Source organism: Aeromicrobium sp. Leaf245 (assembly GCF_942548115.1).
Classification (GTDB): Bacteria; Actinomycetota; Actinomycetes; order Propionibacteriales; family Nocardioidaceae; genus Aeromicrobium.
Genome location: NZ_OW824151.1, coordinates 1,574,121 through 1,685,883, shown reverse-complemented (window position 1 = coordinate 1,685,883; position 111,763 = coordinate 1,574,121). Strand labels below are relative to the sequence as shown.

The 111,763-nt window shown below is 71.8% G+C and carries 113 protein-coding genes, 6 tRNA genes and 1 pseudogene (1 of these 120 running past the window's edge); 37 read left to right on the top strand and 83 right to left on the bottom strand.

Annotation, left to right across the window (positions count from 1 at the left end; all coding sequences use genetic code 11):
- Positions 1–51: 51 nt before the first annotated feature.
- The 3 genes from NBW76_RS08350 to NBW76_RS08340 all read left to right on the top strand — a co-directional run bounded on the left by NBW76_RS08350 (position 52) and on the right by NBW76_RS08340 (position 2,020).
- Positions 52–456, top strand: a complete 405-nt coding sequence (locus NBW76_RS08350) for an ACT domain-containing protein (protein ID WP_235493012.1) — start codon at positions 52–54, stop codon at positions 454–456.
- Between the two features lie 195 nt (positions 457–651).
- A complete protein-coding gene (locus tag NBW76_RS08345) occupies positions 652–1,227 on the top strand; it encodes a TMEM165/GDT1 family protein (RefSeq protein WP_055965548.1) in 576 nt (191 codons plus the stop codon).
- A gap of 31 nt (positions 1,228–1,258) precedes the next feature.
- Positions 1,259–2,020 carry a YaaA family protein gene (locus NBW76_RS08340; RefSeq protein WP_056555458.1) on the top strand — a complete coding sequence of 254 codons (762 nt, stop codon included), beginning with the start codon at positions 1,259–1,261 and terminating at the stop codon, positions 2,018–2,020.
- 40 nt (positions 2,021–2,060) lie between these two features.
- Here NBW76_RS08340 and NBW76_RS08335 read toward each other — a convergent pair whose 3' ends face one another.
- From NBW76_RS08335 to NBW76_RS08295, 9 genes are all read right to left on the bottom strand, one after another.
- A complete protein-coding gene (locus tag NBW76_RS08335) occupies positions 2,061–3,242 on the bottom strand; it encodes a bifunctional RNase H/acid phosphatase (protein WP_056555454.1) in 1,182 nt (393 codons plus the stop codon).
- Positions 3,239–3,949 carry a zinc ribbon domain-containing protein gene (locus NBW76_RS08330; RefSeq protein WP_235493011.1) on the bottom strand — a complete coding sequence of 237 codons (711 nt, stop codon included), beginning with the start codon at positions 3,947–3,949 and terminating at the stop codon, positions 3,239–3,241. Before NBW76_RS08330 ends, NBW76_RS08335 begins: the two co-directional genes overlap by 4 nt.
- 29 nt (positions 3,950–3,978) lie before the next feature.
- On the bottom strand, positions 3,979–5,124 hold the full coding sequence (locus NBW76_RS08325) for a Nif3-like dinuclear metal center hexameric protein (protein WP_056555451.1): 1,146 nt from the start codon (positions 5,122–5,124) through the stop codon (positions 3,979–3,981).
- Positions 5,125–5,154: 30 nt separating this feature from the next.
- Positions 5,155–7,296 carry an ATP-dependent DNA helicase RecQ gene (locus NBW76_RS08320; protein ID WP_056555448.1) on the bottom strand — a complete coding sequence of 714 codons (2,142 nt, stop codon included), beginning with the start codon at positions 7,294–7,296 and terminating at the stop codon, positions 5,155–5,157.
- A 53-nt stretch (positions 7,297–7,349) separates the two neighbouring features.
- Complete coding sequence (locus NBW76_RS08315) at positions 7,350–8,345, bottom strand: hypothetical protein (protein ID WP_156364830.1); 996 nt, start codon at positions 8,343–8,345, stop codon at positions 7,350–7,352.
- A 222-nt stretch (positions 8,346–8,567) separates the two neighbouring features.
- Positions 8,568–8,641 (bottom strand) — tRNA-Val (locus NBW76_RS08310).
- 202 nt (positions 8,642–8,843) lie between these two features.
- Positions 8,844–9,143, bottom strand: coding sequence for a thiamine-binding protein (locus NBW76_RS08305; RefSeq protein ID WP_055965534.1), 300 nt, complete (start codon positions 9,141–9,143; stop codon positions 8,844–8,846).
- Position 9,144: 1 nt separating this feature from the next.
- A complete protein-coding gene (locus NBW76_RS08300; RefSeq protein ID WP_056555442.1) occupies positions 9,145–9,600 on the bottom strand; it encodes a peroxiredoxin in 456 nt (151 codons plus the stop codon).
- Between the two features lie 95 nt (positions 9,601–9,695).
- Positions 9,696–10,082, bottom strand: coding sequence for a DUF3052 domain-containing protein (locus NBW76_RS08295; protein ID WP_082480706.1), 387 nt, complete (start codon positions 10,080–10,082; stop codon positions 9,696–9,698).
- Positions 10,083–10,309: 227 nt separating this feature from the next.
- Between NBW76_RS08295 and aceE the strand changes: the two genes are divergently transcribed.
- Together aceE and NBW76_RS08285 are read left to right on the top strand one after the other, a co-directional pair.
- Positions 10,310–13,072 carry a pyruvate dehydrogenase (acetyl-transferring), homodimeric type gene (gene aceE, locus NBW76_RS08290; protein ID WP_055965528.1) on the top strand — a complete coding sequence of 921 codons (2,763 nt, stop codon included), beginning with the start codon at positions 10,310–10,312 and terminating at the stop codon, positions 13,070–13,072.
- A 77-nt stretch (positions 13,073–13,149) separates the two neighbouring features.
- Positions 13,150–14,223 carry a phosphatase PAP2 family protein gene (locus NBW76_RS08285; RefSeq protein ID WP_055966427.1) on the top strand — a complete coding sequence of 358 codons (1,074 nt, stop codon included), beginning with the start codon at positions 13,150–13,152 and terminating at the stop codon, positions 14,221–14,223.
- On the opposite strand, the gene NBW76_RS08280 is transcribed toward NBW76_RS08285, so the two are convergent.
- Complete coding sequence (locus NBW76_RS08280) at positions 14,163–15,116, bottom strand: alpha/beta fold hydrolase (protein ID WP_055965526.1); 954 nt, start codon at positions 15,114–15,116, stop codon at positions 14,163–14,165. The genes NBW76_RS08285 and NBW76_RS08280 overlap by 61 nt on opposite strands.
- Positions 15,117–15,191: 75 nt before the next feature.
- Between NBW76_RS08280 and NBW76_RS08275 the strand changes: the two genes are divergently transcribed.
- Entirely contained in the window at positions 15,192–16,031 is an 840-nt protein-coding gene (locus NBW76_RS08275; RefSeq protein WP_056555439.1) for an acyl carrier protein, read from the top strand.
- 18 nt (positions 16,032–16,049) lie between these two features.
- Here NBW76_RS08275 and NBW76_RS08270 read toward each other — a convergent pair whose 3' ends face one another.
- Complete coding sequence (locus NBW76_RS08270) at positions 16,050–16,544, bottom strand: DUF3145 domain-containing protein (RefSeq protein ID WP_082481999.1); 495 nt, start codon at positions 16,542–16,544, stop codon at positions 16,050–16,052.
- 178 nt (positions 16,545–16,722) lie between these two features.
- Here NBW76_RS08270 and NBW76_RS08265 point away from each other — a divergent pair, with 178 nt between their 5' ends.
- On the top strand, positions 16,723–17,028 hold the full coding sequence (locus tag NBW76_RS08265; RefSeq protein WP_056555437.1) for a GNAT family N-acetyltransferase: 306 nt from the start codon (positions 16,723–16,725) through the stop codon (positions 17,026–17,028).
- Positions 17,029–17,034: 6 nt separating this feature from the next.
- On the opposite strand, the gene NBW76_RS08260 is transcribed toward NBW76_RS08265, so the two are convergent.
- A complete protein-coding gene (locus NBW76_RS08260) occupies positions 17,035–17,463 on the bottom strand; it encodes a hypothetical protein (protein WP_055965518.1) in 429 nt (142 codons plus the stop codon).
- A gap of 36 nt (positions 17,464–17,499) precedes the next feature.
- Between NBW76_RS08260 and NBW76_RS08255 the strand changes: the two genes are divergently transcribed.
- Positions 17,500–17,576: transfer RNA gene (locus NBW76_RS08255), tRNA-Ile, on the top strand.
- 31 nt (positions 17,577–17,607) lie between these two features.
- Here the strand turns inward: NBW76_RS08255 and NBW76_RS08250 are convergent.
- Complete coding sequence (locus NBW76_RS08250; protein ID WP_056555433.1) at positions 17,608–18,309, bottom strand: cation transporter; 702 nt, start codon at positions 18,307–18,309, stop codon at positions 17,608–17,610.
- On the bottom strand, positions 18,306–18,638 hold the full coding sequence (locus NBW76_RS08245; protein ID WP_056555431.1) for a helix-turn-helix transcriptional regulator: 333 nt from the start codon (positions 18,636–18,638) through the stop codon (positions 18,306–18,308). Before NBW76_RS08245 ends, NBW76_RS08250 begins: the two co-directional genes overlap by 4 nt.
- 133 nt (positions 18,639–18,771) lie before the next feature.
- Here NBW76_RS08245 and NBW76_RS08240 point away from each other — a divergent pair, with 133 nt between their 5' ends.
- Positions 18,772–20,001 (top strand): heparan-alpha-glucosaminide N-acetyltransferase domain-containing protein, encoded by a 1,230-nt coding sequence (locus NBW76_RS08240; protein WP_056555429.1) that lies wholly within the window; start codon positions 18,772–18,774, stop codon positions 19,999–20,001.
- 101 nt (positions 20,002–20,102) lie between these two features.
- On the opposite strand, the gene NBW76_RS08235 is transcribed toward NBW76_RS08240, so the two are convergent.
- A complete protein-coding gene (locus NBW76_RS08235; protein ID WP_056555426.1) occupies positions 20,103–20,321 on the bottom strand; it encodes a DUF4287 domain-containing protein in 219 nt (72 codons plus the stop codon).
- A gap of 35 nt (positions 20,322–20,356) precedes the next feature.
- Here NBW76_RS08235 and NBW76_RS08230 point away from each other — a divergent pair, with 35 nt between their 5' ends.
- The 3 genes from NBW76_RS08230 to NBW76_RS08220 are packed head-to-tail and all read left to right on the top strand — an operon-like array spanning position 20,357 to position 22,048.
- A complete protein-coding gene (locus tag NBW76_RS08230; RefSeq protein ID WP_056555423.1) occupies positions 20,357–21,106 on the top strand; it encodes a PIG-L deacetylase family protein in 750 nt (249 codons plus the stop codon).
- 8 nt (positions 21,107–21,114) lie between these two features.
- Positions 21,115–21,453 (top strand): hypothetical protein, encoded by a 339-nt coding sequence (locus NBW76_RS08225; RefSeq protein ID WP_056555420.1) that lies wholly within the window; start codon positions 21,115–21,117, stop codon positions 21,451–21,453.
- Between the two features lie 37 nt (positions 21,454–21,490).
- Positions 21,491–22,048, top strand: coding sequence for a hypothetical protein (locus tag NBW76_RS08220; RefSeq protein ID WP_056576171.1), 558 nt, complete (start codon positions 21,491–21,493; stop codon positions 22,046–22,048).
- Positions 22,049–22,113: 65 nt separating this feature from the next.
- Here the strand turns inward: NBW76_RS08220 and NBW76_RS08215 are convergent.
- The 4 genes from NBW76_RS08215 to NBW76_RS08200 all read right to left on the bottom strand — a co-directional run bounded on the left by NBW76_RS08215 (position 22,114) and on the right by NBW76_RS08200 (position 26,028).
- Positions 22,114–22,186: transfer RNA gene (locus NBW76_RS08215), tRNA-Asn, on the bottom strand.
- Positions 22,177–22,782, bottom strand: coding sequence for a sigma-70 family RNA polymerase sigma factor (locus tag NBW76_RS08210; protein ID WP_082481975.1), 606 nt, complete (start codon positions 22,780–22,782; stop codon positions 22,177–22,179). The genes NBW76_RS08215 and NBW76_RS08210 overlap by 10 nt, the downstream gene beginning before the upstream one ends.
- Positions 22,783–22,894: 112 nt before the next feature.
- A complete protein-coding gene (dnaG, locus tag NBW76_RS08205; RefSeq protein ID WP_055965478.1) occupies positions 22,895–24,775 on the bottom strand; it encodes a DNA primase in 1,881 nt (626 codons plus the stop codon).
- Positions 24,776–24,798: 23 nt separating this feature from the next.
- A complete protein-coding gene (locus NBW76_RS08200) occupies positions 24,799–26,028 on the bottom strand; it encodes a deoxyguanosinetriphosphate triphosphohydrolase (protein ID WP_055965474.1) in 1,230 nt (409 codons plus the stop codon).
- A 62-nt stretch (positions 26,029–26,090) separates the two neighbouring features.
- Here NBW76_RS08200 and NBW76_RS08195 point away from each other — a divergent pair, with 62 nt between their 5' ends.
- Positions 26,091–26,846, top strand: a complete 756-nt coding sequence (locus NBW76_RS08195) for a metallophosphoesterase (protein WP_055965471.1) — start codon at positions 26,091–26,093, stop codon at positions 26,844–26,846.
- A gap of 135 nt (positions 26,847–26,981) precedes the next feature.
- Here NBW76_RS08195 and mutM read toward each other — a convergent pair whose 3' ends face one another.
- From mutM to NBW76_RS08175, 4 genes are read right to left on the bottom strand one after another with little or no spacing between them, the layout of a single operon-like run.
- The gene (gene mutM, locus NBW76_RS08190; RefSeq protein WP_055965468.1) at positions 26,982–27,836 is read right to left on the bottom strand and encodes a bifunctional DNA-formamidopyrimidine glycosylase/DNA-(apurinic or apyrimidinic site) lyase; all 855 of its coding nucleotides are present in this window, start codon (positions 27,834–27,836) and stop codon (positions 26,982–26,984) included.
- A 7-nt stretch (positions 27,837–27,843) separates the two neighbouring features.
- On the bottom strand, positions 27,844–28,578 hold the full coding sequence (gene rnc / locus NBW76_RS08185; RefSeq protein ID WP_156364829.1) for a ribonuclease III: 735 nt from the start codon (positions 28,576–28,578) through the stop codon (positions 27,844–27,846).
- Positions 28,556–28,741, bottom strand: coding sequence for a 50S ribosomal protein L32 (rpmF, locus tag NBW76_RS08180; protein ID WP_055965465.1), 186 nt, complete (start codon positions 28,739–28,741; stop codon positions 28,556–28,558). The genes rnc and rpmF overlap by 23 nt, the downstream gene beginning before the upstream one ends.
- A gap of 3 nt (positions 28,742–28,744) precedes the next feature.
- Positions 28,745–29,305, bottom strand: coding sequence for a DUF177 domain-containing protein (locus NBW76_RS08175; RefSeq protein WP_235493009.1), 561 nt, complete (start codon positions 29,303–29,305; stop codon positions 28,745–28,747).
- Positions 29,306–29,505: 200 nt separating this feature from the next.
- Here NBW76_RS08175 and dinB point away from each other — a divergent pair, with 200 nt between their 5' ends.
- Complete coding sequence (dinB, locus tag NBW76_RS08170) at positions 29,506–30,708, top strand: DNA polymerase IV (protein ID WP_056555417.1); 1,203 nt, start codon at positions 29,506–29,508, stop codon at positions 30,706–30,708.
- A gap of 14 nt (positions 30,709–30,722) precedes the next feature.
- On the opposite strand, the gene coaD is transcribed toward dinB, so the two are convergent.
- The 4 genes from coaD to NBW76_RS08150 are packed head-to-tail and all read right to left on the bottom strand — an operon-like array spanning position 30,723 to position 35,565.
- On the bottom strand, positions 30,723–31,202 hold the full coding sequence (gene coaD / locus NBW76_RS08165) for a pantetheine-phosphate adenylyltransferase (RefSeq protein ID WP_055965456.1): 480 nt from the start codon (positions 31,200–31,202) through the stop codon (positions 30,723–30,725).
- A 13-nt stretch (positions 31,203–31,215) separates the two neighbouring features.
- Entirely contained in the window at positions 31,216–31,770 is a 555-nt protein-coding gene (gene rsmD / locus NBW76_RS08160; RefSeq protein ID WP_056555414.1) for a 16S rRNA (guanine(966)-N(2))-methyltransferase RsmD, read from the bottom strand.
- Positions 31,767–33,959 (bottom strand): ATP-dependent DNA helicase RecG, encoded by a 2,193-nt coding sequence (gene recG, locus NBW76_RS08155; protein ID WP_200932676.1) that lies wholly within the window; start codon positions 33,957–33,959, stop codon positions 31,767–31,769. Before recG ends, rsmD begins: the two co-directional genes overlap by 4 nt.
- A 10-nt stretch (positions 33,960–33,969) precedes the next feature.
- Positions 33,970–35,565 carry a DAK2 domain-containing protein gene (locus NBW76_RS08150; protein WP_055965445.1) on the bottom strand — a complete coding sequence of 532 codons (1,596 nt, stop codon included), beginning with the start codon at positions 35,563–35,565 and terminating at the stop codon, positions 33,970–33,972.
- Between the two features lie 166 nt (positions 35,566–35,731).
- Here NBW76_RS08150 and rpmB point away from each other — a divergent pair, with 166 nt between their 5' ends.
- Positions 35,732–35,917: a 50S ribosomal protein L28 gene (gene rpmB, locus NBW76_RS08145; protein WP_055965440.1), complete on the top strand. Its 186-nt coding sequence runs from the start codon at positions 35,732–35,734 to the stop codon at positions 35,915–35,917.
- Positions 35,887–37,323, top strand: a complete 1,437-nt coding sequence (locus NBW76_RS08140) for an amidase (protein ID WP_235493008.1) — start codon at positions 35,887–35,889, stop codon at positions 37,321–37,323. The genes rpmB and NBW76_RS08140 overlap by 31 nt, the downstream gene beginning before the upstream one ends.
- 103 nt (positions 37,324–37,426) lie before the next feature.
- Here NBW76_RS08140 and NBW76_RS08135 read toward each other — a convergent pair whose 3' ends face one another.
- Positions 37,427–38,416 carry a thiamine-phosphate kinase gene (locus tag NBW76_RS08135; RefSeq protein WP_055965437.1) on the bottom strand — a complete coding sequence of 330 codons (990 nt, stop codon included), beginning with the start codon at positions 38,414–38,416 and terminating at the stop codon, positions 37,427–37,429.
- 81 nt (positions 38,417–38,497) lie between these two features.
- Here NBW76_RS08135 and NBW76_RS08130 point away from each other — a divergent pair, with 81 nt between their 5' ends.
- Both NBW76_RS08130 and NBW76_RS08125 read left to right on the top strand, forming a co-directional pair.
- Entirely contained in the window at positions 38,498–38,734 is a 237-nt protein-coding gene (locus tag NBW76_RS08130) for an Lrp/AsnC family transcriptional regulator (protein WP_055966413.1), read from the top strand.
- Positions 38,735–38,736: 2 nt separating this feature from the next.
- Complete coding sequence (locus tag NBW76_RS08125) at positions 38,737–39,204, top strand: DUF3515 domain-containing protein (protein ID WP_056555411.1); 468 nt, start codon at positions 38,737–38,739, stop codon at positions 39,202–39,204.
- A gap of 204 nt (positions 39,205–39,408) precedes the next feature.
- Here NBW76_RS08125 and NBW76_RS08120 read toward each other — a convergent pair whose 3' ends face one another.
- Positions 39,409–40,500: a D-alanine--D-alanine ligase family protein gene (locus tag NBW76_RS08120; protein WP_055965431.1), complete on the bottom strand. Its 1,092-nt coding sequence runs from the start codon at positions 40,498–40,500 to the stop codon at positions 39,409–39,411.
- A 111-nt stretch (positions 40,501–40,611) separates the two neighbouring features.
- Between NBW76_RS08120 and NBW76_RS08115 the strand changes: the two genes are divergently transcribed.
- Positions 40,612–41,676 carry a PLP-dependent aspartate aminotransferase family protein gene (locus tag NBW76_RS08115; protein WP_056555759.1) on the top strand — a complete coding sequence of 355 codons (1,065 nt, stop codon included), beginning with the start codon at positions 40,612–40,614 and terminating at the stop codon, positions 41,674–41,676.
- A 21-nt stretch (positions 41,677–41,697) separates the two neighbouring features.
- Here NBW76_RS08115 and NBW76_RS08110 read toward each other — a convergent pair whose 3' ends face one another.
- Positions 41,698–42,699 carry an NAD(P)H-dependent glycerol-3-phosphate dehydrogenase gene (locus NBW76_RS08110; RefSeq protein WP_055965428.1) on the bottom strand — a complete coding sequence of 334 codons (1,002 nt, stop codon included), beginning with the start codon at positions 42,697–42,699 and terminating at the stop codon, positions 41,698–41,700.
- Positions 42,699–43,538, bottom strand: coding sequence for a 1-acyl-sn-glycerol-3-phosphate acyltransferase (locus tag NBW76_RS08105; protein ID WP_082480700.1), 840 nt, complete (start codon positions 43,536–43,538; stop codon positions 42,699–42,701). The genes NBW76_RS08110 and NBW76_RS08105 overlap by 1 nt, the downstream gene beginning before the upstream one ends.
- A gap of 107 nt (positions 43,539–43,645) precedes the next feature.
- Here NBW76_RS08105 and NBW76_RS08100 point away from each other — a divergent pair, with 107 nt between their 5' ends.
- Positions 43,646–43,924: a hypothetical protein gene (locus NBW76_RS08100; RefSeq protein WP_056555408.1), complete on the top strand. Its 279-nt coding sequence runs from the start codon at positions 43,646–43,648 to the stop codon at positions 43,922–43,924.
- On the opposite strand, the gene NBW76_RS08095 is transcribed toward NBW76_RS08100, so the two are convergent.
- Genes NBW76_RS08095 through leuC form a run of 4 tightly spaced genes read right to left on the bottom strand, consistent with a single transcriptional unit; the run spans position 43,921 to position 48,004 of the window.
- Positions 43,921–44,400 carry a hypothetical protein gene (locus NBW76_RS08095; protein ID WP_056555405.1) on the bottom strand — a complete coding sequence of 160 codons (480 nt, stop codon included), beginning with the start codon at positions 44,398–44,400 and terminating at the stop codon, positions 43,921–43,923. The genes NBW76_RS08100 and NBW76_RS08095 overlap by 4 nt on opposite strands.
- Positions 44,401–44,410: 10 nt before the next feature.
- Positions 44,411–45,934, bottom strand: coding sequence for a hypothetical protein (locus tag NBW76_RS08090; RefSeq protein WP_156364827.1), 1,524 nt, complete (start codon positions 45,932–45,934; stop codon positions 44,411–44,413).
- Between the two features lie 40 nt (positions 45,935–45,974).
- On the bottom strand, positions 45,975–46,574 hold the full coding sequence (gene leuD / locus NBW76_RS08085; protein WP_055965413.1) for a 3-isopropylmalate dehydratase small subunit: 600 nt from the start codon (positions 46,572–46,574) through the stop codon (positions 45,975–45,977).
- A gap of 5 nt (positions 46,575–46,579) precedes the next feature.
- Entirely contained in the window at positions 46,580–48,004 is a 1,425-nt protein-coding gene (gene leuC / locus NBW76_RS08080) for a 3-isopropylmalate dehydratase large subunit (RefSeq protein WP_055966407.1), read from the bottom strand.
- An 85-nt stretch (positions 48,005–48,089) separates the two neighbouring features.
- Here leuC and NBW76_RS08075 point away from each other — a divergent pair, with 85 nt between their 5' ends.
- A complete protein-coding gene (locus tag NBW76_RS08075; protein ID WP_055965411.1) occupies positions 48,090–48,806 on the top strand; it encodes an IclR family transcriptional regulator in 717 nt (238 codons plus the stop codon).
- Between the two features lie 7 nt (positions 48,807–48,813).
- Here NBW76_RS08075 and NBW76_RS08070 read toward each other — a convergent pair whose 3' ends face one another.
- The 3 genes from NBW76_RS08070 to NBW76_RS08060 form a co-directional block, all read right to left on the bottom strand.
- Positions 48,814–49,239: a hypothetical protein gene (locus NBW76_RS08070; RefSeq protein ID WP_056555399.1), complete on the bottom strand. Its 426-nt coding sequence runs from the start codon at positions 49,237–49,239 to the stop codon at positions 48,814–48,816.
- An 85-nt stretch (positions 49,240–49,324) separates the two neighbouring features.
- Positions 49,325–50,044: a hypothetical protein gene (locus tag NBW76_RS08065; RefSeq protein ID WP_056555396.1), complete on the bottom strand. Its 720-nt coding sequence runs from the start codon at positions 50,042–50,044 to the stop codon at positions 49,325–49,327.
- On the bottom strand, positions 50,041–50,547 hold the full coding sequence (locus NBW76_RS08060; RefSeq protein ID WP_200931231.1) for a sigma-70 family RNA polymerase sigma factor: 507 nt from the start codon (positions 50,545–50,547) through the stop codon (positions 50,041–50,043). The genes NBW76_RS08065 and NBW76_RS08060 overlap by 4 nt, the downstream gene beginning before the upstream one ends.
- 217 nt (positions 50,548–50,764) lie before the next feature.
- Between NBW76_RS08060 and NBW76_RS08055 the strand changes: the two genes are divergently transcribed.
- Positions 50,765–51,574, top strand: a complete 810-nt coding sequence (locus NBW76_RS08055; RefSeq protein WP_056555390.1) for a CHRD domain-containing protein — start codon at positions 50,765–50,767, stop codon at positions 51,572–51,574.
- A 151-nt stretch (positions 51,575–51,725) separates the two neighbouring features.
- Positions 51,726–52,154: a class F sortase gene (locus tag NBW76_RS08050; protein WP_235493007.1), complete on the top strand. Its 429-nt coding sequence runs from the start codon at positions 51,726–51,728 to the stop codon at positions 52,152–52,154.
- 4 nt (positions 52,155–52,158) lie between these two features.
- Here the strand turns inward: NBW76_RS08050 and NBW76_RS08045 are convergent, their stop codons facing one another.
- The 13 genes and pseudogenes from NBW76_RS08045 to NBW76_RS07985 all read right to left on the bottom strand — a co-directional run bounded on the left by NBW76_RS08045 (position 52,159) and on the right by NBW76_RS07985 (position 61,937).
- Complete coding sequence (locus NBW76_RS08045; protein WP_055965391.1) at positions 52,159–52,620, bottom strand: methylated-DNA--[protein]-cysteine S-methyltransferase; 462 nt, start codon at positions 52,618–52,620, stop codon at positions 52,159–52,161.
- Entirely contained in the window at positions 52,617–54,140 is a 1,524-nt protein-coding gene (locus NBW76_RS08040) for an Ada metal-binding domain-containing protein (RefSeq protein WP_156364826.1), read from the bottom strand. The genes NBW76_RS08045 and NBW76_RS08040 overlap by 4 nt, the downstream gene beginning before the upstream one ends.
- 79 nt (positions 54,141–54,219) lie before the next feature.
- Positions 54,220–55,020, bottom strand: a complete 801-nt coding sequence (locus tag NBW76_RS08035; RefSeq protein WP_055965385.1) for an NYN domain-containing protein — start codon at positions 55,018–55,020, stop codon at positions 54,220–54,222.
- A gap of 938 nt (positions 55,021–55,958) precedes the next feature.
- Positions 55,959–56,034, bottom strand: a tRNA-Glu gene (locus NBW76_RS08030).
- Positions 56,035–56,097: 63 nt separating this feature from the next.
- Positions 56,098–56,170, bottom strand: a tRNA-Glu gene (locus NBW76_RS08025).
- A 28-nt stretch (positions 56,171–56,198) separates the two neighbouring features.
- Positions 56,199–56,270, bottom strand: a tRNA-Gln gene (locus NBW76_RS08020).
- 115 nt (positions 56,271–56,385) lie between these two features.
- Entirely contained in the window at positions 56,386–57,933 is a 1,548-nt protein-coding gene (gene gltX / locus NBW76_RS08015) for a glutamate--tRNA ligase (RefSeq protein ID WP_056555384.1), read from the bottom strand.
- Positions 57,926–58,705: a fumarylacetoacetate hydrolase family protein gene (locus NBW76_RS08010; protein ID WP_055965380.1), complete on the bottom strand. Its 780-nt coding sequence runs from the start codon at positions 58,703–58,705 to the stop codon at positions 57,926–57,928. Before NBW76_RS08010 ends, gltX begins: the two co-directional genes overlap by 8 nt.
- 29 nt (positions 58,706–58,734) lie before the next feature.
- The gene (locus NBW76_RS08005) at positions 58,735–59,385 is read right to left on the bottom strand and encodes a peptidylprolyl isomerase (RefSeq protein WP_055965377.1); all 651 of its coding nucleotides are present in this window, start codon (positions 59,383–59,385) and stop codon (positions 58,735–58,737) included.
- Between the two features lie 20 nt (positions 59,386–59,405).
- Entirely contained in the window at positions 59,406–59,906 is a 501-nt protein-coding gene (locus tag NBW76_RS08000) for a hypothetical protein (protein ID WP_056555381.1), read from the bottom strand.
- Positions 59,903–60,697: an isoprenyl transferase gene (locus NBW76_RS07995; RefSeq protein ID WP_055965372.1), complete on the bottom strand. Its 795-nt coding sequence runs from the start codon at positions 60,695–60,697 to the stop codon at positions 59,903–59,905. Before NBW76_RS07995 ends, NBW76_RS08000 begins: the two co-directional genes overlap by 4 nt.
- 25 nt (positions 60,698–60,722) lie before the next feature.
- On the bottom strand, positions 60,723–61,451 hold the full coding sequence (gene recO / locus NBW76_RS07990) for a DNA repair protein RecO (RefSeq protein ID WP_055965369.1): 729 nt from the start codon (positions 61,449–61,451) through the stop codon (positions 60,723–60,725).
- A gap of 48 nt (positions 61,452–61,499) precedes the next feature.
- Positions 61,500–61,937, bottom strand: a pseudogene (locus tag NBW76_RS07985) (VOC family protein).
- A 57-nt stretch (positions 61,938–61,994) separates the two neighbouring features.
- Between NBW76_RS07985 and NBW76_RS07980 the strand changes: the two are divergent.
- Positions 61,995–62,651 (top strand): DUF429 domain-containing protein, encoded by a 657-nt coding sequence (locus tag NBW76_RS07980; RefSeq protein ID WP_162237351.1) that lies wholly within the window; start codon positions 61,995–61,997, stop codon positions 62,649–62,651.
- 174 nt (positions 62,652–62,825) lie between these two features.
- On the top strand, positions 62,826–63,476 hold the full coding sequence (locus NBW76_RS07975) for a hypothetical protein (RefSeq protein ID WP_055965360.1): 651 nt from the start codon (positions 62,826–62,828) through the stop codon (positions 63,474–63,476).
- Here NBW76_RS07975 and NBW76_RS07970 read toward each other — a convergent pair.
- The 4 genes from NBW76_RS07970 to leuA all read right to left on the bottom strand — a co-directional run bounded on the left by NBW76_RS07970 (position 63,457) and on the right by leuA (position 69,268).
- A complete protein-coding gene (locus NBW76_RS07970; RefSeq protein WP_056555375.1) occupies positions 63,457–64,695 on the bottom strand; it encodes a VOC family protein in 1,239 nt (412 codons plus the stop codon). The two genes, NBW76_RS07975 and NBW76_RS07970, sit on opposite strands and share 20 nt — an antisense overlap.
- A gap of 5 nt (positions 64,696–64,700) precedes the next feature.
- On the bottom strand, positions 64,701–66,218 hold the full coding sequence (locus tag NBW76_RS07965) for an aldehyde dehydrogenase family protein (protein WP_056555371.1): 1,518 nt from the start codon (positions 66,216–66,218) through the stop codon (positions 64,701–64,703).
- Positions 66,215–67,306 (bottom strand): saccharopine dehydrogenase C-terminal domain-containing protein, encoded by a 1,092-nt coding sequence (locus NBW76_RS07960; RefSeq protein ID WP_082481972.1) that lies wholly within the window; start codon positions 67,304–67,306, stop codon positions 66,215–66,217. Before NBW76_RS07960 ends, NBW76_RS07965 begins: the two co-directional genes overlap by 4 nt.
- Before the next feature lie 255 nt (positions 67,307–67,561).
- Positions 67,562–69,268, bottom strand: a complete 1,707-nt coding sequence (gene leuA, locus NBW76_RS07955) for a 2-isopropylmalate synthase (protein WP_056555754.1) — start codon at positions 69,266–69,268, stop codon at positions 67,562–67,564.
- A 294-nt stretch (positions 69,269–69,562) separates the two neighbouring features.
- On the opposite strand from leuA, the gene NBW76_RS07950 reads away from it, so the two are divergent.
- Positions 69,563–70,600 carry a glutathione S-transferase C-terminal domain-containing protein gene (locus tag NBW76_RS07950; RefSeq protein WP_056555368.1) on the top strand — a complete coding sequence of 346 codons (1,038 nt, stop codon included), beginning with the start codon at positions 69,563–69,565 and terminating at the stop codon, positions 70,598–70,600.
- A 4-nt stretch (positions 70,601–70,604) separates the two neighbouring features.
- Here NBW76_RS07950 and NBW76_RS07945 read toward each other — a convergent pair whose 3' ends face one another.
- Positions 70,605–71,342 (bottom strand): IclR family transcriptional regulator, encoded by a 738-nt coding sequence (locus NBW76_RS07945; protein ID WP_056555365.1) that lies wholly within the window; start codon positions 71,340–71,342, stop codon positions 70,605–70,607.
- 127 nt (positions 71,343–71,469) lie between these two features.
- Between NBW76_RS07945 and NBW76_RS07940 the strand changes: the two genes are divergently transcribed.
- Together NBW76_RS07940 and NBW76_RS07935 are read left to right on the top strand one after the other, a co-directional pair.
- The gene (locus NBW76_RS07940) at positions 71,470–72,816 is read left to right on the top strand and encodes an SLC13 family permease (RefSeq protein ID WP_055965348.1); all 1,347 of its coding nucleotides are present in this window, start codon (positions 71,470–71,472) and stop codon (positions 72,814–72,816) included.
- A complete protein-coding gene (locus NBW76_RS07935) occupies positions 72,813–74,273 on the top strand; it encodes an AMP-binding protein (protein WP_056555362.1) in 1,461 nt (486 codons plus the stop codon). Before NBW76_RS07940 ends, NBW76_RS07935 begins: the two co-directional genes overlap by 4 nt.
- Positions 74,274–74,489: 216 nt before the next feature.
- On the opposite strand, the gene NBW76_RS07930 is transcribed toward NBW76_RS07935, so the two are convergent.
- The 5 genes from NBW76_RS07930 to NBW76_RS07910 all read right to left on the bottom strand — a co-directional run bounded on the left by NBW76_RS07930 (position 74,490) and on the right by NBW76_RS07910 (position 79,887).
- Complete coding sequence (locus tag NBW76_RS07930; protein ID WP_056555359.1) at positions 74,490–76,634, bottom strand: DUF3488 and transglutaminase-like domain-containing protein; 2,145 nt, start codon at positions 76,632–76,634, stop codon at positions 74,490–74,492.
- Positions 76,635–76,653: 19 nt separating this feature from the next.
- Positions 76,654–77,916, bottom strand: a complete 1,263-nt coding sequence (locus tag NBW76_RS07925; protein WP_055965340.1) for a DUF58 domain-containing protein — start codon at positions 77,914–77,916, stop codon at positions 76,654–76,656.
- A 4-nt stretch (positions 77,917–77,920) separates the two neighbouring features.
- A complete protein-coding gene (locus NBW76_RS07920; RefSeq protein ID WP_055965337.1) occupies positions 77,921–78,862 on the bottom strand; it encodes a MoxR family ATPase in 942 nt (313 codons plus the stop codon).
- A 121-nt stretch (positions 78,863–78,983) separates the two neighbouring features.
- Positions 78,984–79,694, bottom strand: coding sequence for an aquaporin Z (gene aqpZ / locus NBW76_RS07915; protein WP_056555356.1), 711 nt, complete (start codon positions 79,692–79,694; stop codon positions 78,984–78,986).
- A gap of 37 nt (positions 79,695–79,731) precedes the next feature.
- Positions 79,732–79,887, bottom strand: a complete 156-nt coding sequence (locus NBW76_RS07910) for a hypothetical protein (RefSeq protein ID WP_156364825.1) — start codon at positions 79,885–79,887, stop codon at positions 79,732–79,734.
- Positions 79,888–80,080: 193 nt separating this feature from the next.
- Between NBW76_RS07910 and NBW76_RS07905 the strand changes: the two genes are divergently transcribed.
- From NBW76_RS07905 to NBW76_RS07895, 3 genes are all read left to right on the top strand, one after another.
- Positions 80,081–80,563: a flavodoxin family protein gene (locus NBW76_RS07905; protein ID WP_056555354.1), complete on the top strand. Its 483-nt coding sequence runs from the start codon at positions 80,081–80,083 to the stop codon at positions 80,561–80,563.
- Positions 80,564–81,323: 760 nt separating this feature from the next.
- Positions 81,324–82,058, top strand: coding sequence for a hypothetical protein (locus NBW76_RS07900; protein WP_056555351.1), 735 nt, complete (start codon positions 81,324–81,326; stop codon positions 82,056–82,058).
- A 19-nt stretch (positions 82,059–82,077) separates the two neighbouring features.
- Positions 82,078–82,449: a hypothetical protein gene (locus NBW76_RS07895; RefSeq protein WP_056555348.1), complete on the top strand. Its 372-nt coding sequence runs from the start codon at positions 82,078–82,080 to the stop codon at positions 82,447–82,449.
- A gap of 29 nt (positions 82,450–82,478) precedes the next feature.
- On the opposite strand, the gene NBW76_RS07890 is transcribed toward NBW76_RS07895, so the two are convergent.
- Positions 82,479–83,492 (bottom strand): PHP domain-containing protein, encoded by a 1,014-nt coding sequence (locus NBW76_RS07890; protein ID WP_055965318.1) that lies wholly within the window; start codon positions 83,490–83,492, stop codon positions 82,479–82,481.
- 56 nt (positions 83,493–83,548) lie between these two features.
- Between NBW76_RS07890 and NBW76_RS07885 the strand changes: the two genes are divergently transcribed.
- Entirely contained in the window at positions 83,549–83,815 is a 267-nt protein-coding gene (locus NBW76_RS07885) for an acylphosphatase (protein WP_055965315.1), read from the top strand.
- Positions 83,816–83,827: 12 nt separating this feature from the next.
- On the opposite strand, the gene era is transcribed toward NBW76_RS07885, so the two are convergent.
- From era to hrcA, 8 genes are all read right to left on the bottom strand, one after another.
- Entirely contained in the window at positions 83,828–84,742 is a 915-nt protein-coding gene (gene era, locus NBW76_RS07880) for a GTPase Era (protein WP_056555345.1), read from the bottom strand.
- Positions 84,739–85,092: a cytidine deaminase gene (locus NBW76_RS07875; protein ID WP_056555341.1), complete on the bottom strand. Its 354-nt coding sequence runs from the start codon at positions 85,090–85,092 to the stop codon at positions 84,739–84,741. Before NBW76_RS07875 ends, era begins: the two co-directional genes overlap by 4 nt.
- Entirely contained in the window at positions 85,085–86,380 is a 1,296-nt protein-coding gene (locus NBW76_RS07870) for a hemolysin family protein (RefSeq protein WP_055965307.1), read from the bottom strand. Before NBW76_RS07870 ends, NBW76_RS07875 begins: the two co-directional genes overlap by 8 nt.
- A complete protein-coding gene (gene ybeY / locus NBW76_RS07865; protein ID WP_055965304.1) occupies positions 86,377–86,910 on the bottom strand; it encodes an rRNA maturation RNase YbeY in 534 nt (177 codons plus the stop codon). The genes NBW76_RS07870 and ybeY overlap by 4 nt, the downstream gene beginning before the upstream one ends.
- Positions 86,888–87,904, bottom strand: a complete 1,017-nt coding sequence (locus NBW76_RS07860) for a PhoH family protein (protein ID WP_055965301.1) — start codon at positions 87,902–87,904, stop codon at positions 86,888–86,890. The genes ybeY and NBW76_RS07860 overlap by 23 nt, the downstream gene beginning before the upstream one ends.
- 101 nt (positions 87,905–88,005) lie before the next feature.
- Positions 88,006–88,347: a histidine triad nucleotide-binding protein gene (locus NBW76_RS07855; protein ID WP_055965297.1), complete on the bottom strand. Its 342-nt coding sequence runs from the start codon at positions 88,345–88,347 to the stop codon at positions 88,006–88,008.
- 19 nt (positions 88,348–88,366) lie between these two features.
- Positions 88,367–89,521 (bottom strand): molecular chaperone DnaJ, encoded by a 1,155-nt coding sequence (gene dnaJ / locus NBW76_RS07850; RefSeq protein ID WP_055965294.1) that lies wholly within the window; start codon positions 89,519–89,521, stop codon positions 88,367–88,369.
- 15 nt (positions 89,522–89,536) lie between these two features.
- Positions 89,537–90,574, bottom strand: a complete 1,038-nt coding sequence (hrcA, locus tag NBW76_RS07845; protein ID WP_055965289.1) for a heat-inducible transcriptional repressor HrcA — start codon at positions 90,572–90,574, stop codon at positions 89,537–89,539.
- A 122-nt stretch (positions 90,575–90,696) separates the two neighbouring features.
- Between hrcA and NBW76_RS07840 the strand changes: the two genes are divergently transcribed.
- Together NBW76_RS07840 and NBW76_RS07835 are read left to right on the top strand one after the other, a co-directional pair.
- Positions 90,697–91,128 carry a hypothetical protein gene (locus NBW76_RS07840; RefSeq protein WP_056555338.1) on the top strand — a complete coding sequence of 144 codons (432 nt, stop codon included), beginning with the start codon at positions 90,697–90,699 and terminating at the stop codon, positions 91,126–91,128.
- Positions 91,121–91,969, top strand: a complete 849-nt coding sequence (locus NBW76_RS07835) for a DUF3097 domain-containing protein (RefSeq protein WP_056555336.1) — start codon at positions 91,121–91,123, stop codon at positions 91,967–91,969. Before NBW76_RS07840 ends, NBW76_RS07835 begins: the two co-directional genes overlap by 8 nt.
- A 38-nt stretch (positions 91,970–92,007) precedes the next feature.
- Here NBW76_RS07835 and NBW76_RS07830 read toward each other — a convergent pair whose 3' ends face one another.
- The 5 genes from NBW76_RS07830 to NBW76_RS07810 form a co-directional block, all read right to left on the bottom strand.
- Positions 92,008–92,880 carry a CHAP domain-containing protein gene (locus NBW76_RS07830; RefSeq protein ID WP_162239224.1) on the bottom strand — a complete coding sequence of 291 codons (873 nt, stop codon included), beginning with the start codon at positions 92,878–92,880 and terminating at the stop codon, positions 92,008–92,010.
- Between the two features lie 157 nt (positions 92,881–93,037).
- On the bottom strand, positions 93,038–94,228 hold the full coding sequence (hemW, locus tag NBW76_RS07825; protein ID WP_056555330.1) for a radical SAM family heme chaperone HemW: 1,191 nt from the start codon (positions 94,226–94,228) through the stop codon (positions 93,038–93,040).
- A 3-nt stretch (positions 94,229–94,231) separates the two neighbouring features.
- Positions 94,232–96,064, bottom strand: coding sequence for a long-chain fatty acid--CoA ligase (locus tag NBW76_RS07820; protein ID WP_055965272.1), 1,833 nt, complete (start codon positions 96,062–96,064; stop codon positions 94,232–94,234).
- A 45-nt stretch (positions 96,065–96,109) separates the two neighbouring features.
- Positions 96,110–96,775, bottom strand: a complete 666-nt coding sequence (locus NBW76_RS07815) for an MOSC domain-containing protein (protein WP_056555327.1) — start codon at positions 96,773–96,775, stop codon at positions 96,110–96,112.
- A gap of 82 nt (positions 96,776–96,857) precedes the next feature.
- Positions 96,858–98,207 carry a hypothetical protein gene (locus NBW76_RS07810; protein ID WP_056555324.1) on the bottom strand — a complete coding sequence of 450 codons (1,350 nt, stop codon included), beginning with the start codon at positions 98,205–98,207 and terminating at the stop codon, positions 96,858–96,860.
- 221 nt (positions 98,208–98,428) lie between these two features.
- On the opposite strand from NBW76_RS07810, the gene NBW76_RS07805 reads away from it, so the two are divergent.
- A complete protein-coding gene (locus NBW76_RS07805; RefSeq protein ID WP_056555320.1) occupies positions 98,429–99,667 on the top strand; it encodes an NAD(P)/FAD-dependent oxidoreductase in 1,239 nt (412 codons plus the stop codon).
- A gap of 18 nt (positions 99,668–99,685) precedes the next feature.
- Here NBW76_RS07805 and lepA read toward each other — a convergent pair whose 3' ends face one another.
- Both lepA and NBW76_RS07795 read right to left on the bottom strand, forming a co-directional pair.
- The gene (gene lepA, locus NBW76_RS07800; protein ID WP_055965263.1) at positions 99,686–101,554 is read right to left on the bottom strand and encodes a translation elongation factor 4; all 1,869 of its coding nucleotides are present in this window, start codon (positions 101,552–101,554) and stop codon (positions 99,686–99,688) included.
- Positions 101,555–101,636: 82 nt separating this feature from the next.
- A complete protein-coding gene (locus tag NBW76_RS07795; RefSeq protein WP_055965260.1) occupies positions 101,637–101,978 on the bottom strand; it encodes a hypothetical protein in 342 nt (113 codons plus the stop codon).
- Between the two features lie 179 nt (positions 101,979–102,157).
- Between NBW76_RS07795 and rpsT the strand changes: the two genes are divergently transcribed.
- Positions 102,158–102,418: a 30S ribosomal protein S20 gene (gene rpsT / locus NBW76_RS07790; RefSeq protein ID WP_055965257.1), complete on the top strand. Its 261-nt coding sequence runs from the start codon at positions 102,158–102,160 to the stop codon at positions 102,416–102,418.
- Positions 102,419–102,625: 207 nt separating this feature from the next.
- Here rpsT and holA read toward each other — a convergent pair whose 3' ends face one another.
- Positions 102,626–103,597, bottom strand: a complete 972-nt coding sequence (gene holA / locus NBW76_RS07785; RefSeq protein ID WP_056555317.1) for a DNA polymerase III subunit delta — start codon at positions 103,595–103,597, stop codon at positions 102,626–102,628.
- Between the two features lie 62 nt (positions 103,598–103,659).
- Here holA and NBW76_RS07780 point away from each other — a divergent pair, with 62 nt between their 5' ends.
- On the top strand, positions 103,660–104,475 hold the full coding sequence (locus NBW76_RS07780; protein ID WP_056555314.1) for a DUF1206 domain-containing protein: 816 nt from the start codon (positions 103,660–103,662) through the stop codon (positions 104,473–104,475).
- An 8-nt stretch (positions 104,476–104,483) separates the two neighbouring features.
- Here the strand turns inward: NBW76_RS07780 and NBW76_RS07775 are convergent, their stop codons facing one another.
- The 5 genes from NBW76_RS07775 to NBW76_RS07755 form a co-directional block, all read right to left on the bottom strand.
- Positions 104,484–106,139, bottom strand: coding sequence for a UvrD-helicase domain-containing protein (locus tag NBW76_RS07775; RefSeq protein ID WP_056555311.1), 1,656 nt, complete (start codon positions 106,137–106,139; stop codon positions 104,484–104,486).
- Entirely contained in the window at positions 106,136–107,740 is a 1,605-nt protein-coding gene (locus NBW76_RS07770) for an ATP-dependent endonuclease (protein ID WP_369815018.1), read from the bottom strand. Before NBW76_RS07770 ends, NBW76_RS07775 begins: the two co-directional genes overlap by 4 nt.
- Positions 107,741–108,105: 365 nt before the next feature.
- Entirely contained in the window at positions 108,106–110,325 is a 2,220-nt protein-coding gene (locus tag NBW76_RS07765) for a DNA internalization-related competence protein ComEC/Rec2 (RefSeq protein WP_056555305.1), read from the bottom strand.
- Between the two features lie 34 nt (positions 110,326–110,359).
- Positions 110,360–111,193, bottom strand: a complete 834-nt coding sequence (locus NBW76_RS07760) for a ComEA family DNA-binding protein (protein WP_082481971.1) — start codon at positions 111,191–111,193, stop codon at positions 110,360–110,362.
- Positions 111,194–111,316: 123 nt separating this feature from the next.
- Positions 111,317–111,763, bottom strand: the 3' portion of a protein-coding gene (locus NBW76_RS07755) for a DegV family protein (protein ID WP_369796994.1). It continues 381 nt past the right edge of the window; 447 of the gene's 828 nt are visible here — the last part of the coding sequence; its start codon lies off the right edge, out of view — the gene reads right to left on this strand; the stop codon is at positions 111,317–111,319.

The following is a 111,763-nucleotide window of genomic DNA, read 5'->3' as shown; positions in this document are numbered from 1 at the left end:
CTAGGGCGCGCTCGTCACGTCCTTGCAACCTTCGGTCCCTACGCTGGCGTCGTGGAGGTCGAGGAGATGCCGTCCGATGCCGTGGCGAGGACCGGGGGTGGGGTCGGTGACCTGCGCCCTCGGCTCCATCCCGAGCCCGTCGTGTACGCGATCGTCTCGCAGGGCTTCGACACGTCCACCGCCCTCGCGGCGGTGCGCGAGGCCGAGGGGCTCACCGTCGTGGTCGAGCAGACGGAGGCCGACGAGGACGGTCTGGTGTACGAGTTCGTCGGCGCCTGGATCACCCTGACGGTGGCCTCCGCGCTCGACGGTGTCGGCCTGACGGCCACGATCTCCGCAGCGCTGGCCGGCGACGAGATCGCGTGCAACGTGGTCGCCGGGTTCCACCACGACCACCTCGTGGTTCCGTGGGACCGACGTCACGATGCGCTCCGTGTCCTCGATGCCCTAGGCTGAGGGCTGCGAAAGGGAGTAGTCCCCAATCGCTGCGTCGACATACTGAAGCCGGGCCCTCGGGTCTGTCCTCCGGTGCAGCGGGCCAGACCGGCGACGGTCTCGGCGGACGAGACTTTCGACCCATAGATCGTTGACGATCCTGGGTCGAGGCTCGTCGATCATGGCTCCTCGTCCTGGGGGACGAGGAGTTTCTTCATGTTCGAGGCCCTGTGGCTCAGCACCGCTGTCATCTTCGTCGCCGAGCTCGGCGACAAGAGCCAGCTGATGGCGATGACGTTCGCCACCCGGTACCGGGCGCGTGACGTCATCATCGGCATCACGGCGGCGACGGCGGTCGTCCACCTCGCGTCCGTGGGCATCGGCTACTGGATCGGCACGAGCTTCGAGAAGTACCAGTCCGGGATCGCGATCGCCGCCGGTGTGGCGTTCCTCGGCTTCGCGCTCTGGACGCTGCGGGGCGACGAGCTCACCGAGGGCGAGGCCGACAAGGCGCGCAAGGCCACGGGCTCGGCCCTGCTGGCGGTGGGTCTGGCCTTCTTCCTGGCCGAGCTGGGTGACAAGACGATGCTCGCCACGATCACCCTCGCCGTGCGCGAGGACTGGTTCGGCGTCTGGATCGGCAGCACCGTGGGCATGGTGGCGGCCGACGCGCTCGCGATCGGCGTCGGCGCGGTGCTCGGCAAGCACCTGCCGGAGCGGGCGATCCGCTACGGCGCCGCCGTGGCGTTCGCGATCTTCGGCGCGCTGCTCATCTTCGAGGGTGTGCGCTGATCGCCGTCCGCTGCCTCGCTAGGCTCGCCCGGTGCTGATCGTGCTCCCGCCCTCCGAGGGCAAGACCGCACCGTCCGACGGACCCGTGCTGGACCTGGCCGCGTTGTCGTTCCCGCGTCTCACGCAGGTGCGTGACCAGGTGTCGCGGGCCCTGGTCCGTCTCGCGGGCACCCGACGGGCCGCCGAGGTGCTGGGGCTCGGCCCCACGCAGGCCGATGCCGTGGAGACCGACGCCCGTCTCTTCGAGGTGCCGTGCGCACCGGCGGGCGAGGTGTACACCGGCGTGCTGTTCGGCGAGCTCGACCTCGCCACCCTCGACGACGCTGCCACCGCCCGGGCCGAGCGGACCGTGGCCGTCGCGAGCGCCCTGTTCGGCCTGGTGCGGGTCGGCGACCCGATCCCTGCCTACCGCCTCTCCGGCACGGTCACGCTGCCGCGCCTGGGCCCCGTCGCCGGTCGGTGGCGGCCGGTGCTGCCGCAGGTCCTCGACGACGAGGTGGCCGACGGGCTGCTCGTCGACCTGCGCTCGGGCGCCTACGTGAACCTGGGCAAGCCGTCCGCGGGTCTCGCCCCCCGCACCGCCACCGTCCGGGTGCTGCACGAGCAGGACGGCCGCCGCAGCGTCGTGAGCCACTTCAACAAGGCCACGAAGGGGCGGCTGGTGCGCGCGCTGCTCACCGAGGGCACCTCGCCGGCATCGGTGGACGAGCTGGCCACGGCGTGGCGCGACCTCGGCTGGACGGTCGAGCAGGACGGGACCCGTCTCGACGTCGTCACCACCGGCGCTCACTGACGATCGGCGCATCCACGCCGTACCGTCCGAGCGCGGCCGTCTACTCGGGGACGATCGAGAACCCGCGCAGCGACGGCGTGCCGTCAGGCCACCACGCGATGGTCGTGATGCTGGCCGGGGCCAGCTCCATGCGGTGGATGATCGACATCGGCCCGTCCAGGGCGAGCCTCGTCATGAGCTTGATGGGCGTCACGTGGCTGACGACGACGACGGTCTCACCCGGGTGTGCCTCGACGATCCGGTCGCGCGCCTGCCGCACCCGCTCCTGCACCTCGTCGAAGGACTCCCCGCCCGGAGGGGCGACCGCGGTCGAGGACAACCAGGTCGACAGCTCGTCGGGCCAGTCCTCCATGATCTCGGCGAAGCTGTGGCCGTCCCAGTCACCGAAGGCGGCCTCCTCGACACCGTCGTCGACGCCGACCGTCACGCCGGTCTCGCGGGCGACGAAGCCGGCGGTCTCGCGGGTGCGGCGCAGCGGCGAGGAGATGATGGCGTCGACGTCGTGGTGGCGAGCGATCCAGGCCGCCGCCCGCGCGGCCTGCGCCTCGCCCTCGGCAACCAGGCCGGGGTCGGAACCACCCTTGCCGCAGAACAGCTTGCGCACGGTGTTGGCCGTGACGCCGTGCCTGAGCAGCACGAGCGTCGTGGGGCGGCCGTGCACGTCGCCCCTCCAGCCGAGCAGCGGGTTGGTGTCCTTGCCGGTACCACTCGGCGGCGCCTCGAGCGGTGCGGTGACGTCGTCGGCCGACGCCACCGAGGTCGTCTCCTGCCGGGCGACCGTGCCCACGACGGCGGGCTCGCCGGTGCGGGCCTGGGCGTCCAGCGCCTCGTTGGCGAGGGCGTCGGCGGCGGCGTTCTGGTCGCGCGGGATCCACGTCCACTCGACGACCCGGTCGGCGAGCCCCCGGGCCTGCTCGGCCAACGGCTTCATCGACGCGTGCTTGATCTTCCAGCGTCCTGCCATCTGCTCCACGACCAGCTTGGAGTCCATGCGGACGACGACGTCGGCATCGGGAGCGTGCTCGGCGGCGAGCTCGAGCCCGGCGATGAGTCCGCGGTACTCGGCCACGTTGTTGGTGGCCCTGCCGATGGTCTCACCGCGCGTGGCGAGGACGTCGCCGGTGGACTCGTCGCGCACCAGCGCACCGTAGGAGGCGGGCCCCGGATTGCCCCGCGACCCTCCGTCGGCCTCGACGACGACCCGCCCGACGGCGGCAGTCACAGCCCGGACTCGGCCGTCCGCACCAGGATGCGACTGCACTCGGGGCAGCGCACGACGTCGTCCTCGGGCTGGGCGGCGATCTCGCGCAGGTCGGCGCCGTTGAGCTCCAGGCGGCACCCCTCGCACCGGCGCGCACGCAGCGCAGCGGCACCGAGCCCGCCGTACTGGTGACGGACCTTGTCGTACAGGGCGAGCAGGTCGGCCGGAACGCCGGGAGCCACGCTCTCGCGCTCCTCGTTCACCGCGACGACCTCGGCGTCGATGGCCTCGACCGCGGCGTCGCGGGCCGCGGTGACGTGCGTGAGCTCGGCCACCAGCGCGTCGTGGTCGGCGGTGACCGCCCGGAGCTCGGCCTGGGCGATCTCGAGCTGCTCCATGATCTCGAGCTCCTCGTCCTCGAGCGTCGAGATGCGACGCTCGAGTGCGCCGAGCTCGTGCTGGAGGTTCTCGAGGTCCTTCGGGTTGGAGATCGCACCGGAGGAGAGCCGCTCCTCGTCGCGCGTGCGGCGCGTCTTGACCTGCTCGACCTCGGCGTCGGCCTTCTTCTGGGCGCGCGTGAGGTCGCTGACCGTCGTCTCGACCTCGACCTGGCGGCCGCGCAGCTGCGCGACCTCGGCGGTCAGCTCCTCGATGCGGGCGAGCTCGGGCAGGGAACCGCGGCGGTGCTGGAGCCGGGCGAGGGCGGAGTCGGTGTCCTGGAGGTCCAACAGGGCCTGCTGGGCGGACGGTTCGGCTTTCAGGGGGTCCTCCTGGGTGCGGGAGCCAACGCGTGGGACCAGGGGTCGGTCACCAACGTGGACACATGGACGTCCACCGTATCGCCCAGCCGCTCGCGCAGCACGGAGGCGACCACCGGCAGCCAGGTCCACTCGGCCGCCCAGTGCGGCACGTCGACCACGCCGCAGGCGCCGGGACGCTCGAGGTGCTCGCTGACCGGGTGGTGCCGCAGGTCCGAGGTGACGTACACGTCGGCTCCCGCGGCGTCAGCGGTGCCCAGCAGGAAGTCTCCCGAGCCACCGCAGAGGGCCACGGTGGTGACCTCGCTCGTGAGGTCCCCGGCCACGCGGGTGGCGCCGTGGTGCGCCGGCAGCGCAGCAGCCACGTGCTCGGCGAACGCGGCCAGGGTCATGGGCGTCTCGAGCCTGCCTATGCGACCGCTCCCCCGGCTGGACGGAGCGGCGGCCGTGGGCAGCACGAGGTAGGAGACCTCCTCGTACGGGTGCGCCTGCAGCAGTGCCGTCCGCACGGCTTCGCGCAGGGTCGCAGGTGCGACGAGCTCGAGCCGCGTCTCGTCGACGTGCTCGAGCGCGCCGACCTCGCCGATCGCGGGCTGCGCACCGTCGAGGGGCCGAAAGGACCCGGTGCCGTCGGAACGGAAGACCGCCGAGTCGTAGTCGCCCACGTGCCCGGCCCCCGCGGCGTGCATCGCGGTCGCGACGACGTCGGCGTCGCCACGCGGGACGTGCACGACCCAGGCGTCGAGCCCGGGATCGGTGTCGACGTCCAGCGGGCGCACGTCGTGCAGCCCCAGCGCGAGGGCCATCGACTCCGAGACACCGAGGGGCGGGGAGTCGGCGTTGGTGTGACAGGTGTGCAGCGCGACGCCGTGGGTGGCGAGCGTGTGCACGACGCGGCCCTTGGGCGTGGTCGCCGCCACCGACGTGACGCCCTTGAGGTACAGCGGGTGGTGGGTCAGGAGCAGGTCCGCACCCCGGGCGACGGCCTCGTCGGCGACGGCCTGCACCGGGTCGACGGCGACCAGGATCGAGCCCACCTTGGCGTCGGGATCCCCGACGACCGTGCCGACCGCGTCCCAGTCGTCGGCCCAGCGGGGGTCGTAGAGCTCGTCGAGCACACGGACGACGTCACGCAGCGTGGGCATGTCGCCACCCTAGGACGTGGCGGCCGCGCACTACCCCACCGAGCCCAGTGCGAACGGCAGGACGGCGTCGGCGCCGGCTCGCCGCAGGTCGCGGGACGCGACCGCGACGGTCCATCGGCTGTCGACGAGGTCGTCGACCATGAGCACCGGGCCGTCGGTCGCGGCCAGGGCCTCGCGGAGCGCGTCGGGCACGACGAACCGGCCCCACACCCCGGCCAGCCGGAAGGCGCTGTTGCCGCCCTGGGTGGTGGCCGGCGCGCCGGGCGCGACCTCGAGCGCGGGCAGCAGCGGAAGGCGTCCGAGTCGGGCCAGGCCCTCGGCCACCGAGGCCACGAGGGTGGGCCGAGCCACCGACGGCAGCGCGACCACCGCCACGGGACGCTGGTCCCACGGCCAGTCGCGCAGCGCCCGCGCGCACGCCCCCAGCAGCGACTCGGGCACCGGCACGTCGGGCGCGCCCGTGGCGAAGAGCTCGCGCAGCGTGCCACCCCAGCCGAGGTCGGTCAGCCTCGCGACCACGCGGCCCGTCTCGGGCCGTTCGGTCGGCGGGATGCGACCGGACACGTCGACCCCCAGCCGCCCGACGCCCGACGGCCACTGGGCGCGCGGGTCGACCGCCACGCCGACCCGGTCGAGCGACTGCGTGGCCCGTTCCACCGCGGCACCGTCCGTGCCGGTGGGGTACCAGGGTCCGGCGCACACGTCGCACCGGCCGCAGGGGGCGGCCGTGGGGTCGTCGAGCTGACGCTGGAGCAGCTCCATGCGGCACGTGCGACCCGCCTGGTACTCCAGCATCGCCTCCTGCTCGGCCTCACGGGCCTGGGCGATGCGCTCGTACCGTTCCGCGTCGTAGACCCACGGCTCCCCCGTGCTGACCCAGCCGCCCTGCACACGCCGGACCGCGCCGTCGACGTCGAGCACCTTGAGGAGCAGCTCGAGCGGCGTGCGACGGATGTCGACCTGGGCCTCGAGCGACGCGACCGACAACGGCGTGGTGCCCAGGGCCCCGAGCACGGCGTCGACCTTGGCCTGCGTGGGCATGGAGGCCGTGGCGAAGTAGCGCCAGATGTCGGCGTCCTCCGTGCCGGGCAGCAGGAGCACGTCGGCGGACTCGGTGGCACGGCCCGCGCGCCCCACCTGCTGGTAGTACGCCACGGGTGAGGACGGCGCACCCAGGTGCACGACGAAGCCGAGGTTGGGCTTGTCGAACCCCATGCCGAGTGCGCTCGTGGCCACGAGCGCCTTGAGCTGGTCGTCCTTGAGCGCCTGCTCCAGGCGGATCCGCTCGTCGGGATCGGTGCGGCCGGTGTAGGCGGCCACCGTGTGACCGGCCTCCGCGAGCAGTCGCGCGAGGTCCTCGGCCGCCGAGACCGTGAGGGTGTAGACGATGCCGCTGCCCGGCAGGTCGGCCAGGTGCGAGACCAGCCAGCCCAGCCGCTCGCGCGACGTCGGCAGCGTGAGGCAGCCCAGCCGCAGGCTCGTGCGGGCCAGGGACCCGCGCAGCGTCAGGACCTCCCCCTGGTGACCGGCGCCGTCCGCCGCCCCCGGCCCGGCCCCCCCGCCGAGCTGCTCCTCGACGTCGGTGACGACCCGCTCGTTCGCGGTGGCGGTGGTCGCCAGCACCGGGACCCCGTCGGGCATCGACTCGATGAGGTCGGCGAGCCGGCGGTAGTCGGGTCGGAAGTCGTGGCCCCAGTCGGAGATGCAGTGCGCCTCGTCGACCACCAGCAGGCCGATGCGTCGGCGCAGCTCGGGCAGCTGCTCGTCGCGGAAGCGGGGGTTGGTGAGGCGCTCGGGAGAGACGAGCAGCACGTCCACGTCGTCGGCGTCGAGCCGCGCCCGGACGTCGTCCCACTCGTGCGCGTTGGCCGAGCTGATGGACACCGCTCGCACCCCGGCCCGCTCCGCCGCCGCGACCTGGTCGCGCATGAGCGCGATGAGCGGCGAGACGAGGAGCGTGGGGCCCGTGCCGCGCGCCCTCAGCAGCGACGTGGCCACGAAGTAGACCGCGGACTTGCCCCATCCGGTGCGCTGCACCACGAGGGCACGGCGGTGGTCGTCGACGAGGGCCGAGACCGCCTCGAGCTGCCCCTCGTGGAACTGCGCGTCGTCGCGGCCGGTGAGGCGTCGCAGGGCTTCGAGGGCGTGCTCGCTCGTGGTGGTGGCCGTCATGGACCCATCGTGACAGCGGGTGCCGACACGGGCGGCGGCCCGTCCACAGCAGGTCAGGGGCCGGGACAGGTCCGGTCGTCGCGCAGCTCTTCCTCCAGTGGACCCGTGGGCGCCGAGCCGGGCTCGCAGAGCATCGGGTCGAGCTCGGCGGCCACCGTGCCGCCGACCTCGAGACGCAGGTTCCACGTGGAGGTCCCGTCGACGAGCAGGTCCACCTGCGCGCGCACCGCCTCGAGCAGCGGCCCGCGCACGGCCGGGTCGTCGAGGTCGGGCGCCGTGCCGCCGCTCGACACCTGCACCACGAGGTACCGGTCCGGGTCGGCGTCCTTCTCGGCGAACTCACGCATCCCCACGCCCACGCGTCCCACCGCCTCGGCGGGCTCGGCGGCGGACCGCAGCGCCGCCCACGCGTCCATGGTCCCGTCGCCGGGGAAGCCGCGGTCGGCGCTCACCGAGGAGCCGTCGGCAGCCGCGACGCCCCAGCCGCGGCGCGCGTCGTCGGCACCGTGCTCCTGCTCGAGCCGGTCGAGCGCCACGGACACGTCGTCGGCTCCGGTGTCCTTGCCCAGCGTCAGCACGACGTCGGTCTCGACGTGGTCCGGGCCGGGCACGTCCTGGGTCATGACGTCGACGGCCGCAGCACCGTCCTGCGCGACGTCGTGCGCGAGCGCCCACTCCCGCACGACCGCGTCGGTCGTCGCCTCCGGCTCGAAGGAGCGCAGGTGCACCGTCGACGGGCCGAAGGTGACGTCGACGTCACCCTCCTCGCCCTCGTGAGTGGTGCTGAACGCCTCGTAGACGACGCGCCCCACCTCCTGGAGCTGCTGCGAGGTGACGTCGGGCTCCGCCTCGACCTCCAGCGCGACCTTGCCGGAGTCGAGCGTGACCGGCTCGGCGTAGTCGGCGTCCGCCGACGTGACGCCGGGCAGGTCGCGCAGCTCGGCGACGAGCGCGTCCACGTCGTCGGACAGGTTCGGGTTCGCACACCCGGCGAGAAGCAAGGCCAGCAGCGTGCAGGGAGCCGCCACAGCGGCGAGTCGGGATCGCACCCGCCCACCGTCGCACACGCGCGTGGAGGTTCCGCCCCGGCGGACGCAGGATTCTGCCTTCGCGTGCAAAAGTCCGAACGATTCTGCGTTCACGACGGAATCCCGTCGGGAACGCAGAGTCCTTCGAGCCTCCGCCCACGAACGCAGAACCTTGCGTCGCCGGGCCGCGGAGGAGGGGCGGGCAAGCACGCCGCGCGCTCGGCGGCGTCGGTCGGTCCAGGGTGGGCGAAGAGGGACTCGAACCCCCGGCCGCTCGGGTGTAAACCGAGTGCTCTGACCAACTGAGCTATTCGCCCCGGACGGCACCGCGAAGGGCACCGGGCGCCTGGAACCCTACCGCACCGACAGCCCCGCGCGGCGTCCTCGCGGGACGGCTCCGACATGAAAGAGCCGCGGCCGCCGGGGTCTCGGGTCCCGGGCGGCCGCAGCACTCACATACAACCGCATCGGTGGTTGCCGCCGCAGGCTTTTGGCTCAACTCTCAGCAAACTTCGCCGGTCAGTCGCGCAGGTGCTCCTCGAGCCGCTCGACCTTGGCCGTGAGCTGCCCCGTGTACCCCGGCCGGATGTCGGCCTTGAGCACGAGCGAGACCCGCGACGAGGTCCGCGCGACGGCCTCGACGGCCGCCTTCACGACGGCCATCACCTCGTCCCACTCGCCCTCGACGGTCGTGAACATCGCGTTGGTCTCGCACGGCAGGCCCGACGCCCGCACGACGCGCACCGCCTCGGCCACGCCGGCGGCCACGGACCCCGACTCGTCGCCCGCGCCGGGGCTGATGCTGAACGCCGCGAGCACGTCAGAGCTCCGCGAGGGCCGCGCGGTAGGCCTCGAAGTCGCGGGCCTCGCCGATCGGGTGCTCGACCTTCCAGCGGACGACGCCGTCAGCGTCGACGAGGTAGGTGCCGCGCTCGGGCGCACCGGCACCCTCGTTGAAGATCCCGTAGGCCCGGCTGACCTCGCCGTGGGGCCAGAAGTCGCTGAGCACCGAGAACGTGTAGCCCTCGGCGTCGGCGAAGGCGCGGTTGGAGAAGAAGTGGTCGCAGGAGATGGCGAGCACCTCGACGTCGCCGCCGGAGAAGGCCTCGATGTTGTCGCGGATCTCGCACAGCTCACCGGTGCAGATGCCGCTGAAGGCGAACGGGAAGAACACCAGCGCCACCTTCCGACCCTGGAGGCCGGAGAGCGAGATGTCCTCGCCGTGCTGGTTCTTGAGCGTGAAGTCAGGTGCCTGCTGGCCGATCTCGATCGTCATGGCCCGAGACTAGACGCCGGACGGTGCTGCAGCCGACGAGCACCGAGGTGGTCACCCGGGCGCGGACGACCGTGGCCGGCGACGGTCGGATCGGCTCAGCGCTTGTGCGTCGACAGCTTGGTGGCGGACCACTCGGCCGACGCCGACGACGTGGTCGTCGTGGACAGCCCGGCCACCGGAGCGGCCTCGGCGATGTCGGCGCCCGTGACGTAGCCCGGGCGACCGACCTTGGGCGTGAGCACCCAGATGGACCCGCCCTCGGCGAGGTCGGCCAGGGCGTCGAAGAGCGCGTCGACGAGGTCTCCGTCGTCGTCGCGCCACCACAGGATGACGCCGTCGACGACCTCGTCGGACTCACCGTCGACGAGCGCGTGGCCGACGATGCCCTCGATGGCCGTTCGGAGCTCGGTGTCGACGTCCTCGTCCCAGCCCAGCTCCTGGATGACGGTGTCGGGGCTGAAGCCCAGCCTCGCGGCGTCCAACGGGATCTCCTCGGGGTTGCGTCGTGCGTGGTGTGGACCAACTCTGGCACGGGGTGCGGGCCAGGGTGGGTCGGGGTGTCGATCGGTGTGTCGGACGGTGCGGGACCTACTGAAAAGTAGGCCAAAAACCTACTGATCGGTAGATGTTCACAACCTCCGCCAGTGTCACCCTAGCGAACTCGGCGTGGAAAGATGGAGAGGTCCACAAGACGTCCCAGGAGTTGCACATGCCCACCGGCCAGTCCCCCACCGAACGTCCCGCCGTCATCCACGAGGGGCTGCCGACCCAGCTTCCCGACATCGACCCCGACGAGACGGCCGAGTGGCTCGACTCGCTCGACCAGATGGTCGACGAGCGTGGCCGGTCCCGTGCGCGCTACGTGATGCTCAAGCTGCTCGAGCGCGCGCGTGAGCAGAACGTGGGCGTCCCCGCGCTGCGCAGCACCGACTTCATCAACAGCATCCCGCCCGAGCACGAGCCGTGGTTCCCCGGCAACGAGGCGATCGAGCGTCGCATCCGTTCCTACATCCGCTGGAACGCCGCCGTCATGGTCTCGCGTGCCAACCGGCCCGGGCTCGGCGTCGGCGGCCACATCGCCAGCTACCAGTCGGCGGCCAGCCTCTACGAGGTCGGCTTCAACCACTTCTTCCGCGGCAAGAACCACCCCGGCGGTGGTGACCACATCTACTTCCAGGGTCACGCCGCGCCGGGCATCTACGCCCGGTCCTACCTCGAGGGTCGCTTCACCGAGGAGCAGCTCGACCGCTTCCGCCAGGAGCACTCCCACGGAGCCGGCAAGGGTCTGTCGTCGTACCCCCACCCCCGGCTCATGCCCGACTACTGGGAGTTCCCCACGGTCTCGATGGGCCTCGGTGGCATCAACTCGATCTACCAGGCGCGGTTCAACCGCTACCTGCACGACCGGGGCATCAAGGACACCAGCCAGCAGCACGTGTGGACGTTCCTCGGTGACGGCGAGATGGGCGAGCCCGAGTCGCTCGGGGCGATCGGCCTCGCGGCACGCGAGGAGCTCGACAACCTGACCTTCGTCATCAACTGCAACCTGCAGCAGCTCGACGGCCCGGTGCGCGGCAACGGCAAGATCATCCAGGAGCTGGAGTCGTACTTCCGCGGCGCCGGGTGGAACGTCATCAAGGTCGTCTGGGGCCGCGAGTGGGACGACCTGCTCGCCCGCGACGTCGACGGCGTGCTGGTCAACCAGATGAACCGCACCCCCGACGGTGAGTTCCAGACCCTCTCGGTGGAGTCCGGCGCCTACAACCGCGAGAACTTCTTCGGCCCCGACCCGCGTCTACGGGCCATGGTCGAGCACCTCAGCGACGAGGACATCGAGCGCCTGCCCCGCGGCGGCCACGACTACCGCAAGGTCTACGCCGCGTTCGATGCGGCGCAGAAGCACACGGGCCAGCCGACCGTCATCCTGGCCCACACCATCAAGGGCTGGCTGCTCGAGTCCTTCCAGGGACGCAACGCCACCCACCAGATGAAGAAGCTCACCAAGGACGACCTCAAGGGCTTCCGCGACCGGTTGAACATCCCCGTCTCCGACGAGCAGATCGACGGCGACGACCTCGCGCCGTTCTACCACCCCGGGCACGACAGCGAGGAGATGCAGTACATGCGCGCCCGCCGCGACGCGCTCGGCGGCGGTCTCCCCCAGCGCATCGTCGACCCCGTCTCGGTCAAGCTGCCCGAGCCGGACTCCTACTCGGCGCTGTCGAAGGGGTCGGGCAAGCAGCAGATCGCCACCACGATGGCGTTCGTGCGGCTCCTGCGCGACCTCATGAAGGATCCGGAGATCGGGCGCCGCGTCGTGCCGATCGCCCCCGACGAGTACCGCACGTTCGGCATGGACTCGATGTTCCCGTCGGCGAAGATCTACAACCCGGCCGGCCAGACGTACGAGGCCGTCGACCGCAAGCTGCTGCTCGCCTACAAGGAGTCGGCCCAGGGCCAGCTGCTGCACGAGGGCATCAGCGAGGCCGGGGCCATGGCCTCGGCGATCGCCGCCGGCAGCGCGTACTCCACGCACGGCGAGCCGATGATCCCGGTCTACATGTTCTACTCGATGTTCGGGTTCCAGCGGACCGCCGACTCCATCTGGGCCATGGCCGACCAGCTCGCGCGCGGCTTCCTCGTGGGCGCCACCGCCGGCCGCACGACGCTGACGGGCGAGGGCCTGCAGCACGCCGACGGCCACTCGCCGCTGATCGCCCAGACCAACCCCGCCGTGGTGCACTACGACCCGGCGTTCGGGTACGAGATCGCCCACATCGTGCGCGACGGCATGGAGCGCATGTACGGCTCCACGGACGACCACCCCCAGGGTGAGGACGTCATCTACTACCTGACCGTCTACAACGAGCCGATCGTGCAGCCGGTCGAGCCCGACGACCTCGACGTCGACGCCCTGCTGAAGGGCGCCTACCGCTACCGCCCCGCCACCAAGGGCTCGCACCGGGCCCGCATCATGGCCTCCGGCGTGGCCCTGCCCTGGGCGCTGCGCGCCCAGGAGATGCTGGCCGAGGACTACGACGTCGCCGCCGACGTGTGGTCGGTCACGTCGTGGAACGAGCTCGCCCGCGACGCCGTGCAGGCCGAGAAGTGGAACCTCAACAACCCGGGCGAGTACCAGAAGGTCCCGTGGATCACCACGCAGCTGATGGACCACGCCTCGGTCACGCTCGCGGTGAGCGACTACATGCGCGCCGTGCCCGACCAGATCGCGCGCTGGGTCCCCGGCCCGTGGCAGTCCCTGGGCGCCGACGGCTTCGGCTTCGCCGACACGCGTGCCGCGGCCCGTCGCGTGTTCCAGATCGACGCCGAGTCGATCGTGGTGTCGGTGCTGCAGAGCCTGGCCCAGCAGGAGCTCGTCGAGCAGTCCGTGGTGCGCGACGCGTTCACGCGGCTGAAGATCGACGACCCGACGGCCACGCAGGGTGTGGTCCAGGAAGGCGGCGACGCCTGAGGGGCGGCCCGGGGGCGTCGGTCGGAGCGACCGACGTCTCAGGTAAATCCAAGTTGGGGCACCCTAGGATGTTCGGCATGCTCAAGTGGCCCTACACGTTCGCGGTCGCTCTGTCCGTGGCCGTGACGGGCGCCGCGGTGTTCTCGTCGTGGTACCTCGGCCTTCCGATGAAGGACCCCGAGGGCTTCCTCGGCCCCGCCTACGTGCGCCTGCCCGCCCTGGCCCTGCTGTTCTTCGCGGCGGGCATCGTGCCCGCTGCGGTGCGGCGCCGGGGCTGGAAGCAGATCCCGCAGGGGGCGCGCGAGGTCGTCCGTGAGGAGTGGACCCTCAAGCGGGTCGGCTACATCGCGACCGGCCTGATCTCCTTCTACGCGAGCTACGTCAGCTACCGCAACCTCAAGAGCTACCTGCCCACGTACCGCGAGGGCGTGCTGTTCGACCGCCAGCTGCTCGAGCTCGACCACTGGCTGATGTTCGGCCACAACCCCGCGACGGTCCTGCACGACCTCCTGGGCACCGACGTGATGGCCCACGTGCTGTCGTTCGCCTACATCGCCTACCTGCCGCTGATCCCGATCACCCTCGGCGCGTTCCTCGTGCTGAACCGCGACTTCTCGATCGGTGCCTGGTACGCGACGGCCCTGTGCCTCAACTGGATCCTCGGCGTGATCAGCTACTACGCGCTGCCGACGCTCGGCCCGGCGTTCGCGCAGCCGTCGATGTACTGGGACCTCGCCGCCACCGACGTGACCGAGCTGCAACGATCTCTGTTCCGCAACCGGGTCGACGTACTCACCGACCCCTGGGCCAGCGAGAAGATCCACGGCGTCGCGGGGTTCGCGTCGCTGCACGTGTCGGTCACCTTCACGGCCGCGCTGTTCATGCAGCGGACGGGGCAGAAGCTCGCCATCCGCGTGATCACGTGGGCGTTCTTCGTGGTCACCGTGCTGGCGACCATCTACTTCGGCTGGCACTACCTCGCCGACGACGTCGCCGGCATCGCCATCGGCTGGGCGTCGGTGTCCCTCGGCGCCTGGGCGTCGGGCAACCGCGGACGACGGCGAAGGCGACGTCTGGCCGAGGTGGCCGATCAGCCGGCCACGGTGACCGCACCCGGACCGTCGGACGCCTCGGGCTCCACCGCCGGCTGACCCTGGCGCAGCATCGAGCGCCACGTGCCGCGCCGGTAGGCGGCCGGCTCGGTGTCGCGGACGAACTCGTGCAGCAGGCGGGCGAACTCCCCCGGGTGGTCGCGGTGCGGGAAGTGCCCGGAGTGCGGGAGCACGTGCACGTCCGACCACGCCTGCTGGCGGGCGATGTCGGCGTGCGCGGCCGGGATGACGTGGTCGTCGGCGCCCCAGACGACGAGCACCGGGACGATCCGCGCGAGGTAGGTGCGGTCGGTCATCGTGACGTACTGGCCGCGCCAGTCCAGCACGTGGCTGGTGACGCGCTGCACCGCCTGGCGGGCGCGAGGATCGGCGAACGACTCGTAGATCGCGGCGACCTCGCCGAGGTCGCGCAGAGGCGCCAGACCGGTGCGCGACAGCCCCCGCATGCCCGCTGCGACGGCACGGCGCCACGGTCGGAACGTGGCCACCGAGAGCGCGGTGCCGCTGCCCGGCAGGGTCAGGAAGCGGATGAGCGGGGAGACCTCCCGACCCAGTCCGCCGGAGGAGACGAGCGCGATCCGCTCCGTGCGGTCCGGGTACTGGTAGGCGAACTGCATGGCCACACCACCACCGAAGCTGTGGCCGACGACGGTGACCTTCTCGATCCCGAGGATGGTGAGCAGGTCGCGCATCCCGTTCGCGTACCCGCCGAGCGAGTAGTCGGCGTCGGGCTTGTCGGACTCACCGTGCCCGAGCAGGTCGGGGGCGATGACCGTGTAGTGCTCGGCGAGGGCGTCGATCACCGGCTCCCACGTGGACGACTCGCACCCCAGGCCGTGGAGCAGCAGGAGGGCGGGTCCGGAGCCGCGACGCCGGTAGGCGCGCCGGTAGCCGTGCACGACCACGAACTGCAGCTCGTCTCCCCGGTCCATCCGGCCATCGTAGGAGGTGCGCGGGTTCGGCCGCGCCGCATCGGACCATGACGTGCGCCTCGTTAGACTCGGGGCGTGCCCACCCCCGCCGAGGTCCGCGCACAGCTGACCGACATCCTCGTCAGCGTCGTCGACTGCACTCCTGAGCAGGTCACCGACGACGCTCGGCTCGACGACCTCGGGGTCGACTCGCTCGCCGCCGTCGAGGTGGCCGACGAGCTCGGACGTCGCTTCGGGCTCCATCTCGCCGACGAGACGGTCGACGGGCTCGTGACCGTGGCCGACGCCGTCGCCGCCGTGGTCGACCACCGGCCCGGCACGGCACGGGGGCGCCGCACACCCACGGCGCCGGTCTCGCTCGCCTCCGAGGGACGCCCACCCGCGCGGGAGAAGTCGCGCACGGACGACGAGGGCGGCCGCGGACGCACCGACGCCTTCTGGCGCCTCGCACTCTGGTTCGTGGTCGCAGGTCTGGCCATCGGTGGCGCGCTCGGCTTCGCCGGAGCCACCGTGGTGCGGGCCACCGGCCTCGGTGGCGTGGACCTGCCCCCCATCACCTCGCCCACGCCCAGCGCGACCCCGTCGGCCACGCCCACGCCCACCCCCACTCCCACGGCCACCACCGACGACCAGGAGGAGAAGCCGACGTTCTCCGTCGAGAGCGATCGCGTGGCACCCGGTCAGCGCTTCACCATCTCCGGCCGCTTCCCCTCGCTCGACGACGGCGAGGTGCTCCAGGTGCAGGTGCGCGACCCCGGCGGCAGCTGGGACGACTTCCCGGTCTCGGTGCAGACCCGCGACGGTGGCCGCTTCGAGACGAAGATCTACACGTCGCGCACCGGCGAGCGAGAGTTCCGCGTCGTGCACGAGGGCAGCGACACCGAGTCGCCGTCCGCCAAGGTGACGATCGGCTGACCTGGCGTCGCGAGCGGCTCAGACCACCTGGTGGAGCCAGCGCACGGGAGCGCCCTCGCCCGCGTGGCGGAACGGCTCGAGCTCGGCGTCCCACTTGACGCCCAGCAGTCCGTCGAGTGCCTCGTCCATCGTGATCTCGCCCAGCGCGGCCTTGACCCGGAACGCCTTGATGCGGTCCTCGGGGATGAGCACGTCGCCGTGCAGGCCCGTCATCGCGTGGAAGATGCCGAGGCCCGGCGTGCACGAGAAGCGCGCGCCCTCGCTCGAGGCGGTCGGCTCCTCGGTGACCTCGAAGCGCAGGCGGTCCCAGCCGCGCATCGCCGAGGCGATGGAGGCAGCCGAGCCCGCCGGGGCCTGCCAGGACAGCTCGGCGCGGTAGGTCCCCGCCTCCGCGGGCTGCGGCTGCCAGTCGAGGTCGACGGAGCCGCCGAGCACGCCGGCAGCGGCCCACTCGACGTGTGGGCACAGGGCCGAGGGCGCGGAGTGGACATACAGAACTCCACGGGTGGGGATGCTCATCGTGCCTCCTAGCTCGAGATCCGCCTTCCCCAGCGACCTCACGGAGCCACGCGTCATCGTTCCGCGTCGTGACCATGCTAGCCCCATGAGCCCCTCGCGCACCACTGGTACGGGTTTCCGCCGGTCTGGAGCGTCGCGCGCCGAGAGAGGCGAGTCGTGTGACGATGGCTCCATGACCACCGAGGTGCTGGACAACCCGTCGTCGTCACGCTTCGAGATCACCGTCGACGGTGATCTCGCGGGCTGGGTCGACTACCGCGTCGACGGCGACGTCTACGCCCTTCCCCACACACGCGTGCTGCCGGCGTTCGAAGGTCGCGGCATCGGCTCCCAGCTGATCGTGGGGGCACTGGAGCAGATCTCCGAGCGGGGCGGCCAGGTGCTCCCCTACTGCCCGTTCGTGCCCAAGGTGATCCGCGACCACCCCGAGCACCTCGACCTCGTGCCCGTCGACGAGCGACCGACGTTCGGCCTGTAGGCCGGCTCAGTCCACGACGTGGACCGCGACGCCGCGCGAGCGCCACAGCTCGACGATGTCGTCGCTGTCCTCCCACGCCTCGAGCACCGCGAAGCCGTCGGCCTCGAGGGTGTCGAGCATCTCGGCCTTCACCACGTGGTCGGGCCGGTAGTCACCGACGATGCGCATGACGAGCTGGTCGTACGGGACGTCGTGCTGAGCCAGCCAGTCGAGGGTGAGGTCGCGCCAGATGAACTCGCGCGACGTGACCACCAGGACGGCACGACCCGCCGCGTGCGCGGCACGCACGGCGTCGACCACCTCGGGCCTCGGCGGGCAGTCCTTGGACGCCGCGTGGAAGGCGTGGAAGTCGCGCTCCTCCCCCTCCACCAGGTGGCGGATCGAGGACACGTCGACCAGCGTTCCGTCGAGGTCGGCGATCACGGCGTCGGTCATGGCCCCAGTGTGCCGTCTCGCTAGGCTGTGCGTCCCGGGGCGGTAGCTCAGCCGGTCAGAGCAGAGGACTCATAATCCTTGGGTCGTGGGTTCGAGCCCCACCCGCCCCACCACGCATCGCGACCCACACGTGCGTCGCGGGTCTCATCCCGGCGGTGGTGCGCAGCACCCGTCCGAACAGCTCTCGCTCGACGTCGCGTCCAGCGACGCCGCCGGCCCGCAGCAGGTCTCGCCCCGCCACGCCTCGCGCCCCTCCTTCACGGCAACGGCCGCGATCACCAGGGCTGCGACGGAGTCTGCCCACCCGAGCCCCCAGACGCTGTTGAACACCAGTCCGACCAGGAGCACGCCGGAGAGGTAGGTGCACAGGAGCGTCTGTCGGGAGTCCGCCACCGCCGTGACCGAGCCGAGCTCACGGCCGGCGCGCCGCTGGGCCCAGGAGAGCGCGGGCATGATGGCGAGGCTGAGCGCGGCGATCGTGATCCCCGCGGTGGAGTGCTGCGGCTCCGAGGCGCCGAGGAGAGCGCTCACGGCACCGACCGTGACCAAGGTCGCCAGGGCGAAGAACGAGATGGCGATGACCCGCAGCGCCCGACGCTCCCGTGCCTCGCGCGAGGCGTCCGTCCTCGCCGAGAACTGCCAGGCGACGGCGACCGCCGAGGCCACCTCCACGACGGAGTCGAGGCCGAAGCCGACGAGGGCGATCGAGGAGGCGGCGGCTCCGGACACCAGCGCGACGACGGCCTCGACCACGTTGTAGGCGATGGTGCACGCGACGAGAACCTGCACCCTCCGGACGAGGACGGCTCGCCGCCCCGGCGCGAGGAGATCGACGGAGACGCTCACGCGACAGGTCCTGCGTCAGGCGTGCAGTCGTCGGCGCACTCGACGACGAGCTCGAGCTCGAAGACCAGCGCCAGCACGTCGCGCAGACGCACGTCGGCGAGCTCGTAGCGCATGTGGCGACCCTGCGGCGTGGCGACGACGAGGCCGCACCCACGAAGGCACGCGAGATGGTTGGAGACGTTGGAGCGCGTGAGGCCGAGGTCGCCGGCGAGGGCGGCCGGGTACCGAGGACTCTCAGCCAGCGCGAGGAGGATGCGGCCACGGGTCGGATCGGCCAGGGCGCGACCGAGCCGCGCCATCACGTCGACCTGGCTCTCGAGCGTCAGCATGCGCTGAACAGTACAGCGGTTGCTGACGTATGAGAAGGTCCGGCCCGACGCTGCGGGCCCGGTCGTGCCTGCGCCTTCGTCGCACCTTGGTGGTGCATGCTCTGCCCAGGCGTGTCAGGGACGAGGCAGTGAGGTGACGACGACCGTGGTCGACGAGAGCACGACGTCACGCCGGCGTGTGGGTCCGGTGCAGCGACTGCGGGCGTTCGGGCGCCCGCCGCGACTCCTCGGGATCGACGTGGCGCGAGGACTCGCCGTGCTCGGCATGGTCGGAGCCCACCTCGGGGACACCCCCGACGACGTCACCTGGTCGGACCCGTCGACCTGGGACGGCCTCGTCGACGGTCGCTCGTCGCTGCTGTTCGCGATGCTCGCCGGCGTCTCCATCACGCTCATCAGCCGCGGCAGGGTGCGTCGGGACGACCACCGTCTGCAAGTGACCCTCGTGCGCCGCGGCCTCGCGGTGCTGGCGATCGGCCTGGTGATCGAGCTGCTGAACACCGGCGTGGCCGTCATCCTCCCGCTGTACGGGATCCTGTTCGTCCTCTCCACCCTCGTGCTGCACTGGACCACACGTCGACTCTGGGTCGTGTCGGCGTCACTGGCCGTCCTCGGCCCCTTCGTGGTGGCCCTGCTGCACGCCCTGAGCCTCGACGCCTACGGTCCAGGGCTCAACCTGACGCTCTTCGGGCTGTACCCCGTCACGGCCTGGCTTGCCATGCTCCTCGCCGGGATGGCGATCGGACGGCTGCAGCTCACCGACGTCCGCACCGGCGCCGCGCTGCTGCTCGGCGGGATCGTGCTCGCCGCGTTCGGGTACGGGGCCGGCCACCTCATCGGGTCGGACCGGGACGAGCCCGTCGCCTACCTCTTCGGACCGGACTACACCGACGAGGACGGCAACGCGACGAACGAGCCCGGCTACCTCACCCGTCTGCGGGAGTCCGACGAGATCGAGCGCGTGTGGAGCACGGCGATGCAGTACAAGCCTCACACGGGCGGGGCGCCCGAGATCGTCGGGTCCGGCGGCTTCGCCGTGGCCGTCACCGGGCTCAGCCTGCTCCTCGCGCGACCGCTGCGGCTGCTGCTGCTCCCGCTCGCAGCGCTGGGCTCGATGCCGCTGACCGCGTACACGGGGCACCTGCTCCTGGCGGTGGGCCTCGCCGGCGGCCCGTTCGGCGGCTACGACGACCCCACCAACACCTTGTGGGGCTGGACGTCGCTCGCGATGGTCGTGATCGCGACCGGCTGGGTGGCGCTCGTCGGCCGCGGACCCCTCGAACGCCTCGTCGCCAGGGTGAGCGCCCTCCCGCCCGGACCGGGCGCGACTCCCGCGCCGGAAGACGCCGACGCGTCGCGGTAAAGTCGTCGTGGGCCCGTTGCTCCTCCCTATCTAGAGGACTTCAGGTCAAGGCCTCGCCGTGGTGCACCAACACCCGGCGAGGCCGTCCTCGTCTCGGGCACCTAGGACGCGTGGTGCTCCTTGTGCCACGCCACGAGCGCGTTCGCGTGGCCGTGCCCGAGGCCGTGCTCGGACTTCAGCGCCGCCACCTTCTCCATGTGCCTCACGTCGCCCAGCGCGCTGATGACGCCCATCCAGTGGTCGATTGACTTCCCGTAGGTCTTCTCGATCGACGGGAAGTACGACGCGGGACCCTTCGTGGGCCACTCCTGCTCAGCCATGGCCCGAGCGTAGGCCTCGGACGTAGCCTGAGGCCATGGCCGACGACGCTCCTGCACCGCTCACGCCGCTCGACGAGGACTGGGAGCGTGCTCTCGTGGTGGTCGCCCACCCCGACGACGTCGAGTTCGGTGCCGCTGCTGCCGTCGCCCGGTGGACGGACCAGGGCAAGACCGTCGTCTACTGCATGGTCACCAGCGGCGAGGCCGGCATCGACGCGCTCCCGCCGGACGAGTGCCGCACGGTGCGGGAGGCCGAGCAGGTCGAGTCCGCCCGCGTGGTCGGCGTCGACATCGTGGAGTTCCTCGGCTTCCCCGACGGCGTCGTCGAGCCGACGATCGCCCTGCGCGCCGCCATCGCCGAGCAGGTGCGCCGGCACCGTCCCGACGTGGTCGTCACCGGCAACCACCACGACACCTGGGGCGGCAGCTCGCCCAACCAGGCCGACCACATCGCCGTGGGGCGGGCCACCATCCACGCCGTGCAGGACGCGGGGAACCGGTGGATCCACCGCGAGCAGCTGACCGATGGGCTCGAGCCGTGGGGCGACGTCCGTCAGGTCTGGGTGGCGGGCTCCCCCGTCGCCGGGCACGGCGTCGACACCACCGCCACCTTCGACCGTGGCGTCGCCTCGCTCGAGGCCCACCGTGCCTACATCGACGGGCTGGGCTGGGAGCACTTCGACGCCGCCGAGTTCCTCGAGGGCATGTCGCGCCCCACCGGTTCACGCCTGGGCGTGACCCACGGCGCCGCCTTCGAGGTCGTCTCGATGACCTGGGGCGACTAGGCAGCCGGATGGACGAAGAGCACCTGATCCGCCAGCAGCAGCCGTCGACCTGGTGGGTCGGCCGCGGCTCTGGCTGGAGCCCCTGGGGCAGGGCATTGCCGCCCGTCGTGTTCGCGGCCTGGTTCACCTTCTCCTGGACATACACATCAGCGGACGTGCCGACCTGGGCGTTCGTCGCCATGTGGGCGCTCGCCGCGGTGAACCTCGCTTGGATCTTCTGGTGCTTGAGGACGGGACGCCAACCGGACAACCGTCTCGATCGCTGGTTCGACGCGCACCGAGTCGCGTCCAGGGTCGTCAGCCTCGGGCTCTTGGCCGTGTTGATCGCCGTCGTGGTGTGGCGTTGAGCCACGGCACCACTCCCGGCCGTCGTAGGCTCCGAGCGTGACCTCCGTGCAGCACGTCCCCTCGTTCACCGTGGCGCAGCGCTTCGCGATGACCACCAACCGCTACGAGGTGGTCGCCTCCGACGGCACGCCCGTCGGCTTCGCCGAGCAGAAGCGCATGGCCCTCAAGGAGAAGGTGACGTTCTTCGCCGACGAGGGGCGCACCCGGCCCGCGTTCTCCTTCACGGCGCGCAACGTGATGGATCTCGGTGGCGGCTACGACGTGGTCGACGCCGAGGGCGCCTCGCTCGGCTCGTTCCGCAAGCTCTTCGGCCAGAGCCTCATGCGCACCACGTTCGTCCTCGAGGGCGACGGGTTCACGGGCACCGGGCAGGAGCGCAGCCAGCTCGTGGCCGTGCTGCGGCGCTTCACCGACGTGCCGTTCCTGCGCTTCCACTTCGACGTCGTCGACGACGCCACCGGATCACCGCTGATGTCGGTCGAGCGCGCGGCGTCGGTGCGTGACCGTTACGAGGTCTCGGTCCCCGACCCCCGTGTGGACGTGCGGCTGGCCGCCGCCTTCGCGGTGGGTCTCGACGCCCTGCTGGGGCGCTAGACCGCGACCACGCTGCCCTGACAAGCAGAGAGCCCGCCGTCCTGTGGGACGCCGGGCTCATCGTGCTCCCCCGATTGGACTCGAACCAATAACCCTTCGATTAACAGTCGAATGCTCTGCCAATTGAGCTACGGGGGAATGGCTCCCACTTGGGGAGCACGATCGCATACTCTACCAACCTCCTGGCGCAGTCGTGACACAGCCCGGTCCCCCGTGCGTCGTGCCGTCGAGACGCTCATGCCGAGGTGCTGCGCCACGTCGGCCCAGGGCGTCGGACAGGTCCCGTCGGGAGCCCTCGCGTACCGCAGGAGGAGCACGTCGCGCTCCTGCGTCGTCAGGGCCGCGAGGTCGTCGAGGACCGCCGGGCTCTCCGGTCCACACGCGGCCGACGCGGGCTCCGGCACCACCTCGTGCGGCACCTCGAGGCGGGCCCGGCGGTGCTCCTGCAGCGCACGGGTGATCCATGGCCAGGCGTACGTCGCAAGGCGGGCCCCGCGGTCGGGGTCGAAGCGGGCCGCGGCGGCCAGGAGGGCCATCGCGCCGACCTGGAAGGCGTCGTCGATCTCGCCCGGTCCGAATCCGAGGGCCCGCACCCGCATCGCCGCCAGGCGCAACGAGCCACGCGCCAGCGCTTCGCGCGCCTGGAGGTCGCCGGAGCGGGACGCCAGCGCGAGCCGTCGCTCCTCCCCCGGCGCCAGCGGCGCTTCCTGCAGGAGACGACGCACCAGGTCCATGGCTCCACCGTGCTGCGCGGAGACGAAGGGATCCAGGGTGCTCAGAGCGACTGTGGACGGCGGTGCGGGACCACTCCCGACCCGACCCGCGGCTGGGGACGAGCCGCTGGAGCTACTCGCCGCCGAAGGTCTTGTCGCGCAGCTCGCGGAACTCGCCCTGGCGAGCGAGCAGCTGGCTGAACACCTCGCGGTACTCGTCCGGCTGCTCCGCCGGGTCGGTGCGCTGCAGCTTGGACCGCAGGTCCTCCACCAGACGCCCCACCGTGAGCAGACGGAGCCGGGCCATGACCGCGGTCACCACGCGCGCCGTGGAACCCTCGGTGGAGCTCAACGGCTCCATGGCGGCCAGGCTCAGCACCCGGCGCAGGTCGTCGGAGACCAGCGCGTCGGAGACCCGCGGCACGAACGTGGGGTCGGTCTGCTCCGGCAGGCCGACCTTCTGCATGGTGCGCCAGATCTCCTGTGCCACCGGGTGCGTGAAGTCGTCGTCGTCGAGACTCTCGGCCGGGACGCGAGCCAGGTGAGGGTGCTGCGCGAGGGCCTTCAGCGCCTCGCGCTCGTCGGCGAACTGGCGCGCCCCGAAGCTGACGAAGGGCTGCGGCGGCGGGGCCGGCGCGGGCGTCTCGGCCTGCTGCGTCGGCACCCGACGCTCCGGCTTGACCGCCGGCTTGTACCGACGGTGCTCCGTGCGCACCTGGTCGACGTCGACCCCGACGCGCGTGGCCACCTCGCGCAGGAACTCCTCGACCTTGCTCTTGTCGCGGATGGACGTGGCCAGGCCGACGGCCTCGCGCACGGCGTCGACGCGCTGGTCGGCGCGGTCGAGGTCGTACCGGGTGAGCACGTTGTCGAGCACGAACCGGTACAGCGGGATGCGCGCGTCGACGAGTGCCCGCACGCCGGCGTCGCCGTCGGCCAGACGCAGGTCGCACGGGTCCATCCCCCGCGGCTCCACCGCGACGTAGGTCTGCGCGGCGAACTGCTGGTCGCCCTCGAAGGCCTTCATCGCGGCACGCTGGCCGGCCTCGTCGCCGTCGAAGGTGAACACGACCTCCCCGTGCATCGCACCGTCGTCGAGCAGGATGCGTCGCAGCACCTTGGCGTGACCCTCGCCGAACGCCGTGCCACAGGTGGCCACGGCGGTGCGCACACCGGCCTCGTGGCAGGCCATCACGTCGGTGTAGCCCTCGACCACCACGGCCCGGCTCTCCGAGGAGATCTGGCGCCGTGCGAGGTCGACCCCGTAGAGCACCTGGCTCTTCTTGTAGATCGGCGACTCGGACGTGTTCACGTACTTGCCCTGCATGAAGTCGTCCTCGAACATCCGCCGGGCACCGAACCCGATGATCTCGCTCGTCATCTCGCGGATGGGCCACAGCAGCCGGCCCTGGAAGGCGTCGAACAGCCCGCGGCTGGAGCGCCGGGCCAGCCCACCGGTCACCAGCTCGTCGTCGGTGAAGCCCTTGCCCTTGAGGTGGGCGATGAGGGCGGTGCCCGACCTCGGGGCCCAGCCCATCGCGAACGTCTCGGCCGCGCGCTGGTCGAAGCCACGGTCGGTCACGAACTGGCGCCCCGGCGACGCCTCGGGGGCCGAGGCGAGGGTCTGCGCGTAGAACTCGCCGGCCAGGCGGTGGGCCTCGAGGAGCCGCTGACGCTGCTGGGGGTCGCGACGAGGCCCGCGCGACTCGCCCTCCTCGTAGCGCAGCTGGATGCCGTACTTGGCCGCCAACCGCTCCATCGACTCGACGAAGCTCAGGCCCTCGATCTTCTGGATGAAGGCGATCGCGTCGCCGCCCTCGCCGCAGCCGAAGCAGTGGAAGGTGCCGCGCGCGGGGTTGGCGTGGAACGACGGGGTCTTCTCGTCGTGGAACGGGCACAGGCCCTTCATGGTCCCGCCCGACCGGCGCAGCGTGACGTACTGCTCGACGACCTCGTCGATGCGGGCGCGTTCACGGACGAGCTGGATGTCCTCGTCGTTGATCAGTCCCGCCACGAGACGATCCTAGGCCGTGGCCGTCAACCGAGGAGCCGGTCGGCCCACAGCCGGGCCGACACGTCGGTCAGGCCGGCCACCTGATCGATCACGACCCTGGTGCGCGCCGCGTCGTCGTCGGCACGCAGGAGGTCGGCGCGGAACTCCGGCTCCAGGTGCTCGTCACCCGTGGCGACCAGCAGCGCGACGAGCGAGCCGAGCGCCTCGCGCTGGGCGGTGAGCTGCCGAGCGCGGTCGTCCGACCGCATCACGTAGTGCGCCGCGATGGACTTGAGCACGACGATCTCGTCGCGGGTGTCGGCCGGCACCTCCAGGTCGGCGCCGTAGCGGGTGAGCGGGCCCGGCCCCCAGCGCTCGACCGTCGCTCTCTCCGCGGACACCGCGAACCGGCCGATCAGCCCGCTGGTCAGGCTCTTCAGCACCGCGTGCGCCTCACGACTCCCGTCGAAGTCCTCGCGCGGCCACTCCGGCATCGCGCGCAGTCGCTCGAGCGCCGCACCGAGACGGTCGTCGTCGGCGTCGGGGTCGTACCAGTCGCGCGCCACGTGGTAGACGTTCGCCAGGTCGAGACGCCCGGGCAGCAGGCTGAACCACCCGCCCACCACGGCGTCCTCCACGTCGTGCACGGAGTAGGCGATGTCGTCGGCCAGGTCCATCACCTGCGCCTCGACCGGGCGTCGACCCTCCGGAGCACCGAGCCGCAGCCAGTCGAAGATCGGCCGGTCGTCGGCGTAGACGCCGAACTTCGGGCCGCCGTCCGGCGCGTCGCCGCGCGCCCACGGGTACTTCACGCAGGCAGCCAGGGTCGCGCGCGTGAGGTTCAGTCCCACGCTCCGGCCGTCGGCGTCGACCGTCTTGGCCTCCAGCCGGCTGAGGATGCGCAGCGTCTGGGCGTTGCCCTCGAACCCGCCGACGTCGCGAGCGGCCAGGTCCAGGGCCACCTCGCCGTTGTGACCGAACGGCGGGTGCCCGAGGTCGTGCGAGAGGGCCGCGCAGTCGACGACGTCGGGGTCGCAGCCGAGCGTGGCGCCCAGCTCGCGCGCCACCTGCGCGACCTCGAGGGTGTGGGTGAGCCGGTTGCGGACGAAGTCGTCGAACCCGGCGCCCATCACCTGGGTCTTGGCCGAGAGCCTGCGCAGCGCCGCGGAGTGCACCACGCGTCCGCGGTCGCGCTCGAACGGGGTGCGTCCGGCCCGCTTCGTCGGCTCCGCGACGACCCGCGCCCGCGACTCGATGCCGTACGGACTCTCCACGGCGGGAACGCTACCGCGTGGTGCAGCCACGGCGGCAGCGCACGGCGTGCCAGGCTGTCGTTGTGCTCTCCACGGTCGCGGTGCTCTCCGACGTCCACGGCGTGCTGCCCGCGCTGGAGGCCGTGCTCGCCGAGCCGGGCGTGGCCGACGCCGACCTCGTCGTCGTCACCGGCGACCACACGTGGGGGCCGCAGCCGGCCGAGGTGCTCGACCGGCTCCGGGGCCTCGGTGCGGCGGTCCTGCTGGTGCGCGGCAATGCCGACCGCGAGCTGCTGCAGATGTCGCGCGGCATCGACGTCGGCCTCGCGGACGACCCCCTCTCCGTGTGGGGAGCCGGCCAGATGACCGCGGCGCACCAGGAGCTGCTCGACGCGATGCCGGAGCAGGTGACGCTGGAGATCGAGGGGTTCGGTCCCGTCCGCTTCTGCCACGCCACACCCCGCGACGACCAGGAGGTCGTGCTCGTCGACAGCCGGCTCGAGCGGTGGGCCGAGGTGCTCGTCGACCTGCCCGACGACGTCCGCACGGTCGTCTGCGGCCACACCCACATGCCGTACCTGCGGCTCGTCGACCGTCGCCTGGTCGTGAACCCCGGCAGCGTCGGGCTCCCGTACGGGCACGACGGCGCGAGCTGGGCAGTGCTGTCGGGCGGGCAGGTCACGTTCGGGCGGACCGCCCTCGACCACGACCAGCTGGTGCGCGACGTCGTGGCGGGGTCGAGCTGGTCGGGGGTGGCGGCCTGGGCCGAGGAGACGCTGCTCCGCCCAGCCGGCGACGTCGAGGCCCTCACCACCTTCGGCCCCCGCGACGGACGCTGAGGCCCGCACTGACCCTGGTTCTCCCCCACTCACCTCTGCGGGCACGCCGGGGCGAGTCGCAGAAGACCGAGGTGAGCTCGTGATTCCCATCAGCTGATGGGAATCGCTGGTCCGACCCCGGAGGCGCGGACCGGGTCAGAAGCGGCCGTTGCGGGGGCGGGGCTGGCAGCGGGGGCAGGTGAAGGAGCTGCGGTTCATGAACGCGTCGCGGCGGATGGGGGTGCCGCAGCGCGGGCAGGGCTCGCCCTCCTGGCCGTAGGCGGCGAGGGAGCGGTCGAAGTAGCCGCTCTGGCCGTTCACGTTCACGTACAGCGCGTCGAAGGAGGTGCCGCCCTGCTCGAGCGCCTCACCCATCACGTCGACGACGTGGCCCAGCAGCGACTCGACCTCGCGCACCCTCAGGTTCTCGGTGGCGCGTGCGTAGTGCAGCGGCACGCGCCACAACGACTCGTCGGCGTAGATGTTGCCGACCCCCGACACGAGCGTCTGGTCCAGCAGCGCCCTCTTGACGCCCGTGCGGCGTCGGCGCAGGCGCGCGGCGAACAGGTCGGGGTCGAACGAGGGGTCGAGCGGGTCGCGGGCGATGTGGCCGATGGTCGTCGGGACCTGCTCGTCGTCCACGTCGGCGAGCATCATGCCGCCGAAGATCCGCTGGTCGACGAACCTCAGCTGCCGACCGTCGTCCAGGTCCAGCACGATGCGCAGGTGCCTGGGCGCGGGGGCGTCGGCGTCGCTGATGAGCATCTGCCCGCTCATGCCGAGGTGGCACAACAGCGCCTCGTCGCCGTCGAGCACCAGCCACAGGTACTTGCCCCGACGCCGCGCCGACGCGACGCGCCGGCCGACGAGCCGCGGGACGAAGTCGGCGGCGCCGGGCAGGTGGCGCTTCAGCGAGCGCACGTCGTGCACCGTGACGGCCGTGACCGTGCGGCCGACGACATGGGTGTCCAGGCCCCGCCGGACGACCTCGACCTCGGGCAGCTCAGGCACGAACCGCTCAGACCTCGACGGCGTCGGCCGGGCTCACCTCGGCCGTGATGGCCCGCCACGCGATCTCGGCGACCTGCTGCTCGGCCTCCTTCTTGGAACGACCGGTGCCGCCCTCGTACCGCCGGTCCCCGACGAGCACGGCCGCCGCGAACGTCTTGTCGTGGTCGGGGCCCTCGCTCTCGATCGCATAGCGCGGCACGCCGAGGTCGTGGTTGGCGGCGATCTCCTGCAGCGAGGTCTTCCAGTCCAGACCCGCGCCCAGGTCGGCGGCACGGGCGATGAACGGGTCGAAGACCGTGTGCACGACCTCCGAGGCACGCTCGATGCCGAACTGCACGTAGATCGCCCCGATGACGGCCTCGACGGTGTCGGAGAGGATCGACGACTTGTTGCGTCCGCCCGTGGCCTCCTCGCCGCGGCCCAGACGGATGTGGGAGCCGAGGTCGAGGGTGTGCGCGACCTCGGCGAGCGCCTTGGCACTCACGACGGCGGCCCGCAGCTTGGCGAGCCGCCCCTCGGCGAGGTCGGGGTGGTTGGTGAAGAGCGCGTCCGTGACGACGAGACCCAGCACCGAGTCGCCCAGGAACTCCAGGCGCTCGTTGTTGGGCAGTCCGCCGTTCTCGTACGCGTACGAGCGGTGCGTCAGGGCGTGCTCGAGGAGATCGGCGTCCAGGTCGGGGACGCCGAGCACCTCCCTCAGGGCTTCGTGGCCCTGAGGATCAGAGGACCTGTCGACGCTCACCGCGCGCGCCGTACTGGCCGCACTCACCGCACGCACGGTGCGGGACGACCTTCGAGTCGCAGGCGGGGTTGGCGCAGTCGACGAGGGTGGTCGCCGTGGTCTTCCACTGCGAACGGCGGTGGCGCGTGTTGCTGCGCGACATCTTCCGCTTCGGAACTGCCACGATCTACTCCTTGTTCGGCCCCGGGACATCGCCCGGGAGGTTCTGGGTCAAGCGGCCCAACGACGCCCAGCGGGGGTCGATCGGATCGCCGTGTGTGTGGTCTGGATCGTCCGCGAGGCGCGCCCCGCACTCGGGGCACAGTCCCGGACATTCCGGATCACACACGGGGTTGAGCGGCAGTGCGAGCACCACCGCGTCCCGCAGGACGGGTTCGAGGTCGAGCAGGTCGTCCTCGAGGGCCGGAAGCTCGTCTTCCTCCCCGTCCTCCTCAGCACCGTCGCCGGCGCCGATCGGGTCGTACAGGTACAGCTCCTGCAGGTCCACCACGACGGTGTCGTCGAGCCGGTCCAGGCAGCGGACGCACTCGCCCACTGCTCGCGCCGAGGCGGTGCCGGTGGCCAGCACCCCGTCCATGACGGCCTCGAGCCGGAGCTCGAGATCGATGGACGATCCCTCGGGCACGCCGTAGACGTCGTGGCCCAGATCCGCCGGCGCCTCGATGGTCCTGGTGAACGTACGCTCGGTCCCTGGTCGGCGTCCCAACACCTGGGTGTCGAAGACCAAGGGGCCCGGTTGCACGTTCACGTCCGTCCGTCGATGTGCACAGCAGATCACAGCCTGCAAGCAGGCCGCCGTCCATCATAACCGGTGCCCGCGCCGCGACACCAATCGCGTACCTGCACCCTACGACCCGCCCGGGCCCTCCGGGGCCTCCCCGGACCGATGGGCCCCCGTATGTCGGTGGACGGTGGGACCCTCGAGCCGTGGAGACGTCGGCGGAGCGCGAGGGAACGGTGCTGCACGCCGACCTCGACTCCTTCTTCGCCTCCGTCGAGATCCGCGACGACCCCGCGCTGCGCGGCCGTCCGGTGGCCGTCGGCGGGGGCGTGGTCATGGCGGCCTCCTACGAGGCACGCGCCCGAGGTGTGAAGGGGGCGATGGGGCTGCGTCAGGCCCTCCGGCTGTGCCCCGACCTGGTGGTGGTGCCGCCCCGTCCGGCGGCCTACACGCAGGCCAGCCGCGAGGTGTTCGCCGTCTTCGACGACACCACCCCGCTGGTCGAGGGCGTCTCGATCGACGAGGCGTTCCTCGAGGTCGGCGGCCTCCGCCGCATCCGGGGCGCACCGTCGCAGATCGCCACGCAGCTGCGCGCCGACGTGCGCGAGCGGGTCGGGCTGCCCATCTCGGTGGGCGTCGCGCGCACCAAGTACCTCGCCAAGGTCGGCAGCGCCATGGCCAAGCCCGACGGCCTGCTCGTGATCCCGCTCGACGACGAACGCCGCTTCCTGCTCTCCCTGCCGGTCCAGGCCCTGTGGGGCGTCGGGCCGCGCACCACCGAGAAGCTGCACGCCGCCCGCATCCGCACCATCGCCGACGTCGCCGCCCTGGAGCGAGGTGAGCTCGCCTCGCTGGTCGGTGTCGGTGCGGCCGCACACCTGCACGCGCTCGCCTCGGGCCACGACCCGCGGCGCGTGCGGGCCCGTCCGTCGCGGCGCTCCATGGGGGCCCAGCACGCCCTCGGCCGGGGTGAACGGACCCCTCAGGAGGTCGAGGTGGTGCTCCTCGGCCTCGTCGACCGCGTGGCGCGGCGTCTGCGCTCGGCGGGGCGGACGGCGTCGACCGTGGTGCTGCGGGTGCGGTTCGACGACTTCACCAGCTCCACCACCTCGCACACACTGCCCCGGCCGAGCGCCCACACCCAGGTGCTGCTCGAGGCCGTGATGCACCTGCTGCGGTCGCGTCACGGCGAGATCGCTCGGCGGGGCATCACCCTCGTCGGCTTCCAGGCCGCCGGCCTCGACGACCACGGCGAGCAGCTGCTGCTCCCGCTCACGGCCGCCGACGACCCCGGGCTCGACTCGGCGGTCGACGCCGTGCGTGATCGCTTCGGAGCACGCGCGGTGCGTCGAGGTGCCCAGCTCGGGCGGGGCGAGCGGCCCGCCATGCCGACGCTGCCGGACGACTGAGCCGTCCGCGGAGCTCAGGAGCGGCCGAAGACCTCGTCCAGGCGCGCGAGCACGAAGTCGGGCACCAGCCCGCTCACGTCTCCCCCGCCCTTCGCGACCTCCTTGACCAGGCTCGAGGCCAGGAAGGAGTACTCGGGACTGGTGGGGATGAACACGGTGTCGACGTCGGTGAGGCTGCCGTTCATCTGGGCCATCTGCAGCTCGTAGTCGAAGTCCGAGACCGCCCGCAGGCCCTTCACGATGGCCGACACGTCGTGCTCGGTGCAGAAGTCGACCAGCAGGCCCTGGAAGGAGTCGACCGACACGTTCGGCAGGTCGGAGGTGGCTCGGGCGAGCAGGTCCATGCGCTCCTCGAGCGAGAACAGGCTCTTCTTGTTCTCGTTGACCAGCACGGCCACGACTACCTCGTCGAACAACCGGGACGCCCGGCGCACGATGTCGAGGTGACCGTTGGTCACCGGGTCGAAGGAGCCGGGGCAGACGACACGGGTCACGGCGCCGACGCTATCAGGGCTCGTCGCTGCGGGCTCCGAACCACACGGTCGTCTCGCCGTGCGCCCGCTCCCGGAAGCCCTCGAAGCCCGGCGGCCACACGAACGGCGTGCGGGTCGAGCGCTCCACGACCACCACGGCGTCGTCGGCCAGCACCGCGTGGAGCCCGCTGACGACGGCCGCGACGTCGTCGGTGCTGACGGCGTAGGGCGGGTCCAGGAGGACCAGGTCGTAGGGACCCGTCGCCGACCCGACGAAGCTCGCCGCGCTCGTGCGGTGCACGACGGCCTCGGCGCCGAGGTCGCGGACGTTCTGCTGCGCCACCTGCACTGCCCGACGGTCGGACTCGACCAGGTCGGCCGAGGCGGCACCACGCGACAGCGCCTCGAGGGCGAGCGCCCCGGATCCTGCGTAGACGTCGAGCACCCGGAGCCCGTCCAGCCCCCCGAACAGCGAGACCAACGACGCGAAGAGCGACTCGCGCACCCGGTCGGACGTGGGACGGGTGCCGTCGCCGGAGGGCGTGCGGAGCCGTCGACCGCCCCACGTCCCGGCGATCACCCGCGTCACGTGCGCTCCAGGTAGTCGGCCTGCCGGGACTGCTCGAGCCGGTCGACGGCGAGCCGGAGGTCCGGTGCCGAGTCGAGCGCGGGATCGGACTCGACGAACGCGGTCGCGACCTCGCGCGCGTCGGCGATGATCTTCTCGTCCTTGACCACCGACAGCAGGCGCAGGCTGCTGCGGATGCCCGACTGGGCGGCACCCAGCACGTCGCCCTCGCGCCGCTGCTCGGCGTCGAGCCGCGACAGGGCGAAGCCGTCGGACGTGGACGCGACGGCGTCGAGACGCTCGCGCGACGGCGACTCCTCCTCCGCCGAGGTGACCAGCAGGCACAGGCCGGGATGGCCACCACGACCGACGCGTCCGCGCAGCTGGTGCAGCTGCGACACCCCGAACCGCTCGGCGTCGACGACCACCATCACCGTGGCGTTGGGCACGTCGACCCCCACCTCGATCACCGTGGTGGCCACGAGCACGTCGATCTCGCCCCGCGCGAAGGCGGTCATCGTCGCGTCCTTCTCGTCGGCCGGCTGGCGTCCGTGCAGCATGCCAAGGCGCAGGCCCTCGAGCGGGCCGGTGGCCAGCTCGTCGTGCAGGTCCAGCAGGGACCGGGTCGGTGGGGCGTCGGGGTCTGCGGCCTCGGCCACCGTCCCTTCGGCGTCCTGGCCGATCCGCGACACGACCACGTAGGCCTGCCGGCCCTCGGCGACCTCCTCGCGCACCCGGTCCCAGGCCCGCGCGAGCCAGTCGGGGCGCTCCGCCGCCGGGACCACGGTGGTCTGGATGGGCCGACGTCCGCCGGGCAGCTCGCTCAACGTCGAGGTCTCGAGGTCGCCGAACACCGTCATCGCGATCGTGCGCGGGATGGGCGTGGCCGTCATGACGAGGACGTGCGGCTTGACCTCCGTGCGGTCGACCAGCACGGCGCGCTGCTCGACGCCGAACCGGTGCTGCTCGTCGATCACCAGGAGCCCGAGCTCGGCCAGCTGCACGGTGTCCTGCAGCACCGCATGGGTGCCGATGACGATCCCGGCGGCACCGGACGCGGCGTCGAGCAGGGCCTCCTTGCGCGCCTTGGCCCCCATGGAACCGGTGAGCAGCCGCACCCGCGTGCCCTCGGCCGCTCCCCCGAGCATCCCGCCCTGCGCGAGCGCCCCGAGCATGGCCGTGATGCCGCGGTGGTGCTGCGCCGCCAGCACCTCGGTGGGCGCCAGGAGCACGGCCTGCGCGCCGTCGTCGACGACCTGGAGCATGGCAAGGAGCGCGACGATCGTCTTGCCCGAGCCGACCTCACCCTGGAGCAACCGGTGCATCGGGTGCTCGCGGGCGAGGTCGGCCTCGATCTCGGCCACCACGGCCCGCTGGCCGTCGGTGAGCGTGAACGGCAGCTGCTCCTCGAAGGCGTCGCGCAGACCGCCGACGCGACGGGGTCGCGGTGCTGCGGACTGGCCCAGGGCGGCGTGCCGACGCTGGGCGAACACCGTCTGCAGCACGAACGCCTCCTCGAAGCGGAAGCGGTCGCGCGCGAGTTGCCACTGCTCGGTGGAGCGGGGCCGGTGGATCATCTCGAACGCCTCGGGGGCGGCCGGCAGGCCCCGGGACGCCCGGACGTCGGCCGGGACCGGGTCCTCGACGTCGGCGATCGCCAGCACCGTCTCGACGGAGCGCTCGATGGCGAGCGAGGGGATCTTCGCGCTCGCCCGGTAGATCGGGATGATGCCGCGCGCGATCCGTCCCTCCATGGCGTCGGGACCCTCGAGCGGCTCGTACAGGGGATGGGTGAGCTGGAGGCGGCCGTTGAACGCACCGACCTCGCCGGCGAACAGCCCGACCGTGCCGGGCGCCAGCTGCGCCTGCCGCCACGGCTGGGAGAAGAACGTGAGGGTGATCCGCGCGTTCCCGTCGGTGATGGTCACCTCCGTGCGGGTCTTGCGCCCGCCCGGGCCGAAGCGTCGGTTCACCGCCTCGACCACGCGGGCCATGACCGTGGCGTACTGGCCGACCTGGAGCGCCGCGAGGTCCGTCATCTCGCCCAGCGACACGTAGCGCCGCGGGTAGTGGCGCAGCAGGTCGTCGATGGTCTCGAGCCCGAGCGTGGCCAGCTTCTTGGCCGTCGCGTCGCCCACGACCGAGCGCAGCCGACGGTGCGGCGGGTTGGCCGGCGGGTTGGTCGGCGTGCCTGCGGGGGTCGTGCTCACTGCCCCACTCCTACTCCACCGCGACGAACAGCGGGTAGTTCTCCTGGCCGCCCTGGTAGACGACCACGTCGACGTCGACCCGCTCGGCCCGGAGGCGGCGGGACAGCTCCTGCGCGACGTCGTCGTCGGCTCCGTCGCCGACGACCAGGGTGACCAGCTCGGCCGCCGGGGACACGAGCCGGTCGAGGACCGCACCCGCGACCTCGGCGACGTCGTGACCGACCACCGCGAAGTCGCCGGAGACCACGCCGAGCACGTCGCCGACGTCGCACGGGCCGGCCATCGTGATGCCCGGCTCGGTGGCCACCGTGACGGCGCCGTGCTGGGTGTGGGCGGCCGCGCTCGACATGGCGACGACGTCCTCGTCGAAGTCCAGGCCGGGGTCGTGGACCGCCAGTGCCGCCAGACCCTGCACCTGGGCGTGGGTGGGGATGACCGCGACGCGCACGCCGTCGGCGCGCACCTGCTTGGCCGCCGCGTCGAACAGGCCGACGTAGCGCTGGTTGTTGGGCAGCACCACGATCTCCGCGACGTCGAGGGAACGCAGCGTCCCGAGCATCGTGGCGACGTCGACGGGCCGGTCACGGGTGAACTCGAGGACGTGGGCCCCGGCCTCGCGGCACAGGTCGGCCAGCCCGGCGCCGGTGGCGGCCACCACGACGGCACGACCGACCGCGGCCTCGCCCCGCTGACGGGCGATCTGGTCGGCGAAGTGGGTGACGGCGATGCGGTACGGCCGGCCGGCCTGCATGCCGGCCTCGATCGCGGCGCCCACGTCGTCGACGTGCACGTGGACGTTCCACAGCCGTTCGCCGCCCACGACGACGAGCGAGTCGCCCAGGCCGTCGAGCGCGGTGCGCAGTGCGGGGATCTCGCTGTCGTCGGCGTCGAGCAGGTACATGACCTCGTAGCCCGGACCCCCTTCGACGAAGTCGTCGCCGGCGGGCGCCACGGGGCGCGGCACGTGGTGGGCCGCCGGCTCGGGGGCGCGGCCGGTGAGGGCGCGCTCGGTGGCGTCGAGCACCACCACGAGGGCGCGACCGCCCGCGTCGACCACGCCGGCCTGGGCGAGCCTCGGCATCTGCTCGGGCGTCCTGGCCAGCGCGACCCGCGCCGACGCGGCAGCCAGGGCGAACACGTCGCGGGCCTCCGCGCCGGACTCCACCGCGTGCTCGGCCCCCTCGGCCGCCGCCCGGGCCACCGACAAGATGGTGCCCTCGACCGGCCGACCCACGGCGGCGTGCGCGGCATCGGACGCGGCCCGGAAGGACCGCGCGACGTCGGCGGGCTCGACGGGGGCGTCGAGGGACAGGTCGTGGAAGGTGGCGCGCACGAGCTGGGAGAGAATGACGCCGCTGTTGCCCTTGGCTCCCGTGAGCAGGCCGTCGGTGTGGGCGCGGACGAGGTCGGCGAGGGCGACGTCGTCGGGCAGTGCCGCCACCGCGTCGGCCCCGGCCACGAAGGTCAGGTAGGCGTTGGTCCCGGTGTCGCTGTCGGGGACCGGGAACACGTTGAGCGCGTCGATCTCGGCCCGGGTGGCCGACAGCGCCTGCACGCACAGCTGGGTCCACGCACGGAAGGCGTCGGGACGCAGGCGCAGCACCATGGGGTGAGGTTAGCGTGGCCCCAGGACGTACCGGTGGCACCCGCGACGGGCGATTGGCCCCGCCCGGTGGGCATCGGCTATCCTTGAGCGGTTGCCCGCCGTGCGGGCGCCCCTCATCTTTCGTCGTCCGACGAATCCCCGTATCGAGTTAGCAGGAGTGGTCACTGTGGCAGCGGTTTGTGACGTGTGCACCAAGGGACCTGGCTTCGGCCACAACGTGTCCCACTCGCACCGACGCACGAAGCGTCGTTTCGACCCCAACATCCAGCGCGTGCGCGCCGTCGTCGACGGCACGCCCAAGCGTCTGAACGTCTGCACGTCGTGCCTCAAGGCCGGCAAGGTCAGCCGCTGAAGCACGTCCATGCCTTCGGCGACGATGCTCTCGGTGAGCTCGACGCCGTCGGCGTGGCGGCCTCGATCGCCGATGGAAGCATCAGCGCGGTCGAGGCTGCTCAGGCTGCCGTCGCCCGTGCAGCCGCGGTCGAGCCGCACCTCAACGCGATCGTCGTCGACGACTTCGAGCGTGCGCTCGCCCTGGCGTCCGGCCCCCTGACAGGTCGACTCGCCGGCGTCCCGACGTTCGTCAAGGACAACACCGACGTCGCAGGCCTGCCCACGCGGCAGGGCTCGCGCGCCATCCCGCCGACACCGGCCGCGGCCGACGCGCCGTTCACCACGCAGCTGCGCGCCGCCGGCCTCGTCCCGCTCGGCAAGTCCTCCCTCCCGGAGTTCGGCTGGAGCGCCAGCACCGAGTTCGACCAGTGGGAAGCCACCCACAACCCGTGGGACACCGACTTCTCCAGCGGCGCCTCCTCCGGCGGCGCAGCAGCGCTCGTCGCGTCCGGCGTCGTCCCGATCGCCCACGCCAACGACGGTGGCGGCTCCATCCGCATCCCCGCCGCCGCGTGCGGCCTGGTCGGGCTCAAGCCGACCCGGGGACGGCTGGCGCCTGACGCCCACGCCGAGCAGATGCCCGTCGACGTCGTCTGCAACGGCGTGGTCACGCGCACCGTGCGCGACACCGCCCACTTCCTGGCCGCGGCCGAGGCGCACCGCACGGCCCCGGGGCTCCCCCTCGTCGGCCTCGTCGAGGGACCGGGCGACCGTCGTCTGCGCATCGGCCTGGTGCTCGACTCGCTCACCGACACGCCGACCGACGACGAGACCCGCGCGGCGGTGCTCGCCACGGCGGATCGACTCACGTCGCTCGGGCACGAGGTCGTGGAGGTGCCGCTGCCCGCGGCCGACGCCTTCGCCGAGGCGTTCAAGCACTACTGGGCGATGCTGGCCTTCTCGACCCACCACTTCGGCAAGCGGGTCATGCACCCGCAGTTCGACAAGTCGGCCACCGACCCCCTCACGCAGCACCTGGCGCGCCGCTTCGCCCGCTCGTTCTGGCGCACGCCGGGGGCGATCCGTACGCTCAAGCGCAGCGAGCACGAGCTGCGCGAGCACTTCGCCGAGAACCGTCTCGACGCCGCGCTCTCCCCCACGCTGGCGCACACCACGCCGCGCCTGGGGCACCTGTCACCCAACGGCGCGTTCCCGGAGATGTTCGACCGCCTGGTCCGGTACGCCGCGTTCACCCCACTCAACAACGCCACGGGCTCCCCCGCCGTCTCGCTGCCGCTCGGCCGCACCGCCGAGGGCCTGCCGATCGGCGTCCAGCTCCAGGCGCTGCACGGCGACGAGCGCACGCTGCTCGAGCTGTCCTACGAGCTCGAGGCCGCCCAGCCGTTCGCGCGCATCCAGGACTGACGCTTCCGCTCGGCGGCGCCAAGGCCTCGATCTCGACACACCACCCCGTGCTCCTTCGTCGCCGGGGCGGCTACTCGGTCAGCGGATGGTCGTACGGCGCGAGTCAGCGCCAGTGCTGCCAGCCGGTGTCGCCGTCCCAGGGGGCGTCGTCGACGTGCACCGCGGGCGACTCCTCCCCCGCGACGTCGCGCACCGAGCCGATGACGGACCACCCGGCCGGCAGCTCGGTCGCCGAGCTGAACGTGGCAGCGAGGGCGAAGTCCTCGCCCCCGGTCAGGACCATCGCGAGCGGATCGGTGCCGAGCGCCTCCGCCACGGTGCGCACGGGCTCGTCGATCGCGAGCGTCGACGACCGCAGGTCGATGAGCACCCCGCTGGCCACGGCGACGTGACCGAGGTCGGCGAGGAGACCGTCGCTCACGTCGATCATCGCCGTCGCGCCGGCATCGGCGGCCGCCGGACCCGCCGCGTACGGAGGCCGGGGGCAGCGGTGCGCCTCCACCGCAGCCTTCGGCGAGCGGAACCCGCGGCTCATCGCGGCGTACCCGGCAGCGGACCAGCCCAGCCGTCCTGCCACCGCCACGACGTCGCCGGGCAGGGCACCCGACCGGCGCACCGGTCGCGGCGCGTCGCCCATGACGGTGACCGCGACCACCACGACGTCGCTGGCCGTCATGTCACCGCCCACCACGTGTGCACCGACGAGAGCGGCCTCCTGCTCGAACCCCTTCGCCAGCTCCACGACCCAGGCCGACGGAGTGTCCGCGGGGACGCCGAGCCCGACCGTGAGCGCCGTGGCCACACCCCCCATGGCGTTGACGTCCGACAGGTTCGCCGCGGCGGCCTTGCGGCCGATCTCGAGCGCCGAGGACCAGTCGCGCCGGAAGTGCCGACCCTCCACGAGGAGGTCCGTGGAGACCACGAACGTCCCGTCGTGGGTCCGCACGTGCGCAGCGTCGTCACCGGGTCCGATCAGCACCCGCGGGTGCGATCCTGCGGCCGCCTGCACCTGGTCGATGAGGCCGAACTCGCCCACGTCGGACACCGACGACGGACTCGAGGCGTCGGCCGCTCCCTGCTCCTGTGCTGGCACCCGCCCATTGTGGACCAGCCGGGCGGCGACCCACCTGCGAGGTCGAGTATGGTGTCGAGGTTCCCGAGCACGGAGGTCAGCATGACGGTCCAGGCCTACATCCTCGTCCAGACCGAGGTCGGCAAGGCCTCCCAGGTCGCGCAGGAGATCGCCGCGATCCAGGGTGTCACGGTGTCCGAGGACGTCACCGGCCCGTACGACGTGATCGTCCGCGCAGAAGGTCCTTCGATGGACCAGCTCGGCACGCTCGTCGTCCAGAGCATCCAGAAGGTCCCCGGCATCACCCGCACGCTGACCTGCCCCGTCGTCAAGATCTGACGGTGCCCCGCCACGCCGGGCGTCGTCTCGGCCTCGTCGTCGCCGCGAGCCTCGTCCCGCTCGCGGCCTGCGGCAGCGGCGTGCTCGTCGACGCCTACCCCACCGCACCGGGAACCGACGTCGACTGCGGGGCACTGATCGCCGACTTGCCCTCGTCGGTGGACGGCCTCGACCGACGCACCCTCGAGCAGGACGTCCCCGCCGCGGCGTGGGGCGACCCGCCCGTGGTGCTGCGCTGCGGCGTCCCCACGCCCGAGGCGTTCGAGCCCACCTCCGAGTGCAAGCTCGTCGACGGGGTCGACTGGTTCGACGAGCAGACGGCCAACGGCTTCCGCTTCACGACCGTCGGCCGACGCGCGAACGTCGAGGTCGACGTCCCGGCCGTGCACGACCCCGCGGCCGACGTGCTGGTCGACCTCGCCGAGAGCATCGCCAAGCACCTGCCGGTCGAGCAGCCCTGCCGCGGCTGAGCGTCGGGTCCGGAACCAGGCGAGCACCCGGAGCGCCGCCAGAGTGACGCACGATTCTGCGTTCGTGCACGGACGCTCGAACGATGCTGCGTTCGCGACGGGATCCCGTCGCGACTGCAGAATCCTTCGGAGGTTCACTCCCGAAGGCAGAATCGTGCGTGAGTCCGGCACCACCCTCGCCGCGGCCACTCGGCCGAGACCGGCCTAGCGCAGACCGGGCTCGCGCTGCAGGGCCAGCTGCAGCAGGCGGTCGACCAGGTCGGCGTACGAGACACCGCTGGCCTCCCACAGCACGGGGAACATCGACGTGGAGGTGAAGCCCGGCATGGTGTTGATCTCGTTGACCACGAGACCGTCCGGGGCCGTGCCGGTGAGGAAGAAGTCGACGCGGGCGAGCCCCTCGCAGCCCAGCGCCTCGAAGGCCTGGATCGCGTAGGCGCGGATCCGCTCGGACAGCACGTCGGAGATGTCGGCGGGCACGAGGTTGGCGCTCGAGCCGTCGAGGTACTTGGCCTCGAAGTCGTAGAAGTCGTGGGTCGCGTCGTCGTTGCGGACCTCGCCCACCACGCTCGCCTCGGCCGTGCCGTCGAGACGCTGGACCACGCCGACCTCGAGCTCGCGCTTGTCGATCGCGGCCGCCTCCACGATCACCTTCGGATCGTGCTCACGGGCCGCCTCCACCGCGGCCACGAGCTGCGAGGGGTCGTCGACCTTCGTCACCCCCGAGCTGGAGCCGGCGCGTGCGGGCTTCACGAAGACGGGGAGCCGCAGCGCCCGCACCCGGTCCAGCACCTTCTCGCGCTCGAGGTCCCACTGGCGCGGGGTGATCGTCACGTAAGCGATCTGCGGCAGCCCGGCGGCCGAGAACACGGTCTTGGTGAACGGCTTGTCCATGCCGACGGAGCTCGCGAGCACCCCGGCGCCGACGTACCGGACTCCCGCCATCTCCAGCAGACCCTGGATCGTGCCGTCCTCGCCCCACGGGCCGTGCAGCAGCGGCAGCACCACGTCGACGTCACGCAGCTCCTCCCACGCGAACGGCGCCCCGTCGGGATCGACGTGCGGCAGACCACCGTCGGGGACGACGCCCCCGAGGTCGTCGCGCACCCATCGTCCGTCGGGGGTGATCCCCACGGTGGTCACGTCGTACCGACCCCGGTCGATCACGGACACCACGTTGCGGGCGGTGAGGCACGAGACCCCGTGCTCGCTGGACCGACCGCCGAACACGACGGCGACCCTGGGTCGAGCGGTCGAGTCCCCCGTCGGAGTCACTGCCGGTGCGCTGGAGTTCATCGCACGACAGCCTAGCCCGGCCACCCCTGTCCCGAGCGTGCGCCACGTCACCGACGGAAGGGGGTCCCCGGGCCCTGGGCCGATGCGGACCGGCGGGGCACAATGGTGGCCATGCACGGACCCGACCTCTCCTCCTCGACGATCGCCGTCGGAGCCGGTCGACCCGCTCGCACCCCGGGGGCACCACTCAACGCACCGATCACGCTCGCGAGCGCGCTCGTGCCCGGCGGGGACTCCGAGTACGGGCGGCACGGCAACCCGGCCTGGACCGCGTTCGAGGAGGTGCTGGGTGCCCTCGAGGGCGGACGCGCCCTGGCGTTCGCCTCCGGCCAGGCCGCCACGACCGCGGTGTTCGACCTCGTGCCCGCGCGGGCGGCCGTCGTCGCGCCCGCGGCGGCCTACTCCGGCACCCTCGTGCAGCTGCGCGAGCGTGCCCGGCGCGGACTCATCGACCTGCGCCTCGTCGACGTCACCGACACGCAGGCCGTGATCGACGCCGCCGACGACGCCGCCCTCGTGTGGCTGGAGTCGCCCACCAACCCGCTGCTGGAGGTGGCCGACATCGAGCGCATCGCGAGCGAGGCCGCGCGGTCCGGCACGGCCGTGGCCGTCGACAACACCTTCGCGACGCCGCTCCGCCAGAAGCCGCTCGAGCTCGGGGCCGACTTCGTGGTGCACTCGGCCTCGAAGCTGATCTCGGGCCACAGCGACGTGATCCTGGGCGCGGTCGTCACCGGGAACGACCGCGCGCACCGGGCCATCGAGGCACGGCGCGCGAACCTCGGTGCCATCCCCGGCGCACTCGAGTGCTGGCTCGCCACCCGCGGCATCCGCACCCTGCACGTGCGCCTGGACCGCGCCGAGGCCAACGCCCGCGAGATCGCCACCCGGCTGCAGACGTCGCGGGTCGTCGCCGGCGTCCGCTACCCCGGCTGGGGCACGATCGTCTCCTTCGAGGTCCTGGGTGGTCCCGAGACGGCGCAGAAGGTCACCGAGCTGTCCGACGTCATCACCTACGCCACGAGCCTCGGCGGCGTGGAGTCCACGTGGGAGCGGCGACGGCGCCACGAGCAGGAGCCGTCCGGCGTGCCGGAGAACCTCGTGCGGCTGTCCGTGGGCATCGAGGACGTCGAGGACATCTGGTACGACGTGGAACGCTCCCTCGCGTCGATCTGACGCCTCGGGGCGACGTCCGCGTCAGCGCACCTCGGGCTTGGCCTCGCGCGAGATGAGGGCCTTGACCAGGTTCTCCGGGTCCATCTCGCCGGCGATGAGCGCGGCGACGTGGGCGACGATCGGCATGTCGACGTCGTGCGCGGCGGCGAGCTCGGCGACCGACTGGCAGGACTTGACGCCCTCGGCGACCTGACGGGTCTGCGCGGTGACCTCCTCGACGCTGAGCCCCTGGCCCAGCTTCTCGCCGAAGCTGCGGTTGCGGGACAACGGGGACGAGCAGGTCGCGACCAGGTCGCCCATGCCGGCGAGCCCGGAGAAGGTGAGCGGGTCGGCGCCGATCGCGATGCCCAGGCGGGCGGTCTCGGCCAGCCCGCGCGTGATCACCGACGCCTTGGTGTTGTCGCCGAACCCGAGTCCCACGCACACCCCGACCGCCAGGCCGATGATGTTCTTCGTGGTGCCGCCCAGCTCGCAGCCGATGACGTCGGTGTTGGTGTACGGACGGAAGGCGGCGGTGTGGCAGAGCTGCTGGAGGCGCTCGGCCACGGCCTGGTCGGCGCAGGCCACCACGCTGGCCGCCGGCTCGCGGCGGGCGATCTCCTTGGCGAGGTTGGGCCCGGTGACCACGGCGATGCGCTCGGGGCCCGCACCGGTGAGCTCGGCGATGACCTCGCTCATCCGCAGGTGGGTCCCGAGCTCGACACCCTTCATGAGGCTCACCAGGACGGCGTCGTCACCGATCGCGGCGCCCCAGTCCCCGAGGTTGGCGCGCAGCTGCTGCGACGGGACGGCCAGCACGACCACCTCCGCGCCGTCGAGCGCCTCCCGGGGGTCGTTCGTGGCCCGGATGGCCTCGGGCAGCTCGATCCCCGGCAGGTAGTCGGCGTTCTCGTGGGTGGCGTTGATCGCGTCGCAGAGCTCGGCTCGGCGTCCCCACAGCCGCACCTCGTTGCCGGCGTCGGCCAGCACCAGGGCGAACGCGGTGCCCCACGATCCTGCTCCCATCACGGCAGTCCTGACCATCACGGCTCCTTCGGGGTGTCGGCACCGCCGGGATCGGCGGGTGCAACGTCATGCGGTGCGGGGTCGTTCGGTGCGGGGGCGGGGCCGCCCTCGAGGGGCGCCCGGAAGTCGCTGCGCGGCCGGGCCAGCGTGTGCACGTCGATGCGGGGCCCCGTCGGCAGCTCACCGCGGATCTCGCCGACCATCGCCGTGAGCGCGTCCATGAGTCGACCCGTGGCGGTGCGCAGGACCTCCTCGGTGAGCGGCCGGTCCCTGAGGTCGGACAGGTCGACCGGGTCGCCGATCACGACGTGGATGGTCTTGCGCGGCAGGAACTTCGGGACCTTGGTGTAGGGCCACAGGATCTTCTGGGCCCCCCACTGCGCCATGGGCACGAGCGGTCGACCGGTGGCCAGGGCCACGCGCACGGCCCCGGTCCGTCCGCTCATGGGCCAGAGCTCGGGGTCGCGGGTGATCGTGCCCTCGGGGTAGATGGTGACGACCTTGCCCGACTCGACGGCGGCCACGGCCGAGCGCAGCGACTCGGCCGCACCCTCGGTGCTGCGGTGGACCGGGATCTGCTCCGCGCCGTGCAGGATCGCGCCCAGCCCCTTCACCGAGAACAGCGTGTCCTTCGCCAGGAACCGAGGCGCGACCTGGTGGTCGACCATGAAGTGGCTGATGAGGATCGGGTCGAGGTGCGAGAGGTGGTTCGGGGCGAGCACGTAGCCACCGTCCGTCGGCAGCTTCTCGACGCCGCGCCAGTCCCGCTTCGTCGCCACCATGAGGAACGGACGGAGGATCCGGACGATCCACCGCGTGGCTCTCGGGAGCACGAGGCGATCCGCAGGGCGATCCATGGGGGCGAGCCTATGACGAGAGGGGCTCGTTCGGCGTCGCGGTCCCCGCGGTGGGGACCGTGTCGGCGCCCGGGGTGACGAGAAGCCCTTCGGCTCGTTGGTCGTGCATGGCCCTCCTCCCCGCGAATCCCGCCGCCGTGCTCAACCGCGCCGACACTGCGCTGAAGAACGTGGACGGGGTGCTCGGTCGTGTCGACGGCACGCTCGGCAGCGTCGACACGACCCTCGGCACGGTCGACGTCACGCTGGCCGAGACCCGGCAGGCCCTCGGTGAGGTCAAGAACCTCCTCGCGGAGCTGCAGTCCGAGCTGGAGCTGCTGCACCAGGTGCCGCTCATCGCCGAGCAGGTCGCCCAGATCCACGCCGCGGTCACGAAGCAGGCCTAGGGACCGGTCGACCGCCCGGCGCACCACCGCGCGAGACGCCGGTGCCGGTGACCGAACAGCGCGACGGCGAGCCGGCGGACCACGGGGGCCGCGAGCGCGAGCCGCGGCTCGACCGTGAGTCGGTCGTGCACGTGCGTGCCTCCGTCCGGACCGGGCGTGAGCGTGCGCTCGTGCTCCCAGAGCCGCGCGCTGAGCATCCGCGAGACCTCGTGGAACCGACGGCCGTGGTCGAGCTCGACCACCGTGAGGTCGTCGTACTCGACGGGAAGCACCCCGAACAGACGGATCCACGCCTTCCCGAGCGGAACACCCACCGGGAGCGAGTGCACGTCGAGCCCTCTCGCACCGCGAGGCAGCGTCATCGAGAGCCACGGGCGCAGCTCGTGGTCGATGCCCTCGACCGAGGCCACACGAGCCCACACCACCTCCTGAGGCGCGGGCACCACGGAGGCGACCTCCACGACGACCCTGGTCATCGCGGTCCGCTCACGACGCAGACGTCCACGCCCGGATGCCGCTCGCGATCCTGTCCTCGGTCCCGCGCTCCGAGGAGCTGGCCACCCACGTGCCCGCGCGCCGGTCGATGCGCAGGACCACCGAGGCCTGACGCCCCTCCGGGTCCTCGACGCCGATCGACATGCTGAGAGACGTCTCGGGGCCCTTCCAGCGGGACAGCACCCGGGCCACGTCCTGCACGAGCGCGTCCAGCTCGTCGATGCCGGGCCGCTCCGCCCGGACGGAGACGAAGGCGTCGGTGTCGGAGGGCGGCTTCAGGTAGTCGTACTTCTCGCCGTGCGCCTGCACGCCGACCGCACCGGCGCCGTCGACCTCGCCGAGGTCGGCCACGAGGTCGAGCAGGTCGAGGCTGCCGACCGTCGACAGGTCGATCTCCTGCTCCTCCGGGTCGCCCGAACCGGTACCGGACGGCACCGTGTCGGGCTCGACCGTGACCGGCACGCGCGCGTAGGAGTCGGGATGTGCGCGGCGGGCGCGCTCGAGGGCCGCACGTACCTCGTCGAGCGGACCCAGGGCACGCACCCGGAGCGTGTTGGCCTGGACCGAGGCGCTCACGGCGGGCTCGTCCTCGAGGCTGCTGAGCAGGGCGCGGCGGTCGGCCTCCGTGCCGGTGTCGCCGCCGTCGGGATCCTGCGTCGGGTCGGGACGGGCGGCGAGCACGTTGTCAGCCACCACGACGGAGACGGCGAGGCCGTCCCCGCCACGAGCGTCGTCGAGGAGGGCCTCCAGCGCCGTCGCGTCGGAGGCGGACCGGACCCCGAGGAGCACGCCCGTGCCGTCCTGCTCCTCGTCCTCGGGCCGGGACCCGATGCTCACGCCGGTGAGCCGGGACGCCCCGAACTCCTCGGCCACCGCCACCGTGAACGCGACGGCACGCTCGGGGTACTCCTCGGAGACCACGAGCCGGCTGGCCCCGGAACGGTTCTCCGGCCGGGTCGTGAGGACCATGCCCGGGCTCGGGAGCGTCGCGACGCCGTCCCAGAGGTCACGGCCCGTCGGCCACTGCAGATCGGGCGACTCCTGCACCGACGCGGTGAGCGTGCTGCGGTCGGCGGCACGCGTCAGGCCCCACGACGAGACACCGGCGAGCTCGAAGCTGGCCACGGCGAGGCGCGCCGTGGCCGCGTCCGCGGATCGTTCGCTGTCCTCGTCGAGCGACACCGAGACGCGGGGGTCGGAGCCACGCGGCTCGGACGACGCAGCGTCGTCGGCCTCTCCCTCGACGACCTCCACGGTGGTGGCGCCCGTGTCGCGAGCCTCGCCGAACACCGTGGTGAGCTGCGAAGCGCGGATGGTCGGGCGGACCTCCACGCGGACGCTGCAGCGCCCCAGCTCGCAGCTGGAGCTCGCTCGCTCGACGCCGGCGAGCTCCTCGAGCGCGGCCACGTCGTCGTCGTCGACGCCACAGCCCGTCAGCACCGCCGCGGCCACGAGACCTGCCAGGACCGTCGAGGCAGCACGCCTGGTCCTGCTCCGGACCACCCCCGTCGTCATGGACGGAGAGTAGCGCCCCGGTGCCGCTCGGGGCGTTCCGTCAGAGCGTGGCGGGCTTGAACGCGGGGCGCCGGCTCTCGTAGGTGGCGATGTCGTCGTCGTGCGAGAGCGTGATCGCGATGTCGTCGAGACCCTCGAGCAGGCGCCAGCGCGTGTAGTCGTCGATCGTGAACGAGTCCTCGATGGCGTCGGGACCCTCACCGGCACGCACCGTGCGCGACTCGAGGTCGACCGTGACGGTCGCGCCCGGGTTCGCGTCGAGGTGGTCCCACAGGCGCTGCACGACCTTGTCGTCCACCTGGGCGGCCAGCAGCCCGGCCTTGCCGGAGTTGCCACGGAAGATGTCACCGAACCGTGAGCTGATCACGGCCTTGAAGCCGTAGTTCTGCAGGGCCCAGACGGCGTGCTCGCGCGACGAGCCGGTGCCGAAGTCCGGACCGGCCACCAGCACGGTCGCGTCGCGGAAGGCGTCGCGGTTCAGGACGAACTCGGGGTCGTTGCGCCAGGCCGCGAACAGTCCGTCCTCGAAGCCGGTGCGCGTGACGCGCTTGAGGTAGACGGCGGGGATGATCTGGTCGGTGTCGACGTTGCTGCGCCGCAGCGGGGCGCCGACGCCGGTGTGCGAGGTGAACTTCTCCATCGTGATCAGGCTCCTGCGGTCGCGGGGACGGGCTCGAGGTCGGCCGGGCTGGCCAGGTGGCCCAGCACGGCCGTGGCCACGGCGACGTCGGGCGAGACGAGGTGGGTGCGGCCGCCCTTGCCCTGGCGTCCCTCGAAGTTGCGGTTGGACGTGGAGGCGCTGCGCTCCCCCGGGGTCAGCTGGTCGGGGTTCATGCCGAGGCACATGGAGCATCCCGCTCCGCGCCACTCCGCGCCGGCGTCGGTGAAGATCCGGTCGAGACCCTCCTCCTGGGCCTGCAGCCGAACCCTCACCGAGCCGGGCACGACGAGCATGCGCGTGCCCTCGGCCACCGTGCGGCCCTCGATGAGCTCGGCGGCGCGGCGCAGGTCGGAGATCCGGCCGTTCGTGCACGAGCCGACGAACACGGTGTCGACGCTGATGTCACGCAGCGGCGTGCCGGCCTCCAGACCCATGTAGGCGAGCGCGTTCGCGGCGGCCTCGCGCTCGGTCGGCTCCTCGAAGCTCTCCGGATCCGGCACCGTGCCCGAGAGCGGGGCGCCCTGGCCGGGGTTCGTCCCCCAGGTGACGAAGGGCGTGATCTCGGACGCGTCGATCCGGATCACCTTGTCGAAGTGGGCGTCGTCGTCGGTGGTGAGGCTCGTCCAGTACGCCACGGCCTCGTCCCACGCCTCGCCCTGCGGAGCGTGCGGGCGGCCCTGGATGTACTCGAAGGTGGTCTCGTCCGGAGCGATGAGCCCGGCCTTCGCTCCCCACTCGATGCTCATGTTGCAGATCGTCATGCGCTCCTCCATGGAGAGCGCACGGATCGCCTCGCCGCGGTACTCGACGATGTAGCCCTGGCCGCCACCGGTCGTCTCCTGGGTGATGAGCGCGAGGATCAGGTCCTTGGCGGTCGACCCGGGAGGCAGCGTGCCGTCGACGTCGACGGCCATCATCTTCGGCTTGGCCTGCGACAGCGACTGGGTGGCGAGCACGTGCTCGACCTCGCTCGTGCCGATGCCGAAGGCGATCGACCCGAAGGCGCCGTGGGTGGAGGTGTGGGAGTCGCCGCACACGATGGTCATGCCCGGCTGGGTGAGGCCCAGCTGCGGTCCGACCACGTGGACGATGCCCTGGTCGATGTCGCCCATCGGGTGCAAGCGGACGCCGAACTCCTCGGCGTTGCGACGCAGCGTCTCGACCTGGGTGCGGGAGACGGGGTCGGCGATCGGCTTGTCGAGGTCCGTCGTCGGGATGTTGTGGTCCTCGGTGGCGAGGGTCAGGTCGGGCCGGCGGACGGGACGGCCGGACAGCCGCAGGCCGTCGAACGCCTGCGGGCTCGTGACCTCGTGGATGAGGTGGAGGTCGATGTAGAGCAGGTCGGGCTCGCCCTCGGCCGTGCGGACGACGTGGTCGTCCCAGATCTTCTCCGCGAGCGTCCTGCCCATCGCGATCATCTCTCCTCTGCGTCGTCGTCAGTGCGGCGTCAGCCTAGCACTTGCGTCTCACCATACGATACGGCAGTATCAAGGCATGGACAACGCCAGTGGAGTGGGTGTGCTCGACAAGGCCGCTCTCGTGCTCTCGGCCCTCGAGCCCGGACCCGCCACCCTCGCCGGGCTGGTCGCCGCGACCGGCCTCGCGCGGCCGACGGCCCACCGGCTCGCCGTGGCGCTCGAGCACCACCGGCTCGTCTCCCGCGACATGCAGGGACGCTTCGTGCTCGGACCGCGGCTCGGCGAGCTCGCCGCCGCCGCCGGCGAGGACCGCCTGCTGGCCGCCGCGGGTCCGGTGCTCGCACGTCTGCGCGACATCACCGGCGAGTCGGCGCAGCTGTACCGCCGACAGGGCGACTTCCGGGTGTGCGTGGCGGCGGCGGACCGGCCGACCGGTCTGCGCGACTCGATCCCCGTCGGAGGCCAGCTCACCATGGCAGCCGGGTCCGCTGCCCAGATCCTGCTGGCGTGGGAGGACCCCGAGCGCATGAACAAGGGGCTGCTCAAGGCCACCTTCTCGGCCGCCGAGCTGTCCGCCGTGCGTCGCCGCGGATGGGCGCAGAGCGTCGGCGAGCGCGAGCCGGGTGTCGGGTCGGTCTCCGCCCCGGTCCGCTCCCCCTCCGGCAAGGTGGTCGCCGCCGTGTCGGTCTCCGGTCCCCTGGAACGCCTGACCCGGCAGCCGGGGCGCATGCACGCACCTGCCGTGGCCGCCGCCGCGGAACGGCTCAGCCAGAGCCTGCGCCGCGCCGGCTGACCTCCGTCTACCCGCGCAGGGCCTCGAGCAAGGCGCCCTTCGTCATCCGGGACGCACCGGGGACCTGCTTCTCGCGGGCCGCCGCGCGCAGCCGCACCACGGTCCAGGACTCGTCGGGGACGGGCGACTCCTCGACGGGCAGGTCTCCGCGCTCCGCGGGCGGAGCGTGGTCGACAGGGGCGTCACGGGTGGCGCGACGGAGCCTGGCCTCGAGCTTGGCCACCTTGGAACGCTCCTGCCGAGCCTCGGCCTTCCACTGCGCCGCCTTGCCCTTGGCCTTCTCGAGCTTGCGCTCGAGCTGATCCACCGAGCCACGCAGCTTCTCGACCTGCCCCTGCGCCTTGGCCAGCTCCTTCGCGCTGCTCGGGCCGCCCTTCTTCGAGGACTTCTTCGCGCCGCCGGACGCCTTCTCGGACTTCTTCACCTTGGCCATCTCGCTCCTCGCATGGTCGGACTCGGCCGAATCATGGCAGACGCAGGTGACGCGGAGGTGAACCTGCACGGACCCCGGCTCCGGCTCACAGCGTGGGTGCCGTGGCGGTCGCCACCGTGACGCCGGAGGCGTCCGCGACGCGCAGGCCCGCGACGTCCTCGCGCAGCACGGCGGCGTTCATGCGGCAGTGGACCTCCACCGCCGAGCCCAGGAAGGCGCCCGCCTCCACGTCGCGCCCCTGCTCGTCCACGACGTAGACGACGTAGACCTCCCCGGGCCGGGTGCCGGCGACGTCGAGCACGGCCTCCGTGCCCCAGGTGTGGGCGACGAACGCCGCGTCGACGCGCCCGGGCAGCGGGCTGTCGTCGCTGACCGAGGGAGCGAGCCGCTCGACGGCGCCGAGCGTGCCGGGCGGGCCCTCGACGGTGCCGTCGCCCAGGACGGCCTGGACGCCGAGCGTGGTCGCCGAGCCGGCCGCGACGAGCGCCACGGCGGCGGCGACCAGCCCCAGCCGACGACGAGCGGACCGGGGACGGGGCGCAGGCCCGACGGGCGCTGCTCCGGTGGCCCCGATCCGGCCGATCGCTGCGTCGAGCGCGGTCGAGGGCGGCACGTCGCTCCACGCACCGCCCGCGAGGGCCCACTCGTCGAGCGTCCCCACGGCGCTGCGCAGCGCGTCGAGCTCGGCGCGCAGCTCGGGACGTTCGGCGACCAACGCCTCCAGCTCGGCGGCCTCGGCCTCGTCGAGGTCGCCCGTGGCAGCGGCCGCGAGCAGCTGGTCGATGCGGTCCTGGGGCGTGGTCATGAGGCTCCCTCCTCGTCGAGCAGCACACGCAGCGCGCGCAGGCCGTGGAACATCCGGGTGCGCAGCGTCGCGACGGGCACCCCGTCACGTTCGGACAGCTGATCGTAGGTGAGTCCCTCCAGGCGCACCGCCACGATCACGCGGCGCTGGTCCGCGGAGATCTGGGCCAGCGCCCACACCAGGCCGACGTGGTCGTCCACCTGGTCGCTCTCCGGCGGTCGGACCTCACGCGGCTCCCGGACGTCCGGCACCAGCGTCATCGGGCGGCGCCCACGGCGGCGCAGGGCGTCGATCACGACGTTGCGGGCGATCGCGAACAGCCACGTCCTCGACGACGCCCGGGCGGCGTCGAAGCGCTCGCGCGCCTGCCAGGCGCGGGTGAAGGTCTCCTGCACGCACTCCTCGGCGAGGCCCCGGTCGCCCACGGCGTTCACGGCGAAGCCCAGGAGGTCACGGCCGTGCTCGGCGTACGCGGAGCGCACGTCGAAGCCCTCAGCCGTCATCCGGACCGCCCTTCTCGCGAGGTTGCTCCACGGTAGGCCCGTCGGCGCGCCGGGGCACGGCAACACGGTCACGGAAGCGGTCATGGAGAGGTGTACGCCGCGTCGGCCGCGAACGTTCTCGGGAAGATCCCTCGCCGTCCTCGTGAACGCACCGGCGCTCCGCCTCGTATCCCGACACGACCGGCGTCGCCGGACGCCACACGACGAAGGGACGACCATGACCCGATCGACTCGATGGACCGCAGCGGCCGGCCTCGCCGCCGCACTGCCCCTGGCACTCGGCGGACTCGCCTCGACCGCGACAGCCGACACCACGGAGCAGGTCGAGCGCCCCGAGACCTTCACCAGCGCGTTCGTCGCCGAGGCGACCGGCGACCAGGTCGTCGGACCCGACGGCACGGTCGGCGTGGGCCAGGAGGACGGCTCCGGCACGTTCATCTTCCTGATCAACTCCGACGAGGAGATCATCTGCTGGGACATCACCACCGAGGGCGTCGACCCGCCGTACCAGAGCGCCGCCCGCACCGCCACGCACATCCACCAGACGCCGGCCGGCCAGAACGGGCCCCCGCGCCTGTCGTTCCCGAACCCCGGCCCGGAGGACTCCGACATCCGCAACAGCAGCGGCTGCTCCGAAGGACCGTTCACGACCGGCCTGAGCACGGACGGCCAGGACACCGGCACGGGCTTCACCCTCGACCAGATCGAGGCGAACCCCGCCGGCTTCTCGGCCGACACCCACACGGCCGCCAACGTCCCCGGCGCCGTGCGCGGTCAGCTGGCCTTCAGCCAGGAGCTTCTGGACGAGGCCAACGGTGCCGGCGGTCCGCAGAGCGGCGGGACCGATGACGAGGACGCCGGTGAGGAGAACGCCGACGACGAGGATCGCGTGGTCCCGCGCAACGGGGTCGACACCGGGGAGGGCGGAACCGCCGGCTCCACCCCGGCCGCTCCCTACGTCGCCCTGACGCTCGTCGGACTCGCTGCTGCGGGCGCAGTCGCCGCACGTCGTCGTCAGGGTGCCTGAGATTCGCCGACTGGCCGGCCTGGTCCTGCTCGTCACGCTCCTCGCGGGGTGTGGCGGGCAGGACCGGGCCCCTGCCCCGCGACCGGCGGAGACGACCACGACGGCCGCGCCGACGAGCCAGGCCCCGCGGGCCGCTGCAGCTCCGATCCGCGTGACGATCCCGCCCTTGGGTCTGGACGAGTCGCTCGTCGGCCTGGGCATCGATGCGGGGACCGGCGAGCTCGAGGTGCCCGAGGATCCGGCCCGCGTCGGCTGGTTCACGGGCGGCGGCAAGCCGGGCGAGACCTACCCCACCGTCATCGTGGGCCACAAGGACTCCCGCACCGGGCCGGCCGTGTTCGCGCGGCTGACCGAGCTGGAGGTCGGCGAGCAGCTGAGCGTCCTCGACGCTCGCGGACAGCGCCGCACCTACGAGGTCACCGAGGTGCGCGACGTGCCGCAGGACAGCCGCTTTCCCACCGAGGACGTCTACGGCAGGGCGGCGGGGTCGCAGGTCCGCCTCATCACCTGCACGGGACCCTACGACCGCGGGATCGGCCGGTACACCGAGAACCGGGTCGTCTTCGCCTCCGAGGTCTGAGTCCTCAGAAGAGCCCCGGACGCTCCAGCTCGAGCAGGACCCTCTTGCGCTCCACTCCCCCGGCGTAGCCGGTGAGGGAGCCGTCCGAGCCCACCACCCGGTGGCACGGGACGACGATCGGCAGCGGGTTGGCGCCGTTGGCGGCGCCGACGGCCCTCGAGATCACGGGCTCGTAGCCGAGACGTCGGGCGATCTCGCCGTAGCTGGCCGTCTCCCCGAACGGGATCCGGCGCAGCTCGCCCCACACCTTGCGCTGGAACTCGGTGCCGTCGTTCGCGAGCGGCAGGTCGAAGCTCCGGCGGTCGCCCGTGAAGTACTCCTGCAGCTGCTGCTGGGCGTCGTCCAGCAGCGGGTCCGGGGCGGGACGGCCGTGCGGCTCGGCCCCGAACTCGATCGCGGTCAGGAGGCCCGCGGAGCTGTGGAGGCGCAGTCCGCCGATCGGTGAGTCCATCCAACGGGTGCTCATGCTCTCGATCCTCTCGTCGTGGTCAAGGCCTGCCGTGCCAGGTGCTCGGTCCAGAGGTGCATCCCGGCGTACGAGCGCCAGGGCGCCCACCGCCTGACGTCGGCGTCGGTGGTCCCGCGGGCGTGGAGGATCCGCCGGAGCACCAGGTCCGTCTCGAGGAGCACGTCCGGATCGCCCAGCCCGCGCATGCGCACGTAGCCCACGGTCCACGGGCCGATGCCGGGCACGGCGAGCAGCGCGCGGCTGACGGCGTCGCGGTCGACGCCGCCGTCCAGCACGAGGTCACCGACGTCGACCGCACGGGCCAGGGCGACGACGGTGCGCCCGCGGGACCGGGGCATCGGCAGGGTCTCGGGATCGACCGCGGCCAGCGCCGAGGCGGTCGGGAACGCGTGGGTGAGTCCGAGCTCCTGGGCGAGGGGCAGCTCGACCGTCTCCCCGGAGGCCGCGACGAGCCGACCGATGACGGTCCGCGCGCCGCTCACCGACACCTGCTGACCGACGACCGTGCGCACGGCCGTCTCGAACGCGTCGACCGTGCCGGGGACGCGCAGCCCAGGTCGCTCCTGCACCAGGGCGCCGAGGTCCCCGGCCCCACCATCGCTGGCCCCACCATCGCTGGCACCGCCGTCCCCGGCCCCACCCTCCTCGCCGCCCAGCGCTCGATCGATCGCGACCGGGTCGGCGTCGAGGTCGAGCAGGTGCCTCAGCCGGGCGACGGCCGCCGTGAGGTCGCGCGGGTCCTGCAGCTGCACCCGGCACGCCACGTGGTCGTCGTGCAGGACGAGCTCGGCGACGGCGCTGCCGTGCGGCAACGAGAGCACCCGGGCGAACCTGCGTCCCTCACCGACCTCGAGCCCGGGCACGGCGTGGTCGGCGAGGAAGCCCCCGAGCGCGTCGGCGTCGAAGGGGCGCCGGAGCGCGAGCCGCAGTCGCAGGCACTCCCCCGCCGTCGAGCCACCGGCGCCGCGTCGGCGCATCTCGCGGGGCGAGCGGTCGTACGCGCGCCGGAAGGCGTCGTTGAACTGGCGGACCGACGCGAAGCCCGCCGCGAAGGCGACGTCGGACATGGGCATGTCGGTCGTCTCCACCAGCAGCCGCGCGGTGCGAGCGCGCTGCGACTGGGCCAGCGCAAGAGGTCCCACACCGAGCTCCTGGGTGATCATGCGGTTCAGGTGCCGTTCGCTGTAGCCCAGCCGCTGCGCCAACCCCGGAACGCCCTCGCGCTCGACCACGCCGTCGCGCACCAGCCGGACCGCACGCCCCACGGCGTCGGCTCGGACGTCCCACTCCGGCGACCCGGGCGAGCTGTCCGGACGGCACCGTCGGCACGCGCGGAAGCCGGCCGCCTCCGCCGCCGCGGCCGTGCGGTGGAACTCCACGTTCCGGGCGAGCGGGGTCGTCGCCGGGCAGGAGGGACGACAGTAGATGCGCGTGGTGCGCACCGCGGTGAAGAACATCCCGTCGAAGCGCTCGTCGCGCGAGCTCACCGCGCGGTAGCGCTCGTCGAAGTCCTCCATGCCGACCATCGTGCCCCGTGGGGGCAAGTACGTCTGGCGGGAATCGGACACGGCCGTGCCGTGCCGTTCCGTCGCTGGGTCAGCGTCCGCCGCGCTTCTTCCGCCGCACCATCACCGACTTGCCGTCGGCGCGCTTGACCTCGAACAGGTCGATCGCCTCGATGAGCCCGCTGAACTTCGCGTAGCCGTAGTTGCCGGGCTGGATCGAGGACTGGTTGCGGATCTGGTCGCTCACCTTGGAGAGCTGGGCCCAGCCGTCGTCGTCGGCGGCCTCGTCGACGGCCGTGCGGAGCATGCGCACGAGCTGTCGGTCGCTGCGCAGCTTGGCGCCGTCCACGCGCTGGGAGGCGCGCTGCGAGGCGGGACGAGCCCGGCCGTTGGAGGCGGCCGGAGCGTCGTCCGGGGCTTCGTCCGCGTCGTCCTCGGTGTCGTCCTCGGTGTCGTCGTCCTCGCGCAGCGTCTCCAGCTTGTAGAAGGTCGAGCACGCGTTCTGGAACGCCTTGGGCGCCTTCTCCCCGCCGAAGCCGAGGACCTCGGCGCCGGACTGTCGCAGGCGCATGACGAGGGGCGTGAAGTCGGCGTCGCTCGAGACGATGGCGAAGCCGTCGGCCACGCCCGCGTGCAGGAGGTCCATGGCGTCGATGACCATGGCGATGTCGGAGGCGTTCTTGCCCTTCGTGTAGGCGAACTGCTGCACGGGGGCGATCGCGAACTCCTGCAGCCGGCCCTCCCAGCCCTTGAGGTGGGAGTTCTTCCAGTCGCCGTAGGCGCGACGCACGTGCGCGTTCCCGGACTTCGCGACCTGCGAGAGGATCGCGCCGATCTTGGAGGCAGGAGCGTTGTCGGCGTCGATGAGCACGGCGATGCGAGCAGGAGGCATGGGTCCACCCTAGGGGCGCCGGCTCACGCCTCCCGCCACTCCCCTCGCCGCTCCTCGGCTGCCGAGGTCCCGGCCTGCTGCTGCGTCGCTCGGCTGGGCGTTCCCGCGCTGCTGCGTCGCTGTGGCTGCGAGTGGACCTGCCCTCCGAAAGGGCTTCGACCGGAGCAGGGGTCTGGGCTCGGGTGGGTCTGCGGGGCGCGGCTGGGTTCTCACCTGATGCTGCGTCGCTGTGGCTCCGAGTCGGGGTGATCTCCGAAAGGGCCTCGACCGGAGCGGTGGGACTGGCCCCGGCTGGGTCTGCGGGCGCGGCCACGATTCTCCATCGGTGCGGGATTCACGCACGATTCTTCCTTCGCATGGACCGTTCCTCGCGAAGGAAGCATCGTGGCGACGACTTGGGCCCCCGTACGGGCAGGGATTCTCCCTTCGCGTGGAACGGTCCGCACAAAGGGAGAATCCCTGCCCACCGGCCGCACGAGTCGCCCTGGCGGACGCACGATTCTGCCTTCGTGTGCACAAACCCGAACGATGCTGCGTTCACGACGGGATCCCGTAGCAAACGCAGCATCCTTCGCCTCTTTACGCACGAACGCAGAATCTTGCGTCCCCCGACCCGCGCTCCGAGAGCTCGCCCGAGCCCGGACCCATCAGCCGGTCGAGGCCCTTTCGGAGGGCAGGTCGACCCGCAGCCACAGCGACGCAGCCGCAGGTCGAAGCCCAGCCGGCGCAGCGCAGCCGCAGGTCGAGGCCCAGCCGGAGGATCGCAGCCGCAGGTCGAGGCCCAGCCGCAGCAGCGCAGCCGCAGGTCGAAGCCCCGCCAGCCCCGAAGCAGCCGCAGCACGACGCCGTGCCGAGCGAAGCGACACGGCACGGCACGGCACGACCACAGGAACGCACGAGACCCCCCGACCAGGGGTCGAGGGGTCTGCGGTGGTGCGTGGTAGCCCCGACGGGATTCGAACCCGCGCTACCGCCTTGAGAGGGCGACGTGCTAGGCCGCTACACAACGGGGCCCCGGCCCCGAGGAGCCGTGTGAAAGAGGCTGGTCGTGCCTGCGGCACGTACAGCACCCTTTCGTACCCCGTACCGGATTCGAACCGGCGATCTCCGCCTTGAGAGGGCGGCGTCATAACCGCTAGACCAACGGGGCGCGGACCGGATCACAGACCCGGTCTTCGCTGGGGTACTAGGACTCGAACCTAGAACGACGGTACCAGAAACCGCTGTGTTGCCAATTACACCATACCCCATGGGGGTATCGAGCACCGTCCTCGCGAACGGCGTCCGAACCAGGGAGAAACCTTACCCGACGCCGATGCGCTCCCCCAAACCGGGTGCGGCCCTCCGCCTCGACGTCCGGGTCGGTCAGAGTGCCGCGCGCAGACGCTCCAGCGTGCGGGTCCGACCCAGCAGCTCGATCGACTCGAACAGCGGCGGCGAGATGCGGCTGCCGGTCACGGCCACCCGCACCGGCCCGAAGGCCAGTCGCGGCTTGAGCCCCAGGTCGTCGACCAGCGCAGCGCGCAGCGCGCCCTCGATCGTGGGCGTCGACCACTCGACGGTCGAGCCGATGGCCTCCAGCGCCGTGAGGGCGGCCTGCACCACCTCCAGGCCCTTCTCGTCGAGCTGCTTCGCGCGGTCGTCGGGATCGATCGTGAAGTCCGCCCCGTCGACGAACAGGAACCGCAGCATGGAGACGGCCTCGGTGAGCAGCCCCATCCGCTCGTGGACGAGGGGCACCGCGGCCGCCAGCATGGCGCTCTGCGCCTCCGTGGGCGGATCCTGCACGAGGCCCTCGGACGCGAACCGCGGCACGAGCCGGGCGCGGAGGTCCTCCTCGGAGAGCAGCCGCACGTGGTCGCCGTTGATCGCCTCGCACTTCTTGAGGTCGAAGCGGGCCGGGTTGGGGTTGACGCGGGAGATCTCGAAGGCCTCGACCATCTCCTCGAGCGTGAACACGTCGCGCTCGACGCCGTCGACCGCGGGGAGCGACCAGCCCAGCAGGGCGAGGTAGTTGAGCAGCCCCTCGGGCAGGAAGCCCTGCTCCCGGTAGCCGAGGAGGTTGGACTCGGGGTCGCGCTTCGACAGCTTCTTGTTGCCCTGGCCCGTGACGTAGGGCAGGTGGCCGAAGCGCGGGACCATGCCGTGACCGAGGCCGATCTGCGCGAACGCCTCGTACATCGCGATCTGGCGGGGCGTGGAGCTGAGGATGTCCTCGCCGCGCAGCACGTGGGTGATGCCCATGAGCGCGTCGTCGGTGGGGTTCGTCAGCGTGTACAGCGGTTGACCGTTGGCGCGCACGATGACGAAGTCCTGCACGTTCTCGGCGCCGAACGTGATCGGTCCGCGGACCAGGTCGTCGAAGGTCCAGTCCTTCTGCGGCATCTTGAACCGGATGACCGGCTGCCGGCCCTCGGCCTCGTAAGCGGCCCGCTGCTCGGGCGTGAGGTCACGGTGCAGTCCGTCGTAGCCGCTGGGCCGACCGGCGGCCCGCGCCGCGTCACGACGCTGCTCCAGCTCCTCGGCGGTGTCGTAGGCCTTGTACGCCAGTCCGGCGTCGAGAAGGCGCTGCGCGACGTCGGCGTACACGTCCATCCGCTGGCTCTGGCGGTACGGCCCGTTCGGGCCGCCCACCTCGACGCCCTCGTCCCAGTCGAGGCCGAGCCACCGCATCACGTCGATCAGCAGGTCGTAGGACTCCTCGCTGTCGCGGCTCGCGTCGGTGTCCTCGATGCGGAACACGAAGCGGCCACCGCGGTGGCGTGCGTACGCCCAGCTGAACAGCGCCGTGCGCGCCATGCCGACGTGCGGGTTGCCGGTCGGCGAGGGGCAGAAGCGGGCGACCACCGGCACGTCGTCGCCCACGGTCGGGACGGAAGCGGTGCTGGTCGTCTCGGGGCTGACGTCAGTCATGGGAGACCACCTGGTTGGTGAGGGTGCCGATGCCCTCGACGGTGACGCTCACCGAGTCGCCGACCTGCATCGGTCCGACGCCGTCAGGGGTGCCGGTGAGGATGACGTCGCCGGGCAGCAGCGTCATGAACGAGGAGACGTAGGCGACGATGTCGGCGACGGAGAACACCATGTCGCTGGTGCGGCCGTCCTGCTTGACCTCGCCGCCGAGCTCGGTGGTGACGCGGAGGTCGGCGGGATCGAGGTTGGTCTCGATCCACGGGCCGAGCGGGCAGAAGCTGTCGAAGCCCTTGGCGCGGGCCCACTGGCCGTCCGTGCGCTGCAGGTCTCGTGCGGTGACGTCGTTGGCCACCGTGTAGCCGAAGATCACCTTGTCGACGTCCTCGGCGGGCACGTCCTTGCAGATGCGCCCGATCACCACGGCCAGCTCGCCCTCGAAGTGCACGTCCGAGCTCTGAGCCGGGTAGACGATCGGGTCACCGGGACCGACCACGCTGGTGTTGGGCTTGAGGAAGACGAGCGGCCTCTCGGGCACGTCGTTGCCCAGCTCGGCCGCGTGCGCGGCGTAGTTCCTGCCGATGCCCACCACCTTGCTGCGGGGGATCACCGGCGCCAGCAGGCGCACGTCGTCGATCGCGACCTTCTGGCCCGTGAGCTCGTACCCCGCGTACAGCGGGTCACCCTTCAGCACCGCGATCGTGGGGGTGCCGTCCTCGTCACCGACCACTCCGAAACGGGGATCGTCGTCCCCGGCGAACCTGGCTACACGCATGCCTCGACCCTACCGAGCCGGGGCAGGCGCTACTCGACCGGACGGACCGAGTCGATGACGATCGGCTCGGCCGGCGGTCCGTCGGGGGCGCCACCCTCGGCGCCGACCGAGGCGACGTCCTCGAGCGCGGCCAGGCCGTCCGCCGAGATCGTGCCGAAGACCGTGTAGTCCGGCGGGAAGTCCGAGTCGGCGAAGTTCAGGAAGAACTGCGAGCCGTTCGTGTCGGGTCCGGCGTTGGCCATCGCGACGCTGCCCGCCGGATAGGCCTCCTCCCCCGTCAGCTCGTCGGCGAAGGAGTATCCCGGCCCACCGGTCCCGGTGCCGGTCGGGTCGCCGCACTGGATGATGCCGTAGGGCACGGCCGTCGGGTCGCTGACGCGGCTGCAGGGGGCGTCGTCGAAGTAGCCCTGCTCGGCGAGCGACGTGAACGACGTGGTCGCGCACACCGGCTCGGGGAGCAGCTCGACCGGCACGTCCTGCCCGTTGATGGTGATGACGACCGAGCCCGCCGGCTCCGCGTCGTCGGCCGGCGGGTCGACCTGCTTGGCCGCACCACCGGTCTCGACCCACGAGCACCCCTCGTCGGAGGCAGCGTCCGAGGAGTCCGAGTCGTCGCCGCAGGCGGCGAGACCCAGCAGCGGGACGACGGCGAGCAGGACGGCGGTTCGACGCAGGCGCATGCAGGGATCGTAGAGAACGCTCACAGCCGGGCGTGGACCGCCCGGAACCGCTCCACGACCGGGGAGTCCGGATCGGGGCCCACCTCCACACGCACCTCGACCAGGCCGGGCGCGAGGTCGGACGGCACCGGCGCCTCGCCGATGACGACGAGGAGACCGGCCTCGGCCACGCACGGCACGACCGCTGCCGACGACGCGACGTCGGCCACGACCAGAGCGAACCGGTCGTGCCAGACCTCCGGGACGTCGGCCGCGGAGATCGGCACCACGTGCACCCGCGGCGGCGTGGAGTCGTCGGGCGTGACGGTGTCGAGCACGAACACCTCGTAGCCCAGCGTCGCGAGATGGATGGCCTCGGCCACCGCGTCGTCGGCGGCCACCAGGGCCGCGAGCCCGTCGCCGGCCACGCCGGCCGTGGTGGTCCAGTCCGTGAGCAGGCGCCGAGGTGGTGCCTTGGGTCCGCGCACGGGTGCGCCCCCGCCCGTGTCCATGCCGCCCCTCTCCATGCCGTCCGTGCTCATGCCGACCCGAACCGACGCTGGCGACCTGCGTACTCCTCGACCGCGGCCCACAGGGCCAACCGGTCGACGTCGGGCCAGGCGATGTCGGAGAACACCAGCTCGGCGTAGGCCGACTGCCACGGCAGGAAGTTGCTCGTGCGCTGCTCGCCCGACGTGCGCCAGAACAGGTCGACGTCGGGCAGGTCGGGCTCGTCGAGGTAGCGGGCGAAGGTGCGCTCGGTGACGCGGTCGGGGTCGACCTTGCCCGCCTTGACGTCGCGGGCGAGTGCCGCGGCGGCGTCGGCGATCTCGGCCCGGCCGCCGTAGTTGACGCACATGGTGAGGCTCAGGACGTCGTTGTGCCGCGTGAGGCGCTCGGCCGTCTCGAGCTCGTTGATGACGCTGCGCCACAGCCGGCGAGGACGACCCGCCCAGCGGACCCGCACCCCCAGGGCGTGCATCTCGTCGCGGCGACGGTGCACCACGTCGCGGTTGAACCCCATGAGGAAGCGGACCTCCTCGGGCGAGCGCTTCCAGTTCTCGGTGGAGAAGGCGTAGACGCTCACGGCCTCGATCCCGACCTCGATCGCGCCCTTGACGACGTCGAGCAGGGCGAACTCGCCACGCTTGTGACCCTCCGTGCGCGGCAGGCCGCGTTCCTTGGCCCACCGCCCGTTGCCGTCCATGACCACCGCGACGTGGCGGGGCACCTGGTGCGGCTCGAGCTGGGGCGGGCGGGCACCCGACGGGTGCGGTTCCGGCGCGCGCGGCTCGGGGCGGCCGCGGGCAGGACGGGCGGGTGCGGGGCTCATGACTCCTGGCCGGGTTCGGGGTGGCTCAACGGTCGACGTGCCCCATGGAGCGCAGTCCGCGCTCCAGGTGCCACGACAGGTACGCGTTGACGATACCGGCGGCCTCGCGGCGGGTGCGGTCGTCGGCCTCGGCGACCACCGGCCAGTCACCCGCGAGCAGCGCGGCCAGGAGCGTGACGGCGAAGGGCGAGGGTGCCGACGACCCGGGCAGGCGGCAGCCGTCGCACAGCATGCCGCCGGAGGGGACGTGCAGGTTGCGGTGCGGTCCCTCGAGCCCGCACCGGGCGCAGCCGGAGAAGCTGGGGGCGTAGCCGGCCACCGCGAGCGCCCGCAGCTGGTAGGAGTCGAGCAGCGTGCTCGGCGGCTGACGCCGCGTCGAGAGAGCGGCCAGCGCGCCGACGAGCAGCTGGTACTGCTGCACGGCCGGCTCACCGTCGTGCGTGACGAGGCGCTCGGCGGTCTCGAGGATCGCCGTGCCCGCCGTGTAGGCCGGGTAGTCGAGACCGAGGTCGCGGGCGTAGGCACCGAGCGTCTCGACCTGCACGATCGTGTCGAGGGTGCGCCCCTCCGCGAGCTGGAGGTCGACGTGCATGAAGGGCTCGAGCCGGCCGCCGAACCGCGACGACGTCTTGCGCACCCCCCGGGCGGCCGCGCGGACGAGACCGCGCTGACGGGTGAGCAGCGTGATGATGCGATCGGCCTCGCCCAGCTTGTGGGTGCGCAGCACCACACCCTGGTCGCGATAGAGGCTCACTGCACCATCATGCCTGGCCGTGCCGACGGTTCGGGGCCGGCGAGGCCGTCAGTCCAGGCAGAACTCGTTGCCCTCGGGGTCGGCCATCGTGATGAACCCGGCCTCCATGCCGCCGTCGGGCTCGACGCGGTAGAGCTCGCGGGCGCCGAGACCCTGCAGGCGCTTCGACTCGGCCTGCAGCGCGGCCATCCGCTCCTCGCCCTCCAGACCCGGCGCGGCCCTGACGTCGAGGTGGACGCGGTTCTTGACCGCCTTGCCCTCCGGGACCCTCTGGAAGAAGACCCGCGGACCGACGCCGGCGGGGTCGACCACCGCGGACCGCGAGTCGCGCTCGGACTCCGGCACGCCGAACGCGTCGAGGGCCTGCTCCCACGACGCGAAGGGCGGTGGTGGGGGCTGCACCTGGTAGCCGAGCACCTCGGCCTAGAAGACGGCGAGGGCACCCGGCCCGGCACAGTCGATGGTGACCTGCACGTCTCGGCTCATGGCTCGAGCATGCCCCCGCCCACCGACACGGTCCACGGACGGTGCCACGATGCCGACGTGGAGGTCCTGGGGGTCGACGGCTGCCGAGGCGGCTGGATCGGGGTGCGCTGGAGCGACGACGACGTCGTGCTGGTCCTCGTCGCGCCCACGATCGGCGAGCTGGTCGGCGCGGCGGGACCGGTCGACGTCGTGGGGATCGACATCCCGCTGGAGCTGCCCGAGACGGAGGGGCGCGCAGCGGAGCGGGAGGCACGCCGACGTCTGCCAGGTCGGGCGTCCACGGTGTTCAACTCCCCGGCGGCCTCCGCCGTCGACGCCACGGAGTACGCCGAGGCGAACCGGCTGAACCGCGAGGCCACGGGCCTGGGCCTGAGCCGCCAGTCGTTCGGCCTCTTCCCCGCCATCCGCGACGTGCGCGACTGGCTGGCCACCGATCCCGACGTCCCCGTGCACGAGGTGCACCCGGAGTCGAGCTTCGCCGAGCTGGCGGGCGAGCCGCTGGTGGAGCGCAAGAAGCTCGCCGAGGGGGCGGCCCGACGTCGCGCACTCCTGCGCTCCGAGGGCATCGAGCTCCCCACGAGCCCGCCACGCGGAGCCGCCCTCGACGACCTGCTCGACGCCGGCGCCGCCGCGTGGACGGCACGCCGCATCGCCCGCGGCACGGCGCTGCGCCTCCCCGAGGACCCCGCCGACGGCGCCCCCATCTGGGTCTGACCCGCCCCGTTCCGCGTTCTGACCCCTTCGTGTCGATCGACGACGCCAGGACCGACGCGAAGGCGTCAGGACGCAGGGGCGAGCACGAGTCGGGACGGAGACGTCGACGCGGCCATCGATCCGTGCGAGGGTGTCTGCGAGCACGCCGCAGGACCACGTCTCGGGAGGGCATCGATGGACGACGACACCCAGGTGATTCCGCAGCCGGAGCCGCAGGGCGGACCGAAGCAACCACCACGGACGTGGGTCGTCGTGGCCCTCACGCTCGGCGCCGTCCTGGTGATCGGAGGCGCCGTGGCCGCGGGGTTCGCGTTCGGGCGCTCGTCCGACGGCGACACCGCCACGACACCCTCCGCAGCCGGCGGGTCCGCCCCCTCGAGCGAGGCACCGGCGGACCAGGACGCAGCGACCGGCGGCCTCGACGCGTGCCTCGTCGGCACCTGGCGCACCACCGAGCACACCGAGACGGTCGACACCGAGCAGGGGAAGTTCACCATCTCCGACGTGAAGCGCACGCTCGAGATCACCGAGGACGGCACCGAGACGGTCACCTACGACGGCACGCCCGCCACGCTCGCCCTGGAGGCCGCGGGCGGCGAGGCGATCTTCGAGGGCACCGTGACCTACGACGTGAGCACGAGCGGCGACACCATGAGCTTCGTGCTCGGCGACGTCGACGGCAGCCTCACGGTGCGCCTGGCCGACGGCAAGGAGAGCGAGCAGGAGCTGCAGCCCGGCAGCGGCCCCGTGCAGTACACGTGCAGCGAGGACTCGTTCACCCAGACCGCGACCGGCTACAAGTCCGTCATGGAGCGCGTCGAGTAGCTGCCCCGGCCTCCGCCCTCTCGCGCTCGTAGAGCGCGTAGGGGTCGTGCAGCTCGCGGCCGAGCGCCTCCTGCATCCAGGCGGCGTCACGCAGCGAGGCGCGGCGGCGTGCGTCGGCCGTGCCGTCGGACGTCAGGTTGGAGGCGAAGATGCCGGCGGCGGACTTCGGCAGGAAGTCCTCGTAGACGATCGGCTGGAGCCGGCCCGCGTGGTTGCGCGTGTAGTAGGCCAGACCGGTGCGGTGCAGGTCCTCGTCCGTGGTCGGGAAGGCGCGGAAGCCCCTCCCGTCGTAGAGGTTGCGGCCGGCAGGCGTCAGGGCCACGCCGCGCGCCTCGACCTCGCCGAACCTGACCCGCAGTCGTCCCTCGACCACCGAGCCGTCGGCCTCGCGGAAGCGCCGCGGCTCGTCGAGCGCCCGGAACGACGTCTGACGCAGCAGCACGTCGACGCCCCGCCCCGACTCCACCCTCGGCGGGCCCTGGATGCGATCGATCATCTCGACGCCCAGCTCGCCCATGCGCGCGTAGAGCGCGTCGATGTCGAGCACGCGCGGGGTGAGGTGGTTGATGTGGGTGGACGTGACCCCGCCGATGTCGGCTGCGACGCTCGAGATCGACTCGAGGTGCTCGTACCAGGTGCGGTCGACCGGCTCGTCGGACAGCGCGAAGGACGCGGTGGCCAGCTCGAGGAAGCGGTCGGCCTGGTCGTGGGACAGCTCGTGCTCGCTCTCCATGCGGTCGGCGAGGTCGAGCAGCTCGTCGGGGAACAGCGTGCGCGCGTCGAGGAACTCCCGCAGCTGCGCCTCGGTGCGCTCGTCGAAGAAGCGCCGGTCGTCGACCACCAGCACCGAGGTGAACACGCGGAACGGGTTCTCCGCGAGCTCGAGGCGCGAGGTGGGACGAAACGCGGTGCTCACGACGGGGATCGGCGGGGTGGCCTCGCGCAGGTCGTAGAACCCCACGGGGTACATGCCGCACGCGCCGAAGACCCGGCCCACCTGGGCGAGCTCGGCGGCCGTGCCCACCCGGATGGCGCCGTGCCGCTCGGCCGTGACGCGCTGGATGGAGCCGAGCCGCTCGGCGTCCTCGCCGCGCCGCTCGAGCACCTCGGCGTTCACCTGCTCGCAGGCCTCGACCAACGTCGTGTACGCGGGCACCTCCGAGCCGTAGAGCTCCGAGAGGGACCGGGCGAACCGCGCTCGCAGCTCGGTGGGACCCACCCCACTCACACGAACTCCACGCCCTGGGCGAGCGGGAGCTCGGTGGAGTAGTTGACCGTGTTCGTCGCGCGGCGCATGTAGGCGCGCCAGGCGTCCGAGCCGGACTCGCGGCCGCCGCCGGTGTCCTTCTCGCCTCCGAAGGCGCCACCGATCTCGGCGCCGGAGGGCCCGATGTTGACGTTGGCGATGCCGCAGTCGGACCCGACGGCCGAGAGGAACGTCTCGGCCTCACGGACGTCGAGGGTGAAGATCGACGACGACAACCCCTGGGTGACGTCGTTGTGCAGGACCAGCGCCTCCTCGAGGGTCTCGTAGCCGAGGACGTAGAGGATCGGCGCGAACGTCTCCTCCTTCACCACGTCGCTCTGGGCGGGCATGTCGACGATCGCGGGCTGCACGTAGTAGCCACCGCCAGTCGCGTCGCTGGCCGCGACGTCCTGCCCACCACCGGTCACGAGGGTGCCTCCGTCGCCCTGGGCGCGGGAGATCGCGTCGCCGAACGCACGGAACGACGTCTCGTCCACGAGCGGTCCGACGAGCGTCGACGGCTCCAGCGGCGACCCGATCGGCAGCGTGCCGTAGGCCTTGGCGAGGCGCTCGACGAGCTCGTCCTTGATGCTGTGGTGCACGATCACGCGGCGCAGCGACGTGCACCGCTGGCCGGCCGTGCCCACGGCGGAGAACACGATCCCACGCACGGCGAGGTCGAGGTCGGCGCTGGGCGCGACGATCGCGGCGTTGTTGCCGCCGAGCTCGAGCAGCGTGCGGCCCAGGCGCGCCGCCACGCGGGGCGCGACCTCCTTGCCCATGCGGGTGGAACCGGTGGCCGAGACGAGCGGCACGCGCGGGTCGTCCACGAGCGCCTCCCCCACCTCGCGAGCCCCGAGGACGACCTGCGACAGGTGCTCCGGCGCACCCGTGCGACGCGCGGCCTCGGCGGCCAGCGCCTGGCACGCGAGCGCCGTCAGCAAGGTCTTCTCCGAGGGCTTCCACACCACGGCGTCACCGCACACGAATGCGAGCGCCGCGTTCCACGACCAGACCGCCACCGGGAAGTTGAAGGCGCTGATGACGCCGATGACGCCCAGCGGGTGCCACTGCTCCATCATCCGGTGACCCGGACGCTCCGTCGCGATCGTCAGGCCGTGCAGCTGGCGGGACAGCCCGACCGCGAGGTCGCAGATGTCGATCATCTCCTGCACCTCGCCCAGGCCCTCGCTCAGGATCTTCCCGGCCTCGATGCTCACCAGGGCGCCGAGGTCGTCCTTGTGCTCACGCAGCAGCTCGCCCAGCTCACGCACGAACGCGCCACGCACCGGTGCGGGCACCGTGCGCCACTGCAGGAACGCCTCGTGGGCACGACCCACCGCGTCGGCCACGTCGGCGGCGGAGTGAGCGGCGAGCCGACCCATCTCGTGACCATCGATCGGCGACGTCGCCGACAGGTCACCCGCGGCGTCGAAGGGATCACCGGCGCCGAGGCGCTGGAGGATGTCGAGGGCACGCGTGCTGACGTCGGTCATGCCGGGGAGACCTTTCCGTGGGAGGCGAAGAGCTGGCCGGAGGTGGTGGCGAAGAGGTCGGTCAGGCGGATGTCCTCCTGGGCGACGAAGCCGGCGTGCGGCAGCACGCCGTCGGCGACGAGCTCGACCACCGAGACCGCGGAGGCGGCCGTGGTCCAGCTGATGGCACGCCAGGTGCGGCCGTCGATCTCGATGGGCAGGTAGCCGCGGACGTAGTTCTCGCGGAAGGGTTGACCGGCCTTGGTGCCCTCGACCGCGGCGTGCAGGTAGACGATGTCGTCGTTCACCGGAGGCTTGGCGTCGACGAGGATGCGGCCGACCTCCTCGCGACGCTCACGCAGGTTGAGCTCGTCGAACAGGAAGTGCATCTGGCGGAAGTGGCCGGGGTAGCGCAGCGTCTTGTAGTCGAGGCGGCTCACGCGCCCCTCGTAGGTCTGGCACATGGTGCCGAGACCACCAGAGGTGAGCGCCGCCTCCAGCTCGATGCCGGCGATGAACACGCGCTCCTTCTCGGTCATCGCGGGCACCATCTGGCGACGGCCCGAACGCAGCACCTCGCAGTCGTTGAGGTACTCGTTCACCACGCCCTCGGCCGACCAGTTGAAGGCGTAGCCGAGCAGCCCCGTGGGGTTCTGCGGCAGGGCGCCGACCTTGAGCTCGATGTTGCGGATCTGCTCGAAGCCCTCGGCGAGCGAGGCACCGACGATGCCGATGAGACCGGGGGCGAGGCCGCACTGCGGCACGAACGCCGACTCCGGACGCTTGGCGCTCAGCTCGACCACCCGGTTGGTGGTGGGCACGTCCTCGGTGAGGTCGAAGTAGTGGGTCCCGGTGTCGTACGCGGCCTCGGCCACGGCGATGTTGAGGTGGTAGGGCAGGCAGGAGACGACGGCGTCGACGTCGGTGAGGGCCTTGCGCACGGCCGTGGTGTCGGAGACGTCGACGGCGTGCGACGCGAAGTGCAGGTCGTCGCGCGGCGCTGCGTCGTACCCGACGACGGAGAACTGGGCGCGGACCAGGAGGTCGGCGACGAGCTCGCCGACCTTCCCCAGTCCGAACACCGCGACGGTGTTGATGGATCGGGACACGGGACCTCCTGCGGCCGGCGACGGGTCACGTCGCGTACGGAAGACACCGAGGGGTGGTCGGCGTCACACCGATGCTAGCCAGCAGGAGGGCCCGTGTCTGTACCGACCGGACGGTGCAGTGGTGACGATTGGGTGAAGCCGCCACGTCCGTCACGGTCGACGTCGTCGAGGACGGCGGCGGGGCCGGGGATCTCGTGGACCCGGCGTCCCGCCACCGTGCTCGTCGACGTGCACCGTGCCGACCGGACGAACCGGTCAGGCGGTGGGGATCGTGGTGGCCTCGGCCCGGTTGGCGGCCGACACGACCGCGCGCAGGGAGGCCATGACGATGTTGGCGTGGATGCCCACGCCCCACACGATCTCGCCGGCGATCTCGCACTCCACGTAGGCCGCGGCGAGTGCGTCACCACCGGACGACAGCGCGTGCTCGGTGTAGTCGAGCACCCGGATGTCGGACCCGGCCTGACGCATGCCGTCGACGAACGCGTCGACCGGGCCGTTGCCCTCGCCCTTGAACGAGCGCTCCCGGCCCCGCACGACGAGGTCGACGACCTGCTGGTCGTGACCGTCGGCCGACGTGGTGGAGCTGAAGGTGACGAGAGAGTACGGCTCCTCGCGCTCGAGGTACTCGCCGCTGAACGCCGCCCAGATGCCGTCGGCGGTGATCTCGCCCGCCTCGCCCTCGGTCAGCGTCTGCACGACCCGGCTGAACTCGATCTGCAGACGCCGCGGCAGGTCGAGCTGGTGCTCGGTCTTCAGCAGGTAGGACACGCCACCCTTGCCGGACTGGCTGTTGACCCGGATGACGGCCTCGTACGTGCGGCCGACGTCGTGCGGGTCGATCGGCAGGTAGGGCGCCTCCCACGGCACCTCGGAGACGTCGACGCCCTGCTCGGCGGCGATGCGGTCGAGGTCCTCCAGCCCCTTCTTGATGGCGTCCTGGTGGGAGCCGGAGAAGGCGGTGTAGACCAGGTCGCCCGCGTACGGGTGGCGCGGGTGCACCGGCAGGCTCGTGCAGTACTCGACCGTGCGTCGGACCTCGTCGATGCCGATGCCACCGGCGGTGAAGTCGATCTGCGGGTCGATGCCCTGGCTGAACAGGTTCATGCCGACGGTGACGAGGTCGACGTTGCCGGTGCGCTCGCCGTGGCCGAAGAGGCAGCCCTCGACGCGGTCGGCGCCGGCCATCATGGCCAGCTCGGTGGCAGCGACGGCCGTGCCGCGGTCGTTGTGCGGGTGCAGGCTGATGGCCACGTTCTCGCGGTGCTGGACGTTGCGGCCGAACCACTCGATCTGGTCGGCGTAGGTGTTGGGCGTGGCCATCTCGACCGTGGCGGGCAAGTTGAGGATGATCTCGCGGCCGCCCTCGGGCTGCCAGACGTCCATGACGGCGTTGCAGACCTCGACGCTGAACTCGAGCTCGGCGCCGGTGAAGATCTCGGGGCTGTACTGGTAGCCGAACGCGGTGCCGGCCATGTTCTGCTCGGCGTGCTTCATGACCAGCTCCGTGCCGCGCGTGGCGATGGCCCGCACCTCGTCGCGCGAGGCGTTGAACACGACGCGTCGGAACAGCGGCGCGACGGCGTTGTACAGGTGGATGTTGGCTCGTCGCGCGCCGGCCAGCGACTGCGTGGTGCGCTCGATCAGGTCCTCGCGCGCCTGGGTCAGCACCGAGATCGTCACGTCGTCGGGGATGACGTCGTCCTCGATGAGCGAGCGGACGAACTGGAAGTCGGTCTCGCTCGCGGACGGGAACCCGACCTCGATCTCCTGGTAGCCCATGCGCACGAGCAGCTCGAACATCCGGCGCTTGCGCACCGGGGTCATGGGGTCGATGAGGGCCTGGTTGCCGTCGCGCAGGTCGGTGGACAGCCAGCGCGGCGCCTGCGTGATGGTCTGCGCGGGCCACGTGCGGTCGGGCAGGTCGATCGGCGCGAACGGCCGGTAGCGGCCGAACGGCATGGGCGACGTCTTCTGCGGCGAGACGACGTTGTTCGCCAGGCCGTGGTGGCCGGGCTGGGAGCGGGTGGGCTCGGTCATGATGGGCTCTTCCTCGGGGTGTTCGTCTGGGTCATCGTGCGGCCGGTGCATGACGAACTCCGCGCCGAGGGGCCCGACCTAGTGGACCTCGACGCGGCAGAGAAGGAGTCGGCTCGCGTACATCGCTGACCAGCCTACCCCACCGCCCGGACTCCCCCACCGCCCAGACTCCCCCACCGCACTGCACCCTTCCACGAGGTCCGCCAGACTGGGGTCATGAGCAGCGACCAGTCCACGACCGGCTCCTACGTGACCAGCGGCCAGGAGTTCGACCGCGACATGAACTACATCCCCGACCGGATCACGCGCACCGGCGGCGAGCCGGTGGACGACCGTGGGGCCGGCACGGGCAAGCCCCCGGCCGAGGACGCTCCCCTGTGGCCCGTCGAGGCCGGCCGCTACCGGCTCGTCGCCGCGCTGGCGTGTCCGTGGGCCACCCGCACGGTCATCGTGCGACGTCTGCTCGGGCTCGAGGACGCGATCTCGCTCGGCCTGGCCGGACCCACCCACGACAAGCGCAGCTGGACGTTCGACCTCGACCCCGACGGCGTCGACCCGGTGCTGGGGATCCCCCGCCTGCAGGACGCCTTCTTCGCGCGCTACCCCGACTACCCGCGCGGCATCACCGTGCCCGCGGTGGTGGAGGTCGCCAGCGGCCAGGTGGTCACGAACGACTTCCCGTGGATCACCCACGACTTCTTCTTCGAGTGGAACGACCACCACCGCGACGGCGCTCCCGACCTCTGGCCCGAGGCCACGCGCGACGAGATGGAGGACGTGATGCACCGCGTCTTCACCGAGGTGAACAACGGCGTGTACCGCTGCGGCTTCGCCGGGTCGCAGGAGGCGTACGACTCCGCCTACGACCGGCTCTGGACGGCACTGGACTGGCTCGAGGAGCGCCTGACCACGCGACGCTTCCTCATGGGTGACTCGATCACCGAGGCCGACGTGCGCCTGTTCACGACGCTGGCCCGCTTCGACGCGGTCTACCACGGGCACTTCAAGGCCAACCGCCAGACGCTTGCGACGATGCCGGCCCTCTGGGGCTACGCACGCGACCTGTACCAGACCCCCGGCTTCGGTGACGCGACCGACTTCGAGCAGATCAAGCAGCACTACTACGTGGTGCAGACCGACATCAACCCCACGAGCATCGTGCCGAAGGGCCCGGACCTGTCCGGGTGGACCACGGCGCACCGCCGCGAGGAGCTGGGCGGCTCCCCGTTCGGCGACGGGACTCCCCCGGCCTGATCTCTCAGAGGAGGCGGCTCAGCCGTCTCGCCGACTCGACCACCTGGGTGCCCAGCTCGGCGAACCTCGAGGGCTCGATGCGGATCGACGGGCCCGACACGGACAGGGCTCCCACGACGCCGGACCGGGAGAGCACGGCGGCGCCGACCGAGCTGATGCCGCTCGACAGACCGTTCTCGTTGACGGAGTAGCCGCGCTCGCGGATGCGCGCCAGCTCGGCGCGGATCGCGTCGGGATCGACCAGCGAGCTGGGGGTGCGGGGCTCGAGCGGGCCCGCGAGGTACCGCTCGACGGTGGCGTCGTCGCAGGCCGACAGGTAGGCCAGGCCGGTGGCGGACGCGTGCAGGGGGATGCGCTCGCCGAGCGGCAGGAAGGCCCTCAGCGCGTGCGACGTGTCCAGCCGCTCCAGCAGGACGAGCACGTCGCCGTCCGGCGCGCAGAGATGCACCGTCTCGGTCGTCACGAGCTGAAGGTCGCTCATGATCGGCAGCGCCAGGTCGCGCAGGCTCTCGCGGGCCCCGGCGCTCCCGCAGACCGACAGCGCGCGCAGCGACATCGACCACCGCGTCGGCGCCGCACCCGAGCTCTCGACCCACCCGATCTCCTGCAGCGTGAGCAGGCACCGCTGCACCGTGCTCTTGGGGAGGCCGGCCGCACGCGCCAGGTCCGACAGCCCGACGGGCTGGTACTCCGCGACGTGCTCGAGCACGGCGAAGGCCGTGACCACGCTGGCCGTCGTCATGTCGCCTCCCTGTCCCGCTTGCCCCTCGTCGCCGTGTGGTCTACGTTACACGCTCGTTCCGACAGGCGGCACGTCGGTCCATCAGACGGACCAGGCCGCCTCGTCCCCCACCGACCCTGGAGGAACCATGACCGGTCAGCTGGTCGCGCTCGGCATCTTCGTCGTCGTCTTCGGCATCGCCGCCGCCCGCAACGTGAACATCGGCATCGTCCTGTTCCCCGTCGCCGCGGTGGTCGGCCTCTGGCTCGCCGACATGACGCTCGAGGAGGTGGTCGCCGGGTTCCCGCTCAGCATCCTCGTCCTGCTCGTCGGCGTGACCTACTTCTTCGGCATCGCCCACAGCAACGGCACCATCGACTGGCTCATCGACACCTCGCTGGCGAAGGTCGGGGACCGCGACGCGGTGCTCCCGACGACGTTCTTCCTGCTGACCGCCGCCGTCTCCGCCATGGGCGCACCTCTCGGCGGCCTGGTGATGGCGCCCATGGGCATGAGCATCGCCCGCAAGCGCGGGATCGATCCCATGCTGATGGCCCTGTCGATGGGCTGCGGACTGAGCGCGGGCGCCTTCGCGCCCACCAGCCTGTTCGGCATCATCACGTGGGGCACGGCCGACAGCGCGGGCATCGACCTCAGCCCCCTCCTGCTGTTCGCCGTGGCCGTCGTCGTCAACCTCGTGCTGCTGGCCGTTGCGCACCTGCTGTTCGGACGTCGCCGCGGCGTGCGCGGGGAGTCACGCCTGGAGCGCACGCTCGTCGCCCGCGGATCGGCACTGCCCGAGTACGGGCAGTCGTCGCTCTCCCTGGACGGTCCTGCCGGCTCCTCCGACGACGCGCCCCGCGACCCCGGTCGACCGAAGCCCCACCAGGTGCTGACCATGGTCTGCATGGTCGCGCTCGTCGTCGCCGTCGTCGTGATGGCGCTGGGCGGGCTGGAGCCCGACATCGGGGTGATCGGCTTCGGGCTCGGCGCCGTCCTCGCGCTCGTCGACCCCGCCGCGGGCAAGGCCGCGATGACCCGCATCGACTGGGGCTCGGTCCTGCTCGTGGGCGGCATCATCACCTACGTCGGCGTGCTCACCCAGATGGGTGTCATCGACCTGCTCGGCGAGCGCGCGGCCGACGTCGGGTCCCCCGTCGTCGCCGCCCTGCTCCTGTGCGCCGCCGCCGGTCTGATCTCCGCCTTCGCGTCGACCACCGGCATGCTCGCCGCGCTGGTCCCGCTCGCCCTCCCGCTCATCGCCGACGGCGGCATCCCCGGTTGGGCCATGATCTGCGCGATCGGCGTGTGTGCGTCGATCGTCGACGTCTCACCGTTCTCCACCGTGGGCGCGACGTACGTCGCCACCACCGTCGACCCCGACGAGCGGCCCCGGATGACCAGCCTGCTGACCCGGTGGGGGCTGTCCATGGTGGTCATCGGCCCGGTCGCCCTGACCCTCACCCTGATCCTGCCTGGGATGGTGCTCTCATGACCGACGCGACCACGTTCCTCGCCGCCTTCCGCGACACGCGGCGACCCGACCGTCCCGACGCGGTGCGCGTGGGCGACCGGACCGCCTCCTGGTCCGAGCTGCGCCGTGCCGCGGCCGCACTCGCGCGGGACCTTCCCGACGACGGACCGGTCGCGGTCTGCGCCGAGCCGACCCTCGACACGGTCGTGGCGGTGGTCGGGTGCCTCGTCGCCGGCGTGCCCGTGGTCCCGGTGCCCCCCGACGCCGGGTCGGCCGAGATCGCCCACGTGGTCGCCGACTCCGCCGCCACCTGCTGGGTCGGGCCGCCACGCGACGGGGTGGAGCTTCCCGTCCTCGCCCTGCCCGACGGCGAGGCGGGGTCCGACGGCTCGCTGCCGACGCCGGCCGAGGACGACGCACCCGCGATCATCCTCTACACCTCCGGCACCACCGGCGCTCCCAAGGGCGTGGTCATGAGCCACCGTGCGCTGCGAACCGGCATCGAGGGGCTCGCCGACGCCTGGGACTGGACCGATGCCGACGTGGTCGCCCACGGGCTCCCCCTCTTCCACACGCACGGACTGGTGCTCGGCATCCTCGGGTCGCTGCACGTCGGGTCCCGCGTGGTGCACACCGGGCGGCCCACCCCTGCCGCCTACGCCGCCGCCGGCGGGACGATGTACTTCGGCGTGCCCACCGTGTGGACGCGGATCGCCCGCGACCCCGACGCCGCGCGGGCCCTCGCCCCGGCACGTCTGCTGGTCTCGGGCAGCGCGGCCCTGCCGGTCCCCGTGTTCGAGCGGCTGCGCGAGCTGACCGGCCACGCGCTCGTCGAGCGGTACGGCATGACGGAGACCATGATCACGCTCAGCACGCGCGCCGACGGCGAGCGTCGTCCCGGCTGGGTCGGCGTCCCCGTGACGGGCGCTCGGACGCGGGTGCGGGGCGAGGACGGGCAGGACGTGCCCGCGGACGGTGAGACCGTCGGCCGGCTCGAGGTGAGCGGTCCGATGCTCTTCGACGGCTACCTGAACCTGCCCGAGGTCACCGCCGAGGTGCTCGCCCCCGACGGCTGGTTCTCGACCGGCGACCTCGCGACGAAGGACGCCCACGGCTTCCACCGCATCGTCGGTCGCGAGTCGGTCGACCTGATCAAGTCTGGCGGCTACCGCATCGGGGCGGGAGAGATCGAGACCTCGCTGCTCGCCGTGCCGGAGGTGCTGGAGGTTGCGGTCCTGGGCCTCCCGGACGAGGACCTCGGCCAGCGCATCGTCGCCTACACGGTGGTGGCCCCGGGGCACGGGACCGACGAGTTGGCGGCCCGCCTGGTGGACCACGTGGCCGACGACCTGGCCTGGCACAAGCGACCGCGGGAGGTCCGGTTCGTCGAGACGCTCCCGCGCAACGCGATGGGCAAGGTGCAGAAGAAGTCCCTGCTCGACACGGCAGCGGGCGCGGGCGGCGGCGCACCTGCCTGACGTGTGCGCGCCGGATCGGGCCGTCAGAGGTAGATGGCGCGCGTCATCCGCTGGGCGGAGGTAGGTGGGACGCGGATACGGGCCTCGATTCCGCGCGCTGCCTACCTCTCACCCGGCCGTTCCGCGCGCCACCTACCTCTCACCCGCCCACTCCGCGCGACGCCTCCGCCGCCCGGCCTAGGCAGTGGGAGGTGGGTGTGGCGCCCGGCCGTCGACCTACCCGCGTCGCCAGAGCGAGCGCGGGAGGAAGCGCGCTCGCAGCCGCTCGAGGCGGGACCCGGACTCCCGGACCTGATCGACCACCCGGCGCACGCTCTCGCGCTCGTCGGAGACGTCCGTACCGGGACGGGCGTACCGCGACCGCTCCACCGCGGTGACCACGCGACGCAGGTCGTCGGGGTCGACCCGGGGAGCGACGACGTCGGCCAGGCCCCGCGGGGTGCCGGCCGCCGGGACCGCCAGGCCCACGTCGAGCGCGGACGCCTCGACCTCGCGCCACCACGGGTCGGGAGCGGAGCCACCCAGCCGCCGACGTCGCTGGACGTACCGCAGCGCACCGGGCAGCAGGGCCGCGACGAGCAGCCCGAGACCCACCGTCGCTGCCGTGCGCGGGGCCGTCGGGGCGGCGTCGTCCACCCCCACGGCCTCCTGCGTCACGGACCCACCGCGGTCGGCCGCGTCCGCCTGGCGCTGAGGCGTCGACTCGTCCGTCGTGTCGTCGCTCGTGTCGGACTCGGGGGCGTCGGGCTCCTCGAACCCGGTGCGTGCACCGACCCCGGGCGTCGGCTCGAAGCCCACCCAGCCCACGCCGTCGAAGTACAGCTCGGGCCATGCGTGCAGGTCGTCGGACGTGACCTCGTACACCGCGTCGCCGTCGTCGTCGTTGCCGACCGCCTGGCCCGGCGCGTACCCGACCGCGATGCGCGAGGGGATGCCCAGCTCGCGGGCCATGACGGCCATGGCCGAGGAGAAGTGCACGCAGTACCCGGCCTTCTCCTCCAGGAACGTCTCCAGGACGCGCACGCCGTTGCCGTCGTAGTCCTCGGCCACCGGGGCGGTCTCGGAGTAGACGAAGTTGTCGCGCAGGTAGTCCTGGACCGCGACCGCCCGGTCGTAGTCGTTGGTGGCGTCGGCGGTGACCTCCCGCGCGGTGTCGCCGACCACGGCCGGCACGTCGCCGGGCAGGCTGAGGTACGTCTGCAGCGACGCCCCGACGCCGGTGCCGGTGGACAGGGCGCGCATCTGCTCGGCCGTCGGCTGCCGGTCGAGGCTGGTGACGGAGTAGTCCTGGCCCACGGTGGTGGCGGAGCGGGAGGTGACCGTCAGCCCTGCCCTCTGGTACGTCCACGCCCCCCGCAGCCCGTCGATGTCGAGTGCCGGGTACGGCACGGGCAGCATGGTGCTGCGCAGCTCGTCGATGCGCACGCGGGTCGTCGCCTCGGTCGTGGGGATGTCGTCGTCGATGGCGATGCGGCTCTCGAACGCATCGCCCGCCTGCGACCGGGCAGGACGCCACGTGCGTCCCTCGAAGTCGCGGAGCACGGCGACCTTCAGGTAGGGCGGGCTGTCGAGCGTGGTGGTGTACGTGGCGGCGACCGCCGAGCTGTTGCGGCGCAGGTTCTGCCCGAGCTGGAGCATCGGGTTGATGCCGCGCCCGAACACCTGCGGCGGCGGCTCGCCCCAGGGCTTGGCCACGGCCGTGACGTCGGGCATGACCGGCGGGAGCAGCACACCGACGAGCAGGGCCGACCCTCCGAGCCCGAGGGCTGGGACCACCGTGGACCAGCCGCGGGCCGCGCTCTGCGTGCGGACCCGCAGCAGCACGAGCCACAGGGCGGCCGGGACGACGAAGAGCCACACCGAGGGCGTCTCGCCCGACACGAGCGCGGGTGCCGCGTACACCGAGACCAGGATCGCGCCGACGAGCAGGGCACCGTGGCGCAGTCGCAGCAGCAGCTCCACCAGCAGGACCAGTCCGCCGAACGCCACGGCGAGCAGCAGGACGATGGGCCGGGCGGCCGCGGCAGGGGCGGCCTCCTCCATGACCAGCACCTGGGCGCGCTCGAGCGACGACCACAGCCCCGTCAGGGTCGACCAGGTGGGCACGAGACCGGCGAAGGTCTCCGGCACGAACACCCACCCCAGCACCAGCACCAGCACGACGGCCCCGACCGGGACCGCCAGCCGTGGCGCCACCGACCCGAGCACCCCGCACACCAGGGCGACGAGCCCGGCGACGAGCGTGGTGGTGACCCACCAGTCGCGTCCCTCGACGACCGTCGTGTAGCCGAGGAGCAGCGCGCCGAGCGCGGCGAGCACGAGCAGGTGCTCGAGCCACGGTCGTCGACGGGCCGCGGTCACGGCCCGTCGGGTGGAGGGTTCAGGACGCAGCACGGGACCGGCTCACCCCCAGGTCCGACCAGAGCTCGGCGACGTCGTCCTGGGCGGTGTAGGTGACGTAGCGCCACCCGGCGGCCGACAGCACGTCGAGGGCGGCGTCACGCGTGCCGGCTCCGACGAGCGCCAGCACCGTGGTGGCGTGCGAGAGCGCGTCGACCCACTCGGCCGCGCGATCGGTGTCGGGCCGACCGAGCACGGCGAAGACGGTCCGCTCCCCCGGGTCGATCCCGTCGAGGGTCGGAGCGGTGGACGGCTCGAGCACGGCGAGGTCGACGAGCGCGTCGTCGAGCACGTCCCCGTCGTCGAGCACGCGGTCGACGGCGCTCCCCGTGGCGCGGACCGCGACGGCGTAGCCGACCCGGACCAGGTGCCCGAGCACGGACGCGGTGGCGCTCACCGCCCACTCCAGCTCCGGGGAGTACACCCAGTCACCGCCGTCCCGCCCGGTCGCGTGGGACCCGGCACGCGTCTCGAGGACCAGGCCGGCGCGCGGGTTCACCTGCTGCTCCTCCTGGCGCACCATCAGCTCGCCTCGATGGGCGGTGGCCTTCCAGTGCATGCGCTTGAGGGCGTCGCCGGGCATGTAGGAGCGGGCGACCACGTCGTCCTCACCGATGCCGGCGTTCTGGGGCGCGGCGCGGCTGGCGCCGTCGTGGTCGGCACCGTGCGGGGCCAGCGGCCACAACGTGTGCCGGCGCGGCAGCACCACCAGGTCCTGCGCACCACCGAAGGAGTGGCGCCGCAGCACCAGGCCGAACGGATCGACCACCTCGACGCGCAGCGGGCCGATCGCGTGCCGTCCACGGCGCAGACCCTGCACGGAGTACCGGAACCTGACCTGGGACCGACGCGTGCGGCTGCCGCCGAGAGCCGGGAGCACACCGCTGGCCTCGGCGCTCAGCCCGTTCGGGACCGTGTCGACCCAGCGCGCCTCGAGCGCCGGGAGGACCGACAGGTTCGAGACCCGGACGGTCGCCGTCGTCATCGCCCCCGGCGACACGACCTCGGGCGAGAAGGTGCGCTCGATCGCGACCTTCGACTGCCCCGCGACCACGAAGACGGCGGCCATGACCACCAGGCCCAGCAGCATGGCCGAGACGCTGAGCAGGGCAGGAAGGGACAGGGCGGGCGCGGCGACCAGCAGCACGCCGGCCGCCACCAGGAAGCCGATCCCCCGCGGCGTGAGGCGGACGGAGGACCAGCTGCGCAGCGACGTGCGCCTCACGGCGTCCTCGAGCGGCACGGGCTCATCGGGGCTCGACCGCCCCCTGCGGCACCGGGGTGGCGGCGACGATCCGCTGCACGGTCTCCTCGGCGGGCGCCGACCCACGGGCCGGGACGAGCCGGTGCGGCAGGACCAGGCCCGTGAGCGCGTCGACGTCGTCGGGAAGCACGTACTCGCGGTCGTGGACGAAGGCTCGCGCCTTGGCCGCCCGGACCAGCTGCAGCGTGGCGCGTGGACTGGCGCCGAGCCGCAGGGCGGCGTCGTCGCGCGTGGCCCGCGCCAGGTCGACGCAGTAGCGCTCCACGGCCTCGGAGACGAACACCGCGCGGGTGCGGACGATCATCTCGCGCACCTCGTCGATCGTGACCACGGGACGCAGCCGGTCGAGCGGGTTGTCGACGTCGCGGTCGCGCACCATCTCCAGCTCCGCGGCGGCGTCGGGGTAGCCCATGGAGATGCGTGCGGTGAACCGGTCGCGCTGGGCCTCGGGGAGGGCGTACGTCCCCTCCATCTCGTACGGGTTCTGCGTGGCGATCACGCTGAACGGCGTGGCGAGGGGGTGGGTGTGGCCGTCGACCGTGACCTGCCGCTCCTCCATCGCCTCGAGCAGCGCCGACTGGGTCTTGGGCGACGCCCGGTTGATCTCGTCGCCGATGACGATGTTCGCGAAGACGGCACCGGGCTTGAACTCGAACTCCCCGCGCTGCTGGTTGTAGGCCGAGACGCCGGTGATGTCGGAGGGCAGCAGGTCGGGGGTGAACTGGATGCGCCGGACGGATCCGTCGACGCTGCGTGCGAGGGCTCGGGCGAGGACCGTCTTGCCGACGCCGGGGACGTCCTCGATCAGCAGGTGTCCCTCGGCGAGCAGCACCACGAGGGCGGCCTCGACCGCGTCGGGCTTGCCGTCGACGACGGACTCGATGTTGGCCAGCACGCGACGGGCGGCGGCGCGGGCGTCGTCCATGGGACTCCCTCGGTCGGGTTCTCGGGACGGCACCATCATCCCCTGCAAGGCTCAACGGCGCACAGGAGCGAAGAGTTTCCGCCCGGGTCGATCGAGGTGCGGCCGCCGCCCGTCGCGTCGGTCAGGCCTCCTCGTCGCCGAGCAGCGCGGCGTGCGCGATGCCCGCGACGACGGCACCCACGACGGGCGCCAGGACGAACACCCACACCTGCGTGAGGGCGTCACCACCCGCGAACCAGGCGACGCCGAGGGACCGGGCGGGGTTCACCGACGTGTTGCTCACCGGGATGCTCACCAGGTGGATGAGGGTCAGCGCGAGGCCGATCGCCACGCCGGAGAAGCCGACCGCGGCCCGCTTGGCCGACGCACCGAGGATCACGAAGACGAAGAAGGCGGTGAGCACGACCTCGGTGGCCACCACGGCCCACAGGCCGTAGCCGCCGGGCGAGCGGTCACCGAAGCCGTTGGTCGCGAAGCCCGACGCCACGGCGTCGAAGCCGGGCTTGCCGTGCGCGATGGCCAGCAGGACGGCACCGGCCACGGTGGCACCGACGACCTGGGCCGCGACGTAGGCGGGGACGTCCTTCCACGCGAACCGGCGAGCCGCCGCCAGCCCGACGGACACCGCCGGGTTGAAGTGGCCGCCGGAGACGGGGCCGAAGGCGTAGGCGCCGGTCAGGACCGTCAGGCCGAACGCCAGCGCGACGCCGACGGTCCCGACCTCCTTGCCGGCGAGGACGGCGGTGCCGCAACCGCCGAGGACGAGCCAGAAGGTGCCGAGACCTTCGGCCGCGAGACGTTGGGCGGTGGTGGGCGGGGTCGTGCTGCTCACGGCAGCTCCTCTCGTTCGTGCGTCGGTGGTGGGGCCGTCAGCGACGGCCGCGACGTCGGTGGCTCAGGCTGCGGTTCCGGTTGCGGTTGCTCTCCTCGAGTCGGCGCTTGGCCATCGGCAGCCCGACGAGCGCGAGCAGCTTCCAGACGATCCAGCCGAGCAGGGCGAAGGCGTTGCGCTTGGGTCGAGCCATGGGAGGTCTCCAGTCGTCGCGGGGTTTGGTTGGACGTAGGTGAGACGGCTCCAGAAGGTGATTCGTCACGCGCGGCGCTCCATGACCTGGATCACCGGACCTGCGTGGACCGGCTGGGCGGTGGCGCAGGACAGCCGAGCGGGCAAGACTGGGGCGATGCGCTGCGACCCTCGATCCGGACGGACGTGACGCCGTGACCACGCTCCTGGTGGTGCGCCACACCCCCACCCGTGGCACCGCGGCCCTCGGCGACGCCCTCGTCTCGGGTGCGCACGACGACGCGATCGAGGGTGTCGAGGTGCGGGCGCTGCCTCCAGACGAGACGTCGGCCGCGGACGTGCTCGCTGCCGACGGCATCGTGGTGCTGTGCCCGGCGAACTTCGGCTACATGTCGGGGCTCGTCAAGGACCTGTTCGACCGCACGTTCCTCGACATCGGCGGGGCACTCTCCGACGACGGTGGGGGCGCGCCCGCCTCTGGCCGCCTGCCCTACGCCCTCGTCGTGCACGGCCGCTACGACACGGAGGGTGCCGTGCGCTCGCTGCGCTCCATCGCCGAGGCACTCCCCTGGCGCCAGGCCGCCGAGCCCCTGCAGGTCCTGGGCGACGTCGACGACGACCACCTGGCCGCCGCGTACGAGGTGGGCGCGACGCTCGCCGCCCTGCTCAGCGACTGACGCGATCCCGACCCCTTCGTGGGCCTTTGCTCGCCGCTGCGCTGCTTGCTGGCCTCTCCCCGTGCTGCGACGTCGCTCGGCTGAGTCTGTCCTCGCTGCTGCGTCGCTGCAGGGGGTCTGGCCTTGCTGCTGCGTCGCTGTGGCTGCGAGTGGGCGTGGTCTCCGAAAGGGCCTCGACCGGAGCAGGGGGGTCTCGACTTGGCTGGGTCTGCGGGGCGCGGCCACGATTCTCCCTCTGCGCGGGATCCACGCACGAGTCTTCCTTCTCGTGGACCGTGCCACGCGAAGGAAGAATCGTGGCGACGCCCAGGGGCCACGTAGGGGCAGGGATTCTCCCTTCCCGTGGACCGTCACGCGCAAAGGGAGAATCCCTGCCCACCCGCCGCACGAGAGCCCCCGGGGGACGCACGATTCTGCCTTCGCGTGCTGAAGCCCGAACGATGCTGCGTTGGTGACGGGATCCGAACACGAACGCAGCATCCGTAGACCCCTCACGCACGAACGCAGAACCTTGCGTCCCCCCGAGCCGCGCTCCGAGAACCCAACCCGAGCCCGGACCACGCCGCCGGTCGAGGCCCTGTCGGAGCGCAGGTGGACGACGAACCACAGCGACGCAGCCGCAAGGCACGACCTACCCGGAGCGACGCAGCAGCAGGTCGAGACCGAGCCGAAGCGACGCAGCCGCAGGTCGAGAACCAGCCGGAGCAGCGCAGCAGAAGGACGACGCGCCGACCCTTGCCTCTCCTGGGATCATGGAGGCATGACGCTCCCCACCGGTCTGCCCACGCTCACGGCCGGCGCCCACGAAGCCGAGGCCGGCGAGGCGTGCGTCATGGAGTACGTCTCCGTGCTGGCCGGCGAGCCGTGGAGCGACCGCCCGGAGTGCACCCACCCGCTGCTCGCGCACGAGGCGAGGGTCGCGAACGACCTCTCCAGCGACGCCGACCGCCACCGCCTGGTCCCGCTCGTCGGACGCCTCTTCGGCACGAGCGAGGACTCGGTTGAGCTGCGGACCCTCCTGCGGCTGGCCCAGGCCCGCCAGGTTCTGCGTCTCGTCGATCCCACGGCACGGGCCGGCGCCCAGGGCTACGCGGACCGCACGCTCGCGCTGCTCGACGCCCACGACGGCGACCTCCACGACAGCACGGACGTCGAGCAGGTGGCCGCGGCCTGGGAGGTCGCGCGGACGACCCCGAGCCGCGAGGGCGACCTCGACGAGGACCACGCCGACCACCACCGCAACGCATCGCGGATCATGGCGTTCGCCGCGGCCCCCGACCTGACCGCACCCGAGGCGTGGTCCCTCGCGACGCTCGCCGTCGCGCACCGCGTGGCTGCCGGCGAGTGCCGCGCCGACTGCGCCGACGGCCATGCCCGTGCTCGTCGCATGGTCCGCGACCTCGGCGAGCTGATCGACGTCTACGACGAGGTCACCGGCCGCGTCCCCGACCCCGTCTCGCCACGCGACGCCCGCACCCTCGCCGCCCACCTGTGAGCCCTGTCTCACGACGACGATGACGTCCAGGGCGTGGGCCACCCTCGCGGTCGTGGTGCTGCTGGCAGGGTGCTCGGCGGGCGCTGACAGGGATGCGGCCGGTGGCGCCGACCCCCTCGCAGCGGGGTGCGACCTCGTCGAGGAGCACGTGGACCGCGACGTCGCACGGGACGACGTCGCAGCGATGCGCACGTTCGCCGACGCCCTCACGGCGGAGGCCGACACCCTGTCGACGTCCGACGCCGCCGAGCTCCGACCGCTGGCCCGTGCGGCTGCCGCAGTGGCGACGACCCCGACCGGCACCGAGGCCGCCGACGTGCACGCCGACTACCTGAGGACGCTGGCGGCCACGGCCGACGTGTGCGAGGCCGCGGGCTCCCCCGCGACCTAGTGCCGCTCGCCCCTCGGGCTGCGGTGGGTTCAGGCGCGGCGCGACGTCCAGGCGAGCAGGTCGTCGACCGGCCACGTGTTGACGATGCGATCGGTGGGCACGCCCAGAGCGGCGGCGCGGGCGCACCCGTGGTCCAGGAAGTCGAGCTGACCAGGGGCGTGCGCGTCGGAGTCGATGCTGAACAGGCAGCCCGCGTCGAGCGCCAGGGCCACCAGGTCGTCCGGTGGGTCCGCCCGTTCGGGACGGGCGTTGATCTCGACGGCCACGCCGTGCTCGGCGCACGCTGCGAAGACCCTCTTCGCGTCGAACCTGCTCTGCGGCCGCTTCCCCCGCGAGCCCTCCACGAGCCGGCCGGTGCAGTGGCCGAGCACGTCCGTGGCCGGGTGCCGCACCGCGCCGAGCATGCGCCGGGTCATCGCGATGCTGTCGGCCCGGAGGTCCGAGTGCACGCTGGCCACCACGACGTCGAGCCGGTCGAGCAGGACGTCGTCCTGGTCCAGCGACCCGTCCTTGAGGATGTCGACCTCGATGCCCGAGAGGACCCTGACGCCGTCGACCTCGGCGTCCACCTCGGCGAGGAGCTCCAGCTGCGCCTCGAGCCGGTCGGCCGTCAGCCCGTTCGCGATCGTCAGGCGTGGCGAGTGGTCGGTGATCGCGAGGTACTCGTGCCCGAGCCGAGCCGCGGTTCGAGCCATCAGCTCGAGCGGTGAACCGCCGTCGGACCAGTCCGTGTGGGCGTGCAGGTCGCCACGCAACATCGCCCGCACCTGCTCGCCGCCCGGGACGAGCGGACCCTCCCCCTGCTCCCGCAGCTCGACGAGGTAGGCGGGCACCCTCCCCTGCAGCGCCTCGACGACGACACCGGCCGTCCGCTCACCGATGCCGTCGACCGTCCGCAACCGACCCGCGGAGGCCAGCTGCTCGACGTCGTCACGCGAGGCGAGCGTGCGGGCGGCCCTGCGGAAGGCCTCGACCCGGTAGGTCGACCCACGGGAACGCTCCAGCCAGAAGCCGATCTCGTCGAGCGCCGACACGGGGTCCATGACGCCATCGTGTCGCGGTCGCCGAGGCGCCGCCAGTGCACGGGTACGGTCCTCCCATGGTCCGCCGTCGCGTCGTCGTCCACGGTCGGGTGCAGGGGGTCTTCTTCCGCGCCTCGTGCGAGCAGGAGGCGGGCCGCCTCGGCCTGGCCGGCTGGGTCACCAACCGACCCGACGGCACGGTCGAGGCGGCCTTCGAGGGTGAGCCGGCCGCCGTCGACCGGATGGTCGCCTGGTGCCGTGGCGGGCCTCCGCGCGCGTCGGTGACCGAGGTGGTCGTCACCGACGAGGTCCCGCAGGGCGAGTCGGGCTTCAGGACCGTCTGACCCCGACCCGGCTCAGAAGCCGAGCTTGCGCAGCTGCTTGGGGTCGCGCTGCCAGTCCTTGGCCACCTTCACGTGCAGGTCGAGGTGCACCGGCGTGCCGAGGAGGCGCTCGATCTGGCCGCGGGAGGTCGTGCCGATCTCCTTGAGCCGCGCACCCTTGCGACCGATCACGATGCCCTTCTGGCTGTCGCGCTCGACGTACACGTTGACCCGCACGTCGAGCAACGGACGGTCGGCCGGACGGTCCTCGCGCGGGGTCATCTCGTCGACCACGACGGCGATGGAGTGCGGCAGCTCGTCGTGCACACCCTCCAGGGCGGCCTCGCGGACGATCTCGGCGACCAGCGTCGTCTCGGGCTCGTCGGTGAGCTGACCCTCGGGGTACAGGGCCGGGCCCTCGGGCAGCGTCGCCACCAGCAGGTCCGACAACAGGCCGACCTGGTCGCCGTTGACGGCCGAGACGGGCACGATCTCGCGCCACTCCAGACCAGCGGCACGACCGGCCTCCTGCACCGCCATCAGCTGCTCCCCGACCCGCTCGGGTGCCACCAGGTCGGTCTTGGTGACCACGGCCAGCACGGGCGCCCGCCGGATCCTGGCCAGCTCGGCGACGAGGAAGCGGTCCCCGGGGCCGATCTTCTGGTCGGCGGGGAAGCACATCGCGATCGTGTCGACCTCGGCCCAGGTGGTGCGGACGATGTCGTTGAGGCGTTGTCCCAGCGTGTTCCGCGGACGGTGCAGACCGGGCGTGTCGACCAGCACGAGCTGGGCGTCGGGGCGGTGCACGAGCCCACGGATGGCGTGCCGCGTGGTCTGCGGCTTGGACGACGTGATGGCGACCTTCTCACCCACCAGCGCGTTCGTGAGCGTGGACTTGCCGGCGTTGGGGCGACCGACGAAGCAGGCGAAGCCGGACCGGAAGCTCATGTGGTCGTCCTGTCGACGACCCGACCGGCCGGGTCGGCCAGGAGCACCGGCACCCCGTCGCCGGCGAGGTCGCGCACGGGCGCGACGTCGGGCAGGTCGTCGGCGACCACCAGGGCGGCCTCGAGGCCGCGCGCGCCCGACGACACCGCCATGGCCACGGCCAGCTCGAGCGCCCCGACCCGGACCGACGGGAGGTCGACCTGGGCGGCCGCGTAGGTGCGCCCGTCGAGGTCGCGCACGGCGGCCCCCGCGGGAGCCTGCGTGCGTGCTCGCGTGGCTCGTGCGAGGGTCACCAGCTTGGCGTCCTCCGGGGCGAGGGTCACCGGGTCGCTGTCGGGTCGGTCAGTCACGGGATCCTCCGTTGCTCGGCTCGGACACGGGCTCGGGCTCCAGGCGCGACACGTGCACGCGTCCGATGCGGTTGCGGCGTCCGCTGGGTGCCTCGGCCACGAGCTTCAGACCATCGATCTCGACCGTGCTGCCGGGGATCGGCACCTTGCCGAGGTGCTTGGCGACCAGGCCGCCGACCGAGTCGACGTCCTCGTCGTCGAGGTCGATGTCGAACAGCTCGCCCAGGTCGTCGACGTCGTAGCGTGCGCTCACCCGGTAGGACCCGTCCGACAACGCCTCGAGCTCGTCGGGCTCGGTGTCGTACTCGTCGGTGATCTCGCCGACGATCTCCTCGAGGATGTCCTCGATGGTGACCATGCCCGACGTGCCGCCGAACTCGTCGACGACGATCGCGACGTGGGTGCGCTGCGCCTGCATCTCCTTCAGGAGGTCGTCGGCCGGCTTGGTGTCGGGGACGAACAGGCACGGTCGCATGATCGAGTCGACCTTCTCGGTGGACTCGGCCACGTGGTTGTCGAAGACGCGCTTGGTGACGTCCTTCAGGTAGGCCATCCCCAGGACGTCGTCGAGGTTCTCGCCGATCACGGGCACCCTCGAGTACCCGCTGCGCAGGCTGAGGGACATGGCCTGGCGCAGCGTCTTGGAGTGCTCGATGAACACGAGGTCGGGGCGCGGCACCATCACCTCGCGCACGATCGTGTCTCCCAGCTCGAAGACCGACTGGATCATCTTGGACTCGTCGGACTCGATGACGCTGCTGGCCGCCGCCAGGTCGACCAGCTCGCGGACCTCGACCTCCGAGGCGAACGGGCCCTCGCGGAAGCCACGTCCGGGCGTCAGGGCGTTGCCGACGACGATCAGCAGGCGCGGAACCGGCCCCAGGAGGGCCGTGATGAGGCGCACGGGCCCGGCGGACGCGAGCGCGACCGACTCGCTGTGCTGACGCCCGAGAGTGCGGGGCCCGACGCCGATGAGGACGTAGGAGACGACGACCATGATCGCCACGGCCACGCCGATCTGCCACCACAGTCCGTCGACGTAGTCGTCGACCACGAGGGCGACCAGGACGATGGCCGCCGTCTCGCACACGACCCGCAGCAGCAGCACGGCGTTCAGGGCCGGGGCGGGGTCCTCGAGGATGCGGCTGAGCGCCGCCGCACCACCGCGACCCTCGTCGCCGAGCTCGGCCGCGCGTGCGCGCGAGAACGAGGACAGAGCGGCGTCGATGCTCGCGAACAGACCGGCGAGGATCGCCAGGACGATCGACGCGACGATCGCCACGGTCATCGGGGCGTGTCCTTCGGCTCGACGGCTCCGGACCCGGTGGCCAGGGAGCCCTCCTCGACGTCCGTGCCGGCAGCCGCTCGCTGCCACTCCAGGAGCAGACGTCCCTGGATGCCGAACATCTCGGCGTGCTCCTCGGCGGTGGCGTGGTCGTAGCCCAGCAGGTGGAGGATGCCGTGCACGGTGAGCAGCTCGATCTCGTCGGACGGATCGTGCCCGGCCGCCGGGGCCTGCTGCGCCGCCACCTGGGGACAGAGCGCGATGTCGCCGAGGTAGCCCTCGGGCTCCTCCTCGGGCTCGCGGTCCTGCCGGCCCGGCGAGAGCTCGTCCATGGGGAAGGAGAGCACGTCGGTGGGGCCCTTCTTGCCCATCCACTGCTCGTTGAGCACGGCGATGGTGTCGGTGTCGACCAGGCGGACGGTCAGCTCGGTGGCCGGGTGCAGCCGCATGCGGCGCATGACGAACCGGCAGAGCCGGGTGAGGGCGACGACGTCGACGCCCTGCCCCGACTCATCGAGGACGTCGACGTTCATGGTCCACCTGCCCCGGGCCCGACGCCGACTCGAAGGCGTCGTAGGCGGCGACGATGCGACCGACCAGCTTGTGGCGGACGACGTCCTGCGACGTGAGCGTGGAGAAGTGGATGTCCTTGACGTCGGCGAGGATGTCGCGCACGACGCGCAGACCGCTCTTCTGGCCCGAGGGCAGGTCGACCTGGCTGACGTCGCCGGTGACGACGATCTGGGAGCCGAAGCCGAGCCGGGTGAGGAACATCTTCATCTGCTCGGGGGTGGTGTTCTGCGCCTCGTCGAGGATGATGAACGCGTCCTGCAGGGTGCGGCCGCGCATGTACGCCAGCGGCGCGATCTCGATGGTCCCGCTGGTGAGCAGCTTGGGGATCGTCTCGGGATCGAGCATGTCGTGCAGCGCGTCGTAGAGCGGACGCAGGTACGGATCGATCTTCTCGCTGAGCGTGCCGGGCAGGTATCCCAGCCGCTCCCCCGCCTCGACCGCGGGCCGCGTGAGGATGATGCGGGTGATCTCCTTGGCCTGCAGCGCCTGCACGGCCTTGGCCATGGCGAGGTAGGTCTTGCCGGTGCCGGCCGGGCCGATGCCGAAGACGATCGTGTGCTTGTCGATCGCGTCGACGTACTTCTTCTGGTTGAGCGTCTTGGGCCGGATGGTGCGGCCACGGTTGCTCAGGATGTTCAGGCTGAGCACCTCGGCCGGGCGCTCCTGCGTCTCGGTGCGCAGCATCGAGATGCTGCGCTCGACCGTCTCGGCCGTGAGGCCCTGGCCGGTGCGCACGATGGCGACGAGCTCGTCGAGCAGCCGCTCCACGAGGGCCACCTCGCCGGGCTCGCCGGTGACGGTCACGACGTTGCCGCGCGCGTGCACGGTGGCGTCGAAGGCGTCCTCGACGATGCGCAGGAACGCGTCGGCCGGACCGTAGAGGGCGACGGTGTCGATGCTGGTCGGGACGGTGAAGGTGTGGGGTCGCTGGTCCCCGGGCAAGTCAGAAGTCATGTCTGCCCACCATCGTACGGGGGGCAGGCGACACGCGCGCAACCCACGACCGGCGTCGCGGGCTCGTCCCGTGGCCGACGAGGACCCCGAACCCGGGGACGTCAGCCCGGGGGCCAGCCCAGCGCACGCCCGGCGAGGACGTGACCGTGGCAGTGGAAGACGGTCTGGTGGGCGTCGGCGCCGGTGTTGAACACGAGTCGGTAGGAGCCGCCCGCCTCCTGCGCCACGCGACGCGCGAGCCGCAGCAGCCCGACCGCCGCCTCCGGCTCGGCCTCGGCGAGGCTGCCGACGTCGGGCTGGTGGACCCGCGGGATCACCAGCACGTGGGTGGGCGCCTGCGGGCTGATGTCGCGGAACGCGAGCGCGTGCTCGTCCTCGGCCACCACGTCGGCGGGAACCCGACCGGCGACGATCGCGCAGAACAGGCAGTCGTCTTGGCTCATGGTCCCTTCCTACCGCACCTCAGCGGAAGGCGTCCTTGATGCGCCCGAACATGCCGTGCCGGTGCGTCGAGCCCATCTGTGCCTCGGGACGGTCCTCGCCGCGCAGCTCGGCCAGCTGCTTGAGCAGCTCGCGCTGCTCGTCGTCGAGCCGGTCCGGGGTCTCGACGACCATCTCGACCACGAGGTCGCCGCGACCGGGGCCGCGCAGCCGCGGCACGCCCTGGCCACGCAGCGTCAGGGTCTCGCCGGACTGCGTTCCGGCCGGCACCTCCAGGCCCACGGTGTCGGGCCCGTCCTGGTCGGCCAGGTCGGCCTCGAGCGTCGGCAGGTCGACGTGCGTGCCGAGGGCCGCAGCGGTCATCGGCAGGGTGACCTGGCAGCGCAGCTGGTCGCCCTTGCGGGTGAAGACGGGGTGACGGGCCACCTCGACCTCGATGTAGAGGTCGCCGGGGGGTCCTCCGCCGGGGCCGACCTCGCCCTCGCCGGCCAGCTGGATGCGGGTGCCCTGGTCGACGCCGGCAGGGATCGAGACGGTCAGCGAGCGACGCGACCTGACCCGGCCGTCGCCGTTGCACTCGTGGCACGGGTCGGGGATGACCGAGCCGAAGCCGTGGCAGGTCGGGCACGGGCGGGCGGTCCGGACGCTGCCCAGCGGCGTGCGCTGCACGTGCTGCACCTCGCCGTGCCCGTGGCACGTGCCGCAGGTGACGGCCTCGGAGTCATCCTCGGCCCCGCTGCCGTCGCAGCGCGTGCACACGACCGCCGTGTCGACCTTGATGTCGTGGGTGACGCCGAACGCGGCCTCCGCGAGGTCGACCTGCAGGCGCAGCAGGGCGTCCTGCCCGCGCTGGACGCGCGATCGCGGCCCGCGGGTGTTGCCCCCGCCGCCGAAGAACGCGTCCATGATGTCGTCGAAGCTGAAGCCGCCGCCGGCGAAGCCGCCCGCGCCGCCCCCGCCGCCGAGCGGGTTGCCGCCGCGGTCGTAGACCGACTTCTTCTGCGGGTCGGAGAGCACCTCGTAGGCGGTGGTGACCTCCTTGAAGCGGTCGGCCGCGTCGGGTGCGTCGTTCACGTCGGGGTGCAGCTGGCGCGCGAGCCGGCGGTACGCCTTCTTGAGCTCCTCGGGCGTCGCCGACCGGGACACGCCCAGCAGCTCGTAGTAGTCCTGTGCCATTGGTCCTCGTCCTGTTCAGCCGTCCGCCAGCTGTCGCCCGACGTAGCGGGCGACCGCGCCGACGGCGGCCATGGTTCCTGGATAGTCCATGCGGGTGGGTCCGAGCGTGCCCAACGTGGCGAGCGCCTGCTCGGGGGTGCCGTACGCCGAGGAGACGACGGCGGTGCCCGCCAGTCCCTCACTACCGGTCTCGAGGCCGATGCGCACGGTGGGGTCGGTGGTCGCCTCGCCGAGGAGCTTCAGGAGCACGACCTGCTCCTCGAGCGCCTCGAGGACGGGGCGGATCGAGGAGTCGAAGTCGCGGCCGAAGCGCGCCAGGTTGGCGGTGCCGCCGACGGCGATGCGCTCGTCGGACCGCTCGTCGGAGAACACGTGCGTGAGCGTGGTGACCACCGACGTGACGAGAGGCCGGTCGGTCTCGGCGAACGTGCCGATCACCTCGGCCAGGCGCAGCGACGCCTCGGGCAGCCGCTGCCCGATGGTGGCGGTCATGATGCGTGAGCGCACGTCGGACAGCAGCACGTCGCCCGGCGTGGACTCGAGCTCGACGACGCGCTGCTCCACCCGGCCGCTGCTGGTGATCACCACGAGCAGCACGCGTGCGTGCTCGAGCGCGACGACCTCGACGTGGCGCACGGTGGAGCGGGTCAGCGACGGGTACTGCACGATCGCGACCTGGTTGGTCAGCTGGGCCAGCACCTTGACGCTGCGCTGCACGACGTCGTCGACGTCGACCGCTCCCCCGAGGAAGGTCTCGATGGCGCGTCGCTCGGGCGTCGAGAGCGCCTTCACCTGGGACAGCCGGTCGACGAACAGCCGGTAGCCCTTGTCGGTGGGCACCCGGCCCGCGCTCGTGTGCGGCTGCGCGATGTAGCCCTCGTCCTCCAGGGCCGCCATGTCGTTGCGGATGGTCGCCGGCGAGACACCGAGCTGGTGCCGCTCCACGAGCGCCCGGGAGCCCACGGGCTCCTGGGTCTCGACGTAGTCCTCGACGATGGCGCGCAGCACCTCGAGGCGACGGTCGTCAGAGGCGAGTCTTCGGTCCTCCGGCACGGCGGTCTCCTCTCTGCTGATCGGGCCTGCTGGGTCGTGACGGCCCCGGGGCGCGCAGACGGGGCACGACGACGCGGCGTGGCGCTTTGGCACTCACCCAGGGCAAGTGCCAGTCTAACGAGGTGGGAGCAATCGGGAGCGAGGGAGAGGTCGTCTCGGTCACGGGCACCACGCGTACCCTCACCTACCGACCTCGTCGGGTCACCCTCTCCGACGGCACCTTCCTCATGCACGAGTCGCGCGGCGGCACCCTCAGCTCGGTCTGGGCCGCCGACCTCGGCGACCTGTTCGTCGAGGTGGTGCACCTGGGCCACGGCCCCCTGGGCGGCGAGCTGGTGCTGGTCGTCCCCGACGGCGACGTGGTCGCGCTCGGCGACCTCGTCCCCCCGCTCGACACGGTCCCGTCGACCGTCACGCCCAGCTGGCCGGCCGCCGTGGACCTCGCCGTCGGGCTCACCCGCCCGTCGACCCGCATCCTCACCAGCAGCGGACCCATCGCCCGCGAGGACCTGGAGGACTTCCACCAGACGCTGCTCGGGGTGCTGCATGGCTGAGGCCAGGCACCCGGGGCGCTACGGCCAGGACGTGCTGGCCGGCGACTGGAAGGCTCCCCCGCGCGGTCGCTCCACCGAGGCCCCTGCCGACCTCGGCATCGTGGTCGAGGAGGTCACCTCGGGGTGGGTCGGCGAGGTCGTCCGCGTGGAGCGCGACCTCGGCATGGTGATGCTGGAGGACCGCCACCTGCGTCGCAAGTCGTTCCCGCTCGGACCGGGCTTCCTCCTGGAGGGCCGGCCGGTCGTGCTCGTCGCTCCGGTCGCGGCGGCACCGAAGGCCGCGGCCCGCACCGCGTCCGGGTCGCGTGCGGTCGCCGGACAGCGTGCACGGGTCGCCCTGCCCAGCCGGATCCTCGTCGAGGGCAAGCACGACGCCGAGCTCGTCGAGAAGGTGTGGGGCGACGACCTGCGGGTGGAGGGCGTGGCCGTGGAGATGCTGCACGGCGTCGACGACCTCGTCGGGGTCGTCGACGACTTCGACCCCGGTCCCGACCGTCGCCTCGGCATCCTCGTCGACCACCTCGTCCCGGGGTCCAAGGAGTCGCGCATCGCTGCGAGGCTCTCGGACCGCGACCACGTGCTCGTCGTCGGGCACCCCTACGTCGACGTGTGGCAGGCCGTGAAGCCGGGTCGTCTCGGCGTGGACGCCTGGCCCGTGGTCCCGCGCAGCATCGAGTGGAAGCGTGGGATCTGCGCGGCCTTCGGCTGGCCGCACGCCGAGCAGGCCGACATCGCTCGCGCGTGGCAGCACATCCTCTCGCGCGTCCGGTCGTGGACCGACCTGGAGCCGGAGTTCCTGGGCCGGGTCGAGGAGCTCATCGACTTCGTCACCGCTCCCTGAGCGGCACGGCGTCTCGCGAGGCCCACCGACGAGGACCGTCAGCCCGGCCCGACCACCGGCCCGAGCACCGGGGCGACCACGTCGTCGAGCCAGTCCGCTCGTGGCACGGCGACGCCCCGGGTGGTTCCGTCGTCCCGCACCTCCAGGTCGGCCACGCCGAGCAGCACGTCCGTGCCCCTGGTGCCTGAGGCGTTGTGGGCGTACAGGTAGGCGCGCAGCTCGCCGCGCACCTGGACGGTGCGTCGCCACGAGAACCGGAAGTAGGCGGAGGAGAACGTGAAGGTCTCCGCCGGCGCCCGGTCCAGCGGCGCCCCCAGCGCGACCGTGTAGGCGACCGGACGCCCCCACCGGTCGGGCTCGCTCGCCGCGCCGCGCACCGCCACCATGCCGTCCGTCGCCTCGAGCGACTCCAGGACGCCCGACGGCGACCCGTCCGACGTGGGGTAGCGGATGAAGCCGGACGGCCACCCCGAGCCTCGTCGCACGGTGCGCCACATGAAGGTCCGGTTCATGTTGTCCTCGGAGACGACGATGGAACCGTCCGCGCGGACCCGCTCCACGACGGCGACGTGCCCCTTCTTGCCGGCCAGTCCTCGGTCGGCCTTCCACCAGGCCACGTCGCCACGGCGTGGTGCCGAAGCGCTCACCCGCAGTCCGGCGGCCCGAGCGGCCGCGCCCCACGTGAGGGCGGCGTCGGTGCCGGGCGGTCGCGCGACCAGTCGGTTCCTGGTGAGTCGGTACGCGACGTAGTTCGTGCAGCTGCGACCGGGCGTCATGTTCCAGTACGACCGCGACCGGACCGACGCGTAGCCGCCGTGGGTGTACCCCTTGGCGGCGCACTGCTTGTATCCCGTGCACAGCACGGTGCGTGGCGCCGCGTCCGCAGACGTCGGCACACTGATGATGGCCATGCCGACCAGCATGCTGATCAGAGCTGGCCAATGCGCGATGCGCATTGCTCCCTCGCCAACTCCCCCGAGTCGTTTCTTGCTCCCAGGAGCACCGTAGGACCGTGCCTTTGGTCACGCCATCCGAATGACGAAAGTCCCTTGGACTGGGGCGGGCGTCCTAGTCCGTGAGGTCCCGGACCACGGCGTCGGCGAGCAGGCGGCCCTCCAGGGTGAGCACGAGACGCTCGTCCACGACGTCGAGCAGACCGCGCGCGGCGAGCACCGGCACCTGCGCCCGTACCGAGGGGTCGAGCGCCGCCACGGGCAGACCGGACCTCAGCCGGATCTCCAGCATGATCCGCTCGAGAGCGGCCGTGGGGGCGTCGATGTCCTCACCGTCGGCCTCGACCGGGTCGCCCGCAGCCAGTCGCTGCGCGTAGGCGGCAGGATGCTTGACGTTCCACCAGCGCCGTCGGTCGACGTAGGAGTGCGCGCCCGGACCGACGCCCCACCACTCGGCGCCGTGCCAGTACAGCAGGTTGTGGCGGCACTGTGCGGCCTCGTCGCGGGCCCAGTTCGACAGCTCGTACCAACCCAGGCCCGCCGCGGTGAGGGTCGCGTCGGCGAGCAGGTACTTGTCGGCGGTCTCGTCGTCGTCGGGCATGACCACCTCGCCGCGCCGGACCTTGCGCGCGAAGGCCGTCCCGTCCTCCACGATGAGCGCGTAGGCGCTGACGTGGTCGGGCTCGAGGGAGACCGCCTGGTCCAGGCTGGTCCGCCAGTCGTCCATCGACTCACCCGGGGTGCCGTAGATGAGGTCGAGGCTCACCTGCTCGAACCCGGCCTCCCGGGCCCAGCGCACCGCGTCGGGGACGCGGGCGGGGTCGTGCGTCCGGTCCAGCGTGGCGAGCACGTGCGGCACGGCGGACTGCACCCCGAAGGAGATGCGGGTGAAGCCGCCCTCGCGCAGGCGTGCCAGCGACGCCGGCGTGACGCTGTCTGGGTTGGCCTCCGTGGTCACCTCGGCACCCGGGCGCAGCCCGAGGTGCTCGTCGATCGACCGGAGCACGCCGACGAGGTCGTCGGCGGGGAGCTGGGTGGGGGTGCCTCCCCCGAAGAAGACCGTCTCGACCGGCCGGGGCCCGACGGCCTCGGCCATGCGCCGCACCTCCTGCAGCGCCGAGGAGGCGTACGTCGCGCGGGTGGCACCCTCGCCGAGCTCGTCGGCGGTGTAGGTGTTGAAGTCGCAGTAGCCGCAGCGAACCGAGCAGAACGGGACGTGGACGTACACACCGAATCCGGCTGCCGTCGCGGGCACGCCGAACGGCCCGCCCCCGGTGTCGGGAGCGGGCCGTTCGGTCGAGGTCATGGACTAAGCGTAGAAGCCGTCCAGGATGTGCTTGTAGTTCGACTCCACCACGTTGCGCTTGACCTTCATGCTCGGCGTGATCTCGCCGGACTCGATCGACAGGTCGTGGTCCAGGATGGCGAACTTCTTGATCGTCTCCCAGCGGTTGATCTTGGAGTTGAGCTCGTCGATCTGGCCGGAGATCACCTCGTGCATCTGCGGCGAGGAGACGACCTCGGAGTAGGACTTGCCCTCCATGCCGTGCGCCGTGGCCCACTCGGCGACCGCGTCGGGATCGAGCGTGATGAGCGCGGAGCAGAAGTTGCGCTCGTTGCCGTGCACCACGATCTGGCTGGTCAGCGAGCTGATGCCCTTGAAGATGCCCTCGATGTGCGGCGGAGCCACGTACTTGCCGCCGGAGGTCTTGAAGAGCTCCTTCTTGCGGCCCGTGATGTAGAGGAAGCCGTCCTCGTCGAGACGGCCCTCGTCGCCGGTGTGCAGCCACCCGTCCTCGGTGAGCGACGAGGCGCTCTCGGAGTCGAGGTTGTGGTAGCCCTGCATGACGTGCGGGCCCTTGACGAGGACCTCGCCGTCCTCGGCGATGCGGATCTCGCTGCCGGGCATCGGGATGCCGACCGAGCCGAGCTTGAAGTCGGTCGGGTGGTTGACCGTGGCGCCGGCGGAGTTCTCGGTGAGCCCGTAGCCCTCGAGGATGAGGACGCCGGCGGCGTGGAACCACTCGGCGATGTCGGGCGAGAGCGCCGCGGCACCGGAGATGAAGAACCGCACGCGGCCGCCGAAGCGGTCGCGCACCTTCGAGAACACGAGCTTGTCGGCCACACCGTGCTTGGCCTTGAGGACCGGCGAGATCGGCTTGCCGGCGCGCACCGCGCGCGAGTGCTCGATGCCCACCTTCTCGGCCCACTTGAAGATCTTGAGCTTCGCGCCGCCCTCGGCCTCGGTCATGCCGACGATGCGGCCGTAGGCCTTCTCGAAGATGCGGGGCGCCGCACCCATGAACGTCGGCTTGACGATCGCCAGGTTGTCGACGATCTTCGGCACGCGCCCGTCGATGGCCGTGGCGAAGCCGATCTGCAGCTGGGTCGAGAGGAGCACCTTGCCGAAGGAGTGCGCCATCGGCAGCCAGAGGAACTGCAGGTCGTCGGCGGTCAGGTAGCCGCCTGCGGCGATGCACGCGCCCTCGTAGGTCCAGCCGTCGTGCAGGAGACGCACGCCCTTCGGACGGCCGGTCGTGCCGGACGTGTAGATGAGCGTCGCGAGCGACTGCGGCGTGATGGCCGCGACCCGGTCCTTGACGGCGTCCGGGTTGGCGGCGAGGTGGTCGCGGCCGAGCTGCTCGAGGTCGTCGAAGCCGATGACCCAGTCGCCGTCGGGCGTGCCGTCGTAGACGACGACCTTCGTGACGGAGGGGAGCTCGGAGTGCTTCTCGCGCAGCTTGGCGACCTGCTCGTCGTCCTCGGCGAAGACGATGCGGCTGTCGGAGTCGGCCAGGATGTAGGCGACGTCGCTGGCCATCGTGGTCGGGTACACGGTGGTGGTGGCGGCACCGGCAGCCAGCACGGCGAGGTCGGAGAAGATCCACTCCACACGGGTGCCGGACGCGATGGCCACGCGCTCCTCCGGGCCGATGCCGAGTGCCAGCAGGCCGGCCGCGAGCGCCGTCACCTGCTCGCCGGTCTGGGCCCAGGTCAGCGAGTGCCAGACCTCGTTCTCGTCGGGGTAGCGGTAGGCCTCCCGGTTCGGGGTCTGCTCCACACGGTCGTAGAACATGCGGGCCACGTTGGGCGCACGGTCCTCGACGATCTTGAGCTGCTCGGGGGTGGCGGTCACAGGCATGGATGTCCTCACACGACGTTCCGGGGGAATGTGGTGCCGCTCACCCTAACCTACTGGTCGGTCGCTTCTCGGGGCACCGGACGAGTGGTTGCGCACCTCATCGATCTGCCGCGCGATCTTGGCCGAGACCCTCGGTTCGGCCTGGAACGACGGCAGTCTCGCCCGATCCGTCGTGAGGGCACGGAAGGCCGCCCCGACGGTGAGGTCGTGGTCGCGACGTTCGACGACTCGCACCGGGTCGCCCGCCTGGACGACGCCCTCCTGCACGACCCTGAGGTACGCACCGACGACCCCGTGCTCGGCGAAGCGCCTCACCCAACGGGGCTCGTCGACGAACCCCTGGAAGACCGCACAGGGGATGCGCACGTCGCACACCTCGAGGAGCGTCGAGCCGACCGCCCACCGCTCCCCCAGCCGCGCGTCCTGCACGTCGAGCCCGCGCGTGGTGAGGTTCTCGCCGAACTGTCCGGCCACGAACGTGCGACCGGCCAGCTCGGACCAGCGCTCGAGGTCCTCGGCGGCGTAGGCGTAGACCGCCTGGTCCGGACCGCCGTGGTGCTTGGTGTCGGCGATCTCGTCACCCTCGAGCCCGAGGCGGTGGACCTGGACGGGCCCGGCGACGGGACGCTTGTCGATCCCCGACCGCCTGAGCTTCCCCCACGGGACGTCGACGACCTTGCCGACGTTCACGGACACGACGTGCGCACTCACGAGCGCATCCTACGAATCCTCGCCTCGCCTGCTCGAGGACCGTCTCGGTCAGGCGGCCTCATCGTGTCGAGCGCACTCGACCTCACACTGGATCGGGTGGCTCCGGGCCATCCTGCGACGACAGACCAGTCGACGAGAGCGAAGCCGGCAGCTCCGGAGGCTCCTCGACCTGCCGCAACTTCGGTGGCGCCGCTGACCAAGCCTTGAGGTGCTGCAGCACCTCTCCGTAGAAGTCGTCCACGAGATCGATGACGCTGTCGATGAATGCGCCCCGGCCTCGACCTCGCTTCGTGCCGGCTTTGGCGGAGCAGGCCACTCGGAAGGACTTGATCTCCTTCTGCGGATCCAGGACGAGCATCTTGGGGTTCTCACGCGCGTGGATCAGCAGCTCCGCAGCCGTACTCGCCCGAGATCGAGCGACGAACACCTCGATCCGCGTGTCGTCGGGAGCGTGCTTGAGCTGCCGCAGCAACCAATTGACCCGAGTGAGGGCCCGGCCCTCCCGTGGTGCGTCGACATCGACGTGGCACTGGAGCTTCCCTGCTCGAACATCAGCGGTCACCACGATGTCACCGACGACGTGCGGGATCCTGATGGCACCGGCCATGACTCCTTCGGAGGCAAGCGACTTCACCAGTTCGGTCGTTCGGATCGACGGATCTGCGATTTCTGCGCGCGTCAGTACCTGGTTGACGTCCGTCCCGAGCTGCTGCCCCAGACGAAGCCCGGCGTACCTCAGCAGGGCATCGAAGCGCGAGGTCACCTCGGGCGCCGCTTTGTCGTTCGCCTTCAGGGTCCCGGCAAGGACCGACTCCCTGACGGACACCCAGTTGGAGCCCATGTCATCGAGATCCAGTGCTCCAGAGCGTTCGTGCTCGAGGTATCGGATGAGCTCGCCAAGGATCCAGGCCTGCTCCGGATCCGAGACGCCTCGGTGCTCCTTCTGCATGATCGCGGTGGAGAGGACCACAGACCACGGAAGGTGGTGCATCACGACCTTGCGAAGCTTCCTCTTGTCCACGGCAGTCGGATGCTGCCCGGGCGTCGGCGGAATCTCGTTGCTGATGGTGATGAGCGCATCGAAGCCCTCAGCACGCGCAACGTCGAGGTAGTTCTCGAGCTGGGTCGTCTCCAGGACGTTCTTGCCCGTCTTCACTTCAACGAGCGCGGTCCACTGCCGTCCAGCGCGACCCTTGATCCGGATCAAGCCGTCCGGATACACCCGGGATCCGCCGAGCTCGAAAGGAACTTCGATGAAGGACGTGAGTCCTCCCGCCGGGGCCCCGAGCTTTCCCAACAGCGATCGGCTGTAGTCAGGAACGATGCTGAGAACGGCAAGTAGTGCTGACGTCGCACGCCGCTCCTGCTCTTGCGCTCCATTGATCCCCGATGTCGGAATCAAGCGCGCCTCATGCCAGGACTCTTCGCTCACCGTGATCCTCCGCCGTCGTCGTGCACAGCACCCTAGAACAATGTCCGGTTCTTTCTGGGCACTCTGGGCAGCACGGTGCAAAGTTGGTCACGACGGACTGCCCGATCGATCCGGCCGGCTCGTGGACCGCCCGAGGTGTGCTGCCATGAATCAAGGCCAGCAGCAGGCCGGGCCAGGCGACGAACCCTGCCGGACCAGAGCAGGGATGGGATCGTGGGTCCATGGCAGAGCGGACCGACGTGGTGGTGGTGGGAGCAGGGCTTGCCGGGCTGGCGTGCGCGACGCGGCTGCAGCGCATGGGCATCGATGCACGTCTGCTGGAGGCCGCGGACGACGTGGGCGGCCGCGTGCGCACCGACGTCGTCGACGGCCACCTCTGCGACGTCGGCTTCCAGCTGCTCAACCCGGCCTACCCTGCTCTGCGCGACCTGGTCGACCTCGAGGCGCTGGACCTGAAGCCGTTCGCAGCCGGGGTGCGAGTACGCCGCGGAGCCTCGGTGGCGACCATCGGCGACCCGCGTCGCGAGCCCGGCCTCCTCGCCTCCACCCTGCGCAGTGGTCTGCTGCGTCCGCGAGAGCTGGCGGCCCTCGCGCGCTGGGCGGCCCCGATCCTGGGCGGCGAGAAGCGCATCATGAGCCGGGCCGACGACACCCTGGCGGAGTCCCTCGACTTCGCCGGGGTGCGCGGACCTCTGCGCCGACAGGTGCTGGAGCCCTTCCTGGCCGGTGTCCTGGCCGACGACACCGGCGCCACCTCGTCCCGGTACGCACGGCTGCTGGTCCGGTGGTTCCTGCTCGGCACCCCCGCCGTTCCGGGCGACGGCATGCGCGCCCTGCCCGCCCAGCTCGCCGCCGGACTGCAACGTCCGGCCGAGACGGGCGTGCGGGTGGTGGGCGTCGACCGCAGCCCGCAGGGCACCACGGTCCGCACGGGGTCCGGGTCCATCGAGGCCCGCGCCGCCGTCGTCGCCACCGACGTCCACGACGCGGCCGGTCTGGAAGCGGTGCCCGAGGTACCTCCCGTGGGCGGGCTCGTGACGTGGTGGTTCAGTGCGCCCACCGGCATGCCCCAGGACCGTCTGCTGGTCGTCGACGGCGACCGCGGGCCCGTGGTCAACACGGCCGTCGTCTCGGCGGCCGCTCCCGGCTACGCCCCGCCGGGGCGCGACCTGGTGCAGGTGACCGCGCTCGCCGGGGCCGGTCTCTCCGACGCGGCGGCGCTGACGCAGGCGGCCCGCCTGTGGCGCACCGACGTCGGCGCGTGGGACCTGCTGGTGCGCCACGACGTCGGCCGGGCGCTGCCGAGGGCCCTCGCGCCCCTGCAGCTGCGGCGACCCGCCGACGTCGGCGGCGGCGTCTTCGTCTGCGGCGACCACCGCGAGACACCCTCCATCCAAGGGGCGCTGACCTCGGGCACGCGAGCCGCCGACGAGGTGGCCGCGGCCCTCGGCGCGCGCTGATCCGAAGGGAGCGGCGGACTACTTCGGGGTGGAGTCACCGGTGGAGAGGGCGGCGATGAACGCCTCCTGGGGGACCTCGACGCGGCCGATGTTCTTCATCCGCTTCTTGCCCTCCTTCTGCTTCTCCAGCAGCTTGCGCTTGCGGCTGATGTCGCCGCCGTAGCACTTGGCGAGCACGTCCTTGCGCATGGCGCGGATGTTCTCGCGGGCGATGATGCGGGCGCCGATCGCGGCCTGGATGGGCACCTCGAACTGCTGGCGCGGGATGAGCTCCTTGAGCTTGCCGGCCAGCATCACGCCGTACGCGTAGGCGGAGTCGCGGTGGACGATCGCGCTGAAGGCGTCGACGATCTCGCCCTGCAGCATGATGTCGACCTTCACGAGGTCGGCCTTCTGCTCGCCGGACACCTCGTAGTTCAGCGACGCGTAGCCCTTCGTGCGGCTCTTGAGGGCGTCGAAGAAGTCGAACATGATCTCGCCCATGGGCAGCGTGTAGCGGATCTCCACGCGGTCCTCGGACAGGTAGTCCATGCCGCCGAGCTGGCCGCGACGGGCCTGGCACAGCTCCATGATGACGCCGATGTACTCGCTCGGCGCCAGGATCGTGGCCGAGACCACCGGCTCGTGCACCGACGCGATCTTGCCGTCCGCCGGGTACTCGCTCGGGTTGGTCACCACGATCTCGCGACCGTCCTCCATCACCACGCGGTAGACGACGTTGGGGGCCGTCGAGATCAGGTCGAGGTCGAACTCGCGCTCCAGGCGCTCGCGGACGATCTCCAGGTGCAGCAGGCCGAGGAAGCCGATGCGGAACCCGAAGCCAAGCGCACCCGAGGACTCCGGCTCGTACACGAGCGCGGCGTCGTTGAGCTGCAGCTTCTCGAGGGCCTCGCGCAACGTCGAGAAGTCGTCGCCGTCGATCGGGTACAGACCCGAGAAGACCATGGGGTTCGGGTGTGCGTAGCCACCGAGGGGCTCCTCGGCACCGTGGGTGTTCGACGTCACGGTGTCGCCCACCCGCGACTGCCGGACCTCCTTCACGCCCGTGATGAGGTAGCCGACCTCGCCGACGCCGAGGTGGTCGGCCTTCACGGCCTCGGGGCTGATGACGCCCACCTCGAGCATCTCGTGCACCGCGCCGGTGGACATCATCTTGATCTTGTCGCGGTGGCTGAGCTTGCCGTCGACCACGCGGACGTAGGTGATGACGCCGCGGTACGTGTCGTAGACGGAGTCGAAGATCAGGGCACGCGGGGGGCCGTCGGCGTCACCGACGGGCGGCGGCACCTCGTCGACGATGAGGTTGAGGAGGGCCTCGACGCCCTGCCCGGTCTTGGCCGAGACCCGGAGCACGTCGTCGGGGTCGCCGCCGATGATGCCGGCGATCTCCTCGGCGTACTTCTCCGGCTGCGCGCCGGGCAGGTCGATCTTGTTGAGGACCGGGATGATGTGCAGGTCGGCGTCCATGGCCAGGTAGAGGTTCGCCAGCGTCTGCGCCTCGATGCCCTGGGCGGCGTCGACCAGGAGGATCGCACCCTCGCAGGCCTCCAACGAGCGGCTGACCTCGTAGGTGAAGTCCACGTGGCCCGGCGTGTCGATCATGTTCAGCACGTAGTGACGACCGGCGTCGTCGCCGTCGGACTTGGTGAACGGCATGCGCACGGCCTGGCTCTTGATCGTGATGCCGCGCTCGCGCTCGATGTCCATCCGGTCGAGGTACTGGGCGCGCGCTGCACGCTCGTCGACGACCCCCGTGATCTGCAGCATGCGGTCGGCCAGGGTCGACTTGCCGTGGTCGATGTGCGCGATGATGCAGAAGTTGCGCAGGAGGGCCGGGTCGGTCGATCCCGGCTTGGGCGCCGTGCCCGGCGTCGTGGAGCTCGTCATGATGGGTCCATCCTCCCATCTGCGGCCAGACCGCCGACCGCACCCGTCGGAGCGGCCGCCCGGCTCGGTCGACCGAGGCGGCTCACGTCCAGAGGTAGGCGATCGCGACGTTCACGACGATGAGCGCGGCGACGACGTGTGCGACGGGGTTCGGCGACGGCCGCCGACGCGTGCCGTGGGCCAGGCCGACGGCGACGAGGGCGACCAGGAGCTTCACCCCGACCTTGGCGTTGTTCGGGTCGGCGACGGCGTCGCTGGCCGAGGCGATGCCGGTGAGGGCGATGCCGAGGACGAACGCAGCGCCGACGCCGTGGGCGATCCAGGGCGTGATCTGCGGCCGACGGGCGACCGACGCGTAGCTGACGAGGGCCACGACCCAGCTGATGATGTGGAGCACCACGAGCACGTTGTAGAGCGTCTGCATGACTCGGATCGTAAGGGTTCGCGGTCGCTCGGTCGTCGGAGTGCGTCCCCTCGGCACGAGCACGCACGGGCGATTTGGGTGCGGCTGCCCGACGCTGGTAGTGTGAGCGGTCGCGTGCCTACCGGTGCGCCCTCACACTTGCACCACGCCCTTCACGCACGAGAGAACAGGTCAGCCACGTGGCGAACATCAAGTCGCAGATCAAGCGGAACCGTCAGAACGAGGCCGCTCGCGAGCGCAACAAGTCGGTCCGCTCCGCCCTCAAGACGGCCGTGCGCCGCTTCCACGCTGCGGTCGAGTCCGGCGACGCCGAGCAGGCCAAGGTCCTCGCCGCCGACGCCGGCAAGAAGCTCGACAAGGCCGCCAGCAAGGGTGTCATCCACAAGAACCAGGCGGCGAACCGCAAGTCGTCGATCGCCAAGAAGGCCGCGTCGCTCTGACGTAGCCCCACAGCTCGCACGAAGGCCCCCGGTCACCCGGGGGCCTTCGTCGTTCCTGCGGCACCTCGACCCTGCGGATGCCGGCCGTCAGAGGTGGGCCTGGCACCCGTCAACGTCCTCGAGAGGTGTCACACCTACCGCTGGCCAGGTCGTTCGGTGCGTCACCTACCTCTGACCCGCCGGCCCGACCCACCGACCGCCCCCGGGTCAGCGGCGACGCGACGCGGCGACCTGCAGCACCATGCGCTCGACCGCGTACGCGGGCTCGGCCGCGCCACCCTTGACGTCGAGGTCGGCCTGGGCGACCGCGTCGAGAGCCCGGGCCAGGCCGGCCGGGTCCCACCCCTGCAGCTGACGGCGGAGCACGCGGATCTTGAACGGGGGCGCGCCGACGTGGCGGGCGAGCTCTCCCTCGCCCAGACGCGGCGGGGCGTCGGCGAGGCGGGCGAGCTGGCGGAGCCCGGCGGCGAGCGCACTGGTGACCAGCACCGGGGCGACCTTGGCGGTCTCGGCCCACCGCGCCTGCTCGAGCGCCACGTTGATGCGTCCGTCGATGGCGGCGTCGGCGATCTCGTAGCCGCGGACGTCGGCCCGACCGCCGAAGTAGCGCCGCACGACCTCGACGGTGACCTCGGTGCCGGAGTCGAGCGTCGCGGCGAGCTGGTCGGCCGCTCCGGCCAGGGCGCGCAGGTCCTGCCCGACGGCCGCGACGAGGAGCGTGGCCGCCTCCTCGTCGATGCGGGTGCCCAGCTCGCGCAGCTCGGTGGCCACCCAGCGGGCGTGGTCGCGCTCGTACTTGGGAGCCTCGTGCTTGACCTCGTGCACCGACGACTGGGCGCGCAGCTTGTCGAGCAGGCCCTTGCCCTTCTGACCACCGCCGTGGACGAGGACGACCGCGACGTCGGGGCTCGGGTCGGCGGCGTACGCGAGCAGCTCGCCCTGGGCGACGTCGGGCAGGTCCTGCAGCTCGGTGAGCACGAGCCCGCTGACGCTGCTGAACAACGACGGGCTGGTGAGCCCCGCGATCTCGCCCGCAGCCAACCCGCCGGACGTGGCGGTCGCGACGTCGCACTGCGGGTCCTCGGCCTTGATCGCGGCCACGGCTCGCGCACGGGTGCGGTCGGACAGGTACTCAGCGCTGCCCGTGATGAGCAGGATCTTCCCGAACGGCGACGCCACGGGACCACCCTAGTGTCCGTCTCCGACAGGCCGGGGAGCCGACGTGGGCGTAGGCTCCGGCCATGCCGATCGACGCCGACGACGTCGCCTCCCACGTCGACGACGACTGGGTGGACAACCTGGTCCGCTTCGGCTTCGTGGCCTACGGGCTCGTGCACCTCGTCGTGGCCTTCCTCGCCCTCCAGCTGGCCCTGGGCGACCCGAGCGGCAAGGCCGACACCAAGGGGGCGCTGGCCGAGCTCGCGCAGCAGCCGTTCGGTCGCACGATCCTGTGGCTGGTCGTCGCAGGGATGGCGGTGCTGGTGCTGTGGCGCGTGCTCGAGGCGACGCTCGACCACCGTCAGGACGAGGGAGCCACGCTCTGGGCGCACCGTGCGGCCGACCTGCTCAAGGCGGTCATCTACGGCGTCGTGGGCTGGAGCGCGGCGCAGGTCGCCACCGGCTCCGGCTCCGGCTCCGGTGGCTCGGGCAACGAGACGTGGACGGCTCGCCTGCTCTCGCTGCCCGCCGGCGCGGTGCTCGTCGGGATCGTGGGCCTGGCGGTCATCGGCTACGGGGGCTGGACCGCCTGGCGCGGGCTCAGCCACCAGCACCGCGACCACCTGAAGCCGGAGGGGCTCAGCGGAACCTCGGGCGACGTGCTCGTGCGCCTCGGCACGGCCGGACACCTGGCCAAGGGCGTCTCGATCGCGATCGTCGGCGGCCTGTTCTGCTTCGCCGCCCTCACCCGCGACGCCGACCGCTCCGGCGGTCTCGACGAGGCGCTGCGCACCGTCCTGGAGCAGCCGTTCGGACCCTGGCTGCTCGGTCTGATCGCCATCGGGATCGGCCTCTACGGCGTTTGGTGCCTGGCCCGGGCCCGCTACCTCGACCGCTGACCGCTCCCCTAAGCCCCGTTTCGCAGGAGGTGCGCCTCCACCTCTTCAGGTCGCATGTTCTCAGCTCGGATTCCCGACCACCAACGGCTCATCTGGGCCTCGTACCGTCCATGCGGCCCCTCCAGCGTGTGCGCCCGCGTCACCAGCAGCCCGTGACGTGCCCTAGAAAGCATCACCAGCAGCACCCGCTGCTCCTCGGCGAGTGCGTCCCCCTGATTGTTTCTCTTGGTCGGGAGATGGCCCTCCTCCAGCCCAACGACGAACACCCAGTCGAACTGCTGACCCTTCCCCGTGTGTGCGTTCAGGAGATGGACACCGGGGCCGATCACCTGCTTCGGGTCAGACACGCGGATTGACCGCACGGCGTTTCGGGCGGTAGTCGCGCCGCTCCGCTCGAGGATGGCGAAAGCGTCGTCAACCAGCTCACGGGAATCAATGTCTGCAGAATCCAGCGAGTCGAGCACGGCCTCGCGTGCGTCTTCGACGCTGGCCCCACGCGGAAGCGTCGCAACAGCCGTCTGAATGAGCGCCATGGTCCCGGGGTCGTCGATCGCGAGATCCCAGCGACGCACCGGAAAAGCCTTCTCTCCGATGAGCGCCTCGTCAATGTCTTCCCTCCGCCATGCGGCCCGGGCGATGATCCCTACAGAGGCGTTTGGGTTCTGCCTCAGAATTGCCCCAGCGAGGCGATGCAGCCACTTCGCTTCAGCCACCCGGTCCTGGAACACAACGGCTGCTGAGAAGCCGCCCTCGTCCCATGCCTCTGGTTGCGCAGAGCGCAGGCTCGAGCCGGGGTCAACCTGCTCGCTGATCGAGTTGACCGACTCTAGGACCTTTGGCGACGACCGATAGGACTCGCGCAGCCTGAGCGGATCACCGCATGTCTTCCGGACTTCCTCTTCGACCTCACGGGGTGATGCGCCTGCCCATGAGTAGATGCCTTGCAGCGGGTCTCCTGCGAATGTGCGCCGGCTCTCGCAGCTCAGGAGCGCAAGGTCGAGCTGCTGCATCGAAAGGTCTTGGAACTCGTCGACCAACACGGCGCCGAAGTGTGCTTGGTAGAGTCGCGCCACTACCGGGATTCGCAGAAGCCGCTGGCCATGGCGAAGGACGTCGTCGTAGTGCAGCTGATTCGCTTCTTGCCTCGACCGTTCGACTTGCTCGGCCAGTAGGACCCCCGGACCCCCGCCGCGGCGCTGAATCTCTTGGAGGACCTCCTCGTCGGAGAGAGGGCTTCGCTTGATCTCGCTTAAGATGCGCTCCGCCTCGTACAACGCGGGACCGCTACCCCCTGCGGCCTGGATGGCTTTTCGCATGGTGCTGGTCTTCGGCAGCTCCAGGCTCGTCATGTCCAGTCCGATCGTTCGGCCGTGGGCAAGGACAACCTGCGTCGCGAAGCCGTGAAGGTTGCGGACGACGATCTGGCGGCGGGCCCGAGCGTGACCGACCACGGATCGGAGTCGTTCCTCGAGGTTCGAGCGCGCCCGCTTCGTGAAGGTCAGTGCTAAGACGCGCTGGTTCTCCGCGATCAAACCGATCTGATGGGCAGCGCGGTGGGCCAGGACCTCTGTCTTGCCACATCCTGGCGGAGCAACGACGAGGAGGTGTGCTTTGGGGCAGAAGGCCGCGTCCCGCTGCTCATCACTGAGCGCGAAGTCGTTCACAGGCTACTCAGATCGGCCAATGCGGAGAGCAGCCTCGCGACGCTTCCGATCTTCGCTGCTGTCTCCGGTGTCAGCGCCTCGGCGACAGCGGTCGCTGCGTCGACCTTGCCCTTGCCCCTGCAGAACTTCGCGACGGCTTCGGGACCTATCGCGCTGATTGCATCGACTCCAGCGGCCTGAAGGATGCCCTCTTCACGACAGAATCCGCCGTCGATGAGTGCCTTAGCTGCGACGGGGCCGCCGAGTGCCATCGTGAACTCGTCCTCCAGGTCACCGTCGGAGATGAAGACCTTCTTGTCGATGACGTCCTTGGGCTTTCCCCCGAAAGCGTTGACCCAAGACGAACTCTCGTTCGTATCGACCAACCCGAGAAGTGTCGGCCCGAACCCGTCCGGGCCGAGAAGCGGGAACACATTCCGGAACTTGTCGGCACCGTCTAACTCGACGACGACAGCACCGATCCGGTCGAGGTCGATGCTGAGCTTGTTGGCCACGGCCTCGACAATCACACGGTCCGCATCCCCTTCGACCACGATGACGAACCGGGCTGTCAGGGCCTCGAGTAGTTTTGGTGACCACCAGTGCGCCCGCACCTTCTCGACCTTGGATAGCTTTGAGTCTTCGACCTGGTGCGAAACTCCGTGACGATCGACCGCTATTACTTCGGCAGGCTCAAAGCGATGCAGGATGTACGGCGAATGGGTGACGATGATCTTCTGGTTCCCGTCGCCGCTCAGTAGATCCGCCGCCGTACGTTGACTGGTCGGATGGAGATGGATCTCCGGCTCGTCGATCGCGAGCACGTTCGCTGTTCCTTCGGCGAGGTCGAAGAGCGTCATTGACATCAACTGGCGGACGCCATCCGACTGCTCCATCAACGAAACCTGGCCATCACCCCGGTTCAAGAACATCGTCACGTCCTGGAGGACGTCGCTCGAAGGATCCGTAAGGCTCCTGACTGCAAAGTCATCCTTCGTTACAGCACGAGGCATCGCGCGGCTCAGGTGGCGCGCTACAGTGCTGAGCAGTTCGCCAACTGATTCGTTGTCGGCGAGCTTTGCGTTGAACTGGTCCAGAAGCGTCTTTAGCCCCTCCTTGTTCTCGCCTAATTCCGCGGCAGCCAGGAGCGTTCTCACTGGACTATGCGGACCGTCCATCATAGATGCCCCGCGCGTGGCCCTCAGGTAGCGCCAGCCAAACGCTTCTAGCTGCTCACGAGTAGGGGCTCGTTCATGGCCGCTCTCCGGAAACCACCTCCGAACGGCTACGGCCTCTTCGTCCTCGAGGTCCTGCTCGACCACCATCTGCACCCACAGATACTCGGTGGCCTTGTCCTGTCCAATGCTGATCTCAGACGGAAACGGTCGACGGTTGGGCTCTGAGAAATCCGACCATAAGACATCAACCACGAGCGGTTGCTCAGGATCCCGGAGGTCTGCGGGCTTCAACGCCTGATACAGACCGGCGGTACTCGTCCCTAGAAGCAGATTCAACATACGGAGGATCGAGGACTTGCCCACGTCGTTCGCCCCAACGATGACGGCGTGCCGCCGCAGCTCGAGAGTCAGATCCTCGATTCGACTGTGATTTGTAATTTTCACTCTCGACAGGCGCACCGCTGATCACTCCCCGGCCTCGCACAACCAACTTCTTAGGACAGAGCATCACATAGCACGGTGGCGCGAGCCGGCGAGACCGCGAGCTTGGAGGTCCCGAATCCACAAGCGGCGCATGGCTATCGCCTCGGGGCCAGTTTCCCTGCGTGAGCTCGTCGTAAGCGCCGTAGTCCAAGCTAGATCTCGGGCCGTTTGGGTCCCGAGCCGGACTGCAGCAACATGGTCGAGGGTTTCGGGGGGACGGTTAGGACCACGCGGCCCTACTCGAGTTCATCGTCGAAGTCTCGGAGGGGGGTTCAACGGCGCTGCGCCGTAGGCAAACGCCTTCACCACTGGCTTGAGCCTCGAGACTATCGGCCCACTACAGCCAGCCGGCCGTTACTCACGACCACCGCGACGTCGCCCTCCTCGTCGGTGCGGTGCACCTGCGTGCCGACGTCGCGCAGCATCCGCAGGGCGGTGGGGGTGGGATGGCCGTAGTCGTTGTCGGCCCCGACGGAGATCGTCGCCACCGAGGCACCGACCGCCTCGGTGAACCGGGACGACGTGTCGGCGCTCCCGTGGTGGGCGACCTTGAGCACGTCGGCACGCAGGTCGGTGCCCGACCGGGCGAGACGGTCCTGCTCGACCTCCCCCACGTCGCCCGTGAGCATGAGCACCACGCCCTGCACCCGCACCCGCAGCACCACGCTCGCACCGTTGCGGTCGAGATCAGCCCGAGCGCGGGCGCTGCCGGCAGGCGCGGCCCGCGGCCACAGGACGTCGGCCGTGACGTCCCCCACCGCGAACCGGTCGCCGCGGGCGAGCGTGCGCGTCGGCACCCCGTCCACCGCGACCCCCGGACGTCCCACGAGCACCACGCCGACGTCGCGTCCCGCAGCGACGCCGGACCGACCACCCACGTGGTCGGCGTCCCCGTGGGTGAGCACCAGCGCCGGCACCCGCCGCACCCCGAGGCCACGCAGGCACCGGTCCACGTCGGCCGGCTCCATGCCGGCGTCGACCACCACCGCCTCGTCGTCACCGGACCGGATCACCGTCGCGTCCCCCTGGCCCACGTCGCACGCCACCATCACCCAGCCCGGCGGCGGCCAGCCAGGGCTCGGTGGGCGGACCATGGCCACCACGAGCCCGAGGCACAGCCCGACCACCAGCACCGGGTGAGGCGCAGCACGCCACCCCCACCACAGCGCGACCGGCACCAGGACGAGCAGCGACCACCACGGGCGTGACCAGACCAGGCTCGCCCCAGGGAGCGACGCGGCGTGGTGCGCGACCAGCACGATCCATCCCGCGCACGCCGCCGCACCCGTGCCCAGCACCGACGCGACGGCCGGTGACACCAGGTCCACGAGACCGGCCAGCAGCCCGAGGACCGTCGCCGGTGCGACCACGGGCGCCGCCAGCACGTTCGCCACCACGGCCACGATCGAGACCTCGGCCGAGATGGCCGCGATGACCGGGGTGCAGGCAGCTTGCGCCGCCAGCGGCACGGCGACGGCGATCGCCGCCCACCGCGGCAGCCAGCGCTCCAGCGCGCGCACGAAGGGTGGCGCCAGCAGCAGGATGCCCGCGGTCGCGCACACCGAGAGCACGAAGCCGACGGCCCTCGACAGCCACGGGTCGCAGAACAGCAGCGCGACGACCGCGACGCACAGCGCCCGGATCCCGCCTCGCGACCCCAGGCCCAGCGCCGCGAGCCCGACGACGCCCATCCCCGCCGCCCGCAGCACGCTGGGCTCCGGCCGGGCCAGCAGCACGAACCCCACCACGCCCAGCAGCCCGATCACCAGGAGCAACCGTGGTGGCGCACGCCCGGCACGAGCGACGGCCAGCACCATGGCGAGCACGATCGTCAGGTTGGTGCCGGAGACGGCGAGCAGGTGCGTGAGGCCGGTGCGGCGGAACTCCTCCTCGACCCGGTCGGGCAGTGCGGCGTCGTCGCCGACGACGAGCGCAGGGACGAGCGCCGACGGAGCCGGCGGCGCGTGGTCGACCGACGACCGCACGCCCGCGCGGACCCGCTCCGACGCCGACCACCACCACGCCGCGCCCTGGACCGCCGACCGCCGCGTCACCTGGAGCGTGGCCGTGTCGCGGTGGTCGCCGGGTGGTCCGAGACGGCCCTGCAGCACGAGCCGACGACCGACGACGAGGTCCTCGTGCGCGTCACGCAGGAACGCCGTGACCGGGTCCCGGACCCCGTGCACCCGACCATGTCGGTCCTCGACCCGCAGCACCAGGAGCCCCACGACCGTCCCCTGGCTCCCGACCGACTCGAAGACCCGACCGTCGCGCACCACCTGGGCCTGCACCGTCACCCGCTCGCGCGACGCCGTGAGCTCGGCCACCGGGGTGGCCTGCACGTCACCCAGGCGCCACGCGGTCGACGCGGCCACCGCCGCCACCACGACCGCCACCAGGGCGAGCGCGCGGAACCGACCTGCGGCTGCCCCGCCCACGACCACCGAGACGACCGCGACGACCAGGACGGCCCCCGGTCCTGCACCGACGGCCCAGGCCGCCACGGCCCACACGGCGACGGCGGCCGGCACCAGCCTCAGGTCCATCAGCGGACCCGGTGGTCCTGCCCGGCCCGGCCGCTCACACCGTCACGCGGTCGCGCAGGTCCTCGAGGGTCTTCTCGCCGATGCCGGACACGTCGAGAAGGTCGTCGACGGAGGTGAACCGGCCGTTCTCCTGCCGCCAGTCGAGGATCGACTGCGCGGTCACCGGGCCGACCCCGGGCAGCGCGTCGAGCTGCGCGAGGGTGGCGCTGTTGAGGTCGACCACTCCCCCGCCGGTCCCGCCCGCGCCTGCGGTGGCACCGGCGGCACCCGGCTCGGCAGGCTCGACGCCCACGAGGATCTGCTCGCCGTCGACGAGCTGTCGGGCCAGGTTGATCGTGGGCTCCTCCAGCGTGCCCTCGATGCCGCCCGCCTTCTCGATCGCCTCGAACACCCTGGACCCGGCAGGCAGGGTGACGATCCCGGGGTCACGGACCTTGCCCGCGACGTCGACGACCACCTCGGCCGAGGCTTGGGACGCCGCTCCCTCGGCGGGGGCGTCGCCGGTCGCGTCCGCGCGCGACGAGACCTGGAGCGGACGATCGACGTCGGACGTGCGGGGGCGTTCGGCCACCAGCCACCAGGTCAGCAGCACCCCGGCCGCCACGGCGGCGGTGGTGGCCATCCGCAGGTGGCTGCCGTGCAGCCCGCGCGGACGGCGCGGCGCGGCGGCTCGTCTCCGGCCGCCGCCTGGGGACGCTGCCGCCGGCTCGGGCTGCTCGTCGTGGTCCACCGGGGCGGAGCCACCCACGAGCCGGTCGAACGGGTCGTCCGGGTGGGTGGCCTCGAACGACGCGGTGAGCTGGGCGAGCCGACGTCGGGCGACCTCGGCCCGGGTCTCCTGGGGCGGTGCTGGACGTGGTGTGCTCACTCCTCGACGGTAGGCAGCGTCCCGGCCGCCCGGCACCCGTCGGCACAGCACTGTGGACAAGCCGTCACGTGGGTCGAGAGACCCTGTGGACGGGCACCCGGCGCCGCGAGGGGACCGGTGGTCTCAGCGGGGCGTGACGGTGACGGCGAGCATCCCGGGGCCGACGTGGGCTCCGATGACCGCGCCGACCTCGTTGACCGGGACCTGCTCCCGACCGAGCGAGGCAGCCAGGCGGTCGGCCACCTGCTGCGCGAGCTCGGGGTTGGCCAGGTGCTGCACGCCGATGTCGAACCCGTCCTGCGCCTTCTCGGCGGCCTGGACGGTGAGCACCTCGAGCCGAGCCACCGCCTTGCTGGTGGTCCGGACCCGCTCGAGCGGCTCGACCATGCCGTCGCGCAGGGTGAGCAGCGGCTTGACCGCGAGCGCCGACCCGATGAGGGCGGCCGCCGCCCCGACCCGACCGCCGCGACGCAGGTACTCCAGGGTGTCGACGTACATGAGCACGGTCGAGCTCTCCCCCGCAGCCAGCGCAGCACCGACGGCCGCGGCCTCGTCACCGCCCTCCCGGAC

Excerpts from the sequence above, each read along its gene's own strand:
- NBW76_RS07895 (WP_056555348.1), top strand. The coding sequence starts at position 82,078 with ATGACGTCCAGGGCGTGGGCCACCCTCGCGGTCGTGGTGCTGCTGGCA.
- NBW76_RS07920 (WP_055965337.1), bottom strand. The coding sequence starts at position 78,862 with ATGGACGACGCCCGCGCCGCCGCCCGTCGCGTGCTGGCCAACATCGAG.
- hemW (WP_056555330.1), bottom strand. The coding sequence starts at position 94,228 with ATGACCTCGACCGAACGGCCCGCTCCCGACACCGGGGGCGGGCCGTTC.
- NBW76_RS08280 (WP_055965526.1), bottom strand. The coding sequence starts at position 15,116 with ATGGACCGGGGAGACGAGCTGCAGTTCGTGGTCGTGCACGGCTACCGG.
- NBW76_RS08260 (WP_055965518.1), bottom strand. The coding sequence starts at position 17,463 with ATGACCGACGCCGTGATCGCCGACCTCGACGGAACGCTGGTCGACGTG.
- NBW76_RS07795 (WP_055965260.1), bottom strand. The coding sequence starts at position 101,978 with ATGCAGACGCTCTACAACGTGCTCGTGGTGCTCCACATCATCAGCTGG.
- NBW76_RS07765 (WP_056555305.1), bottom strand. The coding sequence starts at position 110,325 with ATGGACCTGAGGCTGGTGCCGGCCGCCGTCGCCGTGTGGGCCGTGGCG.
- lepA (WP_055965263.1), bottom strand. The coding sequence starts at position 101,554 with ATGACGAGCTCCACGACGCCGGGCACGGCGCCCAAGCCGGGATCGACC.
- NBW76_RS07965 (WP_056555371.1), bottom strand. The coding sequence starts at position 66,218 with ATGACCGACGTCAGCACGCGTGCCCTCGACATCCTCCAGCGCCTCGGC.
- NBW76_RS07900 (WP_056555351.1), top strand. The coding sequence starts at position 81,324 with ATGACGCTCCCCACCGGTCTGCCCACGCTCACGGCCGGCGCCCACGAA.
- NBW76_RS07870 (WP_055965307.1), bottom strand. The coding sequence starts at position 86,380 with ATGACCGTGGCGATCGTCGCGTCGATCGTCCTGGCGATCCTCGCCGGT.
- NBW76_RS07830 (WP_162239224.1), bottom strand. The coding sequence starts at position 92,880 with ATGGCCATCATCAGTGTGCCGACGTCTGCGGACGCGGCGCCACGCACC.
- leuC (WP_055966407.1), bottom strand. The coding sequence starts at position 48,004 with ATGGGCAGGACGCTCGCGGAGAAGATCTGGGACGACCACGTCGTCCGC.
- gltX (WP_056555384.1), bottom strand. The coding sequence starts at position 57,933 with ATGACTGACGTCAGCCCCGAGACGACCAGCACCGCTTCCGTCCCGACC.
- NBW76_RS08005 (WP_055965377.1), bottom strand. The coding sequence starts at position 59,385 with ATGCGCCTGCGTCGAACCGCCGTCCTGCTCGCCGTCGTCCCGCTGCTG.
- NBW76_RS08095 (WP_056555405.1), bottom strand. The coding sequence starts at position 44,400 with ATGACCAGGGTCGTCGTGGAGGTCGCCTCCGTGGTGCCCGCGCCTCAG.
- ybeY (WP_055965304.1), bottom strand. The coding sequence starts at position 86,910 with ATGAACGTCGACGTCCTCGATGAGTCGGGGCAGGGCGTCGACGTCGTC.
- NBW76_RS08130 (WP_055966413.1), top strand. The coding sequence starts at position 38,498 with ATGACGGTCCAGGCCTACATCCTCGTCCAGACCGAGGTCGGCAAGGCC.
- NBW76_RS08230 (WP_056555423.1), top strand. The coding sequence starts at position 20,357 with ATGGCCGACGACGCTCCTGCACCGCTCACGCCGCTCGACGAGGACTGG.
- NBW76_RS08040 (WP_156364826.1), bottom strand. The coding sequence starts at position 54,140 with ATGGAGGACTTCGACGAGCGCTACCGCGCGGTGAGCTCGCGCGACGAG.
- NBW76_RS08345 (WP_055965548.1), top strand. The coding sequence starts at position 652 with ATGTTCGAGGCCCTGTGGCTCAGCACCGCTGTCATCTTCGTCGCCGAG.
- NBW76_RS08105 (WP_082480700.1), bottom strand. The coding sequence starts at position 43,538 with ATGGATCGCCCTGCGGATCGCCTCGTGCTCCCGAGAGCCACGCGGTGG.
- NBW76_RS07995 (WP_055965372.1), bottom strand. The coding sequence starts at position 60,697 with ATGAGCCCCGCACCCGCCCGTCCTGCCCGCGGCCGCCCCGAGCCGCGC.
- NBW76_RS08060 (WP_200931231.1), bottom strand. The coding sequence starts at position 50,547 with ATGACGGCTGAGGGCTTCGACGTGCGCTCCGCGTACGCCGAGCACGGC.
- NBW76_RS07820 (WP_055965272.1), bottom strand. The coding sequence starts at position 96,064 with ATGCCTGTGACCGCCACCCCCGAGCAGCTCAAGATCGTCGAGGACCGT.
- NBW76_RS08320 (WP_056555448.1), bottom strand. The coding sequence starts at position 7,296 with ATGACGGCCACCACCACGAGCGAGCACGCCCTCGAAGCCCTGCGACGC.
- dnaJ (WP_055965294.1), bottom strand. The coding sequence starts at position 89,521 with ATGGCACAGGACTACTACGAGCTGCTGGGCGTGTCCCGGTCGGCGACG.
- NBW76_RS08045 (WP_055965391.1), bottom strand. The coding sequence starts at position 52,620 with ATGAGCACCCGTTGGATGGACTCACCGATCGGCGGACTGCGCCTCCAC.
- NBW76_RS08325 (WP_056555451.1), bottom strand. The coding sequence starts at position 5,124 with ATGCCCACGCTGCGTGACGTCGTCCGTGTGCTCGACGAGCTCTACGAC.
- NBW76_RS08210 (WP_082481975.1), bottom strand. The coding sequence starts at position 22,782 with ATGGACCTGGTGCGTCGTCTCCTGCAGGAAGCGCCGCTGGCGCCGGGG.
- NBW76_RS08100 (WP_056555408.1), top strand. The coding sequence starts at position 43,646 with ATGGCCCTCCTCCCCGCGAATCCCGCCGCCGTGCTCAACCGCGCCGAC.
- NBW76_RS08225 (WP_056555420.1), top strand. The coding sequence starts at position 21,115 with ATGGACGAAGAGCACCTGATCCGCCAGCAGCAGCCGTCGACCTGGTGG.
- NBW76_RS08000 (WP_056555381.1), bottom strand. The coding sequence starts at position 59,906 with ATGAGCACGGACGGCATGGAGAGGGGCGGCATGGACACGGGCGGGGGC.
- NBW76_RS08065 (WP_056555396.1), bottom strand. The coding sequence starts at position 50,044 with ATGACCACGCCCCAGGACCGCATCGACCAGCTGCTCGCGGCCGCTGCC.
- leuD (WP_055965413.1), bottom strand. The coding sequence starts at position 46,574 with ATGGAGAAGTTCACCTCGCACACCGGCGTCGGCGCCCCGCTGCGGCGC.
- NBW76_RS07890 (WP_055965318.1), bottom strand. The coding sequence starts at position 83,492 with ATGGACCCCGTGTCGGCGCTCGACGAGATCGGCTTCTGGCTGGAGCGT.
- NBW76_RS07935 (WP_056555362.1), top strand. The coding sequence starts at position 72,813 with ATGACCGACGCGACCACGTTCCTCGCCGCCTTCCGCGACACGCGGCGA.
- NBW76_RS07910 (WP_156364825.1), bottom strand. The coding sequence starts at position 79,887 with ATGGCTCGACCCAAGCGCAACGCCTTCGCCCTGCTCGGCTGGATCGTC.
- NBW76_RS08055 (WP_056555390.1), top strand. The coding sequence starts at position 50,765 with ATGACCCGATCGACTCGATGGACCGCAGCGGCCGGCCTCGCCGCCGCA.
- NBW76_RS07945 (WP_056555365.1), bottom strand. The coding sequence starts at position 71,342 with ATGACGACGGCCAGCGTGGTCACGGCCTTCGCCGTGCTCGAGCACGTC.
- NBW76_RS08110 (WP_055965428.1), bottom strand. The coding sequence starts at position 42,699 with ATGGTCAGGACTGCCGTGATGGGAGCAGGATCGTGGGGCACCGCGTTC.
- NBW76_RS08075 (WP_055965411.1), top strand. The coding sequence starts at position 48,090 with ATGGACAACGCCAGTGGAGTGGGTGTGCTCGACAAGGCCGCTCTCGTG.
- NBW76_RS08300 (WP_056555442.1), bottom strand. The coding sequence starts at position 9,600 with ATGACGATCGAGATCGGCCAGCAGGCACCTGACTTCACGCTCAAGAAC.
- NBW76_RS07860 (WP_055965301.1), bottom strand. The coding sequence starts at position 87,904 with ATGACTTCTGACTTGCCCGGGGACCAGCGACCCCACACCTTCACCGTC.
- NBW76_RS07975 (WP_055965360.1), top strand. The coding sequence starts at position 62,826 with ATGGACGACGACACCCAGGTGATTCCGCAGCCGGAGCCGCAGGGCGGA.
- NBW76_RS07835 (WP_056555336.1), top strand. The coding sequence starts at position 91,121 with ATGGCTGAGGCCAGGCACCCGGGGCGCTACGGCCAGGACGTGCTGGCC.
- NBW76_RS08150 (WP_055965445.1), bottom strand. The coding sequence starts at position 35,565 with ATGGTGCTGCGCCTGCGTCCCGACGCCTTCCGTGCGTGGACCCAGCTG.
- NBW76_RS08010 (WP_055965380.1), bottom strand. The coding sequence starts at position 58,705 with ATGCGTGTAGCCAGGTTCGCCGGGGACGACGATCCCCGTTTCGGAGTG.
- NBW76_RS08120 (WP_055965431.1), bottom strand. The coding sequence starts at position 40,500 with ATGAACTCCAGCGCACCGGCAGTGACTCCGACGGGGGACTCGACCGCT.
- NBW76_RS08265 (WP_056555437.1), top strand. The coding sequence starts at position 16,723 with ATGACCACCGAGGTGCTGGACAACCCGTCGTCGTCACGCTTCGAGATC.
- NBW76_RS08285 (WP_055966427.1), top strand. The coding sequence starts at position 13,150 with ATGCTCAAGTGGCCCTACACGTTCGCGGTCGCTCTGTCCGTGGCCGTG.
- NBW76_RS08090 (WP_156364827.1), bottom strand. The coding sequence starts at position 45,934 with ATGACGACGGGGGTGGTCCGGAGCAGGACCAGGCGTGCTGCCTCGACG.
- NBW76_RS08035 (WP_055965385.1), bottom strand. The coding sequence starts at position 55,020 with ATGCCTCCTGCTCGCATCGCCGTGCTCATCGACGCCGACAACGCTCCT.
- NBW76_RS07950 (WP_056555368.1), top strand. The coding sequence starts at position 69,563 with ATGAGCAGCGACCAGTCCACGACCGGCTCCTACGTGACCAGCGGCCAG.
- NBW76_RS08235 (WP_056555426.1), bottom strand. The coding sequence starts at position 20,321 with ATGGCTGAGCAGGAGTGGCCCACGAAGGGTCCCGCGTCGTACTTCCCG.
- NBW76_RS07940 (WP_055965348.1), top strand. The coding sequence starts at position 71,470 with ATGACCGGTCAGCTGGTCGCGCTCGGCATCTTCGTCGTCGTCTTCGGC.
- NBW76_RS07780 (WP_056555314.1), top strand. The coding sequence starts at position 103,660 with ATGCCGATCGACGCCGACGACGTCGCCTCCCACGTCGACGACGACTGG.
- NBW76_RS07855 (WP_055965297.1), bottom strand. The coding sequence starts at position 88,347 with ATGAGCCAAGACGACTGCCTGTTCTGCGCGATCGTCGCCGGTCGGGTT.
- NBW76_RS08245 (WP_056555431.1), bottom strand. The coding sequence starts at position 18,638 with ATGCTGACGCTCGAGAGCCAGGTCGACGTGATGGCGCGGCTCGGTCGC.
- NBW76_RS08115 (WP_056555759.1), top strand. The coding sequence starts at position 40,612 with ATGCACGGACCCGACCTCTCCTCCTCGACGATCGCCGTCGGAGCCGGT.
- NBW76_RS08070 (WP_056555399.1), bottom strand. The coding sequence starts at position 49,239 with ATGGCCAAGGTGAAGAAGTCCGAGAAGGCGTCCGGCGGCGCGAAGAAG.
- leuA (WP_056555754.1), bottom strand. The coding sequence starts at position 69,268 with ATGCCGTTCGGCCGCTACCGGCCGTTCGCGCCGATCGACCTGCCCGAC.
- NBW76_RS07805 (WP_056555320.1), top strand. The coding sequence starts at position 98,429 with ATGGCAGAGCGGACCGACGTGGTGGTGGTGGGAGCAGGGCTTGCCGGG.
- NBW76_RS07885 (WP_055965315.1), top strand. The coding sequence starts at position 83,549 with ATGGTCCGCCGTCGCGTCGTCGTCCACGGTCGGGTGCAGGGGGTCTTC.
- aceE (WP_055965528.1), top strand. The coding sequence starts at position 10,310 with ATGCCCACCGGCCAGTCCCCCACCGAACGTCCCGCCGTCATCCACGAG.
- era (WP_056555345.1), bottom strand. The coding sequence starts at position 84,742 with ATGAGCTTCCGGTCCGGCTTCGCCTGCTTCGTCGGTCGCCCCAACGCC.